96 protein-coding genes and 3 pseudogenes (1 of these 99 only partly in view) are annotated in these 113094 nt (G+C 73.2%); 40 read left to right on the forward strand and 59 right to left on the reverse strand.

Going from position 1 to position 113094, the window contains the following annotated elements; all coding sequences use genetic code 11:
* Positions 1-172 precede the first annotated feature (172 nt).
* Positions 173-1387 (reverse strand): cytochrome P450, encoded by a 1215-nt coding sequence (locus tag ACIQ5Y_RS24935; RefSeq protein ID WP_403884473.1) that lies wholly within the window; start codon positions 1385-1387, stop codon positions 173-175.
* Between the two features lie 310 nt (positions 1388-1697).
* On the opposite strand from ACIQ5Y_RS24935, the gene ACIQ5Y_RS24940 reads away from it, so the two are divergent.
* The 3 genes from ACIQ5Y_RS24940 to ACIQ5Y_RS24950 all read left to right on the forward strand — a co-directional run bounded on the left by ACIQ5Y_RS24940 (position 1698) and on the right by ACIQ5Y_RS24950 (position 6582).
* Positions 1698-2321, forward strand: coding sequence for a pyridoxal 5'-phosphate synthase (locus tag ACIQ5Y_RS24940; protein ID WP_403884811.1), 624 nt, complete (start codon positions 1698-1700; stop codon positions 2319-2321).
* Between the two features lie 154 nt (positions 2322-2475).
* Positions 2476-5310: a SpoIIE family protein phosphatase gene (locus ACIQ5Y_RS24945; protein WP_403884476.1), complete on the forward strand. Its 2835-nt coding sequence runs from the start codon at positions 2476-2478 to the stop codon at positions 5308-5310.
* 126 nt (positions 5311-5436) lie between these two features.
* Entirely contained in the window at positions 5437-6582 is a 1146-nt protein-coding gene (locus ACIQ5Y_RS24950; protein ID WP_403884479.1) for an ABC transporter substrate-binding protein, read from the forward strand.
* 34 nt (positions 6583-6616) lie between these two features.
* Here ACIQ5Y_RS24950 and ACIQ5Y_RS24955 read toward each other — a convergent pair whose 3' ends face one another.
* Together ACIQ5Y_RS24955 and ACIQ5Y_RS24960 are read right to left on the reverse strand one after the other, a co-directional pair.
* The gene (locus ACIQ5Y_RS24955; RefSeq protein ID WP_403884482.1) at positions 6617-7675 is read right to left on the reverse strand and encodes a LuxR C-terminal-related transcriptional regulator; all 1059 of its coding nucleotides are present in this window, start codon (positions 7673-7675) and stop codon (positions 6617-6619) included.
* A gap of 392 nt (positions 7676-8067) precedes the next feature.
* Entirely contained in the window at positions 8068-8835 is a 768-nt protein-coding gene (locus ACIQ5Y_RS24960; RefSeq protein WP_403884485.1) for a DeoR/GlpR family DNA-binding transcription regulator, read from the reverse strand.
* A gap of 170 nt (positions 8836-9005) precedes the next feature.
* Between ACIQ5Y_RS24960 and ACIQ5Y_RS24965 the strand changes: the two genes are divergently transcribed.
* The 7 genes from ACIQ5Y_RS24965 to ACIQ5Y_RS24995 all read left to right on the forward strand — a co-directional run bounded on the left by ACIQ5Y_RS24965 (position 9006) and on the right by ACIQ5Y_RS24995 (position 17488).
* Positions 9006-10232 carry an MFS transporter gene (locus tag ACIQ5Y_RS24965; protein WP_403884489.1) on the forward strand — a complete coding sequence of 409 codons (1227 nt, stop codon included), beginning with the start codon at positions 9006-9008 and terminating at the stop codon, positions 10230-10232.
* A gap of 45 nt (positions 10233-10277) precedes the next feature.
* A complete protein-coding gene (locus ACIQ5Y_RS24970; RefSeq protein ID WP_403884492.1) occupies positions 10278-10874 on the forward strand; it encodes an HAD family hydrolase in 597 nt (198 codons plus the stop codon).
* A gap of 235 nt (positions 10875-11109) precedes the next feature.
* A complete protein-coding gene (locus tag ACIQ5Y_RS24975) occupies positions 11110-12378 on the forward strand; it encodes an aspartate aminotransferase family protein (protein ID WP_403884495.1) in 1269 nt (422 codons plus the stop codon).
* On the forward strand, positions 12375-13328 hold the full coding sequence (locus ACIQ5Y_RS24980) for an inositol monophosphatase family protein (RefSeq protein ID WP_403884498.1): 954 nt from the start codon (positions 12375-12377) through the stop codon (positions 13326-13328). The genes ACIQ5Y_RS24975 and ACIQ5Y_RS24980 overlap by 4 nt, the downstream gene beginning before the upstream one ends.
* Complete coding sequence (locus ACIQ5Y_RS24985; RefSeq protein ID WP_403884501.1) at positions 13325-14362, forward strand: zinc-binding dehydrogenase; 1038 nt, start codon at positions 13325-13327, stop codon at positions 14360-14362. Before ACIQ5Y_RS24980 ends, ACIQ5Y_RS24985 begins: the two co-directional genes overlap by 4 nt.
* Positions 14359-16269, forward strand: a complete 1911-nt coding sequence (locus tag ACIQ5Y_RS24990; RefSeq protein WP_403884504.1) for a beta-galactosidase — start codon at positions 14359-14361, stop codon at positions 16267-16269. The genes ACIQ5Y_RS24985 and ACIQ5Y_RS24990 overlap by 4 nt, the downstream gene beginning before the upstream one ends.
* Before the next feature lie 148 nt (positions 16270-16417).
* Positions 16418-17488 (forward strand): NAD-dependent epimerase/dehydratase family protein, encoded by a 1071-nt coding sequence (locus tag ACIQ5Y_RS24995; RefSeq protein ID WP_403884507.1) that lies wholly within the window; start codon positions 16418-16420, stop codon positions 17486-17488.
* Between the two features lie 23 nt (positions 17489-17511).
* On the opposite strand, the gene ACIQ5Y_RS25000 is transcribed toward ACIQ5Y_RS24995, so the two are convergent.
* The gene (locus ACIQ5Y_RS25000; RefSeq protein WP_403884510.1) at positions 17512-18648 is read right to left on the reverse strand and encodes a sensor histidine kinase; all 1137 of its coding nucleotides are present in this window, start codon (positions 18646-18648) and stop codon (positions 17512-17514) included.
* On the reverse strand, positions 18648-19379 hold the full coding sequence (locus ACIQ5Y_RS25005) for a response regulator transcription factor (RefSeq protein WP_403884513.1): 732 nt from the start codon (positions 19377-19379) through the stop codon (positions 18648-18650). The genes ACIQ5Y_RS25000 and ACIQ5Y_RS25005 overlap by 1 nt, the downstream gene beginning before the upstream one ends.
* 115 nt (positions 19380-19494) lie before the next feature.
* Here ACIQ5Y_RS25005 and ACIQ5Y_RS25010 point away from each other — a divergent pair, with 115 nt between their 5' ends.
* The 3 genes from ACIQ5Y_RS25010 to ACIQ5Y_RS25020 are packed head-to-tail and all read left to right on the forward strand — an operon-like array spanning position 19495 to position 21559.
* On the forward strand, positions 19495-20190 hold the full coding sequence (locus ACIQ5Y_RS25010; protein ID WP_403884516.1) for a glycosyltransferase family 2 protein: 696 nt from the start codon (positions 19495-19497) through the stop codon (positions 20188-20190).
* On the forward strand, positions 20187-20846 hold the full coding sequence (locus ACIQ5Y_RS25015) for a DUF2064 domain-containing protein (protein WP_403884519.1): 660 nt from the start codon (positions 20187-20189) through the stop codon (positions 20844-20846). The genes ACIQ5Y_RS25010 and ACIQ5Y_RS25015 overlap by 4 nt, the downstream gene beginning before the upstream one ends.
* The gene (locus tag ACIQ5Y_RS25020; protein ID WP_403884522.1) at positions 20843-21559 is read left to right on the forward strand and encodes a class I SAM-dependent methyltransferase; all 717 of its coding nucleotides are present in this window, start codon (positions 20843-20845) and stop codon (positions 21557-21559) included. Before ACIQ5Y_RS25015 ends, ACIQ5Y_RS25020 begins: the two co-directional genes overlap by 4 nt.
* On the opposite strand, the gene ACIQ5Y_RS25025 is transcribed toward ACIQ5Y_RS25020, so the two are convergent.
* Both ACIQ5Y_RS25025 and ACIQ5Y_RS25030 read right to left on the reverse strand, forming a co-directional pair.
* Positions 21532-22158 carry a hypothetical protein gene (locus ACIQ5Y_RS25025; protein WP_403884525.1) on the reverse strand — a complete coding sequence of 209 codons (627 nt, stop codon included), beginning with the start codon at positions 22156-22158 and terminating at the stop codon, positions 21532-21534. The genes ACIQ5Y_RS25020 and ACIQ5Y_RS25025 overlap by 28 nt on opposite strands.
* The gene (locus ACIQ5Y_RS25030; protein WP_403884528.1) at positions 22155-23315 is read right to left on the reverse strand and encodes a molybdopterin-dependent oxidoreductase; all 1161 of its coding nucleotides are present in this window, start codon (positions 23313-23315) and stop codon (positions 22155-22157) included. Before ACIQ5Y_RS25030 ends, ACIQ5Y_RS25025 begins: the two co-directional genes overlap by 4 nt.
* A gap of 113 nt (positions 23316-23428) precedes the next feature.
* Between ACIQ5Y_RS25030 and ACIQ5Y_RS25035 the strand changes: the two genes are divergently transcribed.
* Complete coding sequence (locus ACIQ5Y_RS25035) at positions 23429-24814, forward strand: glycosyltransferase 87 family protein (protein WP_403884531.1); 1386 nt, start codon at positions 23429-23431, stop codon at positions 24812-24814.
* A gap of 88 nt (positions 24815-24902) precedes the next feature.
* Complete coding sequence (locus tag ACIQ5Y_RS25040) at positions 24903-25778, forward strand: SDR family oxidoreductase (protein ID WP_403884534.1); 876 nt, start codon at positions 24903-24905, stop codon at positions 25776-25778.
* 104 nt (positions 25779-25882) lie between these two features.
* On the opposite strand, the gene ACIQ5Y_RS25045 is transcribed toward ACIQ5Y_RS25040, so the two are convergent.
* The 10 genes and pseudogenes from ACIQ5Y_RS25045 to ACIQ5Y_RS25090 form a co-directional block, all read right to left on the reverse strand.
* The gene (locus ACIQ5Y_RS25045; RefSeq protein ID WP_403884537.1) at positions 25883-26671 is read right to left on the reverse strand and encodes a crotonase/enoyl-CoA hydratase family protein; all 789 of its coding nucleotides are present in this window, start codon (positions 26669-26671) and stop codon (positions 25883-25885) included.
* A gap of 55 nt (positions 26672-26726) precedes the next feature.
* A complete protein-coding gene (locus ACIQ5Y_RS25050; protein WP_403884540.1) occupies positions 26727-27566 on the reverse strand; it encodes a PaaX family transcriptional regulator C-terminal domain-containing protein in 840 nt (279 codons plus the stop codon).
* Between the two features lie 117 nt (positions 27567-27683).
* Complete coding sequence (locus ACIQ5Y_RS25055) at positions 27684-28442, reverse strand: Asp/Glu racemase (protein ID WP_403884543.1); 759 nt, start codon at positions 28440-28442, stop codon at positions 27684-27686.
* Positions 28443-28451: 9 nt separating this feature from the next.
* Positions 28452-29363, reverse strand: a complete 912-nt coding sequence (locus tag ACIQ5Y_RS25060; protein WP_403884546.1) for a fumarylacetoacetate hydrolase family protein — start codon at positions 29361-29363, stop codon at positions 28452-28454.
* Positions 29364-29442: 79 nt separating this feature from the next.
* Positions 29443-30555: a cupin domain-containing protein gene (locus ACIQ5Y_RS25065; RefSeq protein WP_403884549.1), complete on the reverse strand. Its 1113-nt coding sequence runs from the start codon at positions 30553-30555 to the stop codon at positions 29443-29445.
* Complete coding sequence (locus ACIQ5Y_RS25070; protein WP_403884552.1) at positions 30552-31598, reverse strand: carbon-nitrogen hydrolase family protein; 1047 nt, start codon at positions 31596-31598, stop codon at positions 30552-30554. The genes ACIQ5Y_RS25065 and ACIQ5Y_RS25070 overlap by 4 nt, the downstream gene beginning before the upstream one ends.
* 14 nt (positions 31599-31612) lie before the next feature.
* Positions 31613-34021, reverse strand: coding sequence for an FAD-dependent monooxygenase (locus ACIQ5Y_RS25075; protein ID WP_403884555.1), 2409 nt, complete (start codon positions 34019-34021; stop codon positions 31613-31615).
* A 70-nt stretch (positions 34022-34091) separates the two neighbouring features.
* Positions 34092-34514, reverse strand: a complete 423-nt coding sequence (locus tag ACIQ5Y_RS25080; RefSeq protein ID WP_403884814.1) for an acyl-CoA thioesterase — start codon at positions 34512-34514, stop codon at positions 34092-34094.
* Between the two features lie 90 nt (positions 34515-34604).
* Positions 34605-36236: pseudogene (locus ACIQ5Y_RS25085) on the reverse strand (AMP-binding protein); the annotation flags it as partial.
* A gap of 216 nt (positions 36237-36452) precedes the next feature.
* Positions 36453-38318, reverse strand: a complete 1866-nt coding sequence (locus ACIQ5Y_RS25090; RefSeq protein WP_403884558.1) for a glycoside hydrolase family 3 protein — start codon at positions 38316-38318, stop codon at positions 36453-36455.
* Positions 38319-38463: 145 nt separating this feature from the next.
* On the opposite strand from ACIQ5Y_RS25090, the gene ACIQ5Y_RS25095 reads away from it, so the two are divergent.
* A complete protein-coding gene (locus tag ACIQ5Y_RS25095) occupies positions 38464-38838 on the forward strand; it encodes a hypothetical protein (protein WP_403884561.1) in 375 nt (124 codons plus the stop codon).
* Between the two features lie 9 nt (positions 38839-38847).
* On the opposite strand, the gene ACIQ5Y_RS25100 is transcribed toward ACIQ5Y_RS25095, so the two are convergent.
* From ACIQ5Y_RS25100 to ACIQ5Y_RS25125, 6 genes are all read right to left on the reverse strand, one after another.
* Positions 38848-39677 (reverse strand): IS5 family transposase gene (locus tag ACIQ5Y_RS25100; RefSeq protein ID WP_403884563.1). Its coding sequence is split into 2 segments (ribosomal slippage): positions 38848-39356 and positions 39356-39677, totalling 831 coding nucleotides; the frame shifts between segments, so codons are not numbered across the junction.
* A gap of 11 nt (positions 39678-39688) precedes the next feature.
* The gene (locus tag ACIQ5Y_RS25105; protein ID WP_403884566.1) at positions 39689-40699 is read right to left on the reverse strand and encodes a quinone oxidoreductase family protein; all 1011 of its coding nucleotides are present in this window, start codon (positions 40697-40699) and stop codon (positions 39689-39691) included.
* A gap of 151 nt (positions 40700-40850) precedes the next feature.
* Positions 40851-42932, reverse strand: a complete 2082-nt coding sequence (locus ACIQ5Y_RS25110) for a SpoIIE family protein phosphatase (protein ID WP_403884569.1) — start codon at positions 42930-42932, stop codon at positions 40851-40853.
* Positions 42933-43006: 74 nt separating this feature from the next.
* Positions 43007-45103 (reverse strand): SpoIIE family protein phosphatase, encoded by a 2097-nt coding sequence (locus tag ACIQ5Y_RS25115; RefSeq protein WP_403884572.1) that lies wholly within the window; start codon positions 45101-45103, stop codon positions 43007-43009.
* Positions 45104-45119: 16 nt separating this feature from the next.
* Complete coding sequence (locus ACIQ5Y_RS25120; RefSeq protein WP_403884575.1) at positions 45120-45815, reverse strand: hypothetical protein; 696 nt, start codon at positions 45813-45815, stop codon at positions 45120-45122.
* On the reverse strand, positions 45812-46408 hold the full coding sequence (locus ACIQ5Y_RS25125) for an RNA polymerase sigma factor (protein ID WP_403884578.1): 597 nt from the start codon (positions 46406-46408) through the stop codon (positions 45812-45814). Before ACIQ5Y_RS25125 ends, ACIQ5Y_RS25120 begins: the two co-directional genes overlap by 4 nt.
* A gap of 156 nt (positions 46409-46564) precedes the next feature.
* On the opposite strand from ACIQ5Y_RS25125, the gene ACIQ5Y_RS25130 reads away from it, so the two are divergent.
* Positions 46565-47068 (forward strand): copper-binding protein, encoded by a 504-nt coding sequence (locus ACIQ5Y_RS25130; RefSeq protein ID WP_403884581.1) that lies wholly within the window; start codon positions 46565-46567, stop codon positions 47066-47068.
* On the opposite strand, the gene ACIQ5Y_RS25135 is transcribed toward ACIQ5Y_RS25130, so the two are convergent.
* Positions 47062-48087: an arylamine N-acetyltransferase gene (locus ACIQ5Y_RS25135; protein WP_403884584.1), complete on the reverse strand. Its 1026-nt coding sequence runs from the start codon at positions 48085-48087 to the stop codon at positions 47062-47064. The genes ACIQ5Y_RS25130 and ACIQ5Y_RS25135 overlap by 7 nt on opposite strands.
* A gap of 22 nt (positions 48088-48109) precedes the next feature.
* Positions 48110-48346, reverse strand: a complete 237-nt coding sequence (locus ACIQ5Y_RS25140) for a hypothetical protein (protein WP_403884587.1) — start codon at positions 48344-48346, stop codon at positions 48110-48112.
* A 168-nt stretch (positions 48347-48514) separates the two neighbouring features.
* Here ACIQ5Y_RS25140 and ACIQ5Y_RS25145 point away from each other — a divergent pair, with 168 nt between their 5' ends.
* Entirely contained in the window at positions 48515-49660 is a 1146-nt protein-coding gene (locus ACIQ5Y_RS25145) for a PP2C family protein-serine/threonine phosphatase (protein ID WP_403884589.1), read from the forward strand.
* 15 nt (positions 49661-49675) lie between these two features.
* On the opposite strand, the gene ACIQ5Y_RS25150 is transcribed toward ACIQ5Y_RS25145, so the two are convergent.
* From ACIQ5Y_RS25150 to ACIQ5Y_RS25175, 6 genes are all read right to left on the reverse strand, one after another.
* Positions 49676-51001: a M1 family metallopeptidase gene (locus tag ACIQ5Y_RS25150; RefSeq protein ID WP_403884592.1), complete on the reverse strand. Its 1326-nt coding sequence runs from the start codon at positions 50999-51001 to the stop codon at positions 49676-49678.
* Between the two features lie 56 nt (positions 51002-51057).
* Complete coding sequence (locus tag ACIQ5Y_RS25155) at positions 51058-54984, reverse strand: Pls/PosA family non-ribosomal peptide synthetase (RefSeq protein WP_403884595.1); 3927 nt, start codon at positions 54982-54984, stop codon at positions 51058-51060.
* Between the two features lie 174 nt (positions 54985-55158).
* Positions 55159-55443, reverse strand: coding sequence for a cation transporter (locus ACIQ5Y_RS25160; protein WP_403884598.1), 285 nt, complete (start codon positions 55441-55443; stop codon positions 55159-55161).
* Positions 55440-56603 carry a sulfite exporter TauE/SafE family protein gene (locus tag ACIQ5Y_RS25165; protein WP_403884601.1) on the reverse strand — a complete coding sequence of 388 codons (1164 nt, stop codon included), beginning with the start codon at positions 56601-56603 and terminating at the stop codon, positions 55440-55442. The genes ACIQ5Y_RS25160 and ACIQ5Y_RS25165 overlap by 4 nt, the downstream gene beginning before the upstream one ends.
* 121 nt (positions 56604-56724) lie before the next feature.
* A complete protein-coding gene (locus ACIQ5Y_RS25170; protein ID WP_403884604.1) occupies positions 56725-57150 on the reverse strand; it encodes a hypothetical protein in 426 nt (141 codons plus the stop codon).
* A gap of 258 nt (positions 57151-57408) precedes the next feature.
* Entirely contained in the window at positions 57409-57744 is a 336-nt protein-coding gene (locus tag ACIQ5Y_RS25175) for an alkylmercury lyase (RefSeq protein ID WP_403884607.1), read from the reverse strand.
* Between the two features lie 69 nt (positions 57745-57813).
* Here ACIQ5Y_RS25175 and ACIQ5Y_RS25180 point away from each other — a divergent pair, with 69 nt between their 5' ends.
* Positions 57814-58230 (forward strand): hypothetical protein, encoded by a 417-nt coding sequence (locus ACIQ5Y_RS25180; RefSeq protein ID WP_403884610.1) that lies wholly within the window; start codon positions 57814-57816, stop codon positions 58228-58230.
* A 129-nt stretch (positions 58231-58359) separates the two neighbouring features.
* Positions 58360-59058, forward strand: coding sequence for a hypothetical protein (locus ACIQ5Y_RS25185; RefSeq protein WP_403884613.1), 699 nt, complete (start codon positions 58360-58362; stop codon positions 59056-59058).
* A gap of 2 nt (positions 59059-59060) precedes the next feature.
* On the opposite strand, the gene ACIQ5Y_RS25190 is transcribed toward ACIQ5Y_RS25185, so the two are convergent.
* A complete protein-coding gene (locus ACIQ5Y_RS25190) occupies positions 59061-59924 on the reverse strand; it encodes a 2'-5' RNA ligase family protein (protein WP_403884616.1) in 864 nt (287 codons plus the stop codon).
* 65 nt (positions 59925-59989) lie between these two features.
* The gene (locus ACIQ5Y_RS25195) at positions 59990-60565 is read right to left on the reverse strand and encodes a hypothetical protein (protein WP_403884619.1); all 576 of its coding nucleotides are present in this window, start codon (positions 60563-60565) and stop codon (positions 59990-59992) included.
* Positions 60566-60881: 316 nt separating this feature from the next.
* Between ACIQ5Y_RS25195 and ACIQ5Y_RS25200 the strand changes: the two genes are divergently transcribed.
* Positions 60882-62183 carry a cytochrome P450 gene (locus ACIQ5Y_RS25200; RefSeq protein ID WP_403884622.1) on the forward strand — a complete coding sequence of 434 codons (1302 nt, stop codon included), beginning with the start codon at positions 60882-60884 and terminating at the stop codon, positions 62181-62183.
* A gap of 35 nt (positions 62184-62218) precedes the next feature.
* The gene (locus tag ACIQ5Y_RS25205; protein ID WP_403884625.1) at positions 62219-63259 is read left to right on the forward strand and encodes an amidohydrolase family protein; all 1041 of its coding nucleotides are present in this window, start codon (positions 62219-62221) and stop codon (positions 63257-63259) included.
* On the opposite strand, the gene ACIQ5Y_RS25210 is transcribed toward ACIQ5Y_RS25205, so the two are convergent.
* Positions 63227-64474 carry a glycosyltransferase gene (locus ACIQ5Y_RS25210; RefSeq protein ID WP_403884628.1) on the reverse strand — a complete coding sequence of 416 codons (1248 nt, stop codon included), beginning with the start codon at positions 64472-64474 and terminating at the stop codon, positions 63227-63229. The two genes, ACIQ5Y_RS25205 and ACIQ5Y_RS25210, sit on opposite strands and share 33 nt — an antisense overlap.
* 37 nt (positions 64475-64511) lie before the next feature.
* Between ACIQ5Y_RS25210 and ACIQ5Y_RS25215 the strand changes: the two genes are divergently transcribed.
* Both ACIQ5Y_RS25215 and ACIQ5Y_RS25220 read left to right on the forward strand, forming a co-directional pair.
* Positions 64512-65693: a CapA family protein gene (locus tag ACIQ5Y_RS25215; protein WP_403884631.1), complete on the forward strand. Its 1182-nt coding sequence runs from the start codon at positions 64512-64514 to the stop codon at positions 65691-65693.
* The gene (locus ACIQ5Y_RS25220) at positions 65690-65992 is read left to right on the forward strand and encodes a DUF1876 domain-containing protein (RefSeq protein WP_403884634.1); all 303 of its coding nucleotides are present in this window, start codon (positions 65690-65692) and stop codon (positions 65990-65992) included. Before ACIQ5Y_RS25215 ends, ACIQ5Y_RS25220 begins: the two co-directional genes overlap by 4 nt.
* Positions 65993-66091: 99 nt before the next feature.
* Here ACIQ5Y_RS25220 and ACIQ5Y_RS25225 read toward each other — a convergent pair whose 3' ends face one another.
* A complete protein-coding gene (locus ACIQ5Y_RS25225; protein WP_403884637.1) occupies positions 66092-66343 on the reverse strand; it encodes an acyl carrier protein in 252 nt (83 codons plus the stop codon).
* Positions 66344-66468: 125 nt separating this feature from the next.
* Between ACIQ5Y_RS25225 and ACIQ5Y_RS25230 the strand changes: the two genes are divergently transcribed.
* Positions 66469-67251: a lysophospholipid acyltransferase family protein gene (locus ACIQ5Y_RS25230; RefSeq protein WP_403884640.1), complete on the forward strand. Its 783-nt coding sequence runs from the start codon at positions 66469-66471 to the stop codon at positions 67249-67251.
* A 55-nt stretch (positions 67252-67306) separates the two neighbouring features.
* Here ACIQ5Y_RS25230 and ACIQ5Y_RS25235 read toward each other — a convergent pair whose 3' ends face one another.
* Both ACIQ5Y_RS25235 and ACIQ5Y_RS25240 read right to left on the reverse strand, forming a co-directional pair.
* The gene (locus ACIQ5Y_RS25235; protein ID WP_403884643.1) at positions 67307-68812 is read right to left on the reverse strand and encodes a hypothetical protein; all 1506 of its coding nucleotides are present in this window, start codon (positions 68810-68812) and stop codon (positions 67307-67309) included.
* Between the two features lie 23 nt (positions 68813-68835).
* Entirely contained in the window at positions 68836-70281 is a 1446-nt protein-coding gene (locus tag ACIQ5Y_RS25240; protein WP_403884646.1) for a hypothetical protein, read from the reverse strand.
* Positions 70282-70557: 276 nt separating this feature from the next.
* Between ACIQ5Y_RS25240 and ACIQ5Y_RS25245 the strand changes: the two genes are divergently transcribed.
* Positions 70558-71214 (forward strand): DUF2278 family protein, encoded by a 657-nt coding sequence (locus ACIQ5Y_RS25245; protein WP_403884649.1) that lies wholly within the window; start codon positions 70558-70560, stop codon positions 71212-71214.
* Positions 71215-71234: 20 nt separating this feature from the next.
* Entirely contained in the window at positions 71235-71471 is a 237-nt protein-coding gene (locus tag ACIQ5Y_RS25250; protein ID WP_403884652.1) for a hypothetical protein, read from the forward strand.
* A 4-nt stretch (positions 71472-71475) separates the two neighbouring features.
* On the opposite strand, the gene ACIQ5Y_RS25255 is transcribed toward ACIQ5Y_RS25250, so the two are convergent.
* The 3 genes from ACIQ5Y_RS25255 to ACIQ5Y_RS25265 are packed head-to-tail and all read right to left on the reverse strand — an operon-like array spanning position 71476 to position 75010.
* On the reverse strand, positions 71476-72489 hold the full coding sequence (locus ACIQ5Y_RS25255) for a TolB family protein (RefSeq protein ID WP_403884817.1): 1014 nt from the start codon (positions 72487-72489) through the stop codon (positions 71476-71478).
* Between the two features lie 14 nt (positions 72490-72503).
* On the reverse strand, positions 72504-74108 hold the full coding sequence (locus ACIQ5Y_RS25260; protein ID WP_403884655.1) for an MFS transporter: 1605 nt from the start codon (positions 74106-74108) through the stop codon (positions 72504-72506).
* A 2-nt stretch (positions 74109-74110) separates the two neighbouring features.
* Positions 74111-75010: a glycosyltransferase gene (locus tag ACIQ5Y_RS25265; protein WP_403884658.1), complete on the reverse strand. Its 900-nt coding sequence runs from the start codon at positions 75008-75010 to the stop codon at positions 74111-74113.
* A 310-nt stretch (positions 75011-75320) separates the two neighbouring features.
* On the opposite strand from ACIQ5Y_RS25265, the gene ACIQ5Y_RS25270 reads away from it, so the two are divergent.
* From ACIQ5Y_RS25270 to ACIQ5Y_RS25300, 7 genes are all read left to right on the forward strand, one after another.
* Positions 75321-76421, forward strand: coding sequence for a Gfo/Idh/MocA family protein (locus tag ACIQ5Y_RS25270; protein ID WP_403884662.1), 1101 nt, complete (start codon positions 75321-75323; stop codon positions 76419-76421).
* 67 nt (positions 76422-76488) lie between these two features.
* A complete protein-coding gene (locus ACIQ5Y_RS25275) occupies positions 76489-77490 on the forward strand; it encodes an SDR family NAD(P)-dependent oxidoreductase (protein ID WP_403884665.1) in 1002 nt (333 codons plus the stop codon).
* Positions 77487-78629, forward strand: coding sequence for a DegT/DnrJ/EryC1/StrS family aminotransferase (locus ACIQ5Y_RS25280; RefSeq protein WP_403884668.1), 1143 nt, complete (start codon positions 77487-77489; stop codon positions 78627-78629). The genes ACIQ5Y_RS25275 and ACIQ5Y_RS25280 overlap by 4 nt, the downstream gene beginning before the upstream one ends.
* Positions 78626-79396, forward strand: coding sequence for a NeuD/PglB/VioB family sugar acetyltransferase (locus ACIQ5Y_RS25285; protein WP_403884671.1), 771 nt, complete (start codon positions 78626-78628; stop codon positions 79394-79396). The genes ACIQ5Y_RS25280 and ACIQ5Y_RS25285 overlap by 4 nt, the downstream gene beginning before the upstream one ends.
* Positions 79393-80508, forward strand: a complete 1116-nt coding sequence (locus ACIQ5Y_RS25290; protein WP_403884674.1) for a DegT/DnrJ/EryC1/StrS family aminotransferase — start codon at positions 79393-79395, stop codon at positions 80506-80508. Before ACIQ5Y_RS25285 ends, ACIQ5Y_RS25290 begins: the two co-directional genes overlap by 4 nt.
* A gap of 17 nt (positions 80509-80525) precedes the next feature.
* Positions 80526-83828, forward strand: a complete 3303-nt coding sequence (locus ACIQ5Y_RS25295; protein WP_403884677.1) for a DUF4082 domain-containing protein — start codon at positions 80526-80528, stop codon at positions 83826-83828.
* Complete coding sequence (locus ACIQ5Y_RS25300; protein WP_403884680.1) at positions 83825-84874, forward strand: glycosyltransferase family 2 protein; 1050 nt, start codon at positions 83825-83827, stop codon at positions 84872-84874. The genes ACIQ5Y_RS25295 and ACIQ5Y_RS25300 overlap by 4 nt, the downstream gene beginning before the upstream one ends.
* A 17-nt stretch (positions 84875-84891) precedes the next feature.
* On the opposite strand, the gene ACIQ5Y_RS25305 is transcribed toward ACIQ5Y_RS25300, so the two are convergent.
* Positions 84892-85521, reverse strand: coding sequence for a hypothetical protein (locus ACIQ5Y_RS25305; RefSeq protein ID WP_403884683.1), 630 nt, complete (start codon positions 85519-85521; stop codon positions 84892-84894).
* An 88-nt stretch (positions 85522-85609) separates the two neighbouring features.
* On the opposite strand from ACIQ5Y_RS25305, the gene ACIQ5Y_RS25310 reads away from it, so the two are divergent.
* Together ACIQ5Y_RS25310 and ACIQ5Y_RS25315 are read left to right on the forward strand one after the other, a co-directional pair.
* Complete coding sequence (locus tag ACIQ5Y_RS25310; protein ID WP_403884686.1) at positions 85610-87634, forward strand: O-antigen ligase family protein; 2025 nt, start codon at positions 85610-85612, stop codon at positions 87632-87634.
* On the forward strand, positions 87580-88551 hold the full coding sequence (locus tag ACIQ5Y_RS25315; protein WP_403884689.1) for a glycosyltransferase family 2 protein: 972 nt from the start codon (positions 87580-87582) through the stop codon (positions 88549-88551). The genes ACIQ5Y_RS25310 and ACIQ5Y_RS25315 overlap by 55 nt, the downstream gene beginning before the upstream one ends.
* 10 nt (positions 88552-88561) lie before the next feature.
* On the opposite strand, the gene ACIQ5Y_RS25320 is transcribed toward ACIQ5Y_RS25315, so the two are convergent.
* The 11 genes from ACIQ5Y_RS25320 to ACIQ5Y_RS25370 form a co-directional block, all read right to left on the reverse strand.
* Entirely contained in the window at positions 88562-89542 is a 981-nt protein-coding gene (locus ACIQ5Y_RS25320; protein WP_403884692.1) for a class I SAM-dependent methyltransferase, read from the reverse strand.
* Positions 89536-90213 (reverse strand): class I SAM-dependent methyltransferase, encoded by a 678-nt coding sequence (locus tag ACIQ5Y_RS25325; RefSeq protein ID WP_403884695.1) that lies wholly within the window; start codon positions 90211-90213, stop codon positions 89536-89538. Before ACIQ5Y_RS25325 ends, ACIQ5Y_RS25320 begins: the two co-directional genes overlap by 7 nt.
* A gap of 41 nt (positions 90214-90254) precedes the next feature.
* Positions 90255-91064, reverse strand: a complete 810-nt coding sequence (locus tag ACIQ5Y_RS25330; protein WP_403884698.1) for a glycosyltransferase family 2 protein — start codon at positions 91062-91064, stop codon at positions 90255-90257.
* The gene (locus ACIQ5Y_RS25335; protein ID WP_403884701.1) at positions 91061-92170 is read right to left on the reverse strand and encodes a hypothetical protein; all 1110 of its coding nucleotides are present in this window, start codon (positions 92168-92170) and stop codon (positions 91061-91063) included. Before ACIQ5Y_RS25335 ends, ACIQ5Y_RS25330 begins: the two co-directional genes overlap by 4 nt.
* A gap of 5 nt (positions 92171-92175) precedes the next feature.
* Entirely contained in the window at positions 92176-93774 is a 1599-nt protein-coding gene (locus ACIQ5Y_RS25340) for an oligosaccharide flippase family protein (protein ID WP_403884704.1), read from the reverse strand.
* Positions 93746-94633 carry a Wzz/FepE/Etk N-terminal domain-containing protein gene (locus ACIQ5Y_RS25345; RefSeq protein ID WP_403884707.1) on the reverse strand — a complete coding sequence of 296 codons (888 nt, stop codon included), beginning with the start codon at positions 94631-94633 and terminating at the stop codon, positions 93746-93748. Before ACIQ5Y_RS25345 ends, ACIQ5Y_RS25340 begins: the two co-directional genes overlap by 29 nt.
* A 27-nt stretch (positions 94634-94660) precedes the next feature.
* Positions 94661-95782 (reverse strand): non-hydrolyzing UDP-N-acetylglucosamine 2-epimerase, encoded by a 1122-nt coding sequence (gene wecB, locus ACIQ5Y_RS25350; RefSeq protein WP_403884710.1) that lies wholly within the window; start codon positions 95780-95782, stop codon positions 94661-94663.
* 3 nt (positions 95783-95785) lie between these two features.
* The gene (locus ACIQ5Y_RS25355; protein WP_403884713.1) at positions 95786-97042 is read right to left on the reverse strand and encodes a nucleotide sugar dehydrogenase; all 1257 of its coding nucleotides are present in this window, start codon (positions 97040-97042) and stop codon (positions 95786-95788) included.
* On the reverse strand, positions 97042-97812 hold the full coding sequence (locus ACIQ5Y_RS25360; RefSeq protein WP_403884716.1) for a WecB/TagA/CpsF family glycosyltransferase: 771 nt from the start codon (positions 97810-97812) through the stop codon (positions 97042-97044). Before ACIQ5Y_RS25360 ends, ACIQ5Y_RS25355 begins: the two co-directional genes overlap by 1 nt.
* Entirely contained in the window at positions 97809-98975 is a 1167-nt protein-coding gene (locus ACIQ5Y_RS25365; protein ID WP_403884718.1) for a hypothetical protein, read from the reverse strand. Before ACIQ5Y_RS25365 ends, ACIQ5Y_RS25360 begins: the two co-directional genes overlap by 4 nt.
* A gap of 403 nt (positions 98976-99378) precedes the next feature.
* Positions 99379-99978, reverse strand: coding sequence for an acyltransferase (locus tag ACIQ5Y_RS25370; protein WP_403884721.1), 600 nt, complete (start codon positions 99976-99978; stop codon positions 99379-99381).
* Between the two features lie 225 nt (positions 99979-100203).
* On the opposite strand from ACIQ5Y_RS25370, the gene ACIQ5Y_RS25375 reads away from it, so the two are divergent.
* On the forward strand, positions 100204-101346 hold the full coding sequence (locus ACIQ5Y_RS25375) for a hypothetical protein (RefSeq protein ID WP_403884724.1): 1143 nt from the start codon (positions 100204-100206) through the stop codon (positions 101344-101346).
* 15 nt (positions 101347-101361) lie between these two features.
* Here ACIQ5Y_RS25375 and ACIQ5Y_RS25380 read toward each other — a convergent pair whose 3' ends face one another.
* The gene (locus ACIQ5Y_RS25380; RefSeq protein ID WP_403884727.1) at positions 101362-102261 is read right to left on the reverse strand and encodes an ABC transporter permease subunit; all 900 of its coding nucleotides are present in this window, start codon (positions 102259-102261) and stop codon (positions 101362-101364) included.
* The gene (locus ACIQ5Y_RS25385; protein WP_403884730.1) at positions 102258-103169 is read right to left on the reverse strand and encodes an ABC transporter ATP-binding protein; all 912 of its coding nucleotides are present in this window, start codon (positions 103167-103169) and stop codon (positions 102258-102260) included. Before ACIQ5Y_RS25385 ends, ACIQ5Y_RS25380 begins: the two co-directional genes overlap by 4 nt.
* A 132-nt stretch (positions 103170-103301) precedes the next feature.
* On the opposite strand from ACIQ5Y_RS25385, the gene ACIQ5Y_RS25390 reads away from it, so the two are divergent.
* Together ACIQ5Y_RS25390 and ACIQ5Y_RS25395 are read left to right on the forward strand one after the other, a co-directional pair.
* Entirely contained in the window at positions 103302-104549 is a 1248-nt protein-coding gene (locus tag ACIQ5Y_RS25390; RefSeq protein ID WP_403884733.1) for a sensor histidine kinase, read from the forward strand.
* Positions 104546-105220: a response regulator gene (locus ACIQ5Y_RS25395; RefSeq protein ID WP_403884736.1), complete on the forward strand. Its 675-nt coding sequence runs from the start codon at positions 104546-104548 to the stop codon at positions 105218-105220. Before ACIQ5Y_RS25390 ends, ACIQ5Y_RS25395 begins: the two co-directional genes overlap by 4 nt.
* On the opposite strand, the gene ACIQ5Y_RS25400 is transcribed toward ACIQ5Y_RS25395, so the two are convergent.
* The 5 genes and pseudogenes from ACIQ5Y_RS25400 to ACIQ5Y_RS25420 all read right to left on the reverse strand — a co-directional run bounded on the left by ACIQ5Y_RS25400 (position 105217) and on the right by ACIQ5Y_RS25420 (position 111626).
* Positions 105217-106167, reverse strand: a complete 951-nt coding sequence (locus tag ACIQ5Y_RS25400) for an FAD binding domain-containing protein (RefSeq protein ID WP_403884739.1) — start codon at positions 106165-106167, stop codon at positions 105217-105219. The two genes, ACIQ5Y_RS25395 and ACIQ5Y_RS25400, sit on opposite strands and share 4 nt — an antisense overlap.
* Positions 106164-108734 carry a molybdopterin-dependent oxidoreductase gene (locus tag ACIQ5Y_RS25405; protein ID WP_403884742.1) on the reverse strand — a complete coding sequence of 857 codons (2571 nt, stop codon included), beginning with the start codon at positions 108732-108734 and terminating at the stop codon, positions 106164-106166. The genes ACIQ5Y_RS25400 and ACIQ5Y_RS25405 overlap by 4 nt, the downstream gene beginning before the upstream one ends.
* 114 nt (positions 108735-108848) lie before the next feature.
* Positions 108849-109118: pseudogene (locus ACIQ5Y_RS25410) on the reverse strand (amidohydrolase family protein); the annotation flags it as partial.
* Between the two features lie 213 nt (positions 109119-109331).
* Positions 109332-110683 (reverse strand): annotated as a pseudogene (locus tag ACIQ5Y_RS25415) (amidohydrolase); the annotation flags it as partial.
* Between the two features lie 295 nt (positions 110684-110978).
* Entirely contained in the window at positions 110979-111626 is a 648-nt protein-coding gene (locus ACIQ5Y_RS25420) for a TetR/AcrR family transcriptional regulator (RefSeq protein WP_403884745.1), read from the reverse strand.
* 69 nt (positions 111627-111695) lie between these two features.
* On the opposite strand from ACIQ5Y_RS25420, the gene ACIQ5Y_RS25425 reads away from it, so the two are divergent.
* Positions 111696-113094: the 5' portion of a purine-cytosine permease family protein gene (locus ACIQ5Y_RS25425; protein ID WP_403884748.1), read on the forward strand. 65 nt of this gene lie beyond the right edge of the window; 1399 of the gene's 1464 nt are visible here — the first part of the coding sequence; its start codon is at positions 111696-111698; its stop codon lies off the right edge, out of view.

Raw genomic sequence — 113094 nt, forward strand, 5'->3', positions numbered from 1 at the left:
GTGTTCCCCCCCCCCCCCCCCGGGGGGGGGGGGGCCGTTTTGGTGGTGGGCGGGGCCCGGGGGGGGCCCCCCCCCCCCCCGGGGGGGGGGGGGGGGGGGGGCCCCCCGGGGCCCCCCGCCGTGTGCGCGCCCGTGTGCGCTGCTGTGACCTGGTGTGCGCGGCGGCCTTCGCCTACCAGCCGACGGGGAGCCGGAGGATCCCCTGGACGGAGCCACCCGGCTTGACGCCGAGCCGGCCGATCTCCTCGGTCAGCCGCAACTCCGGTATCCGCGTCGCCAGTTCGTACAGGGCGATCTCCAGCTCGGCGCGGGCCAGGTTCTGGCCGATGCACTGGTGGACGCCATACCCGAAAGCCAGGTGGTGCAGGGTGCCGCGGCCGAGGTCGAAGGTGTCCGGGTCGGTGAACGCCTCGGACGACCGGTTCGCGGCGGCGTTCGGAAGGTAGACGGCCTCTCCTTCGCGGATCACCTCTCCGCCGATCTCGATGTCCGCGGCGGCGACCCGCTGGAGTTCGTCGGCGACGGACAGGAAACGCAGCAACTCCTCCACGGCCGCCGGGGCGGCGCCCTCGTCGGCCCGCAGCCGGGCGAGCTGCTCCGGGTGCTCCAGGAGCGTCAGGATGCTCAGGCCGATCATGTTCGCCGTCGTCTCGTGGCCGGCGACCAGCAGGAACATGGCGATGGAGGAGAGTTCGTCCCGCGTCAGCTCGCCGGGCACGAGCCGCTCCGCGATCAGATCGTCGAGCAGCCCCGCGCCCGGGGCCGCGGCCTTCGCCCCGATGAGCTCGTCGAAGTAGCCGGTCAGCGCGGCGCTCGCGGCGGCGGCGTCCTCGGCCGTGCTCGTGGCCAGCAGCATGCGCCGCGTCTGCTCCTCGAAGAACTCGTGGTCCCCGTAGGGCACGCCGAGGAGTTCACAGATGACGGTGGACGGCACGGGCAGCGCGAACTCCGGTACGAGATCGGCCTCTCGGCGGCCGTCGGCGAGCAGCGCCTCGATCCGCTCGACGACGATCCGGCGGATCGCGGGGCGCAGCTCGTTGACCCGTTTCACGGTGAAGCTCGGTATGAGCATGCGCCGCTGGACGTCGTGCTCCGGGGGGTCCATGCCCACGAGGGCGACCAGTTTGGCGGCCGCCATCCGCGGTACGAGGACCGGGAAGTCGGGTCGGGTGCGGTCGGAGGACAGCCTCCGGTCGACGAGGAGCCGGCGCGTCTCGGCGTACCCGGTGACGACCCACGCCGGGCGCCCGTCGTACAGCCGCGCGCGCGTGAGCGGCCCCTCCTTGCGCAGCTCCTCGTACCCGGCGGGCGGGTGGTAGGGGCACTGGCGCGACATGGGAAATTCCGGCAGGTCCGTGTGCGTGGTCGCCGGACTGGAACGGGACATGCGGCCCCCTGGGTGCTAGGACGGCGGCTTCTCGTCCGCCGTGACCCGGCATCTTCTCCGCCCTTGTTTAAGCCCGGCTAAACCCTCCTGCGACCGCCCGCGGGGAGTGCGGGGTCCCGCGGCGACCGTGAGTTCCTCCAAACTTGTCCGCTCATACGCGGCCGCGGTTGGTCAACGCGACAAGCATTTGCCAGGTTATTGTCGAATTTTCACCGCAGATGCAGGATGGGGTGTCGAAGTGTGCAGGTGGAGGAGGTGGCAGGTGAGCGCTGGAAAGCCGAGCGGCGACGTCCGCGGGTGGCTCCGGGGCATGGAGGTCTTCGCGGGGCCGCTGCCGGAGTTCATGCCCGAGCGGGCTCCGGACGACCCGGTCCGGCTGTTCCTGTCCTGGCTGTCCGACGCCGTGGCGGACGGCCTGCGCGAGCCGCACGCCATGACCCTGTCCACGGTGGACGAGGTCGGCGACCCGGACGCCCGGGTGCTCATCCTCAAGGGCGTGGACGAACGCGGGTGGCGGTTCTCGGGACACGCGTTCAGCCCCAAGGGCCACCAGTTGGCCGTCCATCCACGGGCCGCGCTGACCTTCTACTGGCCGGAGCACGGCCGGCAGGTACGCCTGCGCGGGCCCGTGACACCCGGGTCGGACCAGGACAACGCCGAGGATTTCCTCGCCCGGACGGACACCGCCCGCGCCGAGGCCCTGCTGGGCCGCCAGAGCCAGTACCTGGCCGACCCCGCCGAACGCGACCACGCCCTGGAGAAGTCCCTGGCCCTGATCGGCGAGGCGCCCTCGCTCGTCGACTCCGCCTGGACGCTCTACACGCTCGCGCCGACGGTGGTCGAGTTCTGGCAGGCGACGCCGAGCCGCGTCCACACACGGCTGCGCTACGAACGCACCGCGTACGGATGGGGGCGGTTCCGGCTCTGGTCGTGACGGCCCGCGGACCGGTGGCCGTCCTCCCCGGTGGCCCTGCCCCGATCACTGCCGGACGGCTCCACGCCGGGACGCCGATCGCCCTCTCGGGCGCCGCACGCACCGGACTGGCGCTGCGCGCTGCCGACAGGCCGCAGAGGTTAGAAAATGGACTATGAGCAACTACCCGGGAGGACTCCGGCGCCGGCTGCTCCGCTCGGCCGCGAGCCCTTCCGACGCGCCCCGGCGCCCGGACCCGGGCGGTCAACGGGGGCGCGAGGAGGACGCCCCGCCCACCAAGGGAGGTGCGCGGCGGGCGCAACGGTTGTCCTCCCTGCTGAGTGTGCGCAGCGTGGCCGGTGAGGTGTTCCTCCTCCAGCTGGCCCTCGTGGTCCTTCTCGTCGCCGCCGTGGTCGTGGTGCTCGTGGTGCAGGGCCGGAGCGCCGCCATGAGTGACGCCCGGCACCGTACCCTCGCCGCCGCCGGGACGTTCGCGGAGTCCCCGGGGATCGTCGCCGCCCTGCGCAGCCCCCATCCCACCGCGCTGCTCCAGCCGAGCGCCGAGGCGGCCCGGAAGATCGCCGGGGTCGACGGCATCAACACGTACACCCTCGACGGGGTCACCATCACCCACAGCGACCCGCGGCAGCTCGGGAAGCACGTCGTCGGCCCCTTCTCCAAGGCGGCGGCCGGCAAGTCGTTCACCGAGACGTTCAAGGGGTCGCTGGGGCAGTCGGTGGTCTCGGTGGTCCCGGTCAAGGACGCCGAGGGCAACGTGATCGCCATCGTCTCCTCCCCGGTCACGGTCGAGAACGTCAAGGGCATGGTGAACCGGCAGCTGCCCGTCGTCCTCGGCAGCGCGGCCGCGGTGCTCGCGCTTTCCGCGGGCGGCACCGCCCTGGTCAGCCGCCGGCTGCTGCGCCGGACCCACGGCCTGGGACCGGCCGAGATGACGAGGATGTACGAGCACCACGACGCGGTGCTGCACGCGGTCCGCGAGGGCGTGCTGATCGTCGGCGACGGCGGACGGCTGCTGCTGGCCAATGACGAGGCGCGCCGGCTGCTGGACCTGCCGGCGGACGCGGAAGGGCTCCCCGTCACGGGCCTGGGGCTGGAGGAGGGCATCGCCGAGCGCCTCGCGTCGGGCCGGGCCGCGACCGACGAGGTGCACATGGCGGCCGATCGACTGCTGGCGGTGAACATCCGGCCCACCGCCCCCTTCGGGAGCACCGGGACGGTCGTGACGCTGCGGGACACCACCGAGCTGCGGGCGCTGTCCGGCAGGGCCGAGGTGGCCCGCGAGCGGCTGAACCTGCTGTACGACGCGGGGGTGCAGGTGGGGACGACGCTGAACGTGGAGCGCACGGCGCAGGAGCTGGCGGAGGTGGCGGTCCCGCGCTTCGCGGACGTGGTCACGGTCGACCTGCTGGACCCGGTGCTGCGCGGGGAGGACCCGCCCGAGGCGACCACCGAGATGCGCCGGACCGCCCGCGTCGGCCTGGAGGGCGACCACCCGCTCTACCCCGTCGGCCGGCTGATCCGGTTCGTACCGTCGAGCCCCATGGCCGCCGGGCTGGCAGGGGGGCACGGGGTCCTGGAGGCGGACCTGCGCACCGCCCAGCGGTGGCGGACCCAGGACCCGGCCAACTCCCTGCGGATCCTGGAACGCGGCATCCACTCCATGATCGCCGTGCCCCTGCGGGCCCGGGGCGTCGCGCTGGGGATGGCCGGGTACTGGCGGGGGCAGGACTCCCCGCCGTTCGACGAGGAGGACGTGTCCTTCGCCGAGGAGCTGACCGCCCGGGCGGCGCTGTCGGTCGACAACGCCCGCCGCTACACCCGCGAGCACACCGTCGCCGACACCCTGCAGCGCAGCCTGCTGCCCCGGGGCGTTCCGGAGCAGACCGCCGTCGAGGTCGCGCACCGCTACCTGGCGGCCCAGGCCGGGGTGGGCGGGGACTGGTTCGACGTCATCCCGCTGCCCGGCGCCCGGGTGGCGCTGGTGGTCGGGGACGTCGTCGGCCACGGTCTGCACGCCGCCGCCACCATGGGCCGCCTGCGTACGGCCGTGTACAACTTCTCCATGCTCGACCTGCCTCCGGACGAGCTCCTGAACCATCTGGACGAGCTGGTCGCCCACATCGACACCGACGAGCAGGAATGGCAGGGGATCACCGGGGCCACCTGCCTGTGCGCCGTCTACGATCCCGTCTCGGGTCGGGTGGCGGCCGCGACCGCCGGCCATCCGGGCCCCGCGCTGGTGCACCCCGACGGCACGGTGTCCTTCCCCGAGGTGCCCGTCTCGCCGCCGCTGGGCCTGGGCGCGGGTCTGCCCAGGGAGACCGCCGAGCTGACGCTGCCCGAGGGCTCGACGCTGGCGCTGTTCACCGACGGGCTGATCGAGGGCCGCGACCGCGATCCGGACGCGGGTCTGGCCGCGCTGCGCGCGGCCCTGGCCGGGCCCGCCCGCACCCCGGAGGAGACCTGCACCGCTGTGATCGACGCGGTGCTGCCCACCAGGCCCAGGGACGACATCGCGCTGCTGGTGGCCCGCACCCGCCGGATGGACCCCGCCCGGATCGCCGGGTGGGAGGTGCCCCCCGATCCCGCGGAGGTGTCCAAGGTCCGCAACGCCTGTGCCCGCCGCCTGTCGGAGTGGGGCCTGGACGACATCGCGTTCACCACGGAACTCATCCTCAGCGAGCTGCTGACCAACGCCATCCGCTACGGGACCGAGCCCATCGGGGTGCGGCTGCTGCACGACCGCAACCTGATCTGCGAGGTCTCCGACGGGTCCAGCACCTCCCCGCACGTACGCCGGGCCGAGGAAACCGACGAGGGCGGCCGCGGGCTGTTCCTCGTGGCGCAGTTCGCCCAGCGCTGGGGCACCCGCTACACCCCGCGCGGAAAGATCATCTGGAGTGAGCAGGCCCTCCACGACGGGGCCGCGCCGGCCGAGGCGGCCGGGGAGGAGGCGCTGCTGGCCGGGTGGGACGACGAGCCGCTGTGAGGACCCGCCGGCCGGGCGGCCGGCCGCGGGAGCGGGGGCGGACACCGCCCGCTGGGACTGCGCCGCCCGGGCCACTGAACGTACGCTGGTTTCGACCGGTACGCGATCGCCCGCCATGGAGCCTTTGTGCCCGCACCTCGTCTCCGGACAGCCGCCGTCGCCGCCTCCCTGGCCTTCACGGCGGCGTCCCTCGGCGCCTGCGGCCACGAGTCCGTCTCCGCACCCAGATCGCCCGAGGTGGCCACCTCCGCCCCGGACGCCGGCGGCATGGCCGCGCTGACCGCGGCGGCGAAGAAGGAGGGCTCGCTCAACACGATCGCGCTCCCGACCGACTGGGCCAACTACGGCGCGCTCATCGACGGCTTCGAGAAGAAGTACGGGATCAAGGTCACCGTGGAGAACCCGGAGGGCTCCAGCCAGGACGAGATCAACGCCCTGAAGGAGCACAGGGGCGGGGGCCGGGCCCCCGACGTGATCGACGTGGGGGACTCGTTCGCCCGGTCCGCCGCCCAGCAGGGGCTGCTCGCCCCGTACAAGGTCGCCGGGTGGGACGGCATCCCGAAGGACCAGAAGGACCCGAAGGCCCGCTGGAACAACAACTACGGCGGTTACGTCTCGATCGGCTGCGACGCCAAGCGCGTCAAGACGTGCCCCTCGACCTTCGACGACCTGCGCAAGCCCGAGTACAAGGGCAAGGTCACCCTCAACGGCGACCCGACCAAGGCCGGCTCCGCCTTCGCCGGCGTGTGGGCGGCGGCCCTCGCGAACGGGGGTTCCTTCGACGACATCCAGCCCGGCATCGACTTCTTCGCCGAGCTCGCCGGGAGCGGCAACTTCGTCCCGGTGGAATCCACCCCGGCCACGATCGAGAACGGCACGACCCCGATCAGCATCGACTGGGACTTCCTGAACCTCGGGTACGCCGATGAGTTCCGCGACAAGGGGGCGGACGTCGACTGGCGGACGGCCATCCCGTTCGACGGCAGCTTCGCCCAGTACTACGCGAGCGGCGTGAACAAGGACGCCCCGCACCCCGCGGCGGCGCGCCTGTGGCAGGAGTACGTCTTCAGCCCGGAGGGCCAGAACATCCGGCTCCGCGCCTACGCACGCCCCGTGCTCATGGACGCCATGAGGGAGGACGGCACGCTGGACAAGGCTGCCGCGGAGAACCTGCCGACGGTGGAGGGCACGCCGACGTTCCCGACGGAGGCGCAGCGGGACAAGGCGAGGGAGACCGTCAACCGCAACTGGGACGAGGCCGTCAAGGGCTGACCGCGGCGGATCGGGGAGGGGGCCGGGCGGGCGTTCACGTCGAGGTGACCACGGCCGTACCCGCCGCCTCGGCCTCGGGACCATCGGGGGCGAGCAGCCCGTGCTGCTGGGCGAGGTAGCCGAGCTGGAACCGGCTCGTCGCACCCAACTGGCGCATGATGGCGGAGACATGGCGCTGGCAGGTGCGTACCGAGATGCCCAGGGCGCGGGCCGTGGCCCGGTCGTCCTCGCCCTGGGCCAGGTGCTGCAGGATGGATCGTTTCGCCTGATCGGCGACGTCCTGTACGAAGGCCTTCTCGCGCGGCTTGGTGATGTGCTCGCCCGTGACCCACAGCAGTTCGATCATCTCGGCGACGAACGCGACCAGTTCCGGGCTGCGCACGAGCAGCGCGCCGCCCTCCGTGTCGTCGAGCGGCAGGACGAGCAGGGTCCGGTCGAAGACCAGGCAGCGGACCAGTCCGCCCGGGACCGTTCTGGCCTCGGCTCCGAGCTCCGCCAGTTCCGCCTCGTGGCGCACGGTCGGCGGGTCAAAGCGGGCCGAGTGCTGGTACAGGGTGCGGACCCGCACCCCGCGGGCCAGCAGGTCCCGGTTCCGGTCGTGTGCGCGGCGCGGGTCGGCGGCGGGCCGGGGGCCGCCGGGCCGGGTGCCGAGCAGTTCCCGGCGGCATTCCGCGGCCTGCTGGTCGAGGACGCGCCGCAACTCGGCGGGCGACTCGACGCGTTCCAGCGGGGGCCCTTGGAGGGCGCGCCGGCGGGCGGCGTGCACGATGGCGAGCTCCGCCAGTTGCCCGCGCATACGCAGCAGGTCGAGCTGGGCGCCCTGCACCCGCTCCTCCCAGCGCTTCAGCAACTCCTCCGACACCTCGGTGGGGTTGGCGGCCGCGAAGCAGTCGGCACCGATCTGCCGGACCAGGCCGTTGGCGAGGAGGCCGTCGAGGGCCCGCACGAGGGTGTCGGGGGCTTCGCGGGCCAGTAACCGGCTTCTGCGGAGGGGGCCGTGTTCAGCGAACTCACGGTAGAGGCCCATCTCCGCGGAGGTGAGCCCCCTGGGCCGGGCACGGTCCTGCGTGCGCTGCAGTGTGACTGTTTCCATGTCGCCGCTCTCTCGTTCGCATCCGTCGCGATCGCGATGCTAGAAGAGTCCGGGCCGCCGCGCGGCACCGGGAACGTGTATCGGACACGCTTTACCCGGGGATGACGGAAGGCCGGCGACGGCTCCAAATACGGCCCGGTCGACGGGATTTGACGGAGGCTCCGCGACGGCTCGCCGGACGGGAGGCCACCGCGCGGCCGGTCGGGACGCCCACAGAAGAGGCCGGAAATTTCTGCAAGCACTTGCTGTCGTCTTTCCGACAGTCCACAACACGACGGTCGGACCCCGTTGGAAGGCGGCGGCCCCCGCCCCGATGCTGGACGTGGCGCGCCGATCCCGGATGCGCGCCGCCCAGGAAGGGTGTCCCTCATGAAGCTTCGCGGCCGCGCGGTTCAGTCGTTCGCCGGATGGACCACCTCGACCCCCCGCTCCCGCAGAGCTTCGACCGCCGGGGAATCGCCGGGGGCGTCCGTGACGACGAGGGCGATCTCCTCCATGGAGCAGATGCGGCCCAGCGCGGTACGGCCGATCTTGTCCGCGGTGGCCACGAGGACCACCCGCTGCGCCGCCTCCACCGCAGCGCGCTTCACCTGGACGTCATCGAGGTTGTAGGCGGTGGCGCCCCGAACCGGGTCGACGCCGCAGCAGCCCAGGACGAAGGTGTCGAAGCACAGGTCCTTGAAGGTCTGCACGGGGGTCTGGCCGTGGAACGAGAGCTCCTCGGGGCGCACCTGCCCTCCGGGCATCACCAGTTGGACGCCGGATTGCCCGGAGAGGGCGAAGGCGGCGTGCAGGGAGAGGGGGGTGACCGTGAACTGGCGGCCGGCCATGGCCTTGGCGACGGCCACGGCGGTGGTGCCGGTGTCGAGGGCCACGGTCTCGCCGTCGGTGAGCAGGTCGACGACGGCGCGCGCCAGCCGCTCCTTGGCCTGCGCCCCGGACATGGCCCGGATCGCGTAGGGCGGCTCGACGCCGCCGGGCAGGCTGCCGACGGCACCGCCGCGGACGCGGCGCAGGGCGCCCCGGGACTCGAGCACCTCCAGGTCCCGCCGGATGGTCATCTCGGACGCCCCGGTGGCCTGGGCCAGCTCGGCCACGGTCGCGCGGTTCTGCTTCACGAGCAGCCCCACGACGAACTTGTGCCTCTCCATCACGTTCATGTGTCTGCTTTTAGCACAGGTGTGGCCGAGGGAGGCCCCCCGTGAACGTTTCGCACATCCGATCTGTTGTAACGAACATCCATCCTGAGTACTGTGACCGGCGCAGTGTGAACTTCAGTGCGCCGCGAACATCGAATCTGTTCATTCGGCCAGGGACGACGAGGAGAGCCATGCCCCCCACCAGTGAGGCCGACCTGCCGGAAGCGGGCAGGCCCCTCCTCACCACGGTCGCGATCACCGCCTCGTGCGTCGCGTTCGTGGTGATCGGCGCCCTGCAGGCGCTCTACGGGCCCGCGATTCCCGCCCTGCGGGAGGAGTACGGCATCAGCCCGGCCGTCGCCGGGCTCAGTCTCAGCGCCCATTTCGTCGGCGCGCTAGCGGGCGTGCTGATCTACCACCTCCTGCGGGGCCGCCTGAACAACCGGGCGCTGCTCGGCGGCTCGTACGTGCTCATGGCCGCGGGCGCGGCGGTCTTCGCGTTCTCGCCGAACTGGACCCTGGCCCTCGCCGGGACCTTCGTCATCGGCCTGGGCTTCGGCGGCATCGACTACGGCCTCAACCAGCTCTTCGCCGTCGGCTTCGGCCGCCGCAGCACCGCCATGCTCAACCTGCTCAACGGGCACTTCGGCATCGGCGCCATCGCGGGCCCGGCCCTGATCGGCTGGCTCGGGGCGGAGAACTACCCGGAGATCTTCGTCGGGATCGGCGTGGTCAGCCTGCTGATCCTGGTCACCCTGGGCGGAGTGGCCGCCCAGGAGCCCCGGCCCGCGCCGGCGGAGGGTGCCACGGCGGGCGGGGCCCGCGTGCTCCCGATCATCGCCGCGTTCATCGGCGTCTACGTCCTGCACGTGGCCATCGAGACCGGCGTGGGCGGTTGGGAGCCCACCCATCTCGAAGCCGTCGGATACGGCGCCGCCACCGCCGCCACGGCGACCTCCGCGTACTGGGCCGCCATGACCGTCGGGCGGTTCGTCGTCGCGCCCCTCAGCCTGCGCTGGTCCGCGCCCTCGATCCTGATCGTCTGCTGCGCGGGCATGGCCGGGTTCCTGCTGCTGGCGACCGTTCCGGCCCTCGCCCCGTACGCGTACTTCGGCGTCGGGCTGATGATCGCGCCGATCTTCCCGACCTGCCTGCCCTGGCTGAACCGCGCCGTCCCCGGTGTGGCCGCCGCCGGCGCCTACGTGATCGCCGCCTCGATGATCGGCGGCGTGGCCTTCCCGCCGCTGCTGGGCGGCGTCATCGACACCATGGAGGTGAAGACGGTGCCCCTGGTGCTGTTCGTGCTCGCCGTGGTGTGCGGCGCCCTGAGCCTGTGGCTGAGGCGGGGCGCCCCCGACCCGGGTGGGGTGGGCGGCTCGCGCGCGTCGGAGCACGCGGATCCCGTCGCCGCCCCGTGAACTCGCACGTGAACGCGCACGTGAACGACGTAAGGAATCCGAAGCATGAAAGCCGTTCTCTTCGACCTGTTCGGTGTCATCGCCCGCACCCAGTCGGCCGAGTCACTGGGCGTACTGGAACGCACGGCCGGCGGTGACCCCCGCCTCTTCCGGGAGGCGTACTGGTCCCATCGCGCCCCCTACGACCGGGGGGAGGTGGCGGGTCCCGGCTACTGGGAGAAGGTCTGCGCACAGCTGGGCGTCCCGCTCGACGACCGGCTGACCGCCGATCTGATCGCCGCGGACCTCGCCAGTTGGAGCGAGATCGACCAGAGCATGGTGGATCTGCTCGGACCCCTCACCGACCGGGGTCTCGTCCTCGGCCTCCTCTCCAACATCCCCGGGGAACTGGCCGCCCGCTACGAGGCCACCCAGCCCTGGCTGGAGAGGTTCGCGGTCCGCGGCCTCTCCTGCCGGATCGGCGCCGCCAAGCCGGAGCCGGCCGCCTACCAGTGGTGCGTCCGCGCACTCGGACTGCCGCCCGGAGAGGTCCTGTTCGTCGACGACCGGAACGACAACGTCGAGGCGGCCCGCGAACTCGGTCTCCAGGGGCATCTGTTCACGTCCCCGGAGGAGCTGAGGGACGTTCTTTTCCGGCCATGAAGAGCCGTGGAGATTCACATCCGGAATTCCCCCCTTGTCAGGGCCCGCCGGAATGTGATCGGATGATCGAGAAGGCGCAGCCACGAGATCCCCGTCCGCGACGGGTGAAGCAATCCGAGCCGCCGCCCCGGCATCGAGCCGCATATCCCATTCCACACCACGCACGCCCGTCGGACGCGAATTTTCCTCGCCGTCCACGACCGCGATGCCTTCCCGACCCGTGTGAGAGAGACCCATGGATACCAAAGACGTCACCGATCACATCTATTATCCCGTCAGCGAATTCAAAATGGCGAGGGGTGAGGGTGTCTACCTCTACGACGAGGACGGGAAGAGCTACCTCGACTGCGCCTCGGCGACGTTCAACCTGAGCCTGGGGTACTCCCATCCGGCTGTCATCGCCGCCATGAAGGACCAGCTCGACAAGGTCGTCCACATCACCTCCTCCTACCAGAGCGACCCCGTCAACGGGCTCGTCGAGCGGCTGGTGGACGTGTCCCCGGCCGGCCTGACCAAGGTGCACCCCAAGGTGTCGGGCGGGTCCGCCGCCAATGAGGGCGCCATCAAGATGGCCCAGTTAGCCACCGGGAAATCCGAAGTCATCACATTGTTCCGCAGCCACGTGGGACAGACGATGATGATGACGTCGATGTCGGGAAACGCGTTCCGCCGCGAGCCGTTCCCCAATCTCTTCCCCGGCAGCCTCCAGGTGCCCGACCCGTACTGCTTCCGCTGCTTCTACGGACAGCGGAAGGATTCCTGCGGGCTGATGTGCGTGGACCGGTTGGAGGACTTCGTCGACTACGCGAGTTCCGGCCGTGTCGCCGCCGTCCTCATCGAGCCGATTTCCGGGAACGGCGGCAATATCGTTCCCCCGGACGGCTACATGCAAAAGCTGCGGGCCTTTTGCGACGAGCAGAACATCGCCCTCATATTCGACGAGATCCAGACGGGCATCGGCCGCACCGGCCACATGTTCGCGGCCCAGTACTTCGGCGTCGAGCCCGATGCCATCACCACGGCCAAGGGACTCGGCGGTTCGGGTGCGCAGGTCGCCGCGATCCTCACCAACGAGCGGCTCGCCGGCCTTCCCGCCAGCCACCACTCCTTCACCTACGGCGCCAACCTGCTGGCCGCCGCGGCGGCGAACGTCACCCTCGACATCGTGCGGCAGCCGGAATTCCTGGCCAACGTCACCCGGACCGGCGACTACATCATGGAACGCCTCCACGACATGAAGCGGCGCCACCCGGCCATCGTGGACGTCCGCGGCGTCGGTCTCATGATCGGTTTCGAGATCGCCGAGGCGGACGGCAAGCCGGCGGTGAAGCTCACCAACCACCTGGCCGCCAAGGCCATGGACCACGGTCTGATCCTGCGCACCTCGCGCTACGGCTACGGCAACGTCCTCAAGATCCGCCCACCGCTGATCCTCACCATGGACCAGGCCGAGGAGATCTGCGACAAGCTGGAGAACCTCTTCCTTGCGGAGCTGACCCGATGAAGCGGCTCCTCCTCTCCCTCGGGCAGCACGTCCGCTCCGAGCTGCTGGCCTACGAGGCCCACGGGCGCGAGCGCCGGGTCCACGGCGACTCTCCGGGCGGCGACGCCCAGTTCGATGTCGACGAGGTGGCCGAGAAGGCCGTACTGGACTACCTCCGGGCGCACGCCGACGTACCGACCGCGCTGTACACCGAGGACGGCTCCTACGTGGAGCTCGCGCCCGATCCGCAGGTCCTCCTCGTCGTCGACCCGATCGACGGGACCCGCCCCACCTCGGCCGGCCTCGAAATGGGCATGGTGTCCATCGCCGCCGCCCCCTACGGCGACGGAGCGCCCACCCTCGCCGACGTCGACGCCGCCTGCCTGGTCGAGATCAAGAGCGGTGCGTGGCTCTACGGCGACGACGACACGGGACTCGACAGCGGCGGCTTCCCCGCGCCCGTGCCGCGGCTGAGCCGCAACACCGACCTGACCCGCATGTTCTGGTCGATCGAGTTCAACGGCCACCCCATGGACCTGATGACCGAGGCCTACGGCCACCTCGTCGACCGCTCGGCGAACACCGGCGGCATCTTCGTCTTCAACAGCAGCACCTTCTCCATCTCCCGCGTCATCACGGGCCAGCTCGACGCGTACGCCGACATAGGCAACCGCGTCCTGCGCGACCACCCGGACACCACGGACGCGTTCCTGCGGGTGGGTCGCGGCTCGATCCTCCACCTCTTCCCCTACGACATCGCGGCGGTGGTGTACCTCGCCCGGCTGGCCGGTGTCGTGATCACCGACGCCTACGGCGACGACCTCGGCAGCACCTCCCTGGTGGACCTCGGCCCGATGAACCAGAAGTCCTGCATCGCCGCGGCCACCCCCGAACTCCACAAGCAGCTAATCGAATCCATCCGCTGGGACCTGGGCCGCGGCACCGACGCGTCCTCGAAGGAGGCATCATGAAGGCCCTGACGCTCACCGCCGACCGCACGCTCGCCCTGGTCGACCACCCCAAGCCCGAGCCCCTGGCCGCCGACGACGTCGTCATCCGCGTCACGCAGAGCGGCATCTGCGGCACCGACCGCAGCGTGCTCGTCGGCAAGTTCCCCGCCGAGACCGGCGTGGTGATGGGCCACGAGGCCGTCGGCGTCGTCGACACCACCGGCCCCGGCGTCACCCGCTTCTCGGTCGGCGACCGGGTCATCGTCAACCCCACCCTGTACTGCGGCACCTGCTCCACCTGCCTCGAAGGGCACTGGAACTTCTGCGGCCACAAGGCGGGCACCGAGGTCGGGCTGGACTACGACGGCTCCTTCGCCGAGTTCATCCGCCTCCCCGAGTTGTTCTGCCACGCCATACCCGACGGCATGAGCTTCGACCGTGCCGTCGTCGTCGAGCCGCTCGCCTGCGCGCTGAACAACATCGAGGCCGGCGGGCTGGCTCCGGGCGAGACCGCCGTGGTCGTCGGCGCCGGCCCGATGGGCGTCGTCACCGCCATGGCCGCCCGGTTGTACGGGGCGAGCGTCCTCCTCGTCGAGCCCGACCCGGTCCGGCGGCGGCTCGCCCAAGAGGTGTTCGACGCCCCCGAGTTCGCGGGCCGTGTCAGCCTCCACACCCCGGACGAGCCCGAACTCGCCGAGCGCGGCGACCTCGTCGTCGACTCCGTGGGCAACCTCCTGGAGCAGAGCATCGGCTACGCCGCCGTGCGCGGCCGGGTCGTCGTGATGGGCTTCAACAGCAACGCCTCGGCCACCGTCCGACCGCTCGCCCTCCTCCAGCGCGGCCTGCGGATCATCGGCGCCGGCGACTACAACAGCATGATCTTCCCGAGGGCCGTGGAGCTGGCCCGGCGGCTGCCGCTGGAGCGCGTGGTCACCCACCGCTTCGCCCTCGCCGACCACGAGGAGGCCTTCAAGGCCCTGGCCGCCGTCCCGGGCGCCCAGTACGCCGCGCTGAAGGTGGTCCTCGTACCGCCGTACACCGGGGCGGACGCGTGAGCGCGGCCCCGCGCACCCGGCTGGCCGGCGCGCTGGTCCCCGGCACGGCCCGGCCGGTCGTCGTCGGCGAGTACCCGTACTACCGGGCCGACCCCGCCAACTGGGCGTCCAACCTTCGGGAACTGCGCGCTCTGGGCGTGGACGTCGTCTCCTGCTACCTGCCGTGGCGGTTCCACGAGACCGGTGAAGGCGCCGCCCGCTCCTTCGACTTCACCGGGAAGACCGACCCGCAGCGCGACGTGGTCGCACTCCTGGAGCTGGCGGAACGCGCCGGGCTGGGCGTGCTCCTCAAACCCGGCCCGTTCATCCACGCGGAGGTCCAACTCGGCGGACTGCCCGACCGGCTGTGCGGCCCGGACCACACCCCGTACCGCGGCCTGGACGGCAGCGTCCTCACCTCCCAGGGCAGGCCGCTGCCCAGCCTCCTCGACCCGGTGGTGCGGGCCGAGACGGAGGCCTGGCTGAGGGCCGTGGCCGACGAGGTCGTCGCCGGGGCCGTCGCCCCCGGCGGCCCCGTGGTCGCCCTCCAGCTGGGCAACGAGGGCACCGCGGGCGACGCCCACCTCCCCGTGGACGCCCAGGACGCCTCACCGGCCGCCCGCGAGGCCTTCGCCCGCTGGCTGGCCGGACGCGGGCTGACCGACGAGGCCGCGCGGACCGGCGAGGACGTCACCCGGTGGACCAGTGCCCTGCGGCAACTGTGGTCGCAGTGGTCCGGGCACGCCATCGTCGACGTGTGGGACTGGATCTCCGGACTCTTCCCAAAGGGCCCGGTCCGGCTGGCCAACGTGCCCCTGACCGGTGTCACCGCGCCGCGCGCCGCCCTCGACGCCTGGGCGGCCCGGCAGCGCGCCGTCCAGGGCTCGGCGCACCTGATCGGGCACACCGAGTGGGTCGGCAACCCGGCCCGCGACACCGCCGCCTTCGGTTCCCACCTGGCCGGGATCCTGCTCGGCGGCACCGACGTGGTCGAGGCCAACTGGGGGTTCACCTGGACCGACGCGTCCTTCGCCCAGCCGGCCACCCCCGTCTTCAACGCCCTGCTGGCCCTCCTGCTGGGCTCCACCACCGTCAGCGTCTACACCGCCTGCGCCACGGGCAACTGGGGCGCCCTGGTGGACATGGACCCCGACGGACTGCGCTCCGAAGGCGTCGATCCCGCCCTCCACGCACCGCCGTACAGCCCCGGGGCACCGCTCGCCGAATCCGGCGGCCACCAGGCCAACGCGGAGGGGCTGCGCCTGCTCGCCGCGTTCCTCGACCGCTTCGGCGACGTGCTGCTCGCCAGTACCCCGGACCACGACGCCGTGGTCCTCGTCGACCGGACCCTGCCGGAGGCGGGCGCCTGGCAGCGCACCGGCCGTACCGTCCTCGCGGAACTCGCCGACGCCGTCCACGAGGAGCTGGCCCGCTCCGGCCGGCTGATCGGCCCGGCCTGGCTCGACGCTCCCCCCGAACCGGGCGCCGACGCCACGCAGCTCCCCGTCGCCGTACTGCGCGCCGGCCACCCCGACGGCTCCGACGGCCCCGGCGTGCTGACGCTCCCCGCCGGGGAGCCGGCCGACGGAGCGGTCGCGGCCTTCGTGGCCTCGTTCGCCGCGGCGCTGCCGGTCCCGGAGGCGCCGCGCCGGCCGACGGCGCACGGCAGGGCGCGCGTACTGAGCCGCTCCGCGCCCGGGGGCGTCCGCATCCTCGGCGCCTTCAACCCCACCGACGGCGAGGACCGGGTCACCGGCGCCGGCGGCGGCTGGGTCCTGGAGTTGCCCGCCGGATCCGCCGCCGTGACCGTCAGCCGCGACGGCGAACTCCTGGGATGGCTGGCCACCCCCGGGCCGCCGTCCACCACCCCCGTCGCCCTCGCCTGGGGCGGCGAAGAGGCCGACGCGGCACGCGTCCGGGCCTCCTGAGAACGCGGGCGGCGGAAGGACGCACCTGACAGCGCGCCTTCCGCCGCCCGCTCCCCGGCCGTACCACCTGCACGCTTTCGATGACGGAAGTCTTACGCGCGGGCGTGGGGCGGGACTCGGGGATGCCGCCTTCCGTAGCCTCCACTCCATGCGAGTACTCGTCACCGGAGGCGCGGGGTTCATCGGCGCCCACATCGTTGCGGAACTGACCGGGCGCGGCCACGAGCCGGTGGTCCTGGACGCGCTGCTGCCGGCCGCCCACCCCGGCCCGCCCGACCTGCCGGACGCCGAGTTCGTCCGGGCCGACGTCCGCGACCCGGAAGCGGTCCGCTCGGCCCTGCGCGGCGTGGACGCCGTGTGTCATCAGGCGGCGATGGTCGGGCTGGGGAAGGACTTCGCGGACGCGCCCGAGTACGTCTCCTGCAACGACCTGGGCACGGCCGTGCTCCTGGCGGCCATGGCCGAAACGGGGGTGCGCCGACTGGTGCTGGCGGGATCGATGGTCGTGTACGGAGAGGGACGGTACGAGTGCCCCCGCGACGGGGTCGTACGGCCCGGTCCGCGCGCGGTCGAGGATCTGGAGGCGGGGCGGTTCGAGCCGCTGTGCCCGGTGTGCGGGCAGGAGCTGGTCCCGGGCCTGGTGGACGAGGACGCTCCGGTCGATCCGCGCAACGTGTACGCGACGACGAAACTGGCGCAGGAACACCTGGCGGCCGCCTGGGCGCGGTCCACCGGCGGGCGGGCGGTCTCGCTGCGCTATCACAACGTGTACGGGCCGGGCATGCCGCGGGACACCCCGTACGCGGGAGTGGCGTCGTTCTTCCGGTCGGCCCTGGCCCGGGGTGAGGCACCGCGGGTCTTCGAGGACGGTGCCCAGCGTCGGGACTTCGTGCACGTACGGGACGTGGCCGCGGCCAACGCCGTGGCGCTGGAGGCCGTCGGCGGGCGGGCGGCGGGCGGCTTCGCCGCGTACAACACGGGCAGCGGCGCACCGCACACGATCGGCGAGATGGCCCGGGCCCTCGCTGCCGCCCACGGCGGCCCCGAGCCCGTCGTGACGGGTGAGTTCCGGCTCGGCGACGTCCGGCACATCACCGCCGATTCGGCACGGCTGCGGGGCGATTTGGGCTGGCTGCCCCGGGTGGGCTTCGCCGAGGGGATGGCCGAGTTCGCGGGGGCCCGGCAGCGCGCCTCGTCCGGTCTCGCCCGGCAGGCGTAGCGGCCGGGGGGGAGGGTCCCGCCTCAGACCGCCTGCGCGGGCAGTGTCGGGAGGGGCGGCAGTGGCAGGGTCACCTCGAAGCGGCAGCCGCCCGGCACGTTGCGCACATCGGTACGCCCCGCGTGGGCCTCGACGATGCCGCGCACGATCGAGAGGCCGAGGCCCGCGCCGGCGGGAGGCGTCCGGGCCTCGCTCCCGCGCCAGCCCGTGTCGAAGACCCTCGGGAGTTCCTCGTCCGGGATGCCGCCGCAGCCGTCCGTGACGGAGAGCACCACGGCGTCGGCGCGGCGTTCGGCGGCGACGGCGACCGTGCCGTCGGCGGGGGTGTGACGGATGGCGTTGACCAGGAGGTTCGCGAGGACGCGCGTCATCTCCTTGCCGTCCACCTCCACCGGCACGGCTTCGACCTCCTCTCCGACCAGCCGCACGCCCTGTTCGTGGGCGAGCGGGTGGACTCCGGACAGCGCGTCGCCCACCAGGTCGTGCACGGACATCCTGGTGGGGGTGAGGGTGAGGGCGCCCGCATGGATCCGGGAGAGTTCGAAGAGGTCCGTGACCATGGAGCCCAGCCGGTCGACCTCGGCGCCGATCTGCCGGTGGTAGCGGGCCGGGTCCGCGGCGACTCCGTCCTCCAGTGCCTCCGCCATGGCCCGCAGACCGGCCAGCGGGGTGCGCAGGTCGTGTGAGATCCACGCGACCAGCTCGCGGCGTGAGGTCTCCAGGGCCAGTTCCCGCTCGCGCGAGGCGGCCAGCTTGGCGCTCGTGACGGCCAGTTCGCGCGAGAGCGCGGCCAGTTCCGCGGTGGCCGGGGCGGCCGGGGCGGCGAAGCTGCCGCCGTCGCCGAAGTCGCGTGCGGCGAGCGCGAGGTCGTGGCTGCGGGCGACGACCCAGCGTCCCAGGAGCAGGGCGCACGCCAGCGAGACGACCGCGGCCATCGCGACCACCAGCGTGACGACGGTGAGGTCGTGCGCGGAGAGGAACATCGCCCGGGCGACGGCGAGGGTTCCCGCGAGCATGGCGGTGACCGTGACGGCGGCCACCACGGCGAGGGAGACGGCGACTGAACGGTGGCGCAGCAGGCGCAGGGCGGCCGCGCCGAGCACTCCGGCACAGGTGGCTCCGCCCAGCGCGAACAGGGCGATGAGCAGCAGGTCCTTCATCACTCCGCCTCCCCCGGTCCGGACGGGGCGTCGAAGCGGTATCCGAGGCCCCACACGGTCTGGATGAAGCACGGTTGGGCGGGATCGTCCTCGATCTTGGCGCGCAGTCGGCGGACGTGGACCGTGACGGTCGACAGGTCCCCGAAGTCCCAGCCCCACACTTCCCTCATGAGTTCCTCCCGGCCGTGCGCCCGGCCCGGGTGCCGCAGGAAGTGCGCCAGGAGGTCGAACTCACGCAGGGTGAGGGCGAGTTCCAGGCCGTTCTTGGAGGCCCGGCGGGTGCCGGTGTCGACGGTCAGTCCGCCGCCGCGCAGCACGGGCCGCGCCTGCGGGATCGTCGCGGCGTCCCTGCCGCGGCTGCGGCGCAGCACGGATTCGACGCGCAGGACGAGTTCGCGCGGGCTGAACGGCTTGGTGACGTAGTCGTCGGCGCCGAGCTCCAGTCCGGCGATGCGGTCCTCCTCGTCGCCCCGCGCGGTGAGCATGACCACCGGCACCGGACCGGTCTCGCGGAGCCTGCGGCACACCTCCAGCCCGTCCAGGCCGGGCAGCATCAGGTCCAGGACCACGAGGTCGGGTCGGGCCCGCTCGGCGCGGGCGAGGGCCGCGGCGCCGTCCGCGGCATGCTCCACGGAGAATCCGGCGCGGGCGAGATAGCCGGTGACGACCTCGGCGACCGTCGGATCGTCGTCGACGACGAGGACGCGGGCCGGCTCGTTGTGCATGCTCATGCGGCCAAGGGTCTCACCGTCCGTGCCGGGCGCCGTCCCGTGGGAGCGGAGCAGGGGGTGACGTCCGCGTTTCGTAAGGAGTCGATGGCCCCGCCGGCCGTCCGGCGTCCATACGGTGAAATCCGTGACCGTAGACGTCGTACTCCCCTGTTTGAACGAGGCCGAGGCACTGCCCTGGGTGCTCGCCCGCATCCCCGCCCGCTGGAGGGCCCTCGTGGTCGACAACGGGTCCACCGACGGTTCCGCCGAGATCGCCCGCGGCCTCGGCGCCACCGTGGTGCACGAGCCGCGCCGCGGGTTCGGAGCCGCCTGCCACGCCGGGCTGACGGCCTCGGAGGCCGAGGTCGTCTGCTTCTGCGACTGCGACGCCTCCCTCGACCCCGGACTCCTGACCGACTTCGTCCGCGCGGTGCGGGAGCGCGAGGCCGACCTCGTGCTCGGGCGGCGCCGCCCCCAGGGCCGCGGAGCCTGGCCGGTGCACGCCCGTGCCGGAAACCTCGCCCTGTCCCGGATGCTGCGCCGCCGCACCGGGCTGCGGGTGCACGACCTCGGGCCGATGCGGGCGGCGCGGCGCGAGCCGCTGTTGGGACTGGAGCTCACCGACCGGCGCAGCGGCTACCCGCTCCAGATGGTCGTCCGCGCGGCGGACGCCGGGTGGCGGGTCCGGGAAGTGGACGTGCCGTACCTTCCCCGGGCGGGCAAGTCCAAGGTCACCGGCACTTGGCGCGGCACCTACCAGGCGGTGCGCGACATGAGCCGGGTGCTCGCCGAACCCGCGACCACCGCGGCCGTGACGGGAGGCCGCGGGTGACCGCCGTGCTGGTGATCGCGAAGGAACCCGTGCCGGGGCGGGTGAAGACGCGGCTCACCCCCGCGTTCACTCCGGCCGAGGCCGCTCGGCTGGCGCGGGCCGCCCTCGCCGACACCCTGGAGGCGGTCGCCGCCACCCCCTGCGAGCGGCGGGTCCTCGTCCTGGACGGCCGTCCCGGCGCCTGGCTGCCGCCGGGGTTCGAGGTCGTCCCGCAGTGCGGCGGGGGGCTCGACGAGCGGCTCGCCGCCGCGTTCGCCGCGTGCACCGGGCCGGCGCTGCTGATCGGCATGGACACCCCTCAGGTCACCCCCGCCCTGTTGGCTCCCGCGATCGGGCCTGGCGCCTGGCAGGAGTACGACGCCTGGTTCGGCCCCGCCGTCGACGGTGGCTTCTGGGCCCTCGGACTGGCCTCGCCCGACCCCGGACTGCTGCGCGGGGTCCCCATGTCGGTGCCGCAGACGGGGGCGGCGCAGCTCGCACGGCTCGTTGCCGCGGGGCTGCGGGTGGGACGGCTGCCGCTGCTGCGGGACGTCGACACCGCCGAGGACGCCCGGGTGGTGGCGCGGGAGGCGGCGGGCGGCCGCTTCGCAGCCGTGTACGCGGCTCTCGCGACGACCGCCCCGGCCGCCCCCGACCACGGCGCGGTGTCCCGGTGAGGCTCCGCGGGGCGCGGCGGGCAGTCGCGCCCCTGGACGCGCTCCCCGAGCCGGGCGCCTGGCGCGCGGATCCGTACGCCGACGCGTTGAACAGCGGGCAGGGCCCGCTGTTCCTGCGCCGCGACGACGGCTGGCTGCTGCCGCTGGAGGTGGAGCGGTGGTGCGCCGCCCCGGACGCGGCGGACCTGAGCGTGCTGGCCCGGTGCCGGGGCGCGGTCCTGGACGTCGGCTGCGGACCCGGACGCCTGGTCGCCGAGCTGGCGGCCCGCGGGCACCGGGCCCTGGGCGTCGACGTGAGCCCGGCGGCGGTGGCCCGTACGGAGCGGGTGGGCGGTCTCGCGCTGTGCCGGTCGGTCTTCGAACCGCTGCCCGGGGAGGGGCGCTGGGACACGGCGCTGCTCGTCGACGGCAACATCGGCATCGGCGGGGACCCCGGAGCCTTGTTGAGGCGTCTTGAGGCGGTGACCGGCTCGGCCGCGCGGGTCATCGTGGAATGCCTGGCGGTGGACGTCGACGAGTGCTGCGAGGTCCGGCTCGACAACGGCAGCGGCGGGCTCGGGGCCTCCTTCGCCTGGGCCCGGCTCGGTGCGCGGGCCCTGCGCCGCCACGTGCGGTCCACGGGGTGGCACCTCACGGCCGAGTGGTCGGTGGCGGGACGTGTCTTCGGGGAACTCTCCCGCCCCCCTCAGTCCCCGTCGCCACCAGGCTCCTGACGCTCACGTCCGGGTCCGGACCCGGGGCCGGACCCGGGGCCGGACCCGGGGCCGGACCCGGGGCCGGGCCCGGACTCCGGCCCGGGTTCGGAGCCCGATCCCGGCCCGGGCTCCGAGCCGCCGTTGCCGCCGGGGTCCTGCCGCGGCGGGGCGGCGGCTTCGGGCCGGGTGTCCGGGCGCCGTCGGCGGTGGCGGTGGCGGGTCGCCGCCACCACCACGGCGGCGGCGAGCGCGACCGCGCCGAGCACCAGCAGCAGGTTCCGCCCGTACGGGAGGGGCAGCGCGGACGGGTTGGGCGGGGAGCCCGGCCGGACCAGCAACGGCAGGGTGACCAGCACCAGGCAGCCGCCGACGATCAGCGCACCGCGCACCACCCCGCGGGCCGGGACCGCCGCGATCAGGAACCCCGCGGCCAGGACGAGCGGCGCGATCAGGGCGTCGTGCAGGAGCAGCGCTCCGACGAGCCAGACGCCCACGTCCCCGGGCGCGGGGAGCACCGACAACTGCCGGACGCCGATCGCCATCAGCAGCAGGCCGAGCGCACCGAGCGCGTAGCGGGCCGCCCCCACTCCCCGCGTACCGACCGCCTCGCGCTTCACAGGACCTCCAGCCGGGTGACCCATTTCGTCTGCAGTACGCCGGGCCGGTTCGGGGCGATGATCCGCGCCGGGTAGCCATGATCGGGCGAGAGGACTTCACCGTTCAGGGTCAGGGCCAGCAGGGTGAGGGGGTCCTCCGCGTACTCCTGGCCCATCTCCATCACCCGGTACGCGCCCCGCACTTCGAGGGAGGTCACCCGTACTCCGGCCCCCGGCTGTCCGCCGGCCCTCTCCACCAGGTCGCGTACCCGTACGCCGCCCCAGCGGGCCTGCGCGCTCCAGCCTTCCACGCACGCGATCGGCAGCCTCGCCCCCGCCTGCGGGAGCGACCGCAGCTGATCGAGCGTCAGTACGAACGGCCGGGGTCCCAGCACTTCCAGCCGCCAGTCGCTCAGGGCCGCGGCCGTCACGCCGGCCGCGGCCGCCGTACGGTTCACCGGAAGCCCCTGCGGCCCGTGACCGGGATGCCGGGGCGCCAGCAGGTCCAGCCGGGCCAGCGGGGTGAAGGACTGGCCCACCGTCGTCAGGGTCACCGCCCCGACCGCCGCGCCGACGCCCAGCAGCAGCGAGCGCCGGTCGCGGGCGTCCTCGGCCGGGAGTTCCAGGGTCCCCGCCGACCGCCGCCCCCAATGGGCCTTGATCTCGGGTGCCTTCACGGCGATGTGCAACAGCACGGAACCCGCCACCACCCACGCCACGGCGAAGTGCACGGGCACGAAGGAGAACGGCCACGGATACCACTCGACGATGTTGAGCAGTCCGGTGAAGAGTTGGAAGACCGCGGTCGCCACCAGGACCGCGACCGAGAGCCGTTCCAGGGCGTGGCGCACGGACCGGACCGGCGGCCAGACGAACAGGCGGGGATAGACCGCCCACAACTTCGCGAGCAGCAGCACGATCGCCGCGAGCCCGGCCGCGACGTGGAGCCCCTGGGTGAGCCGGTACCCCCAGACGGGCCTGCTCGGCAGGTCGTCGGCCAGCCAGTCCGGCGGATGCTGGAGGTAGTGGCTGATCAGCCCGGTCACGAAGCACACCGCGAAGGCGACGCCCAGCCGGCGCCCGACGGACGTCGCGGTGCGGGCGTCGTGCAGGCGGCCCGAGAACGAGGGGGGTCGCACGGCCGGCAGGACCGGGCGCCGACGGGTTCGGGGGTTCATGGTTCCCATCACAGCGCCGCCGGGCGTCCCGCGGAGCTTCCGACACCTTACGAAACGCGGACGTCGGGAGCGGTGGGGCGGGTTTCCCGTCCTCCCGCTGCCAGGCTGTCGCCATGACCAGCCCCCGCACCGCCGGCGCCGCCTCGCTGTTGGCGGCCCTGACCGCCGCCCTCGTGGTGACCGTGCGCAAGGACGGGTACTTCACGGACCCGGCCGGACTGTCCTGGTGGTACGCGGCCTCGTGGGCGCTGTTCGCCGCGGCGGCCCTGGCCCTGCGCAAGGTGCCGGCCCGCCATGTCGTCCCACTGGTGCTGGCGGGTGCGGTGGCCGTCGCCGCCACCGGGCTGGTCGCGGCTCCGCGTACGAGCACCGACTCCTTCCGCTACGCCTGGGACGGCCGTGTGCAGGCCGCCGGGATCTCCCCGTACGACCATCCGCCCGCCGACCCGGCGCTCGACCGCCTGCGCGACGACTGGCTCTTCCCCCGGGGCGCCGCCTGCGCCGCACCGGACAAGGCCCCCCTCACCGACGGGACGTGCACGAGGATCAACCGCCCCCGGGTGCACACCATCTACCCGCCGGTGGCGGAGGGCTACTTCCTCCTGGTCCACGCGCTGTCACCGCCGGACGTCCGCCACAAGGCCCTGCAGACCGGCGCGGCCCTGCTGTCCTTGGCGACCACCGGAGCGCTGCTGCTGATCCTGCGCCGCCGGGGTGATCCGCGTACGGCCGCGTACTGGGCCTGGTGCCCGGCCGTGCCGATCGAGGCGGTGAACAACGCCCACGTCGACGTCCTCGCCGTCCTGTTGTCCGTCGTCGCCCTCGGCGTGGTCGTACGCCACCGGGTGGCGGGCGGCGCGCTGTTCGGCCTGGGCATCGCCGCCAAGATGCTGCCCGCCGTCCTCCTGCCCGGGGCCCTGTCCGGTGTGCGGCGCCCGCGCGACGCCGCCGCGGTACTCGTGCCCGCCGCCGCGGTCGTCGGCCTCGTCTACCTGCCGTACGTCCTCGTCTCACGCGGCTCCGTCCTCGGCTACCTGGGGGGCTACGCGGAGGAGGAGGGGTACGAGGACGCGTCGGCCCACGGCCGGTACGCCCTGCTCCGCCTGCTGCTCCCCGACGCCTGGGCGCTGCCGGCGGCCGTGGCCGCAATGGTCGCCGTGGTCTGGTACGTGCTGCGCCGCGGTGACCCCGACCGCCCTTGGAGCGGGGCCCTGCTGGTCACCGGGACCGCGTTCCTGCTCATGACCCCGGGCTACTCGTGGTACGCGCTCCTGCTGGTCGCCCTGGTCGCCCTCGACGGCCGCTGGGAGTGGCTCGGCGTCGCCCTGGCGGGCGCGGCCGCGTACGTCACGGGCCGGTCCCTCGGCGACGGGACCGGCACCGTCGCCTACACCCTCGCGGGCGCCGCCGTCCTGGCGGGTTGGGCGGTACGCCGTCGACACACGGCGCCGGCCGGGTCTCCCGCCGACCGCTCCGGCCGTCTCGACCGGAGCCGTTGACCGCCGGGCGCAGCTCGCACGTCGGTGACTCCATGTCGTCCATCGGCTACTTTGAGCTGCCGAAGTCCGATCCCGAGGAGTGGCGAAGATGGCGACTGTGCTGGTGACGGGTGCGGCCGGGAACGTCGGCTCGAAGGTCGTCATGGAGCTGCGGACCCGCGGGATCCCCGTCCGGGCCTTCGTACGGGATCGGCGGCGGGCCGCCGATGTGCTCGGCCCTGAGGTCGAGCTGGTGACCGGCGACCTCGCCGAGCCGGAGTCGGTCGAGCGGGCCCTCGACGGTGTCGAACGACTGTTCCTCGTCTGCGCGAACCACCCCCGGCAGGTCGAGTACGGGACACGGGCGATCGACGCGGCGGCAGTGGCCGGCGTCCGACAGGTGGTCTTCCTGTCCACGATCGGGGCCGAGGCCGGTTCCCCGACGGGTTTCTTCGACCAGCACGGCCGCATCGAGGAACACCTCCGCGACTCGGGGAGCGGGGCAACGGCGGGAGTGGTGCTGCGCTCCGGTCATCTGATGACGAACATCCTCGGTTCCGCCGCGACCATCCGGGAGGCCGGGCGGTTCTTCCTGCCCGCCGGCGACGCGCCCATCGCGATGATCGACCCGCGTGACGTCGCCGCGGCAGCCGCCTCGGTGCTGACCACGACGGCGCACGACGGCCGGACCCACGTTCTCACCGGCCCCGAGGCGATCGGCTACGGCGAGGTCGCGACGCACCTGTCGCACGCCCTGGGCCACCCGGTCGAGTACGTGGACGTGCCGGACGAGGCAGCCGTCGCGGCGATGGCCGGGGCAGGGCTGCCACAGTGGCTCGCGGAGCAGGTCGTGGCCGTCTTCGGGGCGCTGCGCGACGGCGTGAACGCCTCCACCACCGACGCCGTAAGGGAACTGACGGGCCGTGAGCCGCGCGGCTACGAGGACTTCGCGCGCTGGGTGGCTCCGCTGCTGCGCGGTGTCTGACCGGCAGCCGGTTCGGCGCGGCCGGCGATGGACCGGTTCACGGAACAGGCGCGTTCCCGGTCGGCTCGCCCCGGTGTTCCGGGGCGCGGGCCCGGCCGGGCCGGTCAGTCGGTGAAGGAGCCGTGGCGGCCGGCGCCCTTCGCGAACCGGTCGGCGCCGGACCGGGTCTCCCCCGCGGTGAGCGGGACGAGGCCGTGGCGGTGTTCGGCGGCCAGCGCCTCCCGCTCGCCCAGACCGTGCTGCTCCCGTACGGAGAGCCGGTCGTGCCTCAGGCACAACTGCGGGAAGCCGGCGATCTCGTGGGCGAGTCGCTCCGCCGCGCGCCGGGCTTCCCCGGGCGGTACGAGACGGTTGACGAGACCGATCTCATGGGCCTCGGCCGCGGTCACGGCGCGGCCCGTGAGGATCAGGTCCATCGCCCGGCTCTCGCCGATCAGGCGCGGCAGCCGGACCGTACCGCCGTCGATCAGCGGCACGCCCCAGCGGCGGCAGAACACCCCGAACGTGGCGTCGTCCTCCGCCACCCTCAGGTCGCACCACAGGGCCAGTTCGAGTCCGCCCGCCACCGCGTGGCCGCTGATCGCGGCGATGACCGGCTTGGTCAGGCTCATCCGGGTGGGGCCCATCGGCCCGTCGCCCCCGGCCTCCACCCGATTGCCCCGGTCGGTGCCGATCGCCTTGAGGTCGGCCCCGGCGCAGAACGTGCCGCCCTCGCCCCACAGGACGGCGACGGAGGCGTCCGCGTCCTCCTCGAACTCGCGGAAGGCGTCGGCGAGCAGGGTCGCCGTCGGGCCGTCGACCGCGTTGCGGACGCCCGGACGGCTCAGGATCACCGTGAGGACGGGGCCGTCGCGTTCGATCCGGACGGCCGGCGGTTCGGAGGTCGGGGCCACAGCGCAACTCCAGGGGTCCGTGGGTCGGTCGGATGCGGGGGTGCGCAGGGGATCCCTACGCTTCTGTCGTCTCCTCTGCCAGCCCGGTGACCTCTTGTACGTGGCGCAGGCTCGGCGCGGCGAGTACGTCGTTCAGCTGCTGGAAGATCTGGCGCGCGGCGACCGCGTTCCAGTCGGCGGGCAGCAGCTCGGCGGGCAGGCCCGGGTCGAGGTAGGGCAGACGGCGCCACTGGGTGAGCATCGGGACGTAGTGGCGGAACGCCTCGGCGCCTTCGATGGCGCCCTGCCGCGCCAGCGTCCCGGCGACGGGTCCGTAGGCCTCCGTGAATCCGGCGTACTGCTCCTGGATCGCCGGGAAGTCCCACCACGAGCTGACCGTCCCGGGCAGGTCGCTGAAGGCGGCGTAGTCCGCGGCGAACAGGTGCACGTAGTCGCTCAGGCCGCGCCGGACCAGCATGTCGCGGGCGTCGCCTAGGAGCCGCCCCGGCGCCAGCCACACACCCGGGGCGATGTTCCCGAAGCCGAGCCAGGTCAGTCGGGTGCGCAGCTGGTAGCGGTAGGAGCGCTCGGACTCGGGTACGGAGAAGACGGCCATCGCCCAGCCGTCGCTCAGCTTCGCCGGCTCCAGGCTGCCGAAGATCCGCCGGTCGCCCTCGTCGAAGACGGGTTGCGCTGCGGGGCTGAGCCGGTAGCCGGTGGCGCCGCGGCGCTCCGGTTCCAGTACGCCCTTCTTCTTGAGCCGGGAGATCGCCGAGCGCGCCGCCGGGCCGTCGACGTCCAGTTCGGACATCAGGGTGATCAGGTCGGCGACGGAGATCCACCCGCCGAGGCGCCGCAGGAACGCTCCGTAGACCGTGTTGATCAATGAGCTGGGCCGAATCGGAGTGTCCGCCATGATCGCCTTCCGTCGTGTGCGGACGCGATCCTACCGAGCCGGGCGGGCGGGGCCCCCTCCAGGTGGCGGCCCGGCCCGTCTCGGCGGTCGGCTGCGGCGCACCGACGGGTCGGGCGGTCAGGCGTGGGCGCCGGACAGGAGGTGGCCCGCTCCGGGGGCCACCGCCGGGAGGTCCAGGGCCCGCAGCATCTGGTGGGCGGTGCACACGGCCGCCGAGACGACCGGCTTGCCGAGGAGTTGCTCGGCCTCGTCGATGGCGCCCAGGGAGGGCATCTGCACGCAGGCGGAGAGCACGACGGCGTCGGCGTCGGCGTGGTCCAGCGCCCTGGCGAGGCCGGGGAGGCGGGCCGGGTCGTGCGCGGCGACGTCCAGGTTGTTCGGGATCTCCAGGGCCGTGTAGTCGAGGACCTCGACGCCCTCGTGGGTGAGGTAGTCGACGACGGTCTTCGTCAGGGGCCGCATGTACGGGGCGATCAGTGCGACCTTCTTCGCCCCGATGGTCCGCAGACCGTGCACGAGGGCTCCGGCGCTGGTGACGACGGGGGCGGGGGCCCCGTTCTCCACGGTGCGCAGGTGCAGCCGCTCCTCGGAGGTGCGGTGGTAGCCGAGCCCCATGCTCATGATGGCCACCAGGCAGGCGTAGCCGAGGACGTCCACGTGCGCGTCGGAGAGTTCGACGGCGCACCGGTCGGAGTCGGCGTCCATGGCCTTCAGCTGCTCCGGGGTCACGTGGGTCATGCGCATCCGGCTGGAGTGGAAGGTGAAGCGTTCGGGTGCGATGGCTTCGCGGGCCCGCAGGATCGCCGGGACCTCGGTCTCCATGGTGACGTTGGAGCTCGGCACGATCTGGCCGATGCGGTAGGTACGGGGGGACATGTTCGCTCCTCAGCGGGCGTCGACGACGGGGTTGGTCAGGGTGCCGATGCCTTCGACGGTGGCCTCGACGGTGTCGCCGGGGACGAGGAACTCCGGCGGGACCATGCCCGCTCCGACGCCCGCGGGCGATCCGGTGGCGATGACGTCGCCCGGTTCCAGGGTGACACCGGAGGAGATGTCGGCGATGAGGCGGGCGATGGGGAAGAGCATGTGGCGGGTGTTCGACTTCTGCTTGGTGACGCCGTTGACGCGCAGGGAGAGGTCGAGGTCCATCGGGTCGGGGATGTCGTCGGCCGTGACGACTTCGGGGCCGAACGGCGCGTAGGAGTCCTGGCCCTTGGAGAAGAACCACTGGCCTGAACGGCGCTGGTCGCGGGCGCTGATGTCGTTGACGATGCTGTAGCCGAAGACGTGGTCGTACGCGTCCTCCTCGCTCACGCGGAACGCGGTGCGGCCGATCACCACGGCCAGTTCGCACTCCCAGTCCAGCTGGGAGGTGAGGTCGCCGTTGTGCAGGATCGGCCGGCCGGGGCCGGTGACGGCGGTGGCCGGCTTGCTGAAGAGCACCGGGCGCGAGGGCCGTTCCTTGTCGGTGTCCAGGCTGCGGCTGGACTCCTCGACGTGTTCGACGTAGTTCAACCCGACGCCGATGATCTTGCCGGGGCGGAGCGGGGCCTGCAGCGACACCTCGTCGATCCGGTGCACGGCGTCGGCCGGCCAGGCCGCCGGGCCGCCCGCGAGCAGTTCGCGCGCGGCCTCCCGGGCGGGGGCACCGGCCTGGATGAACGACAGCAGGTCCAGCGGGAGCCGCACGCCGGCCCGGCTCGCCAGGACGGCGAGGTCGACCACGCGGTCGTCGATCCGGGCCCCGAGGCGGAGTGGGGCGTCGTGGGCGGTGTGGGTGTAGGTGACCAGTCGCATGGCTGCTCCTCGCGCTTGACTTCGGTGGGAGTGGAGGGGGATGCGGGGGGTGGATGTGGGGGGGGGTGGGGGTTCCGGCTCAGGCGGTGGGCTGGTGACCGCCGTTGTCGGGGTACGCCTCTTCCCGGAAGAAGCTCAGGGAGCGCATCACGGGGAAGTCGTTGAAGGAGAAGAGGCAGGCGTCCTCGGACGGGTCCAGGTTGTGGTGCTCGTGCCAGGCCCAGGACGGGACGCAGAAGATGTCGCCCCGCTTCCACTCGAAGCGCTGCCCGGCGATCACCGAGACGCCCCTCCCCTTGGCCGCGGTGTAGACGACCGAGCCGGTGTGGCGGTGCGCCAGCGTGGCCTGGCCGGGACGCAGGAGCTGCATGTGGGCGCCCATGGTGGGCATGACGGAACCGCCGGTGAGGGGGTTGGTGTACTCGGCGATCACACCGTCGTACGGGGAGCCCTCGGTGGCCTTCGCGAGGTTGCGCAGGGCCTCGTAGGTCGGCTCCCAGGGGAAGGCGAGGAGCGGCGAGTAGGGCCGCGTCCACTTCTCCGTGCCGTACGGGAGCAGGTTGCCGCCGTAGCTGAGGACGGAGGAGTTGATCACCTTGCCGGGGGTCTGGTACAGCTCGGGATGGACCTCGTAGAAGCCGGCGTCCAGCGCGTTGACCAGGGGGATGTCCAGGCCGTCCTGCCAGATCACGGGGGCGTCCCCGGATTCGTTGCCGTGCTCGTGCCAGGTGCCGTTCGGTGTGATGGCGAAGTCGCCCGGTCCGACCCTCAGCTTCTGTCCGTCCACGATGGTCCAGGCGCCGGTGCCCTCGTGGACGAAGCGCAGCGCGGCCGCCTGGTGGCGGTGGGCGGTCATGGCCTCGCCGGGTCCCATGATCTGCAGGCCGGTGTAGAGCAGTCCCACGGCGGCGCTGACGTCCTTGCGGCCGGGGTTGACGAGCATGACCACGCGGCGGCCCGCGTCGTCGGCCTTCACGAGCGGCAGGGCCTTGTGGACGAGCGGCCGCAGCTGCTCGTAGCGCCACAGCACCGGGACGGACTTGGGCTGCGGGTACCAGGGCTCGATGTCGTTGGCGACGGTCCACAGGGCGCCCGCTTCGAGCTCGGCGAGTTCGCCGTAGTAGGCGGTGAGTTCGGGGCTCTCGCTCACCCGGGCGCGGCCCAACCGGCTGTCGTCGTACTCGGTGGTCATGAGTCCTCCTTGATGGGGCCGGCCGTATCGGTGCGGCGAGGTTCGATGGACGGGGGTGCCGTGCTGCCCGCGGCACCGGTGTCGGTCGCGAAGGTCACCGGGGTGCGGGGGCGGTCGTCGACGTGGAGCCGGAAGACGTCGAAGCGGTTGTAGTGGCCGACGATGTCGTGCATCTGCTTGGGCTGGATGCAGCGGGCGAGGTCGATCTCGGCGTAGACGATGCCCTCGTCGTCGACGAGCGGTTCGGTGACCGGACGGCCGTCGGGGCCGAAGATCCCCGACAGGGCGCTGCGGGGGCGGGTGAACTGCTTGCGCAGTTCCTCGTCGTCCCCGGCGAGCATGTCCACGATCTCCGGGGAGACGGTGGAGCAGGCCACCACGGAGAAGACCTTGCCCTCGAAGCTGTGGGCCGCCGTGCGGACCGCGATGGCGTCGGCCATGTCGTAGTCGGCGGGGGCCACGGGCAGGGCGATGTAGCAGGACGCGTGGACGAGCTCGCCCTGTGCGAGGAGGGTGAAGCGGGCCAGGGTGTTGGTGTTCTCGCCGCAGGCCAGGGCGCCGAGCGGGCCGACGGGCGTCTGGTGGACCTTGAGCGAACTGCCGTCGCCGCCGGTCCAGGTGAGCTTCTCGGCCCAGGTGGGCACCAGCTTGCGGTGCACGCCGAGGAGTTCCCCGTCGGGTCCGATGGTGAGCAGGGTGTTGTAGAGGACTCCGAGGCTGTGCGGGCCGCGCTCGTTGACGCCGATGACGAGGACGACGCCGTGCCGGCGGGCCGCTTCGCGCAGTCGGTCGACGTGCGGGCCGGGGAGGTCGACGGCGGAGCGCTGGAGCCGCTCGAACCAGGGTGAGCCCTGGACCGGGTTCATCGTCCAGTTCCAGTAGGGGTAGCCGGGGACGAACACCTCGGGGAACACGATGAGTTCGGCTCCGTGCGCGGCGGCCTCGGCGATCAGCCCGACCGCCTTGTCGACGGTGGCCGCGGGATCCAGGTACACGGGGGCGGCCTGCACGGCCGCGGCGGTGAAGCGTGGCAGATGGTCCATTTCGGGGCTCCAGGTCAGCGGACGGCCACCGCGGCGGCGGCCGGAACGGGCGGTACCCAGCGCTGGTGCACGGGCGGCGCGGCCTCGCGGAGCAGCTGGAGGCGGGGCGGGACACGGTCCGTACGGGCACCCGGCGGGCGGCCGCTGCCGGCCTTCCAGGAGGCCGGCCAGGGCGCCGCGGGGCCGCTGTAGCCCTGGGCGGCCGCGGCGTGCAGGGTCCACAGCGGGTCGTGCAGGTGGGCGCGGCCCACGGCGCACAGGTCGGCGCGGCCGGCCAGGACGATCGAGTTCACGTCGTCGTAGGTGGATATGGCGCCGACGGCGATGGTGGGGACGCCGGTGGCGTTGCGGATCAGGTCCGCGTACGGGGTCTGGTAGCTCCGGCCGTACCGGGGCCGCTCGTACGGGACGACCTCGCCGGTGGACACGTCGACCGCGTCGGCTCCGGCCCCGGCCAGGGCCCGGGCGATCTCCACCGCGTCGGCCTCGCTGGTGCCGCCCTCGGCCCAGTCGGTGGCGGACAGGCGGACCACGAGCGCCTTCCCCTCGGGCCATACGGCGCGTACCGCCCGCAGCACCTCCAGGGGGAAGCGGAGCCGGCCGGTGAGGCTGCCGCCGTAGTCGTCCGTGCGCGTGTTGGTCAGCGGGGACAGGAAGCCGGACATCAGGTGGCCGTGTCCGTACTGCAGTTCCAGCGCGTCGAAACCGGCGCGGTGGGCGCGTTCGGCCGCGGCCGCGAAATCGCGGGCGATGTCGTCCATGTCCTGGCGGGTCGCCTCGCGCGGGACGCCCGCGAGTTCGTTCCAGGGCAGCGGGGAGGCGGCGACGAGCGGCCGGCCCGCGGGGCCGAGCGGCACGGCCCTGCCGTCCGGCCGGGGTACGGCGGTCGCGGCGCGGCGGCCGGCGTGGGTGAGCTGGATGCCCAGGCAGGTGTCCGACTGGCCGTGCACGAAGCCGGCGATGCGCCGCCAGGCGGCCTCCTGTTCGTCCGTGTACAGGCCCGGGCAGCCCGGGGTGGCCCGGCCGTCGGCGCTCACCGCCGTCATTCCGGCGAAGACCAGGCCGGCGCCGCCGAGCGCCTGGGTGCTCAGGTGGACGAGTTCGAAGTCGCCGGGGACGCCGTCCCGCGCCGTGTACAGGGCGGTGGGCGGTACGACCACGCGGTTGCGCAGGTGCAGGCCGCCCAGCCGGAACGCGCGGAACATCGGCGGCACGGCGTCCGGGGCGGTGTCCGCGCCGCCGGCCCGGATGGCCGGGGGCGCGCTCAGGGCGGCGTGCCAGGAGTCGACGGCGTCGGTGAACCGCTCGTCCCGTACGCGCAGGTTGTCGTAGGTGACGCGGCGGCTGCGGGTGAGGAGGTTGAAGGCGAACTGCCTCGGGTCCTGCGCGGTGTAGCGGCCGATGTTCTCGAACCATTCGAGACTGGCCTGGGCGGCGCGCTGCGTGGATTCGACGACCGGCCGGCGTTCGCCCTCGTACGCGGCGAGCGCGGCCGGCACGTCGGGGTGTTCGTGCAGGCACGCGACGAGGGCGAGCGAGTCCTCCATCGCAAGCTTGGTGCCGGAGCCGATGGAGAAGTGGGCGGTGTGGGCCGCGTCCCCGAGCAGGACGACGTTCCCGTGGCTCCAGGAGGCATTGCGGACGGTCGTGAAGCGGATCCACTTCGAGGCGTTGGGGATCAGGCGGTGGCCGTCGAGGTGGCCCGCCAGGATCTCCTCGCACCGCCGGACGCTCTCCCCGTCGCTCTCGCCGCGGGCGAACTCCCGTGCGGCGAAGGCCTCGAAGCCCGCCCGCCGCCAGTCCTCCTCCGCCATCTCGACGATGAAGGTGCTGCGCTCACCGTCGTACGGGTAGGCGTGGACCTGGATGCTGCCGAAGTCCCCCTTCTCCACGATGAAGGTGAAGGCCTCGAAGACCCGGTCGGTGGAGAGCCACATGTAGCGGCAGTGGCGCTCGTCCAACTCCGTCCGGAAGGTGCCCGGATACGCCTCGCGTGCCGTGGAGCGGATCCCGTCCGCGGCGACCACCAGGTCGTAGCCGGCCGAGAGTTCCCCGACGGGCGGCGCCTCGGTGCCGTAGTGGACGGTCACCCCGAGGTCCGCGCAGCGCGACTGCAGGATCTCCCGCAGCCGGTTGCGGTCCAGGGCGGCGAAGCCGTGGCCGCCGGAGACGTGCACCTCGCCGTCGTAGCGGACGTCGATGTCGCTCCACCGGGCGAACTCGGCGGACATGGCGTCGAACACGGCCGGATCGGCCTGCGCGATGCCGTCGAGGGTCTCGTCGGAGAAGACGACGCCGAAGCCGAACGCGTCGTCGCGGGCGTTGCGCTCCCACACCGTGATCTCCCACTCCGGGGAGAGCTGCTGGGCCAGGGCCGCGAAGTACAGCCCGCCGGGCCCCCCTCCGATGACTGCTACACGCACGGTGTTCCTCCTAGTGGTTCCGGACAAAAGAATATGTCGCCGATTTGGCGATCGTCAAGAATTCGACACATCACGCGAAGAGCTCGGGCGCCTGGGGTCCGGCCTTGGTGAGGACCTCCCGCACGTCCTCGGGCCAGGCCGTGGTTCCGGTGGCCCGGGCGGCCGAGTGGGCGATGACCATCCGGCCGCTCGCGGCCACGCCCTCGCCCTCCCCCCGGACGGTGAAGGCGTAGTGGAGGGAACTGGTCCCGACCCTGGTGACCCGCAGTTCGGTGCGGACGGTCTCGCCGAACCACAGCCGGGCCCGGTAGTCGGCCTCGAAGTGGACCCGGGGCGTACTGCCGAAGAGGTGCGAGAGACCCAGCCGCCGCAGCAGGACGGCTTCGGCCGCCTCGACCCAGCGCACGACGGCGGAGTGGTGGTAGTGGCCGGCCGCGTCCGTGTCGGGCCATTCGACGCGCCGCTCGACGACGACGCTCGGCAGGTTCTCCACGAGGGCCTCGGGGCATCCGGCGGCGCAGGTGTCCGCGGCCGACGCCGAGGCCGGGGCCGACGCCGGGGCCGACGCCGGGGCCTCCTGCCGCGGGCCGGCGGACCGGGCGCGTCTGCGCAGTTCGGCGCGCTGGAGCTTTCCGTTGCTCGTACGCGGGAGCTCGGTGACGAACTCGACGGCGCGGGGGTACTTGTAGGGCGCGACGGTCCGCTTCACGTGGTCCTGGAGTTCCTTGACCGTGGCCGCGTCCGGCGCGACCCCGGGGCGCAGGATCACGTACGCCTTGACGAGCATGCCGCGCTCGTCGTCCGGGGCTCCCACGACGCCGCATTCCTCGACGTGGGGATGGGCGGCGAGCGCCTTCTCGACCTCGGGTCCGGCGATGTTGTAGCCGGAGGAGACGATCATGTCGTCGCTGCGGGCCACGTACCAGAAGTAGCCGTCGGCATCGCGGATGTAGGTGTCGCCGGTGATGTTCCAGCCGCTGCGGACGTACGTGGTCTGCCGCGGGTCCTCCATGTACCGGCAGCCCGTGGGGCCGGTGACGGCGAGGAGGCCGGGCCGCCCGTCGGGGACGGGCACGCCCTCCTCGTCGACCACGCGGGCCCGGTAGCCGGGAACGGGCTTGCCCGTCGAGCCGGGGCGTATGTCGCCGTCGGAGGCCGAGATGAACACGTGGAGCATCTCGGTGGCGCCTATCCCGTCGATGATGCCCAGGCCGGTGGCCGCGTGGAACTCCTCCCACACCACCGCCGGCAGCGCCTCCCCCGCCGACACGCAGCGCCGCAGGCCGGCCAGCCGGCCGACCTCACCCGCCGCCATGATCGCCCGGTAGGCGGTGGGCGCGGTGAAGAGCACGGTGACTCCGTGCTCCTCCACGAGTTCGGCCAGCCTCCGCGGGGAGGCCTGCTCGACCAGCAGGGTCGACGCCCCCACCGCGAGCGGGAAGACCACCAGTCCGCCGAGCCCGAACGTGAAGGCCAGCGGCGGGGTACCGGTGAACACGTCGTCCGGGCGGGGGCGCAGGACGTGCCGGGAGAAGGTGTCGGCGTTGGCCAGTACGTCCCGGTGGAAATGCAGGGTGGCCTTCGGCCGGCCGGTCGTTCCCGAGGTGAAGGCGATCAGCGCCACGTCGTCTGCGGCGGTGTCCACGGCGGAGAACGTCCCGTCCTTCGTCGCGCAGCGGGCCACGAGATCCGCTTCGCCCGGGCCGCCGTAGGCCAGCACGACCGGAGCGCCGGACGCGTCCTCCGCGGCTGCGGCGAGTTCGTCCAGGTAGCGGTGGTCGCACACGGCGAGGGCGGGCCGGCTGATGTCGGTCAGCTCGGCGAGCTCGGCGGCGCGCAGCAGCGGCATGGTGGTGACGGCGACGCCGCCCGCCTTCAGGACACCCAGCCAAGTGGCCACCAGCCAGGGGTTGTTGGGGCCGCGCAGCAGGACCCGGTTGCCGGGAACGAGGCCGAAGTCCTCGGTGAGCACCCGCGCGACCCGGTTGACGCGTTCGAGCAGGTCGCCGTAGCTCCACCGCTCGGTGGGGGTCAGCAGACAGGGCCGGTCGGGTCCCCAGCGCCGGACGGCCTCGTCCAGCAGCCGCTGGGCGCAGTTGAGCCGGTCCGGGTAGTGCAACTCCGGCAGGTCGAAGTGGAGTTCGGGCCAGAGGGGGTAGGGCGGAAGCCGATCACGGCAGAACGTGTCGACGTGCGCGGACGGGGAGAGCTCCATGGGGCGGCACCTCAATCTCGGGGCAGCGGGGAGAGTGGAGCAAGTATCTCGTCAAAATTGCGACCGTCAACAACACTCGATATTTGATTTTGATAACAAGGGGTTATACGTATGACTTCCGATCTCGCGGAGAGTACGGGGCGGCGGAATCGACTCATCGACCCCGACCATCGGGAGTGGCGGCTGCCGGGCCGCCACTCCCGCCCGGAGCCGGGGTCAGGCCGGCCGGAGGCCGTGGCCGTAGGGGAAGAGCGGGTCACCCGAGTCGTTGGGCACGTCCTCGTGTCCCGCGACGACGCTCTCCATCGAGCGGGGCAGTTCGAAGGGCAGCCGCCCCTCGGCCACCACCCGACCGAAGAGAACGTCCAGCAACGCCCGGTCCGAGGCGCCGAAGTTGGCCACGAGGGCTCCCGCCCGGTCCGCGATCTCGGGTATGACCGCCGCTCGGTCCAGGAAGATGTCGACGACGGTGGGAACGGCGGCGGCGACGTCGAGCACGGGCCTCAGCTCGCCCTCGGTGAAGTCGAGGCGGCCCGCCCGGAAGAAGGACTCGAAGCCCGTCGTCCGGTCCTTGTCGTACGGGGCCGCGATGCGCAGCAGCGCGACGTCCGCCTCGCCGGGCGTGTCCACGACCGTCGCGTACTCGGCGGCGACGGCCCGGTCCACGCCCTCCGTGTAGATCCGAACCCCGGGGGCGAGCGGCAGCAGGGGCTGCCCGGCACCCTCGGGGCGGTCCTTGAGGATGGTGATCGAGCGGCTCTGGGCCGCCAGGCCGGCCGCGGTGAACCGCGGGTTCCCGCAGATCCGGGCGGCGCCGTCGGGGTCCGCGTAGGGATCGTCGAAGAGGCCGAGGACGAACTTCTCCCTCAGCAGCCGCAGGACGGAGGAGTCGATGCGCCGGGTCGCCACCCGGCCCGTGCGGACGAGTTCCACGACGAGGTCGGGGGCCGCCTCACCGCCGAGCTGGTCGGCTCCGGCCTCGATGATGCGTTCCACCCGGGTGAGCCGGTCAAGGTCCTCCACGCCCCAGGCGCGCGCGGGGAAGGGCGCCCCGAAGATCTGCGTGTCGGTGACCAGGCCCCAGTCGGTGCAGACGATGCCGTCGAAGCCGTACTTCTCGCGCAGCACGCCGGTGATGACTCCCTTGTTGAAGCCGAAGCCGACCTCGTCGTAGGGGGTGCCGACGGGCATGGCGTAGTACGGCATGACCTGCGAGGTGCCGGCGGCGAACGCGGCCTCGAAGGGGATCAGGTGGTAGTCGAAGTTGTCGCCGGGGTAGACCTGTTCCCGCCCGTAGGGGAAGTGCGCGTCCTCACCGTTCAGCTGCGGCCCGGCGCCCGGGAAGTGCTTCGTCATCGCCGAGACGCTGTCGGTGCCGAGGCTCTCGCCCTGGAGCCCCCGGACGTAGGCGGCGACCATGCGGGCCGCCACTTCGGCGTCGGAGCCGAAGGTGCCCAGGACGCGCGGCCAGCGGGGTTCGGTGGCGAGGTCGGCCGTCGGGTGCAGGGCGAGGCGGATGCCGACCGCGCGGTACTCCTGGCGGACGATGTCGGCGTGCTCCCGTACGAGCTCCTCGTCGCCGACGGCGGCCAGGCCGGGCGGCTCGGGCCACAGCGAGAACCCCTCGGTCTGGGCGCTCGCCGCGGGATTGTCGACGAATCCGTTGCGGGGATCGGTGGATACGGTCACCGGGATCCCGAGGCGGGTCGCGGCGGCCAGGTCCTGGAGCCGGTTGTTCCACTCGGCCATGCGGCGCGGCTCCGCCGCCCCGAACAGGTTGAAGTGACTCATCAGCTTGCCGGTCACCATCGCGGAGGTGGAGGCGCGCATCGGGTCGTCGTCGGGCGCTCCGGGCTCCGGTTCCACCAGCGTGCCGTCCGGATTGATGGTGATCATGGTCTGGAAGAGGAGGCCCGCCTTCTCCTCCAGCGTCATCCGCCCGAGGAGGTCCCGGGCCCGCTCGGCCGAGGGGAGACGGGGGTCTTCGTAGGGTTCCATGACGCCGTTGCCGTTCAGATCACGGAACGACGTGCCGTCCGGAGCGGTCAGGATGCGCGGCCGGGCCGCCGGAGTGTCTGCCATCGAATGCTCCTCGAAGCTTCACTTCACGAGTCTTACGGCCCGGAGATTACACGTGTAACCGTATGCGGAACAGATCTGTGGAACGGGCCTGCGGAAACGGGCCAAGAGCCCGTCTCTCGGATCCGGCTATGAGACCGTCGTGCTCATGACCGAGGCCTGGGTGATCGACGACGGCAGGAGAACGCCTGCGTCGTCCGGCGTGGTGTTGGAGATTCTCCAAGCGAGGATCAGCAATGGGCAGCTTGAGACATGGTTGACCAGTTCGTCGGACCGGTCGTTGGCCTTCGTGACCAACACAAGACGCGCGATGGTGGTGCTGTTCGATGGGGAGTGCGCCGAGCAGCATGCCGTAGACCCAGGAAGTGGCGGATCGAGTGACGGGTTCGTCCTCTCCAATGGGCAGGATGATGAGTATGCGGACGAAGACACTGTTCCGCTTGAGGAAGCGTTCAGGATCGTCGGCCACATCCTCAGCGAGGGCGGCCGGCCCCCGGACGCGCGTTGGGCAAATGATCGCTGAGCGGGCGAGCTATCGCCGTGTCCGGATCAGGATGGCCGCGGGATGGAGTGCGGCCCCGTAGGCGATGGCGAGCTCGTCCGTTCGCATGGCCAGACCGCGCCACTGCTTGCGCCGGTTGACGCATCGCTCGACAGCGTTGCGCTGCTTGTATGCCTCGGCATCGAAGCCAGGCGGGCGGCGACCTGCGCGACCTCGCCGCAGGCGATGTCCGACCTGGTCGGACGGTTGCGGAATGACGGCACGGATGCCGCGCCGGCGGAGACGCCCACGGATCGCGCGGGAGGAGTACGCCCGATCCGCGAGGACCACCTCCGGCCGTGTCCTTGGTCTTCCAGATCCAATTCGAGGCACTCGGATCCTTGCCATGACCGCCTCGAAGGCCGGTGCGCCACCGGCCTGAACTGCGGTGACGCGCAGGGCCAACGGTCGCGCATGACTGTCGCCGGCCAGATGAACCTTCGTGCCCAACCCACCACGGGAGCGTCCGAGCGCGTGATCGTCAGGTTCAGGCCTGTCCCGCGCCCCCTCTTCCTGGCCCCGGCCGCATGCTGGTGAGCCCGGCAGACGGTGGAATCCACGGACACCGTCCAGCCGACGTCGTCATCAGCGTCCGCTGCGGCCGGCATGGCTGCGAGAATCCGTTCCCAAGTGCCATCAACTGCCCACCCAATCAGGCGTTTGTGAGTGGTCTGGAACGACCCGAGCTCGCGGGGAAGGTCCCTCCAGGGCGAGCAGGTGCGGTACTTCCAGGCGATGGCCTCAAGGGTCCGACGGTGGTCGGCCCACCGTCGTCCACGGACCGGATCGGCCGGCATCAGCGGCTGGATCCGGTCCCACATCGCATCAGTGATCAGCTCAGCGTTTCCTCGCGGCGTCCAATGGCGGCCGCATCGGGTACGAGGAGCAGCTTGCCGGTGGTACGGCGAGCCTCCAGATCGCTGTGGGCCCGGGCGGCCTCGGACAATGCGTAGCGGCCCGTTACGGTGACCTCAAGCGCCTTGGAGCGCACCCACTCGAACACATCGGCGGCCCGTCGGAGCAGTTCGGACCGATCGGCGATGAAGTCCCCGAGGCTGGGCCGGATCAGGGTCAGCGAACCGCCGTGGGCGAGCCGAATCGGATCAAACGGTGGTACGGCACCACTTGCCGCGCCGAAGAGCACGAGATGGCCGCGGGTTCGCAGGCTGGCGAGGCTCGCGTCGAAGGTGTGCGCGCCGACGCCGTCGTAGACAACCGGCAGTCCCTGACCGCCGCCCAGCCGCCTCACCTCGGCTGCGAGATCGTCGACTGCGGAGGAAATGATCACCTCGGCGGCCCCGGCACGCTTCGCCGACTCGGCCTTCGCCGTGGTCGACGTCGTGCCGATCACCCTGCCGCCGAGATGGGTGATGAGCTGGGTCAAAAGCAGCCCCATGCCACCGGCAGCCGCATGCACGAGCACCGTGTCGCCCCCCTGAACCGGGTAGGCGTCCTTGACGAGATAGTGCGCGGTCATGCCTTGGAGGAGCACGGCGGCGGCTGTCTCGAAGCCGATGTCGTCGGGCAGCGGCACCAGCCGGGAGGAGTCCACGACGGCCCGCTCGGCATACGTGCCGGGAATCTCCACCCAACCGACCCGGTCCCCTACTGCGACGTCGGCGACGCCGGGTCCGACTTCGACGACCGTGCCGGCGCCCTCGGAGCCCGGGGTGAAGGGCAGCGGGAGGCTGTACCGGCCTTCGCGGTGGTAGACGTCGAGGAAGTTGACCCCGGACGCGGCGACCTCCACGATCGCCTCGCCCGGACCCGGCCGCGGCTGGTCCACCTCGGCCTCCTGCAGCACCTCGGGACCGCCCACTTCGTACACCTGAATCGCTCGCATGGCCCTCCAATAACGGTTCTTCCCCCACCAACCCCGTTGATGGCGATCCGATTCCCGGCAAGCAGACCAACCCGCCGCGTCCACACCTGCGGACGCCCCGGCTCGATGCCCTGCGGCAGCAACGGCACAAGATCCACTTTCGCAACGGACCCTAGCCCTGAGGGCCTCCGATGGCCTGCTCCGTCCAGATGGTCTTGCCCGTGCCGGTGAACCGGCTGCCCCAGCGGTCGGCGAGCTGGGCGACGAGGAAGAGGCCGCGCCCGCCCTCGTCCGTCTCCCGCGCGCGGCGCAGACGGGGCTGGGTGCTGCTGGGGTCGGAGACCTCGCAGACGAGCACCCGGTCGCGGATCAGCCGGAGCCCGACCGGCCCGCCCGCGTAGCGGATGGCGTTCGTCACGAGTTCGCTGGCCACGAGTTCCGTCACGAAGCCCAGCTCGTCCAACTCCCAGTCGGACAGCTGTCGTACCACCAGCTCACGAGCGTGCGCGACGAGGGACAGATCGGCTTCGAGCTCCCACTGGGCGACCTGGTCGGGCGGGAGCGCGTGGGTGCGGGCGAGCAGCAGCGCGACGTCGTCGGCGGGTTCTTCGGGGAGCACTCCGTCGAAGACGCCCTGGCTGATCTCCTCCAGGGGCCGGCTCCGGTCGGCGCCGGCGAGCGAGGCCCGCAGCAGCTCCAGCCCCTCCTCGATGTCCCCGCCGCGGCTGCCCACGAGCCCGTTCGTGAACAACGCCAGCAGGCTGCCGGGGCTCACTGCGAACTCCGTGACCTCGAAGGGCACTCCGCCCACGCCGAGCGGGGGTCCCGGCGCCATTCCGACGAAGACCGGCTCCCCGCCCGGCGGCAGGAGGGCCGGTGGCGGATGGCCGGCCGTGGCGGCGGCGCACACCCGGGTCACCGGGTCGTAGACGGCGTACAGGCAGGTCGCGCCGAGCACCGCCCGCTCGGAGGGGGAGGCACCGCTGGTGTGCTCGTCGGAGAAGCCGAGCACCAGGTCGTCGAGGTGCGTGAGCAGTTCACCCGGATCGAGGTCGAGGTCGGCCAGCGTCTGCACCGCGGTCCGCAGCCGTGCCATGGCCGCGGTGGCGTCGAGTCCGTGGCCGACGACGTCCCCGACGACGAACGCCACGCGCAGGGACGGCAGGGGGATCACGTCGAACCAGTCGCCGCCGACGCCCACCACGCCGCCCGCCGGCTGGTAGATCCCCGCGGCGTCCGCGGCGGGCGTGTTCACGGCGGAGGTCGGCAGCAGGCTCCGTTGCAGGGCCACCGCCGACCGGTGCTCCTTGGTGTAGCGGCGGGCGTTGTCCACGCCGATCGCCGCCCTGGAGACGACGTCCAGCAGGAGCGCGGCGTCCTCCTCGCCGAACGCGGAGGGCAGTTGGCTGCGCCAGACGGTGACGCAGCCGAGGACCAGGCCGCGCGCGTAGAGCGGCACCGCCACGGACGAGTGCGCCCCGCCCGGTACGAAGAGCGGCAGGCTCGCGGGGTCCACTCCGAGGCCCGTGCGGAGCACGGACACGTCGGAGACCAGTACGGGCCGCCCCTCCATGAGGGGCCCCATCAGCTCACTGTCGGGTACGGGCGGCACGGCCTCGCCGACGGGCAGGAGGTCCTCCGCGGAGATCCCCGGGCTCTGCGCGGCGGCGGTCCGGCGCAGCCGTACGTCGCCGCTGGCCGCGAAGTGCGGCGGTTCGTCGCCGACCAGCACCGGTTCGGCGAGGTCCACGGTGGCCAGGTCGGCGAAGTCGGGGACGAGCAGGTTCACCAGGGTCTCGGCCATCCCCGTCACGTCGAGGGAGGCGCCGATGGTGGCGGCCGCGGCCTGGGCCAGCGCCGCCCGGCGTCGCTCCGCGTCCCGCTCGGCCGTGTCCGCCGTGGACGCGACGGGCGTCAGCAGCACCAGCCACCGCGCCCGCGGAACGGAATCGTCCGCGGCCCGCGCCGTGAGCGGGACCAGCTCGAACGCCGCACCGGACCGGAGGCCCGGCGGGTCCGCGCCGGGCCGGGTCACCGGGCGCCCGCCCGGGGCCGCTCCCGTTGCCTCGTCCGGAGGCAGCGGCAGCAGCGGAAGCAGCGGGGCGCACACCCGGCCCGGCGGGCAGTCCAGGAGCTTCTCGGCCGCTTCGGAACAGGCCAGGACCACACCCGCGTCGTCCAGCACGACCGCTGCCGTGCCACTGGCGGACATCGGGGCCGGGCCCGGGCGTCCGCCGTGCTCCGTTTCGCGCATGTCGCCTCCACGCGGCGTGGCATCCAGTATCGCCCCCGGGGAGTCGCCCGGCGACCGGGCGGCGGGCGCCCGCCTCAAGGGGCGCGGCGGACCCGGGCCAGGACGAGGACGGTGTCGTCGGTCGGCGGGATGGGCAGCAGGTTCGCGAGGACGCGGTCCGCCAGTTCCTCCAACGTCCCCGGGGGCCCGCCCAGTTCGGCGCGCAATGCCTCCAGGCCGGTCTCGATGTCCCGGCCGCGTGCCTCGATGAGGCCGTCGGTGTAGAGGGCGAGGGTCGCGCCGGCGGGGATTTCGATCTCGGTCGTACGGAAGGGGAAACCGCCGACTCCGAGCGGTACTCCCGGGGCCGCGTCGACGGTCTCCACCGTGCCGTCGGGGCGGAGCAGCAGGGGCGGAGGGTGGCCTGCGCCGGCGATGCGGGCGGCGCCGTTCCTCGGGTCGTAGACGATGTACAGGCAGGTCGCGAACTCGATCCCGGCCACCTGGGCGCAGGCGTCGAGCTCGGCGAGCAGGTCCGCGGGGTCGTCGACGTGCCCGGACAGGGCGTCGGCGGTGATGCGCAGCCGGCCCATGGAGGCGGCGGCCGACACGCCGTGCCCCATCACGTCGCCCACGACGAGCGCGACCCGGCCGTCCCGCAGGCTGCTCACGTCGTACCAGTCGCCGCCGACCTCCGTGATCCGGCTTCCGGGCACGTACCGGTGCGCCACTTCCACGTACGGGCCGGTCACCAGCGCCCGGGGCAGCAGTGCCCGCTGGAGGGTGAGGGCGATGTCCTGGACGCGGCTGTAGAGGCGGGCGTTGTCCAGGCAGATCGCGGCGCGTGAGGCGAGGTCGCCGGCGAGGACGACGTCCTCCGGGGTGAAGGCGGGGCGCTCCGCGGAGCGGCCGAACATGGCGATCCCCTGGACGGTGCCCCTGGCGATGAGCGGGGCGACGAGCAGGCAGGTCACCCCGCTCTCGGCCATGATCCGGGTCCGTGACTCGGTGAGGACGGTCCGGGCCAGGAACTCGGAGTCCACCTGGGCGGAGATGGCGCGACCGGTGCTGAGCATGTCGTGGATGACGGAGCCGGGCGGGTAGCGCACCTTCTCCACCCCGCTCACCAGTTCGACGGCCGGTGGGGGCAGGGTCGTCCCGGAGGCGATCCTGCGGGTGATCAGCGGCAGCGCCGGGTCGAAGTCCTCCGACTCGTCCATCCATTCCACGATCTCGACCACCGCGCCGTCGCAGAAGTCCGGCATCGACGCGTCGACCAGTTCCTGGGCCGTGAGGTTGACGTCCAGGGTGGTCCCGATGCGCGAGGAGGCCTCGTCCAGCAGAGCGAGGCGCCTGCGGCTGGCGGTGGCTTCCAGGATGGCCCGTTCGCGGTCGGTGACGTCCACCATCAGCCCGCCCACCCCGGGGCGGGAGCCGACGGCCTGGCTGAGGGGGAAGAGACTGACCGACCGGACCTGGTCCCGGTCCGGATGCCCCCGCGGGCGTGTCCCCACCAGGGTGCCGACGACGGGCGCTCCGCCCCGGGCGACGGCGCGGAGCATCCGCTGGTACTCGCCGCCGTCGGACATGATCATGATTTCGTCCATGTGCCGGCCGAGGTGCGCCTCGATGGAGAGTCCGTCCATGTCGGCGAGCGCCTGGTTGAGGTGGACGTACCGCAGGTCGGGGTCGAGCATGACCAGACCGATGGGGCAGGTCTCGAAGAGGGCGTCGAGGAAGGCGAGGTTGGTCTTGACCCGGTCGAGCTCGTCGCTGCGGCTCGCCAGGACCATCACCACCGAAGGGCCTCCGGCTCCGGTGACGGAGAACGCCCGGAAGCCGCAGGGGAAGACGCGGCCGTCACGGTGCCGGGCCGGCAGCCGGCCCCTCCAGTACCCCTGGGTCCGGCCCCGCCGCGTCAGCCGGTCGCACGCCTCCGAGGAGCCGCGGGTCTCGTCGGCGAAGAGAGCGGCGCCGGGCTTCGCCAGGACGGCGCCGGCGTCGTGCCCGAAGAGTTCGCGCGCGCCGGGTCCCCAGTAGCAGACGCGGTCGTCGTCATCGATGCCGAAGACGGCCACGGGCACGCGTTCGAGCAGCGTCCCCGGTTCGGACCGGAGGGGACCGTGAGCCTGCGCGCCCCCCGGCCGAGCCGATGGCACGAGACGTCCCCTTCCACCCGCCGATCTGTCCATCCATTATGCGAAGACCTCAGGAGCCCCGCGCCGGGAAGTGCGCCGAGGCGAGGACGGAACCGTCGGCGGCGAGCAGCTGCGCCCCGGTCACGGTGTCGGGGAACACGGGGGCCGGGGCGCCCCAGTAGCCGTAGCCGCCCTTGAGCGGGAAGGAGCCGACGTCGACCGTGGTGCCGTCGGAGTGCAGGAGCCGGCAGTGGACCGTCCGGCCGGCGGGCCCCTCCAGGTCGACGGACATGTACACCCAGCCCGGCGGGCCGGGGTGGGCGTACACCCGGCCCACCTCTTGGCCGTCCGCGACCAGGGCTGCCTGGAGCAGACCCGAGTCCTCCCGGGCTTGCGACGCGGGCGCGCGGGTGTCGTCGAAGGCCGTGCCGACGGCCCAGCCGCCGAAGCCGGCGGCGAGGGCCAGGGCGGCCGCGGCGGCCGCGAGCCACGCCCGCCGGGGCAGGTGCGGGTACGGGCGGCGGGGCGCCGACCGGGCCGGGTACAGCCGGTTCGTCACGCGGGTCTCGAACCCGACGGGGGGTTCGGCGCCCGGCAGCAGGGCCAGCAGGCCGTCTCCGGCGAGGGTCAGCCGCTCCACGTGTTCCCGGCAGCCGGCGCAGTGGTCCAGGTGCGCGATGGCCAGGGCCCGCTCCCTGCCCGGCAGTACTCCGAGCGCCAGCTCGGCGCCGAGCTCCCGCAGCCGCTCGCAGCTCATCCCGCTCATCGTCGGCGCTCCTCGCTCCCCAGGGACGTCCGCAGTTTGCCCATCGCCGTCCGGATCCGCGTCTTGGCGGTGCCCAGGGGGATCCGCTCCAGTTCGGCGATCTGCTGGGCGGGCATCCCGTAGATCCCCGCCATGACCAGGGCGCGGGCCTGCTCCCGTGGCAGCGCCGCCACCGCCGCCCGGATCCCGGCCGAGGTCTCGTCGGCGAGCGCCCGCTGTTCGGGGGTGTCGGGGGACTCGGGGGTGCCGGTCACGACGTCGAGGAGCGCGTCCAGGTCCTCGGGCGCCACGGGCCTGGCCCGGCGGGCGCGCACCGCGTCGATGGCCAGGTTGTGCGCGATGGTCGTGAGCCAGGTCTTCACCGACCCGCGGCGGGGGTCGTACACCTGGGCGTGCCGCCACGCCCGCTCGAAGGTCTCCTGCGCGATGTCCTCGGCGAGCTGGGGATCACCGGCGACCGCGAGCGCGACGCCGTAGACGGTGCGCTGGAAACGGCGCACGAAGGCGACGGCGATGTCCGGATCGCCCGTCGTCAGGCCCGAGAGCAGCGCCTCGTCGGGAGCGTTCCCGAGGGGAAGGCCCATTCTCCGCATACCAGTGGATACGGTCGGCCCGCCCCTGGGGATTGCGCGGGGGCGGGGGTACTTCACAAGGCCATCCTCCTCCCCCGCGCCCGGCCCGTCGGCCAATCCCTCCGCGCCGTCCGTCCGTATCCACTCCAGGACCGATCGACTTCGGAGGGCCGAGCCATGACGACGACATCCACGCGCGTCCGCGTCGTACGGGCACTGGCGGCCGGGGCCGTCGCCGGCGTGCTCGCCGGCTGCGGGGCCGGGGGCTCCGGCGGGAGTTCCGCCGGCGGGGCGCCTCCCCCGGCGCCGGAGCGGCCCGCGTCCGGAGCGGGGGGCACCCGGGTGACCGCGGACCTGACCGACTTCCGCATCGCGCTGTCGCAGAAGACGTTCGCGCCGGGCTCCTACGTCTTCGTCGCGAAGAACGACGGCCATCACGACCACGCGCTGGAGATCGAGGGCCCGTCCGGGGAGAACCGCACCAAGACCCTCGCCCCCGGTGCCTCCGACACGATCGGCGTGACCCTGAAGCCCGGCACGTACGAGGTCTACTGCCCCGTCGACGGGCACGAGGACCTGGGCATGAAGACGGAGATAACGGTGGGCGCAGCCGCAACGCGGCCGCCCGTGAACCCGGCCCCGGCCCCGGCTCCGCCGTCGGACGGGGGCGGCGGCTACTGAGCGGGGTCCCCGGCCGGCCGGCGGGCGGCGATCTCGTGGAGTTCCTCCTCCGTGAGGGCGATTCCGAACACCTCGCGCAGGGTCCCGTCCAGTGCCTCCGGCGCGAGGTGCGCGGTGACGCTGGTCCCGTCGGGGCGGGTGGTGACGAGCGTCAGGTCGTCCAGGCTGTGGTGGGCGGCCGGGGTCATGCGCTGCGCGAAGAGCCGGCGGACGAACGGGGAGCGCGCGTGCGTGCCCACGAAGTGGCTGCCGACGACGTAGTCGATCGGGTACTGGGCGGTGAGGGTGAAGGTGTGCCGGTCGACCCAGGGGGTCGGGACCCGCTCGGGGTCGTTGTCCGGGCCGGACGGGCCGGGGGCGGTCTGGTACAGCCACCACTGGTCGATGCCGTGGGCGCCGGGCCGCCGCTCCAGCCGGTGGCGCCAGCCGTCGTACGCGACCTGGGCTCCGTCGGCGAGTTCGATCGGGCCGAGCGGACCGGCCCCGAAGCCGACGTCGCACAGCCATTCGCGGTCGTCGTCGACGGCGGTCACGGCGAGCAGGCCGTGGGTGGCCGGGAGGACCTTGGGCGCGCCGAGGCTGACGCGCCCGATCATGCCGGTGACGTGGAACCCGAGGCGTTCCACGGCGGCGGCGAAGAGGAGGACGTGCTCGAAGCAGTAGCCGCCGCGGCGGCCCTGGACTAGGCGGGCCTCGACGGAGGGCAGGTCGAGCGGCAGGTCCCGGCCGAGGACGGCGTGGACGTTCTCGAAGGGGATGCCGGTGGTGTGGGCGCGCTGGAGGTCGCGCAGGACGGCGAGGGTGGGTTCGCGGGGGCCGTCGTACCCGATCCGGGCCAGATAGGCGTCGAGGTCGAGCAGTTCGCCGGACCACCGGTCGGGTCGGTGATCGGTCGGGCTGGGGTCGGGGACGGGGAGGAAGTCCGAGGGCGGGTCCTGCGGGCGGGTCCCGGGGGTCGGGTGGTCGGTGGTGGGGGCGGCGGTCGGCGCGCCCCCGGTCTCTGCTGGCCGGATGTTCATGATCCAAGCCTGCTACCTCGACCTACCTCGGGGTCAAGCCGGGGTGCGGGCCCTCCGTGCAGAGCCGCAGTCCGAGCCGGGACCGCAGGGCCCGGGCGGTGGACCGCACCTCGTCGTCCATGGGGCCGTCCGCGACGACGTCGAGCACGGCGAGCGCGAGGTCGGCCTCCGCCCGGGTGAGGAGGGGCAGGCGTTCGGGTTCGGCCGGGGATTCGATCTCCTCGGCCACGATGCTGGTGTACAGGTCGTCGAGCGTCACGTCGGGGGAAACGCGCCGGCCGAGGCCTGGTCACGCGGCCCGGAGAAGACTTTGCCCCCCGATGACCGATCCGGCCCGGCCGACGCACCCCGACGCGACGGCGGGCCCCGAAGCGACGGCGGGGGCACGCGCACTGCTGATCCCCCGGAACTGGTGCACGCTGGTGAAATGTCGGAGCGTGACGGGTCGGCCTCGCGGCTGCGGGCCGTGGAAGAGGCCCTGGAGCGGATCGGGACGTCCTCCGACGAGCGGGAGACCTGCCGGGAGCTGGCCGCCTTCCTCGTCCGTACGGTGTGCGACGCCGCCGCGGTGGAGCTGTCCGGCCGCGGCGCGGGGTACGAGCGCGTCGCGGTGCTGGGCGCGGCCGGGCTGCTGGAGGCCCCCGCGCCGGACCCGGGGCGGCCCGTGCGGGTCCGGGAAGGGCGCGGCGACGGTACGGCCGGGCACCTGGTCTCGGTGCCCCTGGCCGCCCGCGACGAGGTCCACGGCAGGGTGCTCGCCGCCAGGGCGCACGAGGGCTTCGACGATGACGAGCTGGCGACGCTGCGCTTCGCCGCGCGGCTCGCGGGCATCCACGTCGGGCATGCCCGGCGCCTGGCGGCCGCCGAGCAGACGGCGGTCGATCTCCAGCTGGCGCTGGTCACCGAGCCCGGCCGGCCGCACCCGAACCTGGAGATCGCCAGCCGCTACCTGCCCCTCGGCGGCCGCGCCCTCGTCGGCGGCGACTGGTTCGAGGCGGTGCGGCTGCACTTCGGCCGCACCCTGCTCGTGGTCGGGGACGTCATGGGGCACGGCCTGGACGCCGCGGTCGACATGAACGCGTACCGCGCCGTCCTGCGCGAGATCGCCGCCACCGACCTCGCCCCGCACCGGGTGCTGCGCCAGATGGACGCGCTCTCCGCGTCGGACGAGACCCGCCGGCCCGCGACCTGCCTGGTCGTACGGGTCGATCCCGCCCGCGGCATGGCCGTGTACGCCAGTGCCGGGCACCTGCCGCCCGCCGTGTTCACCGGTGGTGGCGCGGGCGAGCTGCTGGACGTCCCCGTCGGCCCGCCGCTCGGCACCGGCATCGGGGGGTACGAGGCGCTCGCCCGGCCGATCGGGCCCGACCAGACGCTGCTGCTGTACACGGACGGCCTGGTGGAACGCCGGGGCGAGGACATCGACACCTCGCTGGCCCGGCTCACCGCGCTCCGCATGAGCGCCGGCGCACGGCCCCTCGACGTGGTCGACACCGTCTGCGACGGGCTCGACGCCCTGCACGCCGAGGACGACGTGGCGGTGGTCGCCGCCCGCCCTCGCCCCCGGCCGTGATCCGCCGGACGGGCCCTACCCCACGGGCAGCGCGGGCAGGGACGGCTCGTACAGCCAGGCCTTGAACAGGTCGTCCATCGGCTCGGCCGCGTAGCGGGCCGCGTGGGCGGTGAACCCGGCCGTGGTCACCGCTCCGCCCCGGTGCACGGACGCCCAGTCGCGCAGCATCCGGAAGAAGGCCCCGTCGCCCAGGGCGACGCGGACCGCGTGCACGGCGAGGCCTCCGCGCTCGTACAGCCGGTCGTCGAACATCAGCTTGCGGCCCGGGTCGGCAAGCTTCAGGTCCTGCGGCTTGGTGGCCAGCAGCCGGTGCGCGATGGACGCCATCTCCTGCGCGGTGCGGCTGCCGGAGCGCTCCGACCAGAGCCATTCGGCGTACTTGGCGAGGCCTTCGTTCAGCCAGATGTGCCGCCAGTCGGCGATGCTGACGCTGTTGCCGAACCACTGGTGGGCGAGCTCGTGCGCGATGAGGCGCTCCGAGCCGCGTGCTCCGTCCACGTGGTTGACGCCGAACAGGGAGAGCCCCTGGGCCTCCACCGGGACGTCGAGCTCCTCCTCGGCGACGACGACCGCGTACTCGCCGAAGGGGTAGGGACCGAAGAGCTCCTCGAAGAGCCGCATCATGGCGGGCTGCCGGGCGAAGTCGCGGGAGAACCGCGGCAGCAGGTGCGCCGGTACGTGGGCGCTCTGCGGCACTCCGCCGAGCCCCGGGTCGCCGAGCAGCACCGTCTGGTACATGCCGATGGCCAGGCCGACCAGGTAGCTGGAGGTCGGGGCGGACTGCTCGTACACCCAGGTGGTCGTACTGGCCTTCGTGGTGCGGGTGAGCAGCCGCCCGCCGGCGACCACCGTGTAGGCGGAGGGGATGTTGACGGAGATCTGGTACGAGGCCTTGTCGGCGGGCCGATCGTTGCACGGGTACCAGGAGGGCGCGCCGACGGGCTGGCTCGCCACCAGCGCGCCGTCGGTCAGCTCCTCCCAGCCGAGGCCGCCCCAGGGGCTGCGCACGGGCTTGGGGTTGCCCGCCCAGTGCACCTCCACGGTGAAGGCCGCGCCGGCGGGCACCTGCTTGGCGGGCCGGATGCGGAGCTTGCCGCCCCGGTGGGTGTAGTGCGGCGCCCGGCCGTTCACCAGGACGCGGCCTATTTTGAAGTCCGCCAGGTTCAGGTGGAACTCGGTGAGCGCCGCCCGCCCGGCGATCGCGCTGAGCCGGGCCGTCCCGGCCAGCCGGTTCGGGCCGGGACGGTATTCCAGAGCGAGTTCGTACCGGTGCACGCGGTAACGGGCATCGCCGTTGGCCGGGAAGTACGGGTCCGCTACCGCTGTCTGCTGGCCGCTCACTGCCGGTTCCGCTCCCTGCGCTGTGCTCGTACGACGTGCTGGTGCGGGCCGCCCGGTCAGGAGCGCCACGCCTCGATCGGATTGCCCAGCCAGCGGGTGTCGGCGGGGACCGACTCCCCGGCCATCACGAGCGATGCGGGCCCCAGTGTGCTGCGGGCCCCGACCGTGCTCCCGGGCAGGACGATGCCGCCCGGGCCCAGGGTGGCGCCCTCGCGGAGAACCACAGTATCCGTCCTCAAGATCCGGTCGTGGAAGAGGTGGGTCTGCAACACACAGCCCCGGTTCACTCCGGCCGCGTCACCCAGCGACACCAGGTCCGTCTCGGGCAGCCAGTAGCTCTCGCACCACACGCCGCGGCCGATCCGGGCCCCCAGTGCGCGCAGCCACAGGCCCAGCAGCGGGGTGCCGGGGACCGATCCGACCAGCCACGGCACGGCCAGCACCTCGACGAAGGTGTCGGCGAGTTCGTTGCGCCAGACGAATCCGCTCCACAGCGGGTGCTCCCCCGTGCGGTGCCGGCCGACGAGCAGCCATTTCGCGGCCACCGAGACCAGGCAGGCGGCGAGGCCGGCGGCGAGCAGGACGGCCCCGGACAGCAGCGCGGTCCCCCAGGTCCCCAGGGCGGTGCCGATCAGGGCGCAGAGCGCCGCCGCGGTGAGGACGGCCAGCGCGGCCGAGCAGAAGACGGGTACCAGCCTGCACAGTTCGACCAGTCCGCGCGCCCACAGCAGGCGCACGGGCGGGTCGTACGTACGGCTCTGGTCGGCGTCGGCCGCGGACCGGGGCAGCTTGACCGGTGGCAGGCCCAGGTACGAGCTGCCCTTCTTCGCCTTCTTCGGGGTGGCGGACAGCACGCCGACCAGCCCGTCGTCGGGCACGGTGCGGCCGGGGGCGGTCATTCCGGAGTTGCCGAGGAAGGCCCGGCGGCCGATCTCGGAGTGTCCGATCCGCATCCAGCCGCCGCCCAGTTCGTAGGGCGCGGTCAGCGTGTCGTCGGCGAGGAAGGCGCCTTCGCCGACAGTGGTGAGGCTCGGCAGCGCGAGGACCGTGGACACCTCCGCGCCCCGGCCGATCTTCATGCCGAGCAGCCGCAGCCACACGGGGGTGATCAGCCCCGCGTACAGCGGGAAGAGCGTCTCCCGGGAGAGGTCCATCAGCTGGGTGACGGTCCAGGCCTGCCAGCCGACCCTGCTGTGCGTCGGGTGGCTTCCGGTGCTCAGCCCGAGGCTGAGCAGGCGTACGGAGACCAGCAGGAGCAGGGCGTAGGCGAATCCGTAGGCGAGCGCGCCGGGCACCACGGCGATCAGCGCACCGCGCAGCGCGTCGGCGAGCCCGGCGTCGGAGGGGACGAACCGGCTCGCGACGAGCAGGGCGGGCAGCGCGGCGAGCACGGGCAGGGCCGTGAGGCAGAAGCCGGTCGCCCCGTATATGGCCCGCCAGGCGAGCCCGCGCGGCGGGCGTTCCCTGGGCCAGTTGTGCTTGGCCCGGCCCAGTTTGACGGCGGGCGCCCCGGCCCAGCGCTGGCCGGTGGGGACCTGTCCGGCCACGGCGGAGCCGGGGGCCACCTCGGCCCGCTTGCCGACCCGGGCCCCGGGGAAGAGCATGCTGCGGGTGCCGACCACGGCGCCGGCGCCGACCTTGACGGGACCGATCACGAGGCGGTCCCCGTCCAGCCAGTAACCGGAGAGGTCCACCTCGGACTCCACGGCGCAGCCGCGTCCGAGCTTGAGCATGCCGGTGACCGGGGGCAGCGAGTGCAGGTCCACCTCGGGCCCGACCTTGGCGCCGAGCGCCCGCGCGTACCTCTCCAGCCAGGAACCGGTGAGCGAGGTCGCTCCGACGTACTCGGCGAGCCGCTCGGCCGTCCACAGCCTCAGGTGCACGCTGCCGCCGCGCGGGTGGCGTCCGGCCTTCACCCCGCGCAGCAGCAGGCGTGCGCCGCCGGCCGCGACGGCGAGCCGGCCGGGCGGGCTGTAGAGCAGGACGGCTCCGGTGGCGACGAGCCACCAGGAGGCGGTCGGCGCCCACGGGTAGGGCCCGAGCAGGTGCAGCACGTTGCCCAGGGCCAGGAGTGCCACCGTCCAGCGCAGGCCGACCACGGTGAAGAGCGGGAGCAGGAGCAGTGACTGCACCGCCTGGGCGCGGCGCGGGACCGGGGCGACGGTGCGGGCGGGACCGTCCTCCTGTACGGACTTCTCCAGCCTCCGGGCCAGCTTGCGCAGTACGGGCTGCTGGTAGATGTCGAGTACGGCGGCGCTCGGGTAGCGGGTGCGCAGCCTGGTGGTGAGCTGGGCGGCGGCGAGGCTGCCGCCGCCGATCGCGAAGAAGTCGTCGGTGCCGCTGGTGACGGCCACTCCGAGGGTCTCGCTCCACTGCTCGGCGAGCCAGGCCTCGGTGCCGTACAGCTGCTCGGCGGGGCCGGCGGTCTCCAGGTCGGGCAGCGGCCAGGGCAGGGCGTCGCGGTCCACCTTGCCGGAGGTGCGGGTGGGCAGTTCGGAGACGGGCGCGAGCAGTGGTACGAGGGCCGCGGGCAGTTCGGCGCGCAGCCGTTCCACCGCCTCCGCGTGGTCCCAGCCGTCCTGGGTGACCAGGTAGCCGACCAGCAGCTGGTTGCCGCTGCGGGCGGTGCGCACGGCCGCGGCCGCGCCGGCGACGCCGGGCAGGGCCTGGAGCGCCGCGTCCACCTCGCCGAGTTCGATGCGGCGGCCGCCGAGCTTGATCTGTTCGTCGCCGCGGCCGAGGAAGACCAGCCCTTCCGGTTCCGCGCGTACGAGGTCTCCGCTGCGGTAGGCGCGGTCCCAGCCCACGGATTCCAGCGGGGCGTACTTCTCCGCGTCCTTCTCGGGGTCGAGGTAGCGGGCCAGACCCACGCCGCCGATCACGAGCTGGCCGCTGCCGCCCATGGGAACGGGTTCACCGGACTCGTCGACCACGACCAGTTCCCAGCCGTTCAGCGGGAGCCCGATCCGGATGGGTTCCTCGCCGGTGAGGAGCGAGGCGCAGGCGACGACGGTCGCCTCGGTGGGGCCGTACGTGTTCCAGACCTCGCGGCCCTCGGTGACCAGGCGCTGGGTCAGTTCGGGCGGGCAGGCCTCGCCGCCGAAGATCAGCAGCCGGACCTCGCCCAGGTCCTCGGGTTCCCAGAGCGCGGCCAGGGTGGGCACGGTGGAGACCACGGTGATCTCCTGCTCGACCAGCCAGGGGCCGAGGTCTGCGCCGCTGCGCACCTGGGAGCGGGGGACGGGGACGAGGCAGGCGCCGTAGCGCCAGGCCAGCCACATCTCCTCGCAGGAGGCGTCGAAGGCGACGGACAGTCCGGCCATGACCCGGTCGCCGGGGCCGATCGGCTCCTCGGTGAGGAACAGCGCGGCCTCGGCGTCCACGAAGGCGGCGGCGCTGCGGTGGGTGACGGCGACGCCCTTGGGCTTGCCGGTGGAGCCGGAGGTGAAGATGATCCACGCGTCGTCCTCGGGGCCGGGGCGCGCGGCGGTCCGGCCCCCGGCGGAGCCGGTGGGGTCGGCGGCGATGGCCGTGCCGACGACGTCGATGTGATGTCCGGCGCCCAGCACGGCCCGCACCCCGGCTTCGCCGAAGACCAGTTCGGCCCGCTCGTCCGGGTCCTCGGCGTCGACCGGGACGTACGCGGCGCCCGCCGCGAGCACCGCGAGGATCGCCACGTACAGCTCGTTGGTCCCGGACGGCACGCGGACGCCCACCCGGTCGCCGAGCCCGACCCCGGCGGCCGCGAGGGCGACCCGCCGGCGCTCGACCTCGACGGCGAGCGCGCGGTAGGTCAGTTGGGTGGTGCCGTCGTCCAGGGCGGGTTCTTCGGGGTGGTCCCGTACGGAAGCCTCGAAGATGTCGACGAGGGTGCGCTTCGGGGCGGCGGACCCGGCGAAGAACCGGGCCGATTTGCCGGACTCCTCATGCTCTTCCCCGCCGCCCAGCGGAGTGAACGTACCGCTCTGAGGTGTGGCTGCCATCGGCCCTCGCGTCTCGTTCCCGGAAACGTCCGGGTCGCCGGCGGAGGCCGGGTCTGCCCGGGTTGTTCCGATCCAGCGCCAAACAGCCCGTCATTTTAGTCCGTCATCACGGAAATCCTCGTCGACACCTTGCGCGTGGCCGGGAAAGGACGGTAATGAGACGCCGCGAGCGCGTCAGCCGACGACCCGCGCCGTGTACTCCCCGGCCGCCTCGACCGCCGCGGTCAGAGCCGCCGGATCGACATCGGTCCCTTCCTCCAGCCGCACCACGCAGCGCCCGGACCGCGTGTCCGTGGCGGCCGACGCGACTCCGGGGACTTCCTCCAGTTCGTCGTCGACGAGCAGACCGCAGCTGGTGCAGTGCATGCCCTCGATCAGGAGCTCCACGCTCCGGGCGGCGCCGTCCGTTTCCGGCCGACGGCGGGCCGCCTTGCGGCCGAGGAATCGGGTCATGTTCATCGCGCGTCCTTCGTGAACTCGATGGCACCGGTCTGCATGCCCATGGCGCAGGAGAAGCGGAGGGTGCCCGGCTTGCGGGTGCCCAGGTCGATCTCGGTGTCACCGTCCCGCTTGACGATCTCCTGGACTCCGAGTTCGGGGATGGTGAAGGCCCGGGCGCAGCCCCCGGAGTCCCGGCCGTGCAGCACCAGGGTGGTGGGCACTCCGGCGCGGGCGGTGAACTGCGTGGGGCTGTAGAAATCGGTCACGGTGAGCGTGACGATCTGCCGCCCGGAGGCATCGGTGCGGACGGGTGTCACGACTTCGCCGTCCCCTCCTCCGTTCCCGCCCCCGGAGCCGCTGCCGTCGCCGCCCGTCACGATGAACGGGCCGCCGCCCGCCGCGGCCGGTCGGCTCGGGGTGTCGAAGGACGCCCAGCCGCCCGCCTGCAGCGCGGACATCACGGTCCAGGCGGCCACGGCGAGCACCACCACGCCGGTGAGCCCCGCGAGCCGGCCCGACAGCGCCTGGCTGCTGCGGCGCAGCAGATAGCCGAGCAGCGCGAACAGCGGCGCCGTGCCCAGCACGAATCCGGCCATCACGGCGGCGCCCGCAGTCGGGGAGCCCGCGGTGACGGCGAGCAGTTCCATGGAGAGCGTCACCCCGCACGGCACCAGCACCGTGGCGAAGCCGATCAGCGCCGGGGTGACGGCCGAGTCGGTCTTCGCGCTGCGGCGCATCAGCCGCCCGAACGCGGCGGGCGGGCGCGGCAGGATCCGCCCGACCGCCTTCACGCCGAACAGGTCCAGTGCGAACAGCACCATCAGCCCACCGGCGGCCAGCAGCAGCGCGGCCTGGGCGCGGGGACTGGGTTGGAGGGCGTCACCGAACACCCCCAGCAGCGCGCCGAGCAGGGTGTGGGAGAGGAGCTTCCCGCCGAGGAAAGCGCCGACCGGCGCGAGCGGGGCGGGGGATGCCGTGGCGGGTGTCTTCGGGGCCTGTGTCTTCGAGGCCGGAGTCTTCGGGGCCGGAGTCTTCGGGGCGGTTGTCTTACGGGCGGGGGTGCGGCGGCGGGTGACCGCACCGGCCAGCAGACCCCCCTGTACGGCGGCGCACGAGGCACCCCCGGCGAACAGACCGGTGGTCAGACCGGTGATCAGCAAAGCGGCGGACGACGGCATGCGTCGTTGCTCCTGTTCTGCGACGACGGCACGCGCACGCGGACGACTGGGTCCGGGCGTGCCGAAGTGGACGTGGGCGGACGGCGTCCCGCGGCCTTTCGGTACCGCGGGTGGCCGGCCGTCACGTCCGTGACACGCACAACCGGTGGAGATCGGGAGGGCTCGCCGCCGGCGGCGGAGCATGCGGCCACGCCGCCCGCACCCGAGGGGCGCAGTCGGCCACGGCGGAGACCGCCGCCGGAACGTGCGTCGGCGCACTGTCCTGGCCGAGCGTGACCTTGGGCGCCACGCACTGATGGTCGGCGGCCGGGCAGTCGGGCCGGCGGTCGGGCACCCGGGCCACGGCCGACGCCTGCCGCTCGGCCCGGTAGGCGGTGTGCCGGGCCATCGCCGTGTCCGCCATCGCCACGGGCGAGGACATGGGCATGGACCTGGACATGGGCATCGCCATGGCCGGACGTGCCGCCCCGGCCAGACACACGAACACCGCGCACGCCAACAGCGCTCCGGTCCAGGCCCGGAGCGACAGGAGCAGGCGTCGCGGCATGCGCGCCATGCTAGTCGGTGCCGCCACGCCCTCCCGAGCCGCCCACATCCCGCCCGGGCCGCGGGCATCCGCCATCGGCCAAGAGGCCGAACGGACGGCGCCACGGCGACGGCCCCCCGGCGGGCAGGGTGCCGTCGTCGGCGGCCTGGCGGTCCCGCCGGTCAGGGCCCAGGCGCCCCGGGCCCGGGCAGCGGCGGCCGCGAGCCGCCCGCACGCCCGGGCGGCCCGGCACGGTCGGGGAGTTCGAGTCGCCCGGAGTCACACAGTCCCCGGCGCGCCGGCCGGCGGGGGCAGGCCGGCTGCCGTGAGGGCTTCGCGCAGGGCCGCTTCGCTCGGCGCGCCCGACAGCGTGCCGTCCGCGTCCCGGTACAGGCGGCACGACAGGCTCGGCTCCGCGTCCGCCGGAGCGAACGGGTCCACGCCGTCCAGCAGGATCGTCGGTGAGCCGTTCATCCCGTACGCGGCGGCCCCGGCCCGATCTCGCACCTCGACCAGCTCCACCTCGGCCCCTCGGCCGCCCAGCGCGGCGCGGACCCGTTCCAGCACGGGCGCGGCGTTCGGGCACCCCGGTACCACCAACACGCTGATCCGCATCGCCACCTCCTCCCGCTCCTCCGGCGCCCCGCCCGCCGGCCGTTCACCCCTGCCCGCTATGGTCACCGCATGGTCACGGCCCACGCTGCATCCCGCGCGCCCCGGACCCGCCGTCCGGCGGGCCCGCTGCGGCTGTTGTGGCTGGCCGCCCTGCTGTTCGCCTTCCTCTACACCCACGCCGCCGGGGCGGACACCGCCTCCGCACACGTCACCGGCGGCGCCGTGGCCGTGGCCGAGGTGTACGGCGAGTCCTCGCCCGACGGGGGCGATGAGGACGGCGGGCACGGCCACGGCCACCCCGCCGCGGCATGCGCCTCGGGCCACCCGCCTCAGGGCGTGGACCTCCCCGAGCCGTCGTCGGCGCCCCTGGGGGAACCGGCCGTCGCCGACCGCGCCGCGAGGACGCCGTGGCCGTCGGCCCGCACCGCCCCGGCCGCACTGCCCCCCATGCGAAGTTCCGTCGGTTCCATGGTGCAGCGCGTATAGGTCCGTCCAGGCGTTCTGCCCGGATCCGACCTGAAAGCTCATCGCCGACCCCGGCCGCCGCCGACCCTTGATCGCGGACGGACCGGGTGATGAGCCACGCCTGCCTGCACCATCGAAGGACACGCACACGTGACCACGCACCAGTTGCTCCACTCCCCGACCACGACCACGACCGGCGCCACAGGACGCACCGGCCGCCGCCGTATGCAGCGCACCCACCGGCGCTCGCTGGCCGCCCGCTACCTCGGGTACGTCGGCTACTTCGTCGGCGCCGGCCTCATCAGCGGCGCCGTCGTCCACCACCCGCTCGACCCCGACCGCTACACCCGCATAGCCGGCTACGGCGCGCTCGTCTTCCTCGCCGCGACCGTCCTCAACGAGTTCCTGCTCACCCGGGAGCGACCCGGACTCCCCCGCGTCCTGCTCGTCATCGGCTCCTCGCTGCTGCTGTCCTTCGGCATCGGCATGCTCAGCGGCGGACTGCAGCACTTCGACGACTTCCCGGACCGCGGCGCCGTTCTCGTCCCCCTCGGCCTCGTCGTCTCGTTCGTCGCCTATGTCGTCAAGGACGCCGACACCCCCTGGCACCGCGTCTTCAGCCTCATCGGCCTCGCGGTCCTGATCACCGCCGCCCTCGCCTTCGTCGGCCTGCGCCAGATCGCCGCGTCCATGGACTCCGCCGAGACCGCCCCGGGCGGCCACAGCCACGGCACCGCCGAGCCCGGGCAACCCGCGGCCCCTGCGGCGCCCGCGGCCACCGGGTCCCCTTCGGCCGGGCCCGCCCCGACGGCTTCGGCCCACGACGACGGTCCCGGCCACGGCCACTGAGGTCAGTCGAGCGTGGGGACCGCTCCGCCCTCGGCCCAGCCGATCTCCACGCCCGACAGCCGGCCCAGCCAGTCGGCGGTGACCTCCGCGAGCCGGGCCCCGTCCGGTGGGGTCCGGCCCAGGCCGACCGCCAGGCGTGCCCCGCCCGGGAGGGTCTCGAACGGCCGGGGCCACGCGTCGGCATCGGCCGTTCCCGCCCGCGCCAAGGCGGCGAGCAGCTCGGGCAGCCGTTCCCGTACGAGGTCGAGGCGAGCGCCGGGTTCCCCGTCCGGCCCCGTACGCACGGTCAGTACGGCCCACGCCGCGTGGTGCCGGTGCGAGGGTGGCCCGCCCGGGGCACCGGGGGCGGGCTCCTCCCAGCGCACCTCGCCCGTACCGAGGGCGACGGTGGCGCGGGGGCGCATCGGCTCGGGGCCCCGGCGGGAGAGCACGACGAGCTCGTCGACCCGCGCCGGCGTGCTGCCCAGCCGCGCGGCGCACTCCGCGGCCAGCCGGCGCGCGTCCCGGGTCCGGCCGAGGGAGAGGTGCGGGGTGAAGCGGGGGGCGCGGCCCCGGCAGAGCGGGAAGTGCTCCACCAGGACGCGTTCGAGCCCCGTCCAGGGGGCCTGGCCGGCCGCGGCGGGGTCGAGCCAGACCGTCGCGTAGGCGCGGTGCCGAAAACTGCGAACCCCGCCGAGCCGGACGTCGAACGGGGCGCACGCGGCCGCGGCGGCCTCCAACGGCGCGGCGGCCGCCTCGAAGTCCGACTCCGGGACGAAGCCGAACAGGAGGTTGACGTGCGGGGGCCACCGGCGGATCTGCGGATCGTGCTCCTCGCGGATGCGCTGGATCGCGGGCCACAGTTCCGCCGGGGGGATCCAGGCCACGGCGGTCCTCGGCGTGCTGCCGGCCCCGAGGACGTCCGCCGCTCCCGGTCCGGGCCGCACCCGCGTCAGGCCGGTGGCGCGGGCGCGGGGCGCGTGGTTCCGGGAAGGCAGGTCACCGCCGGGTTGAAGGTCTCGTACGCCCCCAGGGGGTTCTTCTTCCAGAGCCACAGGTGCAGGGCGTAATGGACGGGCTGGCCGGGGAAGTTGCCCCGGTGCGGGCCAGTGAAGGGCACGCCGAACATGGCGGGGCGGTCGTCGTCCGTCGCCGGGTTCCCGTCCCGGTCGTAGACCACCCACTGGACGCCGACGAGGCGCTTGCCCCCGTGTCCGTCGTCCTCGTAGTACAGCGCGGCGGGCTTGGCCGGGTCGACGGAGTTGTCGTAGGCGTGGTTGAAGTGCGGGTACCCGAGCGCGCCCGCACCGCTGCGGTTGGCGACGCAGTACTTGTCCGGTACGTAGCCGGCCCGCACCGCATTGGAGTGCTGCTGGTAGCGGGCGGTAGCCCCGTAGACGGCGGCGCGTGCCGCGGCGGCCCGGGCGGCGTCCGCGTCGGAGGCGGCGGAGACGGTGGCGTTGGCGGCGGGTGCCGGCAGGGCGAGCGAGGCGGCTGTCGTGAGCACCAGGGCGAGGCTTCGGAGCATGCGCGGACTCCTTGGGACGCCGGCCGGACGAACGGGCCGAACGAACGGGGTGGGCGGGCCGGGTGGACGGGCCGGTTGGACGGTCGGGTGGACGGGGTGCATGTCCCCGGCCGCCCGGGCGTGCCACACCGCCGGACCGGACGGCTGACAGCCGATCGGCCGACCGCCGGGCGCGTACCCTCGCGGGCCACCGCGCGCGAAGGGCCCGTATCCGGCGCGGACAAGACCACTCGAACGGGACCGCCGACGTTTCGCGGACCGTCCGCGCCGGGAACCGGTGTGTCGCCGAAACGCGAGCGACCGGAAGGTGCGGAGCATGGCGCAGGAGAAGACGGCACCGGCGGGTGGCCACACCCTCGACGAGATCGTGGCGGCCGTGGCCGGCGGGGCTCCGGGATACCGGACGTGTCCGCATCCGGCTTACGCCGCGCTGCGCGAGCAGGCGCCGGTGTGCAGGCTGACGCCTCCGCACGGGATCGACACGTACCTCATCACCCGCTACGACGACGCCCGGGACGCCCTGTCGGATCCGCGGTTCAGCAAGGACATGCACGGCGCCCTCGACACCTACCACGCGGTGTACGGCAGCGTCTTCGACGCCCTCGACGACAACGTGCTGTTCGCCGACCCGCCCCGCCACACCCGGCTGCGGCGCAGTCTGCGGAGCGCGTTCACGCCCCGCCGGGTGGAGGAGATGCGGGCGGGGATCACCGCGATCGCCGAACGCCTCCTCGACGAATGCGACGGCGGCGAACCGGTCGACCTGATGTCGCGGTTCGCGTTCCCGCTGCCCATCGCGGTGCTGTGCGAACTGATCGGCATCCCCGACGACGACCGCGCGGAGATCACGGAGCAGTTCTCGATCGTGGCGCGCTCCCGGTTCGATCCCCGGCTGAAGGACGAACTGCTGGCGGCCGAGGAGTGGCTGCGCGGCCGCTTCACGCGACTGATCTCGTACACCCGCGAGCACCCCTCGGACTGCTTCCTGAGCGACCTGATCCAGGCGGAGGAGGGGCTGGACGAGACGGAGCTCCTGTCCTCGCTGTGGGTCGTCTTCTTCGCCGGGCACAAGACGACCGCGTTCCAGATCGGCAACACCGTCCTCAACCTGCTGCTGCGTCCCGATCAGCTGGAACGGCTCCGGGCGGACCCGCTGCTGATCCCGCGGGCGGTGGAGGAGAGCGTCCGTTTCGAGGGTTCGGTGGAGACGTCGACCTTCCGTTACGCGGCCGAGGACGCCGAGATCCGGGGAACGCGGATTCCCAAGGGGTCACTGGTGCAGATCGCCATCTCCTCCGCGAACCGGGACCCGGAGAAGTTCGACCGTCCCGACGTCATGGACGTGACGCGCGAGGGACTCCAGGGTGCCCACCTGGGCTTCGGTTACGGCACGCACTACTGCCTGGGAGCGCCGCTGGCCCGGCTCGAACTCGAAGTCGCCCTCTCCACGCTCCTACGGCGTTTCCCGGCCATGGCACTGTGCGACGCGGAGGAGAGCGAGGCCGCGTGGCTCAAGGGCCCGATGGCGGCGTTCCGGGGGCTCCAGCACCTGCGGCTCGTGCTCGACCCGTCGCGGGTCGTCCGGGAATTCGCGTCGGTACCCACGGCAGGAACCTGATCCAGACCCCACGGACGGACGGACGGCGGACCGGTATGCCTGACTCTACGAGTACCTCCGAACTGCACCTGCCGGGACTGGCGGCGCCCGAGGCCGCGGCAGCGGCCGCGGCCGGCCACGCGGTGCAGGCGAAGATCGACATGCACCATCACTTCTGCGCGCCGGAGTGGCGCGAGTGGGCCGAGCGCCACGAGCTGGTCAATCCGCAGCAGCTGCCGCCGTGGGCCCGGTTCGACGCCGAGGACTCGATCCGCTTCATGGACCGCGTGGGCATCGCGACGGCCGTGCTCAAACCCATGCTGCCGGCGAGGTACCACTCGTCCGCGCAGCTGCGCGAGGCGGTCAACATCACGCTCCTGTCCATGCTGGAGGTGGCGAACTCGCATCCCGGCCGGTTCTCGTTCTACGCCCCCCTCTTCCTGGAGGACGCCGAGGCCTCGTCCTGGGCCGTGCGCCGCGGACTCGGCCAGTTCGGGGCGGTCGGGGTGAACGTGACGGCCAACCACGGGGGCGTGTACCTCGGCGATCCCTCCTACGACCGGATCTTCCACGAGCTGGACGACTTCGGTGCCGTGGTGGACACCCATCCGCACAACCTGCCGGGGAGCCCGCCCGGCGCGGCGGCCGTCCCCGGCATTCCGAACTTCATGTGCGACTTCCTCCTGGACACCACCCGCGCCGCCGTGAACATGATCAGCAGGCGGACGCTGGACCGCTTCCCGAACATCAAGGTGATCCTTCCGCACGCCGGCGGGTTCCTGCCGTACATCGCACCGCGGATCCAGGCCCTGGGACGGTTCTGCGATCCGGCCGTCGACCCCGGCGCCGTCCGCGACCACCTGCGTCGCTTCTACTACGACACCGCGGGGCCGATGGCGCCGGCGGCAACCCTCCTCGCGCATGCGCCCGCCGAGAACGTCCTGTTCGGCACGGACTTCCCGGCCGCCCCCGCCGACACCGTCGTGGACCTGGCGCTGCCCGCCCTCGACGCGGACCCCGCGTTCACCCCGGAGCAGCTGACGGGCGTCTACCACGACAACGCGCTAAGCCTGATCCCCCAGTTGGCGACGGTCTGAGCCGTACGCCTCGAACAGCAGCCTCGCGGCCACCGCCGCCCCGTCGGCGCAGAACGCGTCGGCCACGGCGGTGGCCCGGGCGGCCGTCTCGGGCGCCAGGGCCGAAGCCAGGGCAGCGGAAAGGGACTCGAAGGTCGGAGTCGGACCGTCGTGTGCCGCACCGATGCCCAACTCGGTCACCCGGCCCGCGAAATAGGGCTGGTCGCCGCCCTGCGGCACCAGGACCTGAGGCGCTCCGGCCCAGGTGGCCGTCGTCGTCGTGCCCGCGCCGCCGTGGTGCACGACGGCCGCCGCCCGGCGGAACAGCGCCTGGTGGTTGACCTCGCCGACGACGAAGCAGTCGTCCTGGTCGTCGACCCTGGCCAGGTCGGCCCAGCCGCGGGAGAGGACCACACGGCGGCCCTGCGCGCGGATCGCCCGGACCGCCGCCTTGGCGACGTCCCCGGGATCGCGCATGGGGATGCTGCCGAAGCCCACGTACACCGGTGCCGGGCCGGCGTCCAGGAACGCGACCAGTTCCGCGGGCAGCGGGCGTTCGTCGGGCAGGACCCACGCGCCGGTCTGCAGCACGTCGAGGTCGGCCGGCCGCTGCCACGGGGCCAGGACCGGGTCGGCGGCCAGCCACGGGCGGTCGGTGAAGACGTGGTCGCGCACCCGGTCCAGCGGCGGCAGGCCGACGGACGCCCGGTGGGTGTTGATCGCCTCGCCGAAAACCTCCTGCGCGTCCCGGGCGTCCCGGTCCCACAGTTCGCGGTGGTCGGTGACGTCGGCGGGCAGCGGCCGGCCCGGCCGCGGGATGGGCGGATGGTGCGGCGACGGCAGGCTCACCGGCTGGTAACTGGCGTACACGTACGGAACGTCCAGCTTCTCGGCGGCGGACCGCACACCGGCCGCGGCCGGCAGGAGCCCGGTCGCCACGACGACGTCGCAGCCCTCGGCCAACGCGGTGACGTTCTCGTGGAACGCGGCGACCAGCTCGGCCGCCCGCCGCGGCAGGCCCCCGGGAGCGGGCGGCGTCTTCCCGGTGACCAGGTCGCGCACCGACGCCCCGGTCGGCACCATCTCCACGCCGACCCCGGCCAGCCGCTTCTCGAACTCCTCGTCCGGCGGTGCGCACACGAGCACCTCCGCACCCCGTTCCCGCAGCCGTACCGCGAGCCCCACGAGCGGCTCGACGCCTCCGCGCGAGTCGTATGCCGACAGCACTACACGCATTTCTGAACTCCCCCGTTCAGGTGGGTAACCTGGAAGCATGCAGGGTGATTTGATCACACTGTGCCTCGCGGGCGACGTGATGCTCGGGCGGGGGGTCGACCAGATCCTTCCGCACCCGGGAGACCCGGCGCTGGCGGAGGCGTACGTCCACGACGCCCGCTCGTACGTCGAGCTGGCGGAGGCCTCGAACGGCCCGATCCCCCGGCCGGTCGCCTTCTCCTGGCCCTGGGGCGACGCGCTGCCGACCATCGACCGGGCCGCGCCCGACGCCGTGGTGCTCAATCTGGAGACCAGCGTCACGCTGAGCGACGACTTCGCACCGGGCAAGGGCGTCCACTACCGCATGCATCCGGCCAATCTGCCCTGCCTGGCCGCCGCCCGCCCCGACGTGTGCGTCCTGGCCAACAACCACGTGCTCGATTTCGGCCGCCGGGGGCTCGCGGAGACCCTCGACGTGCTGGCCGGCGCCGGATTCGCCGTGGCGGGGGCGGGGGCCGACGCCGAGGCGGCCCGCCGGGCGGCGGCCGTTCCCCTCCGGGGCGGCGGGCGGGTGCTGGTCCGGTCCTTCGGCATGCCGTCCAGCGGGATCCCGCCGGGCTGGGCCGCCTCGGCGGACCGGAGCGGGGTCGACTACGTGGCCGAGGCCTCCGAGGAGGCGGCGGCCTCGGTGGCCGCCCGGATCCGGCGGGAGAAACGGCCCGGGGACGTCGTCGTCGCCTCGGTCCACTGGGGTTCCAACTGGGGCTACGCCGTCCCCCGCGACCAGGTCCGTTTCGCGCACGCGCTCGTCGACGGCGGCGCGGACGTGGTCCACGGGCACTCCTCGCACCACCCCCGGCCGCTGGAGCTGTACCGGGGCAGGTTGATCGCCTACGGCTGTGGCGACCTGATCAACGACTACGAGGGCATCACCGGCCACGAGCAGTACCGGGACGACCTGCGGCTCCTCTACTTCCCCTCGATCGATCCGGACGGCGGCGCCCTCCGCGCGCTGCGCATCGCCCCCTTCCGGGCCCGGCGGATGCGGCTGCGGGAGCCCCCGCCGGAGGACTTCCGGTGGCTGCGGGACCTCCTCGGCCGGATCAGCCGCGGCTTCGCCGGGCCCCTCGCCCTCGACACGGACGGCACCCTCACCGCCACCGCCCGCGGATGGCCGGACCGGCCCGTACGGGGGGATTCTGGAACCAGTGGGACCGGAGCGCGAGGAGGCACGTCATGACACACGCCGAGGAATGGCAGGTGGGCGTCTACCTGACCGAGGAGGACGGTACGACCAAGGCCCGGGCCGTGCTCGACAACGGCAAGACCACGATGGTCGGGCGCGGCAAGGCGCGCTGCAATCCGACGGACGTGGAGGTCCCCGCGATCGGTGACGAGCTGGCCGCGAGCCGGGCGATGCGCGACCTGGCGGGTCAGCTGATGCGCGCCGCCGACAAGGACCTGGCCGCGGTGGGCGGCGTACCCGAGCCGCCGCGCACCGGCTACGGCTGGCCGGAGGACTTGGGCCCGGCCAAGTAGGGGCCGCGCGGCCGGGCGGGCCCCGGACGGCCGGCGAGGTCCGGACGGGGCCGCGGGATCACCCGCGCGACAGGAGTTCGACCGTCGCGGGGCCCGGGCTCAGCGGGGCGCCCGGCGGGCCGCCACGGCCTCGGCGAACTCGGCCAGGGTGGAGTCGCCGAACTCCTTCTCGTCGATCTTCACGCCCAGCCGTTCCTCCACGGCGATGGCCAGCTCGACCACGAGGAGCGAGTCCTCCACCAGGAGGCGCATCGGTGTGTTCGCCCGCACCTCCTCGGCCGGCACTTCGAGCGTCTCGGTGAGCAGTTCGGTGATCACGTCGATCACGGACTCCTGCGCGGAAATGGTCACGGCACCTCTCATGGAACGGGGGGAATGGATCTCGTGATGGAATAACTACCACGTCGGCCAATTCCCGCAAAACCCTTGGCCAGGCTGATTGTTGACGATCCGAAACATGAGAGCGAGAGTCCTTGATGTCCGAAAGCCTGACCGATTTGATCGAGGCGGCGGCGGTCGAATTCCGGCTGTTGCGGCGGCTGTTCGGGGAGGCGGGCGAGATCGCGTGGGACCGGACCCTGGACTGGCTCGTCGACGAATACTTCCGACTGGACGTACTCGGGCTGGAGAACGTGCCGGCCGAAGGCCCGGCAGTGCTCGTGGCGAACCACTCCGGCGCCTGGGGGTTGGACGCCTTCGTGCTGATGAAGGTCCTCACCCGGAGCCTGCGCCGCCCCCTGTACATTCCGGCGGCCCCGCTGACTTTCCGCGTCCCGGTGCTCGGCTCGTACGCGCGCAGGAAAGGCGCTTTCCCGATCGACCCGACGCTCGGACTGGAACACCTGAACGCGGGGGAACTCGTAGGGGTGTTTCCCGAGGGAATCGCCGGTCTCGAAAAGCCCCTGCACGAACGCTATCGACTCCGCCCCTTCAGCCCCGGATTCGCGGTGACCTCGGTCCGCGCGGGCGCCCCCGTCGTACCGGTGGCGATCGTCGGCGCCGAGGAGGCGTATCCGAAGCTCGGGGAGATCCCGGCCCTGGCACGTCTCTTCGACCTGCCGTACTTCCCCCTCACCCCGGCGTTCCCGTTGCCCGCGAAGTGGCTCATCACCATCGGCGAGCCGATCGAGCCGCCCGCCCGGCCCGCCTCGCTCGCCGAGCGCTCGGCCGCGGCCCGCTCGCTGTGCGCCGAGGCCCGGACCGCCGTGCAGGACATGCTCGACCACGAGGTCGGCCGCCGGGAGACACCCTTCTGGTAGGGCAGGGCCGGTGGGGCAGGTCCGGGGCCGGAGCCCGGCCCTGCCCCCCGCGCCCTCAGCCCGCCAGCGTCTGTGCGGCCCGCCGCACGTCGGCCGCGGCCTTCGCGCACCGGTCGGCGTGCCCGAGGAGCACCATGCGGAAGTGCTCGCCGGCCTCGTCGTCGTTCCAGCCGCTGTGGCCGGCGCAGGCCGTGAGGCTCTCCGCGTGCCGTTCCAGCCGCTCGGCGCTGGCCTGCGCCAGCGCCGCGTAGGAGGCCGGCGCGTAGCCGGAGGCGGCCACCGGCAGCGCCGTCGGCAGGCCCACCGTGACCCGGGCGTCGCCGGACCGTCCCTCGCGCTCGGTCAGGGCCACGAGCAGCCCGCCCGGATCGAGGGTGTCCGGAAGCCGCTCCGCCCCGAACCGGGGGGAGATCAGCACCGGACGGGCCTCCGCCAGCACCGCGCGTACGGTCTGCGTCGCGACGAGCGCCGCGAAGGGGGCCCACGCACAGCCCCCCGGGGCCGCGCAGAGCGCCCCGGGCCAGGAGGCCGGGCCGTCCGCGCCCGGTTCGCGCGGCAGCATTCCGGGGGCGCAGAGGATCTCCGTCCCCGACTCCACCGCCAGGTCCTGCCAGACGAACGACGCCCGGACCGGGTGCACGGCGGTGGCCACGGGCGGCCAGCGGCGCAGCGCCTCCGCCACGGCCCGCTCCGGGGAGTCCGCGGCCCCCGCGGCGTGCAGGGCCAGGGCCTGGAGAGCGGTGGCCGAGGCGGCCTCGGACACCAGGGAGAGCGCGTGCGCCACGGCGGGGACCAGGGTGTCGGCCGCCTCACCGCCCGGCGACAGTCGGCCGGCGAGCGACGCGGGGTCCGGGTCGGTCAGGTACGGCGCGAGCCGGCGGCCCAGGGCCGCGGTCCTGGCTTCGCCGGACCGGCCGTCGACGGCCGCCGTCGCCGCGCCGAGCACCTCGCTGAGCAGGGTGTCCTCGGCGGCCGCGGCGCCCACCACCGCACGCCGGGCCAGGCGGAGCGTCCCGGCGCGCCAGACCTTCCAGTCGAGGGTGCCGTCCCCGCGCCGGGCGCCCGTGATCCCGTCCACGTCCTCGCGGATCAGGTCCCGCAGTGCGCCGGCGGGCGGGGCGGCCTCCCGGGCGCGGGACGCGTCGGGGGCGGCGTGCGGGGAGAGCCCGTGGCGGCGTCCCCCGGCGTCCAGCCCGGTCGCGGCGGCCAGGGCGCCCTCCTGCTCCGCGTGCGCGAGCAGGGCCGCGGCGTCGTCCGCGCGGAGCGGTACGAGGAAGGACCCGAACGGTGTGCGCAGCCGTACGGGCCGCCCGGACCGGGTGCGCTTCAGGTGCGCGAGCAGGGCGCGGGTCATCCCCTCGCGGGTGAGCAGGTCCAGGCCCAGGGCCCGCGCGGGGGCGTCCGCCCAGGGCAACCGGCGGGCGAGCACGGCGGCGCTGAACAGGGCGTTCTCCAGGGGCCAGGCCGTCTCGGGGCCCCGCACCACCGTCGCGGCCCGTGCCTCGCCGTCTCCGTTGCCGTCGTGGCCTTCGTGGCCGTCGCGGGTGTCTTCGTCGGTCATCGGTCGTTCCCTCTCCCTCGCGGTCACTTGTCGCGCAGCATGTACGGCTGGTTGCCGGTGATCTCGCCCTCGTAGGCCCCGATCAGCCCGTTGACGCGTTCCCGGTGGTGGGCCATCGGGCCGCGCAGGCTGTCGGAGTAGGCCTGCGGGGCGTGCGAGAGCGGGTAGTCGTACGACTCGTCCAGCCAGGACAGTTCGACCCAGTGGGCGGGGATGTCGTTGGGGGAGGCCGGTCCGCGCCCGTCCAGCGTCGGGATCACGTCGTGCTTGTTGACCAGGCTGATCACCCGGGTGGTGTGGTCGGCGGGCCGCTTGCTGTCGATCGGGGAACCCACCGCGATCACATGGGTGAGGCGGTAGGTCGAGGAGAACACCGGGTCCGAGGCCAGGTTCATCGCGGTCAGCCCGCCGAGGCTGTGGCCGACGATCATCAGCTCGGATCCGGCCGGGACACCCGCGCGTTCCAGCAGGTTGCGGACGGCGCGGGTGTAGGTGGTGTCGGTGCGCAGGCACCCGTCGAACGCCCCGATCACGTCCTGCGGCGTGCTGTTGCTGAGGAGCGCGAAGCTGGTCCCGGGCAGCAGGAGCACATGGCGTACGGCACCGTCGGCGCAGTGGACCCGGCGCAGCAGGGCCAGTCCGTGGTTGCCGAGGGCGCCGATGTCGTTGACGTAGCTGACGACGTCGTTGCGAGAGGTGGCGAGGACCTTCGCCAGGATGGAGTCCGGCTCGGTCCGCTCGGCCCGCCCCGGCCCGGGGTTGAGGTATTTGATCAGGGAACTGGGCAGCCCCATGAAGGGGTCGGTGGTCGGAACCCCGCCGGCGAGGGTGACCCAGGAGAAGGCATCGTTGACCGGGTTCTCGTCGAGCAGCCCCAAGAGCGCGAGGAGCTCCATCATGACGGGGCTCACCGTGGTCAGGGCGCGGGTGATGCCCAGCCGTTCGACGAGCCCGCGCAGCGCGCGGAGTGCCTCGATCCGGTCACCGGCGACCATCGCGTCGGTCAGGCGGCGGGCCACCGGCGCCGCCAGGTTCGGGTGGTCGGCGGCGGCCGCCCGGATCCGCAGGGCGAAGGCGTCCACGGCCATGGCCACCTTGGCGGGCCGGCGGTACGTCACGCTCCCGGCGAACCGCGCCAATTCACCGACGAGGCCGCCGTTCGCGCCGAATCCGAGGCCGGCCGGGCTGGTCAGCGCCTTGGCGCAGGAGAACGCGGCGCCGAGCGCCCAGGTGGGGCGGCGCAGGGCCTCGAGTCCGAAGCGCCAACTGCCGAGGGCGCCCGTCAGCTCCGCACCGGCCTGCCGGGCCGTCAGCGCCGCGTCCGCCAGCAGCACGGAGGCGGCGATCAGCAACTCGGCGTCCGTCCTCCCGGGTTCCGGCGGGGCCGCGGGCTCGTGCTTCGCGGCGACTTTCGGCCTCTGCCGCTCGGGAAGGCGCCGTGCCGCTTCGTCGACCACCTGAGGGGTCACGTCCCCACCTCTCGTCCGTGCGCTGATGTCTCTTGATCGCGCACGCATGGTGGCACCGAACGCGGCCCGCGGATCGCCGCGGCGGCGCCGACGCACCCGTGCGCGCCCGCGCGGATCCGCGGGTGGGCCGCGCGCCCGTGGGGCGGCCGGTGGCCCGCGGCGCCGGTGCCGGCCGATCGGCGTGCTGGGGTGAGCGCGCCGTCCCCGTGTTGACTCGGAGGCTGCCGGGAGGCGTCCCGATGGCCCGCGGCGGTGGCCGGTGCTTCACTGGGAGGCATGCCATTCGACCACTACGGCGTACTGGCCGGGACGCTGTCGCAGCACTTCCGCGACACTCCCGACAACGAGGGCGCGTGGTTCCACGTCAACCTCAGGGTGGACGCTCCGGACGGGCGGTACAAGTGCGCCGTGGACGTGGACAGCCACGACTCGGCGACGGGCGTGCGGTGGCGCGCCTTCACCCTGGACGCCTCCATGCTCGGGCCGGTGACCGCACTGGCGCAGGGCTACCACGAGCTGGCGCGCTCGTCCTCGTCCGGGGCGCTCGACTACCTGCGCCATCCGGCCCTGCGGGACCGCCCGGCCTGGCCCGCGTGGCTGCCGCAGGCGCTGAGGGACCTCCTCGACGGGTGGGTGCGGCCGACGCGGCCCTGGCAGTCGGGTTCCAATCTCGACGCGGCCCTGTCCCTCGAACAGATCCTCGTCGTCGGACGGCCGATCCTGGTGTTCGGCGAGCCCTTCGACGCCGGTCTGGGCATGCACAACATCCACCAGAACCAGGGCGACCCGTTCGGCAGCGAATGGTGGCCCCAGAACGGCATCTGGCAGGACGGCGCGACCCTGACCCGGCGGCCCGACGGGCGCTGGGACGTGTTCCTGAACCGGTTCTCCACCCAGAAGGACCACACCGACTCCGACGGGCACCCCGTCTAGTGCTGTGCCACTGTTTCCTCATGACCGAAGGTTCGGCACCGTACATGCACCCGGCGCGGGTCACCGTCCTGGGCGTTCAACCCGGCAACCCGCCCTTCCGCATCGTGGAGGTCGACGGTGAGTTCGTCGGCAGGGCGACGTCCATGACGGACGTACTGCTGATCGCCGCGGAGTTCGGGATCACCATCCACGACCTGGACGACCTCGACGAGGTCCGGTGGGTCGCGGGCGGCAAGTTCACCTGGAACCCGCACTGACCGTTCAGCCCAGGCGGGCCGGGGAGGAGGCCCCCGGGGCCAGCAGGCGCGGGCTGCCGCTGCCGTCCGCCGGGACGGTCCACAGGTCGGTGCTCTCGGTGGCGCCCTCGGTGGGGAGCGCGTAGGCGAGGGTCCGGTCGTCGAGCCAGGCGGCCTGGTCGTCCACGCTGCGCTTCTCCGCGAGCGGCTGTTCGCGCAGGGTCTTCAGGTCCAGGACGTGCTCGCGCCACAGCGAAGCCCCGCGCTGCACCCGCTTCTTGTAGGCGATCCGGGTCTCGTCCGGGGACAGGGAGGGGCATTCGACGTTCTGCGCGAGGGTGGTGACGGTCCGCCCGGAGATCGAGCCCCTGACCAGGTGGGTCTGGCCGGCGGTGGCGAGGGTGGCGTAGAAGGTGTCGTCGTCCTTGGAGAAGGTCACGCCCCAGAGGTTCACGTCGCCCGCGGTGTACTTCTTGCCGTCCATGAGGACGGTGAACTTCTCCAGGTCCGGTTCCAGCTGCCAGGTGCTCGTGTCCACGATGCTGGTACGGGTGGAGAAGAACGCGGAGCCGTAGGACTCTCCCGCGACGAAGACCGTCCAGGCGGCGAACCGGCCGCTCGGGGAGACCCGGGCCCGGCTCGGGGTGCCCGCGAGGGGGAAGCCGTGGCGGGTCTTCAGGTCGGCGTCGACGATCAGTGCCTGGTTGTCCTGGGCGAGGGCGCCGGGCTCGGAGCGCAGGCACACGCCGGTGCCGGCGGCGGCGTGGAAGCGCCGGCAGCCGAGGTCGGAGGCGGTGCGTTCGCCCTCCGGGTCGTCGGCGGGGACGGCGGCGAGGGTGCCGCGGTGCGGGCCCTGGGCGGTGTTGAGCAGCAGCAGCGTGCCCGGCCGGCCCAGCGTGACCCGCCCCCCGGCGATGGCGGGGCCACCCCGCTGCGGCTGCTCGGCGCGGTCGGCGGCGCGCAGCACCATCGCGGTGGCGGCCCCCCCGAGGAGCAGCACCGCCAGGGCGAGCACGAGCAGGCGGCGCTTCGGAGACAGCGTCATCGGGGTCCTCACGGGCGTCGGGGCGGGTCGGTACGGGAGGTGACGGTGGTGGCGGTGGTGGCGCGCGGCTCGCGCAGTACGAAGCCCGCGACGGTCGCGCAGCACAGCAGTCCGGCCGCGGCGGCGGCGAGCGCCGGGCCGGGGCCCCAGAGGGTCCAGGCCCCGCCGAAGGCGAGCGAGCAGGCGACCCGGGCCAGGGCCTGGCCGGTGCCGACGAGGGCCAGGCCGGTGCCGCGCAGCTCCCCGGGGACGGTGGCGGCGACGGCGGCGGGCAGTACGCCGTCGGTGGCCGCGTAGAAGACCCCGTGCAGGGCGAGGACGAGGTAGGGCAGGGCGGGCCAGGCGGGGGCCCAGAGCAGCAGCCCGTACCCGGCGAGGAGGAGGGCGTGCCCGGTGAGGAACACGGTGCGCCGCCCGATCCGGTCGGCCAGCGCCCCCGCCGGTACGGCCAGCAGGAGGAACACCGTGGCGGTGCCCAGCGGCAGCAGCGGGAACCAGCGCTCGTCGAGGCCGGTGCGGTTCTGCAGGAGCAGGTAGACGAAGGCGTCGCTGACGGTGGTCAGGCCCAGCAGGGCGGCGCAGAGGGTGAGGGCTCGCAGCCGGGGCAGCCGCAGCAGCGCCATGGCCTCGCGGAGGCCCACGGCAGGGCCGGGCCGGGCCCCCTCGGTCAGGGCCCGCCCGGGAACGCCCTCTGCGGTGGCGCCCTCCGCGACGCGGCCCTGCACGGGGCGGGTCTGCGCAGGGCGGGCCTGGCCGGGGCCGGCCTGCGCGGAGGAGGTCTCCGCAGGGCGGGCCTGCGCAGGGACGCCCCGCGCGGCGCGGGACCGCCCGGGGCCGCTGTCCGCCGGGCCGGCCTTCGCGGGAAAGGCCTGCTTGACACCACCCTCGGCCGGGCCGGCCCCCGCTGAGCGGGCCTGATCGACCCCGGCCTGCGCAGCGCCGCCATCCGCCGGGCCGGCCTGTGCGGAGCGGGCCTGTGCGCTCTTGCCCGGTACGAAGAGGATCAGTACGACCACGCCGAGTGCGGCCACGCACGCGCTGACGCCGAAGACGGCGTCGTAGCCGCCCACCGCGGCGCTCAGGATGAAGAAGGCGGCGAGCGGGCCGAGCAGCGCACCGGCGGTGTCCATGGCCCGGTGGACCCCGAAGGCCCTCCCCTGTTGCTCCGCGGGGGTGGACAGGGAGATCAGCGCGTCGCGCGGGGCCGTGCGCAGTCCCTTCCCGGTGCGTTCCAGCGCGAGGACCACGCCGATCGCGCCCGCGCTGTGGGCGAGCAGCAGCAGCGGCTTGCACAGGGCGGACAGCCCGTAGCCGAGCCCGGCGATCAGCTTGTGGTTGCGGATCCGGTCGGCGAGGTGCCCGCCGGTGAGCCGGACCAGGGCGCTGACCCCGTTGTAGACGCCGTCGAGGGCGCCGAAGCCGAGGGGGCTCAGGCCGAGCCCCGCGATCAGGTAGAGCGGCAGGACCGCGGTGACCATCTCGGAGGAGATGTCGGTGATCAGGCTGACCGTGCCCAGGGCGAGGACGGCGGAGGCCACCGCGGGGGTCCGTCCGGGGCCGGCCCCCGGCGCGGTCTTCTCCCCGGCGGGGGCGGAGCGGTCCGCGAGGTACATGGTCAGGCGCTCCCCTGCCGGCTGCTCTCGTCCCGCAGCCAGGTGGAGAAGTCCCCGTCCCTGATGGCCTTGCGGGATCCGCGGCGGGCGGCGAGGGCCGCCACGACGAACACCACGACCCCGGGCAGCAGCCCCGGCCGGTCCCGCAGGACGGCACGCAGATCGGCGGTGCCGGTACGTGCGGACGGCGCGGACGGCGCGGGCGTCGCGGACGGCGTCGCCTGGGAGGCCTGCGCCGCCTGTACGCGTTCCAGCTCGGCGGAGGACGTCGACGCGCGGATCTTCCGCTTGATCAGGTCGGACCAGGTGCGCGGCGGCCGGACGACGACCCTGGCCGCCTCGACCACCCTCCGCTCCCTGGGCCCGAAGGCCAGCGAGGCGGCCAGGTCGTCCGCCATGAGCGGCGGCAGCGCGGCGATCCGCGCGTGCCCGGCCTCGGTCACGGCGATGACCCCCCGGCCGAACAGGCCCTCGCGGACGGCGGGCAGGCGCTGCCACACCCGGTAGTACGCCCTTACCGGCCAGGCGCAGCCGGTCAGCGGGATGTCCCGGCCGGGGGCGGCCGCGAGGAGCTCCGGGTTCTTGTCGAGGGCTGCGACCAGGGCCCGCACGTCGGCGGCCCCGAGGATCACGTCGGCGTCCACGTAGAGCCGGGGGAAGCCCCGCGCGTGCTCGTCGCCGACCCGAAGTGCCGTGTGCTTGGAAGGAGTCGGGATGTCGACCACCCGGACGCGGGGGCCGCGGGCGGCCGCGACCCGCGCGGTGTCGTCCGTACAGCCGTTGCAGACGACGACGATGTCGCCTTCGCCGGGGTCCCTGTCTGCGGTATCGGCCAGAAGTGCGTCGAGGAGTCGGCCGATGACCACGCCCTCGTTGTGGGCCGGTATCACGATGCTGGTCACCCGGGCAGTATGCACGTTCGATCAACGGAGTCGGGTGATTCCCCCAACTCTCCCCAGGCGTAGGCAAGGTGGTCTAGATTGAGCGCGCTGTAGCGGTTCGGTCGCCTGGGGGAACAAGCGGCCGGTCCGGGGGGCGGAAGCACGCGGTTTTACGCAGCATCGGTTGTGGGGGGCCATCGCCGTTGAGCAGGTCACGCACGGGTCGCGCAGGCGTCCGGGCTGCCCTCGACGGCTCGTCCCTCCATCACACGCGTCCCGGCCACGAGTTGTCGTCACGCCGTCAGGTGTGCGCGGAGGGAAGGGGAACGCTGTGAAGGACACCGCGAAGAACGCGGGGCCGGGCGCCGTCGCCGCCGGCCGGGAGCCCGGGGCCGCGTTAGGCGTCGCCGTGGTCGGTGCGGGCTACTGGGGCCCCAATCTCGTCCGCAACTTCCAGTCCAGTCCCGGGTTCCGGCTGCGCTGGCTCTGCGACCTGAACGTGGACCGGGCCCGGCAGGTGCTCGGCGCGTACTCCACCGTCCAGGCCACAGCGGACTACGCGGCGGTCCTCGCGGACCCGGAGGTCGACGCGGTCGCCGTGGCCACCCCCGCCGGGACGCACCTGGACGTGGCGCTGGCCGCCCTGCGCGCCGGCAAGCACGTGCTCGTGGAGAAGCCCCTCGCCGCCACCTACGAGGACGGGCTGAAGCTCGTACGGGAGGCCGAGGAACGCGGTCTGACCCTGATGTGCGACCACACGTACTGCTACACGCCGGCGGTGGCCCGGATCCGCGACATGGTCCGTTCCGGGGAGCTCGGCGACATCCAGTTCGTCGACTCGGTACGGATCAACCTGGGGCTGGTCCAGAAGGACATCGACGTCCTGTGGGACCTGGCCCCGCACGACCTGTCGGTGCTCGACTTCATCCTCCCGGACCACGTCCAGCCCGTCGCGGTCGCCGCGCACGGGGCCGACCCGATCGGGGCCGGGCAGTCCTGCGTGGCCTATCTGACGCTCCAGCTCAGCACCGGCGCCATCGCCCACGTGCACGTCAACTGGCTCTCCCCGACGAAGGTCCGCACCACGATGGTCGGCGGATCCAAGCGCACGCTGGTCTGGGACGACCTCAATCCCTCCCAGCGGGTGGCGGTGTTCGACCGCGGGGTGGACCTGACGGCGCCGCAGGAGATCGGCGAGGACGAGCGCCGCGACATGCTCGTCTCCTACCGCACCGGCGACATGGTGGCGCCCGCGATCGGCGAGAAGGAGGCCCTGCGAAGCATGGTCGAGGAGTTCGCCGACGCGATCAGGACGGGGCGTCCCGCGCTGACCGACGGACGGGCGGGGCTCAAGGTCCTCGACATCCTCGAAGCGGCCTCCCGGAGCCTGGAGTTCCGTGGCGCGGTGGTGGGGCTGCGCACCGGGCGCTGACCGTCGGCCGGGCTTGGGCCGGGCCGTTCGCACGACAGACGATGAACGATTCAGTGAGGGCGGGGCGTTGAGCAGCAGCGTACGAGGCAAGAGGATTCTGGTCACCGGAGGGGCGGGGACCATCGGTTCGCACGTGGTGGACCTGCTGGTGGAGAACGGGGCGCGCGAGGTCGTCGTGCTCGACAACTTCGTGCGGGGGCGCACGGCCAACCTGGCCCGCGCCCTGCCGAGCGGTGTGGTGGAGCTCGTCGAGGGCGACATCCGCGACGTGGCCGCCGTGCGCAAGGCCACGGACGGCGCGGACCTGGTGTTCCACCTCGCGGCGATCCGGATCACGCAGTGCGCGGAGGAGCCGCGCCTCGCGAACGAGGTGATGGTGGACGGCACGTTCAACGTGCTGGAGGCGGCGGCAGCGGCCGGGGTGGGCAAGGTGATCGCCTCGTCCTCCGCGTCGGTCTACGGGCTGGCGGAGACCTTCCCGACCAACGAGCGCCACCACCCGTACAACAACGACACCTTCTACGGCGCGGCGAAGGCCTTCAACGAGGGGATGCTGCGCAGTTTCCACGCCATGTACGGGCTGGACTACGTCGCGCTGCGCTACTTCAACGTCTACGGGCCCCGGATGGACATCCACGGCCTGTACACGGAGGTGCTGATCCGCTGGATGGAGCGGATCGCGGCGGGCGAGCCGCCGCTGATCCTGGGTGACGGCACCCAGACGATGGACTTCGTCGACGTCAGGGACATCGCGCGCGCCAACCTGCTGGCCGCCGAATCGGGTCTGACCGACGAGGTGTTCAACATCGCGAGCTCCACCGAGACCAGTCTGCTCCAGCTCGCGCAGGGCCTGTTGGAGGCGATGGACGCGGACGGACTGGCCCCGGAGCACGGGCCGGCCCGGGCCGTGAACGGGGTGACGCGGCGCCTCGCGGACACCTCGCGGGCCGCGGAGCTCCTCGACTTCACCCCGGAGATCGACCTGCGCACCGGGCTGCGGGACCTGGTGGAGTGGTGGCGGGCCGAGCGCGCGGACGCCTCCGGCGGGGCCGCGGAGGCGGGCCGATGAGCGCGCCCGACCGGATCCCCGTCATGGTGCCGTGGCTGGGTGAGGAGGAGGCGAAGGCCGCCGCCGACGCGGTGCTCTCCGGCTGGGTCGCCCAGGGTCCCCGGGTCGCGGAGTTCGAGCGGGCCTTCGCGGAGCGCGTGGGCGCCGCGCACGGCATCGCGGTGAGCTCGTGCACCACCGCCCTGCACCTGGCGCTGATCGCGCTGGAGCTCGCGCCGGGCGACGAGGTGATCGTCCCCTCGCTGTCGTTCATCGCCACGGCCAACGCGGTGCGCTACGTGGGGGCGACCCCGGTGTTCGCGGACGTCGAGGAGGCCACCGGCAACCTGACCCCGGCCACCGTCGACGCGGTCCGCACCCCCCGCACCAAGGCGGTGCTCGCCGTGCACCAGGGCGGCGTGCCGGCCGATGTGCACGCGCTGCGCGCGGCCTGCGCCGACTGGGACCTCGCGCTGGTGGAGGACGCGGCCTGCGGCATCGGCGCGACCGTCGGCGGCAAGTCCGTGGGGCACGGGGCGCTGCTCGCGGCCTGGTCCTTCCACCCGCGCAAGGTGATCACCACCGGCGAGGGCGGCATGATCACCACGGACGACGCCGAGTGGGCCCAGCGGCTGCGGCGGCTGCGCGAGCACGGCATGAACGTGTCCGCGGCGGACCGGCACGCGAGCGGGAAACCGATCGTCGAGAGCTATCTGGAAGTCGGCTACAACTACCGGATGACCGACATCCAGGCCGCGGTCGGACTGGTGCAGCTCGGCAGGCTGGACGAGATCGTGGCCCGGCGCCGGGAGCTGGCGGCCCGCTACGCGCGGCTGCTGGCCGAGGTCCCCGGGCTCACCCCGGTGCGGGATCCCGGGTACGGCGAGGGCAACTTCCAGTCGTACTGGGTGCTGCCGGCCACGGACTTCCCGGTCGGGCGGGACGCGCTGCTCGCGGCGCTCGCGGAGGCCGGGATCTCGGCCCGGCGCGGGATCATGGCCTCGCACCTGGAGCCGGCGTACGCGGGTCACGGCGCCGCCGCGCTCCCGGTGACCGAGCGGATCAGCCGGGACTCGCTGATCCTGCCGCTGTTCCACACCATGACCGAGGCCCAGCAGGACCGGGTGGTGGCGGTGCTCCGCGAGCAGGCCCGCGCATGAGCGGCGGGTGGCAGGACACCGAGGACCTGGTGATCGTGGGCGCCGGCGGGTTCGCGCGGGAGACCGCGCAGGCGGTGCGGGACGTGACCGCGGCGGACCTGGCGCAGGGCCGGCCACCGCGCTGGCGGCTCGCCGGCCACCTCGACGACGACCCGGCCCTGGAGGGCCGGGAGGTGGACGGGGTGCCGGTGCTGGGTGGCTGCGAGCAGGTGCACCGACTCGGTGACGCCCGGGTGGTGGTCTGCGTCGGCAGTCCGCGCGACTACGCGGTGCGGGCCCGGCTGGTGCGGCGCCTGGGGCTGCCGGTGAGCCGCTACGCGACGGTGGTCCACCCCACGGCGGTGGTGTCGGACACCTCGATGCTCGGGGTGGGCTCGGTGCTGCTGGCGCACGTCGTGCTGACCGCCTCCGTACGGGTCGGATCGCACGTGGCGGTGATGCCGCAGACGGTGCTGACCCATGACGACGTGGTCGGGGACTTCGCCACGCTCGCCTCCGGGGTCCGCCTCGGCGGCGGGGTGCGGCTGGGGCGCGGCGCCTACGTGGGTGCGGGATCGCTGGTCCGCGAGTACACGTCGGTCGGCGCCTGGTCGCTGACCGGTATGGGGAGCACGGTCCTGGCGGACGTGCCGCCCGGCGAGGTGTGGGCCGGCAGCCCGGCCCGCCGGCTGCGGACCGCGGACGGTCCGGCCCTCGACGAACTGCGGGCCGATGGGGAGGGGACCGGCCGGTGGCCGGAGACACGGATGGGGAGTCACGTCGCATGAACCAGATACCGCTCGTAGACCTGAAGGCGGCGCACGCCGAGGTCGCCGACGAAGTGCGCGCCGGATTCGACCGGGTGCTGGCCGGCACCGCCTTCATCGGCGGTGAGGAGGTCGCCGCCTTCGAGCGCGAGTACGCGGAGTTCGCCGGGGTCCGGCACTGCGTGGGCGTCGCCAACGGCACCGACGCCCTGGAACTGGCCCTGCGCGCGAGCGGGGTGGGCGTGGGCGACGAGGTCGTGCTGCCCGCCAACACCTTCATCGCGACCGCGGGTGCCGTCGCCCGGATCGGGGCCCGGCCGGTGCTGGTCGACTGCCTCCCCGACTCCCTGCTGATGGACCCGCGGGCCGCGCTGGACGCGGTCGGGGAGGCCACCCGCGCGGTGGTCCCGGTCCACCTGTACGGGCAGTGCGCCGACACGGCGGCTCTGGTCGCGGAGCTGCCGCCGCACGTCCGTGTCGTCGAGGACGCCGCGCAGAGCCAGGGAGCGACCCGGGAGGGCCGCTCCCCCGGCAGCGGCGGGATCGCCGCGACCAGCTTCTACCCGGGCAAGAACCTGGGGGCGTACGGGGACGCGGGCGCGGTCGTCACCGACGACGAGGAGACGGCCGCCCTGGTGCGGGCGCTGGCCAACCACGGCGGCGTCGCCAAGTACCGGCACGACGTGGCCGGGTTCAACAGCCGGCTGGACGGTCTGCAGGCCGTGGTCCTGCGGGCGAAGCTGGCCCGGCTGGCCGACGGGAACGCGGCCCGACGGGCTGCCGCCGCCCGGTACGACGCCCTGCTGGCCGACCTCGTGGCGGCCGGCCGGATCACCCTGCCGGTCACGGCGCCGGGCAACGTCCACGTGTGGCACCTGTACGTCGTACGGGTCGCCGGGGCGGACCGGGACGCCGTGGTCGGCAAGCTGGGCGCGGAGGGCATCGGGGCGGGCGTGCACTATCCGGCACCCGTCCACCTGACCCCCGCTTATCGTCACCTCGGTCACGGCCGCGGCGACTTCCCCCACGCCGAACGGGCCGCGGACGGGATGCTCTCCCTTCCGCTGTACCCGCAGATCACCGCTGCCCAACAGCAGCGGGTCGTCGACGCGCTCGCCGGCGCGATGCGCTGACGCAAGAAGAGGTACAGATGAACAGACGGAGAAGGCTCCTCCGGTACGGTCTCCTCACCGTGGTCGCCGCTCTCATGGCCACGGTCCTGCCGCCGGCCGCGGTGGCCACCGCGGCCGATCCCTGCGGGCCGGGGAGCAATGCGATCGTGTGCGAGAACTCCAAGCCGGGCACTCCCATGTCCGACTGGTTCGCACCCAGCGCCTACGGCGACATCAAGGGTTTCCCGGCGCAGACCAGCGTCCAGGCCGGCGAGACCGTGCAGTTCAAGATCCAGTCGCCGACCGCGTACCACGTCTCGGTCTACCGGCTCGGCCACTACGGGGGCAACGGGGCCCGCCTGATGTCGACCGCCGCCCAGGCGGCGCAGACGTATCCGGCGAACTTCGCGCAGGCCGGCAATCCCAAGAACTGCACGACCAAGGCCTCCACGGGTCTGGTCGACTGCGGGAACTGGCCCGTCACCGCGACCTGGACCGTGCCGGCGGACGCCGTCTCCGGCCTGTACATCGCCAACTTCGACCAGGCGGACGGCAATGGCGTGATGCCCTATCCGTTCGTCGTCCGCAACGACTCCAGCCACTCCGACATCGTGGTGCAGACCAGCGACCAGACCTGGCAGGCGTACAACAACTACGGCGGCCAGGACCTGTACGACGGCGCCGGACCCGCCCCGGACGGGCGCGCCTACGAGGTCAGTTACAACCGGCCGATGGACATCGGCGGGGAGAACGGGATCTACGGTTCCGAGTACCAGATGGTCGCGTGGCTGGAGCGCAACGGGTACGACGTGAGCTACATGTCCGGGATCGACATGTCGACCCGGGGTGCCGCGCAGCTCCAGAACCACAAGGTCTTCATGTCCTCGGGGCACGACGAGTACTGGACCCAGGACCAGTTCACCAACGCGCTGAACGCGCGCCGGGCCGGGGTCAACCAGACGTACTTCAGCGGCAACGAGGTCTTCTGGAAGACCCGTCTCGCCCCGAGCATCGACGGCGCGAACACCGCCAACCGGACGCTGGTCTGCTACAAGGAGACCAAGCTGTCCTTCCCGGTGCCGAACGGCGTGCCCGACCCCAGCGGGATCTGGACGGGCACCTGGATGGACCCGGCCAGCGGCGGCAACGGGCGGACCTACCAGCCGCAGAACCAGTTGACCGGCTCGCTGTTCAGCGTGAACGGCTCGCGCAACGACGCGATCACCGTGCCGGGCTCCTTCGCCAAGATGCGGCTGTGGCGCAACACGACGGTCGCGGCCCTGACCCCCTCCCAGACCGCCACGTTCCCGGTCGGCACCCTCGGCTACGAATGGGACAGCGACGTGGAGGACGGCTACCGGCCTCCCGGCCAGATCGCGATGTCGTCGACCACGGTGGACATCAACGACGGCAAGTTCCGGCTCGACTACGGCAACAACTACGGCAACGGCACCGCCACGCACAGCCTGGTCGCCTTCCGCGACCAGACCTCGCACGCCCTGGTGTTCGGCGCGGGCACGGTGCAGTGGTCCTGGGGTCTGACCAACATGCCCACCGGCAATCCGGACGACGCGGTGGTCACCGAGGACAAGCGGATGCAGCAGGCCACGGTGAACGTGTTCGCCGACATGGGCGTGCAGCCCAAGTCCCTGCAGAGCAACCTGGTCGCCGCGACGGCCTCGGCGGACGCCACCGGGCCCACGGTCACCGTGACCAGCCCGGCGGCGAACGCCACCGTGCCGGCCCTGAAGCCCGTGACCGTCAAGGGCACGGCGAGTGACACCGGGGGCGGTGTGGTGGCCCGCGTGGAGGTCTCCACCGACGGCGGGACCACCTGGAAGGCGACCACGGGCCTCGGCTCGTGGACGTACACGTGGACGCCCACCGTCCCGGGCGCGGCCCAGATCAAGGTCCGCGCGGTGGACGACAGCGTGAACATGGGCGCCACCACCACGCTGCCCCTGACCGTCGGCCCCCAGCAGTGCCCGTGCACCGTATGGCCGGCCGCGACCGTGCCGGGCACGGTCAACGGTGGTGACGGCGGTGCGGTCGAGCTCGGCGTGAAGATCCGTTCGTCGGTGCCCGGTTCCATCACCGGCGTCCGGTTCTACAAGTCCCCCGCCAACACCGGCACCCACACCGGCAGCCTGTGGAGCAGCACCGGCCAGCGCCTGGCCACCGGCACCTTCACCAACGAGACGGCGTCCGGCTGGCAGCAGCTGAACTTCTCCTCGCCCGTGCCGATCAAGCCCAACACCACCTACATCGCCTCCTACTTCGCACCCAAGGGCGGCTACTCCTACGACACCACCTTCGCCTCGTCCGACGCCGGTCTGGCTCCGCTCACCGCGCTGAAGAGCGGCACCGACGGCGGCAACGGCGTCTACCGCTACACCACCACGGGCGGCTTCCCGAACAACGCGTCCTCGGGCAGCAACTACTGGGTGGACGCGGTCCTGGACACCGCCACGGCCAGTACGACGCCGCCCACGGTCACCGGTATCTCGCCGCAGTCGGCGGCGACCGGCACCGCGATCACGGCGTCGATCTCGGCCACCTTCAGCGGGGCCATCGACGCGGACACCCTGACGTTCACGCTGAAGGACTCCGGGGGCAACTCCGTCCCGGGCACCAAGACGCTCCCGGCGTCGAACAGCGCCACCTTCACCCCGGCCGGCGAGCTCGCGCTCAGCACCACGTACACGGCGTCCGTGCAGGCCTCCGACCTGTGGGGCAATGCCATGGCCGCGCCGGTGACGTGGAACTTCACCACCAGCACGACACCGCCCACGGTCAACTGCCCGTGCACGCTGTGGACCGGTACGACGACCCCGAGCACCGCCAACGTGGGTGACGACACCAACTCGGTGGAGCTGGGCACCCGCTTCCAGTCGGCGGTGAACGGCTACATCACCGGCGTCACCTTCTACAAGGGACCGAACAACACCGGTACCCACACCGGCAGTCTCTGGGCCGCCGACGGCACGCTCCTGGCCACCGGCACCTTCGGCAGTGAAACGCTGACCGGCTGGCAGCAGCTCAAGTTCGCCACCCCGGTGGCCATCACCGCGGGCACCTCGTACGTGGCCTCCTACCACGCGCCGAACGGCAACTACTCGGTGGACGGCGGCTACTTCACCGCGGCGCACCGCTCCTACCCGCTGGTCGCACCGGCCGACGGCACGGGCGGGGCCAACGGCCTGTACAAGTACGGCGCCTCCACCGCCTTCCCCAACAACACGTTCGGCTCGGTGAACTACTGGGTCGGCCCGATCTTCACCACCACCCCGCCCGCGACGCTCGCCGAGTCGGCCACCGCGTCGGAGGTGTCCGGCCAGTGAGCACGGTCAGCGTGGTGATCCCCTGCTACAAGTACGGCCATTTCCTGGCCGACTGCGTCAAGAGCGTCCTGGACGAACAGGAGGGAGTCGACGTCCGGGTGCTGATCATTGACGACGCCTCACCCGACGACTCCGCGGAGGTGGCGCGGGCCCTGGCGGCGAAGGACCCGCGGATCGAGGTGCGGGTCCACGAGCAGAACCGGGGCCACATCGCCACCTACAACGAGGGTCTGCTGGAGTGGGCCGACGGGGACTACGTCGCCCTGCTCTCGGCGGACGACCGACTGGTCCCCGGGGCCCTGGTGCGCGCCGCCGCCCTGCTGGACGCGCACCCGGAGGCGGGCTTCGCCTACGGCAGGCCCCTGCGGTTCCGGCACGGCGGGCCACTGCCCGCCGCCCGCACCCGGTCCACCGGGTCGGTGGTCTACCCGGGCCACTGGTGGCTGGAGCGGCGCTTCCGGGAAGGAACGGGGTGCATCACCTCGCCCGAGGTGGTGGTGCGTACCAGCCTCCAGCGCAAGGTCGGGGGCTACGACCCGGAACTCCCGCACGCCGGTGACATAGAAATGTGGATGCGGCTCGCCGCCCACGCCGACGTCGGCTACGTCAGCGGCGCCGACCAGGCGTTCTACCGCGTTCACGGCAACAACATGTCCACCACGGACTTCGGCGGGCAGCTCGACGACCTCCGCCAGCGCCTCGTCGCCTTCGACTCGGTGCTGGAGAAGTGCGGCGGGCTGCTGCCGGACACCGGCCGGCTGTCACGGGCGGCGCGCACCCGGCTCGCCCGGTACGCGCTGCGGCGCGCCTACCGGGCGTACGACCGGGGCCGCACCGGGGTCGTACCGGTGGACGAGCTCGTGGCCTTCGCCGCCGAGTGCCTGCCCGGCGCCTACACCGGGCTCGGCGAGTACCGTGCGCTGCGCCTGCGCCGGCGGATCGGGGCGCGGGTGATGCCGTACCTCCAGCCGCTGGTGCTGTCGGCCGTCGCCGACCGGGGGCGCGAGTGGCTCTGGTGGCGTTCCTGGAAGCGCCGAGGGATCTGATGCACCGTCTGTTCCATTCAGCTGCTCGCCCGTCGGTCCTTCCGGCGGGCGAGCAGCTGGTCGGTCCACAGGGCCGCCGGTACTCCGGCCACCAGCGCCAGCAGGGCCAGTCCGGCCAGACCACGGCTCTTGGTGCCGGTCTGCGCCACGGAGTTCGGCGGTACCAGGAGGGTGATGCTCATCCTCGCCGCCTCCGGTATCCCCTGCTGGATCTGCATGTCCGTCAGATGCTTCGAGTAGACCTCGATGATCTTCTTGACGGTCGCGTTGGCGGCGGCCGGCGCCGGCTTCTCCGCCTGGATCTGCAGGGAGGGGATCAGGTAGCGCGGGGTCACGCTGGTGCCGCTGTTGCGCGGGATCAGCCGGTAGGTGCCCTCGACGCCCGCGGCACGCAGCTCGTCGGTTCCGGCGCGCGACTCCAGCCGGCGCACGGCCGCGTAGGAGACGGCGGCGAGCGGCGGTTGCAGGTTGGCGAGCTGGTTCGGCTGGGTGCCGGTCACCGGGGGTTTGAGCACGATGATCGCCGAGCTCAGGTACGTCGGGCTGGGGCGCAGAACCTGGAGGGCTCCTGCGGCCGCCAGCGCCATCGCCACGGCCAGGACGTACCAGCGCCGGAGCAGCGCTCGGACCAACTCACCAGGCGACACACGATTCCTTCCGTTCCCCACGTCGTGATCGATCCTGTCAGGACACGTGTCGGCGCGCCATCAAATCCGGTAGCTCTCAGGGGTGTTCGTGACCATCGGTGAAATACTCGCGGTGCTCCGGCGCCGCTGGTACGTGATGGTGCCGATGGCACTGATCGGGCTGCTCGCGGCCGGCCACCTGTACCGTTCGGTGCCGGTGTCGTACCAGTCGCAGAGTTCGGTGGCGCTGATCGACTCCAAGGCGGTGGCCGAGCTGGCCCCCGCGTTCGGCAATCCCATCGCCAACGCGGGCGGCACGCTGGTCGTGACCGCGGACGTGCTGATCAGAACCCTGTCGGGGGCGGACGCGGCCCGGGACCTCCACGGCCTCGGGGTGACGGACCCGTACACGGTCTCCTTCGCCGCGAACGCCTCGGGCCCGATGCTCACGCTGACGGTCACGGGGACCGACCGGGAGAAGGTGCTGCGGGAGACGAAGATCCTCACCGAGTTCGCCGGGGAGCAGCTCGGCGCGCTCCAGGCGGCGGCGAAGGTCGCGCCCGCGTACTTCGTGCAGACCACTCCGGTGGTGTTGCCGCAGATCCCGCGGCCCCAGCTCAAGACCCGCTACCAGCAGGTGCTGAGTGTCCTCATTCTCTGCACCACGGCCGGGTTCGCACTGTCCTTCGTGACCGAGACGCTGGCGGTGGCGGTGCGTCGCAGGCGCGCGGCCGCCGGGTCCGGCGGCGGGGTGCGCGGGTGGCGTTCTCGCAGGCGGGCCCGGGGCCGGCAGCTGGACGCGGTCACGCTGCTCACCGGCTATCTGGTGCTGGCCTTCTTCATCCCGTCGAACATGACGCTGCCGGGGATGGGTGGTGTCGGTACGCCGGCCAACGTGTTCGCGCTGCTGGGCCTGTTCTGGTACCTGGCGGCGTGGATCACGGGCCGGATCCGGCCCGCCCCGGGGACCCGGCTGCCCCGGGTGGCGATGCTCCTGCTGGCGGTCGCGGTGCTGGCCGCCTACCTGTCGAACGCGACCCGTGGAGCCTCCCGCAAGGAGCTCCTCGGCGCGGACCGCGGGCTGATCGGGCTGCTGGTGTGGGTGTCCCTGGTGGTGCTGGTCTCCGCGGCGATCCAGGACCGGGCGCGGCTCGACACGCTGCTGCGCCGGGCCGTGGTGATGGCGTCGGTGGTGGCCGCCATCGGCTTCTACGACTTCTTCGCCGCCACGAACATCGCCGACCAGATCACCATCCCAGGCCTCTCGAACAGCGTCCCCCAGCTCGCCGCCATGGACCGCGGCGCATTCACCCGGCCGCGTTCCACCACGGCGCACCCCCTGGAGTTCGGCGGGATGCTCGCCCTGCTGCTGCCCTTCGCCATCCAGCAGGCCTTCGATCCGGTGCGGGCGCACCTGAAGTGGTGGCGGCGCTGGATGCCGGTGGTGCTGGTGGGCGGCTCGCTGCCGCTGACGGTGTCGCGGACGTCGATCATCGGGGCGTTCATCGTGGTGCTGGTGATGGTGCCGCGGTGGAAGCCGCAGCGGCGGTGGACCGCGCTCGGTCTGCTGCTGGGTTCGGTGGCCTGCTTCAAGGTGATCGTCCCCGGGCTGATCGGGACCATCACCACCCTGTTCGGGTCCTTCTTCGCCAACTCCGACAGCAGCACCCAGGCCCGTACGGTCAAGTACAGCGCGATCGTCCCCTATCTGGAGGGGCGGCCGTGGTTCGGGCAGGGTCTGGGGACCTTCATCCCCGAGCTCTACTTCTTCACCGACAACCAGTACATGCTCACGCTGGCGGAGATGGGCCTGCTCGGGCTGGTCTCCCTCCTGGCCCTCTTCCTGACCGGGATCCACCAGGGCGGCGCCATCCGCCGGCTGGCCCGCGACGAGTCCGACCGGGAGCTCGGGCAGGCGTTCTTCGCCTCCGCCCTCGTGGCGCTGGTCAGCAGCGCCACTTTCGACGCCCTCAGCTTCCCGATGTTCGCGGGGATGTTCTTCCTGACGATCGCCGCCGGAGGCAGTTACCTCGGCTTCATCCGGCGCGCGGCGCCGAAGCCCCTGACCGTGGAGTCCTCATGCGCTTCGACAGCCCAGCCTCCGGCCGCCCGGCCGGCACTGCCGGTCCCGTAGCCGTCCTCGTCGTCACCTGGAACAGCGCCAAGGTGCTCCCGGAGTTCCTCGCCTCCCTGCCGGAGGCGATGACGGGGCTCGACTGGCGGCTCGTCGTCGCCGACAACGACTCGGCCGACGACACCGTGGAGGTGATCCGCTCGCTGGCCCCGGACGCGACGATCGTCCAGACCGGCCGCAACGCCGGGTACGCGGCCGGGGTGAACGCGGCCCTCGGCGCCTGCGCCGACTGGGAGGACGGGCCGCGGGCGGCGCTCGTCTGCAATCCGGACATCCGGATGCGGCCGGGCTGCGCCAAGCTGCTCGTGGACGGGCTCGGCGCGCCCGTGGGCGACGGCGACCGCGTCGGGATCAACGTGCCGCTGCTGTACGAGGAGGACGGCCGTACCCTCGTGCACTCGCTGCGGCGGGAGTCGAGCGTGACCCGCGCCCTCGGGGAGGCCGTCATCGGCAACCGCCGGGCCGGGCGCTTCCCCCACCTGAGCGAGCTGGTCACCGACTCCGCCGCGTACGAGCGGTCGACGCGCGCGGACTGGGCGACCGGGGCCCTGATGGCCCTCTCCGCGGACTGCCTCGCCGCCTGCGGCCCGTGGGACGAATCGTTCTTCCTCTACTCGGAGGAGACGGAGTACTGCCTGCGGGCCCGGGACCGCGGCTTCGTGACCCGCCTGGAGCCGGCGGCCTCGGCCACCCATCTCGGCGGGGACTCGCAGGTCTCGCCTCGCCTGTGGACCCTGCTGACGCTGAACCGCGTACGGCTCTACGAGCGCCGGCACGGACCGGTGGCGACGGCGGCCTTCCGGGCCGCCGTCCTGCTCCGGGAGACCTCGCGGGCCGCGCTCGGCCGCCCGGCCGCCCGGGCGGCCGCTGCCGCACTCGTCCGGCCGGGCGCCCTGCGCGCGACGCCGGGTCCCTGATCGCCTCGGGTCAGCCGCTGCGGGGGCGGCAGACCATGGCGATGAAGTCGTGCCCGACTTCCGGGAGCGCCGCGTCCTCCGCGGCGAAGCACTCCTCCAGGAGTTCCAGCGTCCGCGGCTCCTGGTCCCGGAAGTTGTGCGCGATCCCGGAGAAGGCGATGTGCAGCACCGTGCCCCCGTAGGGCCGTTCCTCGACGACCTCGAAGTGGCGGCGCAGGCCCGGCAGCAGCGCGGCCGCGTCGACGGCCTCCGAGGGGTCGTCCAGCACCATCGCCAGCTTGCTGGGGCGTACGACGCGGTGCTTGATCCGGCCGTCGGCCAGGCGGCGCCGCTCCTCGGGGAGCCGGGCCAGCAGCGCGTTCGCCGCGTCGAGCTGGGCGTCGGTCCACTGGAAGCGGGTGGGGCCGACGAACTCGTCGATCACGAACGTCCCGCCGGGCTCGATCAGCCGGGACAGCCTCGGCAGGGTCTCGTCGAGGTTGTCGAAGTGGTGCAGGGACTGAAGGCCCAGCAGCACGTCGAAGCGTTCCCCGTCGCTGGTCATCTGATTGACGTCGGTGACCCGGAAGCGCAGGACGTCGGCGAGGCCCTCTTCGGCGGCGGTCCGGGTGGCGAAGTCGATCCGCTGCTGCGCCACGTCCACGCCCTCCAGGAGGCCGAACGCGCCGGTCTTCGCCCAGAGCAGTTCGTTGCCGCCGGTGCCGCAGCCGAGGGAGAGGCCGCGCAGGTCGGTGCGCGGCGCGAAGTGCTTGGCCGCCACGTACTGGGGGTAGGAGGTGTCGGCGTCGCCGGTCATCAGCAGGTTCCAGCGCTTGATGACGCCCGGGATCGCCCACCACTCGGTCAGCGACGGGTCGACCTGGGACCAGTGCTGGACCACGCGCGCGCCGCCGCGCACCCGCAGTTTGGCGAGCACCGGGTCGAGTTCCAGCCGTCGCACCTTGCGCAGCAGCCGGTCCGCGTCGTGTCGGTTGATGAGGTTGTTCAGCATGAGCGCTCCGTTCGTACGGCGGTCAGCGACTTGGTGACACCGAGCACCCGCTCGCTGAGGAGCACCGACCCGGGGAACAGGTAGCTCATTTCGGCGCGGCCCAGCAGTTCGATGTTGACCACGGCGTTCATGGCCGACTCGGGGCTGTCGGGGCGGCTGTGGACCAGGGGCCAGTGCCGTACGAGTCGTGTCCTGGCTGCGAGCGGCAGGAACTGGAAGCCGGGCGCGACGAAGTGCGGTTCGACCGGGAAGTAGCGGTACGGCGTCTGGATCCAGTGCAGCGGCGCCAGTTGCTCGACGGCGGCGACGAACCGGCGGCGCTGGCTGTGGCCGCCGACGTGCTCGATGGTCGAATTGGAGAACACCAGGTCGTAGCCGCCGTGCTCGCTCAGTTCGGCGGCGACCGCCGGGTCGGTGACGTCGGCGATCTCGGCGGTGATCCAGTCGGGCAGTTCGGCGGGGTGCTCCTCCAGGTTGATCAGGTGGACGTGCTTGGCGCGCACGGGTGCGCGCAGCCACATCTCGGCCGTCCCGCCCAGGTCCACGACGCGCATGTTCTCGATGCCGGGGAAGCATCGCTGGAAACGCTCCCAGCGGGCGATGCGCAGTCGTTCGCCCAGAGAGCCGGGTGCGTCGACGAACTTGTTTCGGAGGGCCCGGGATCGGGGCATCGGATCAACCACCTGTGGTCGGAGCGGAAGAGAGGCGGGCTTCAACTGGACTGCTGCCATTGCGTGTAGAAGCTCGCCGGGTTCATGAGGTATCGGACGGTGGGGTGCGGCAGGTGGCGCACCCGGTGCCGGCGGCCGTACCGGCGGATCAGCTCCCAGTCCTCGCGGGGCAGCACCTCCGGGGTCCGGCGCAGACGGCTGAAGTGCAGGGAGCGGTTGCGGCGCGCGACGAAGGCGTTGGTGTCCAGGAAGGCCTCGCGGGCGGCGCGGCGCCGGTCGTAGGGCACCGACAGCACGTCCTGCTCGCTGCCGTCGGGCAGGACGCGACGCAGCGCCGTGTAGACGGCGTCGGGCCCGCCGGGCGACTCCAAGGCCGCCAACGCCCTTTCCAGGTGGTCGGGTTCCCACAGGTTGTCGTCGTCCAGGAACGCCACGTACCGCGAGCGGGTGAGGCGGATGCCCACGTTGCGCACGACGCCCGCGACACCGGTGTTGCGGGCGAGCGAGACGGCGAACAGCCGCGGGTCCTCGGGGAGGTCCGGGAGTCCCGCGCCGTCGTCGACCACGATCACCACCTGGTCCCGGACGGTCTGGTCCAGGGCCGAGCGCACCGCGGCGCGCAGTTGCTCCGGGCGCCGGTGGGTGGCGATCACCGTGGCGACCAGCGCCGAGGGCGGTGCGGTGAGGACGCGGGCCAGCCGCCCGGTCTCGGCGTCCTCGACGCGGCGCAGCCGCAGCGCGGTGGGGGCCAGCAGGACCTTGTTCCTGGTCTCGAAGAGCACCAGCCAGCCGAACAGCGCCTTGAGCAGCGTCCAGGGCGCCCGCGCGAGCCCGCGCACGAGGCCGCTCACGGGGCCGGCTCGGGTTCGATCGGGCGGCCGTCGGACATCCGGTTGTTCCGCCACACGTTGCCGGGGCCGCTGTGGTTCCAGTGGGCGACCACGCCGTAGCCGCCGGCGGCGGGGTGGTACTCCGTCGAGAAGATGTTGTCGGTGACCTTGATACCGGTGGCGCCGGTGCTGCCGCCGTAGAGGGCGTAGGCGCCACCGGCTATCCAGTTGTTGTCCACGGTGACGTTGCGGACCACACCCGTGTCCGCGAACAGGCCGATGCTGCCCGAGGCGCCCTCCTTGAGGCCGGTCGGGTTCAGCAGGGTGTTGTGGCGGATGATCAGTTCCCCGGTGTTGCCGCCGCCGCTGATCACCGCGTTGGTGTGCTGCCATTCGCCGCCGAGGTTGACGAACGGGACGATGTCGTGGACGTAGTTGTCGTGCAGGTTGCCCTGCCCCATGGACAGGGCGTCGCCGAACACCGAGACGTCGCACCAGCCGACCTCGATGGAGCTGCCCCCCATGTTGGACACCGCGTAGTCCACACCGCCGTTGTCGGGGCCCTTGCCGGGCACGGCCGTGATGGTGGAGTGCAGGACCCGCAGGCCGCTGAAGCCGGGGCGCAGGTTGATGCCCCACCAGCTGTCCGAGGTGATCTTGCTGTCGATGACGGTGACGTCGTTGGCATAGATGTCGAGCGAGCCGGTGATGTCCCAGCCCCGGATGACGAGCCCGTTCTCCCGGACGGCCATGTACCCGGTCTTGTGGGGCGTGAGCGGGATCCGCGGACCGGTGGTGGAGGCGTCGGGGAAGCCGCAGGCGCTGAAGGAGGCGCAGGCGCCCTTGGCGGCGGGGGCGCCGGAGGGAGTTCCGGCGGCCGCGGTGGCGGTGGGCTTCGCCGTCGGGGTCGCTGAGGCGGCGGGGCTGCCCGTCGCCTGGCCGTCCGGGGTCGGCGCGGCGGAGCCCGGTGACGCCGGTGAGGCGCTCGCGGGGCAGGTCCGCGCGGAGTCCGGGCAGTCCGGCAGCGCGGCGGACCGGTCGGGTCCGGAGCAGGCCACGCCCGTGACCGCGAGGAGGGTTAAGAGGAGCAGTCCGGCGAGCGGGTTTCGGCTGATGCGCCGTGGCATCGGGTTCACCTCGTGTCCTGTGGGGTGGGCCGGGCGGGTGCGGGCGTCCGGCGCCGGCCGTGGCGGGGTCCGTCGCCGCGGGGTGCGTCACCGCGGGGCGGGTCGCCGCCGTCGGTGCCGCGCAGGAAGCCGCGGCTGGGCAGTACGCACAGCGTGTAGCCGGCCAGGGCGATCGTGCCGGTCGCCGCGAGCGCGAGCGGGCCGTCGCCGAGCAGCCGTTCCAGGCCCAGGATGGTCGCGGCCATCACGGCGCCGCCGAGGAAGGGCCACGCGCACGCCTTCGCCACCCAGCCGACCCCGATGCCGCCCCGGCTGAGGGCGTACAGGAACACGGGCACCACCAGGCCGCCCGCGACCAGTACATGGGCCTGGGAGGCTCCGACGATGCCGTTCAGCCGGGCGCCCGCGAGGAGCACCGGGACGAGGGCCACCAGCCACAGGCCCTGCACCAGGAAGAGCGACCGGCGCTGTCCGGCCGCGATCAGGCAGTCGTAGGCGAGTTCGCTGCCGATGCGGATCAGGCCGAGGGCCATCAGCCAGGGCAGGGCCGGTGCTGCGGCCGTCCACTGGCTCCCGTAGATCAGCTCGATGGCCGGCGCCGCGAAGCCGGCCAGCAGGACGCACAGCGGGACGGTGCCGGTGACCACCACGCCCAGGGCGCGGCTGAAGCCCCGGGCGAGCGCCAGCGGCGAGTCGGCCAGGCGGGAGAAGCCGGCGAAGGTGACCCTGCGGGCGGCCTCGGAGATGATCCGCACGGGCCAGCCGGAGATGTTGAAGGCGAGGACGTAGAAGCCGAGGGCCACGTCGCCCACCGTCGCACCGACCAGCATGGTGTCGACGTTGACCACCGCGAGGGCCAGCAGGCTCGCCCCCGCCAGCGGAAGGCCGAACCTCAGGAGCTCCCGGGCGTGCCCGCGGTCCCAGCCGTACTTCAGGGTGCCCGGCACGGCCAGGCAGCACCCGATCAGCGTCACGGTGTTCCCCGCCACGGCCCCCCAGGCGAAGCTCATCGCCCCCCAGCCCGCGAAGGCCAGCAACAGCGTGACCGAGGTGCTGATCACGAAGTTGAGTCCGTCGATGACCATCCGCTTGCCCTGGGCGAATTCGCGGGTGAGGAACTGGCCGGGTACCGCCGCCACCCCGCCGATCAGCACGCACAGGCACATCACCCGCAGGACGCCGGTGGCGTCCGGCGAGCCGAGCAGGCCCGCCACCGTCGGTGCCGCCGTGAACAGCGCCACGTACAGCACTCCGCTGGAGAGGGTGCTGAGGGTCAGCACGGTCGGTGCGAACCGTCGCGGGTCCCCCTCCCAGCGCACGATGGCCAGGCTCACGCCCAGCTCGTTCGCGGACAGCAGGACCAGCAGCACGGTCTGCGCCACGCCGTACACGCCCCATTCCGCCGGGCCCAGCGCGAAGCGTGCCAGCACGATGCCGGTCGCGAAGTTGCCCAGGCGCAGGACCAGGGTGTTGATCAGGCTCCACCGGGCCGCCGAACGGACCTTCCGGCCGAGGGCGGGAGGAACGGTGGATGCGGGCGGGGGCGGAGCGGGGGCTCCGCCCTGCGCACCGGTCTCACTGTCCGGTGTGCGGACGGTGTCCATGGGTCGACTCCTCGTCGAGCGGCTCGGCGGTGGTCGGCGCGGCCATGACGGGCTGTGGCGCCTCGGGCTGCGCGGCCGCCGGCCCGTCCTGGCCGGACCGGGCCCAGGAGGGCGGCCGCCGGATGCCGAGCGTCCGTTCCACGGCCGGTTCCTCGGTCCGGGAGACGGGGGCGACGGCCGGTCGCTCCTGCGGCTCGGTCGCCCGGGCCTCCGGCCCGTCGCCCTGGTCCTCGCCGGCTTCGGGCCGGTGCCTGCCGGGGCCCCGCCGCTTGCGGGCCTCCACGAAGAAGGTGGCGACCAGGCTGAGCACGAAGCCCAGCGCGCCCGCCATGACGAGGAACTGGATCCGGGACTTGGTCTGGGCCTGCGGTTCCTGGGGCGGCACGATCACGGCCATCCTGATCATGGCCTCGGGCCGCACCGTCTGCTGGGTCTGGAACTCGTCCAGCCGCTTCTGCGCGTACGCGGTGAGGATCTCGTCCGACTTGAGGACGGCCGCCCGGTCGGTTCCGGTGACGGTCAGCCACATGAAGGGGCCCAGCGCGTTGTCGGCGATCTTCGCCTCGTGCTTGCCGGTGAGGCCCAGGGCCTTGAGGTCGGCGACGGCCCCGTCGGAGTTCAGATTGCGGGCCAGGCCGTCGGCCATTCCGGTGAGGGAGGTCTGGGTGCTCAGGAAGGGGTTGCCGTCGAAGGCCTCCGTGGCCTTCTTGGAGTTCAGCAGGGTCACCGTGCTCTGCGACTGGTACTCCACCGGGACGAGGAGGTGCACGGCGGCGGCCAGCGCCGCCGTGAGCACCAGCCCCGGTATCAGTACGTACCAGCGCCTGCGCATGACCCGCCAGATTTCGGCGAGATCCAAGGTCTTCCCCTTCTCTGAACTGCTTGTCTACTGCGGGACGAGGTCGGTGGGCCGGGGCCGGGTGTGCCTGCTCCCGCCGTCCAGCAGGACCTCGGCGATGCGCTCGCTCGCCCGGCCGTCCCAGAGTTCGGGGCAGCGGGGCGCCGGCGGATCGTCGAGCACCCGGTTCACGGTGGCCACGACGCGGTCCGGATCCGTGCCCGCGAGTACGTTGGTCCCCTGCTCCACCGTGATGGGCCGCTCGGTGTTCTCGCGCAGGGTCACGCAGGGCACGCCCAGCGCGGTGGTCTCCTCCTGGATGCCCCCGGAGTCGGTGAGCACCAGGCGGGCGGAGTCCTGCAAGGCGATGAAGTCGAGGTATCCGGCGGCCGGTACGAGCTTGATGCCGCCGGGGACGCCCAGTTCGGCCAGCCGCTCGGCGGCCCTCGGGTGCACGGGCAGCAGCAGCGGGCAGCGGTCCGCGATCTCGCCCAGGGCCTTGAGCAGGCCGCGCAGGGCCCCGGGGTCGTCCACGTTGGCCGGCCTGTGCAGGGTGACCAGGCCGTATCCGCCCCGGGTCAGGCCGTGGCGGTCGAGTACGTCCGACTGCCGGGCCCGTTCCAGGTTGGCGAGGAGGGTGTCGATCATGACGTTGCCGACGACGTGGATCTGGTCCTCGCGGTAGCCCTCGGCCCGCAGGTTCGCTGCGGCGTCGGGCGAGGGGGCCAGCAGGTAGTCGCTGAGCCGGTCGGTGGCGACCCGGTTGACCTCCTCCGGCATGGACCAGTCGCGGCTGCGCAGTCCGGCTTCCACGTGGGCCAGCAGCGGGCCTGCCTTCGCGGTCACCAGGGCGCAGGCGAGCGTGGAGTTGATGTCCCCGACCACCACCACGGCGTCCGGGGCCAGTTCGTCCACCAGCGGCTCGAACGCGGCCATCACCCGGCCGGTCTGCTCGGCGTGGGTGCCGGATCCGGCGCCGAGGTACCGGTCGGGCTTGCGGATGCCGAGGTCGCGGAAGAAGACGTCGTTCATGGACTCGTCGTAGTGCTGGCCGGTGTGGACCAGGATCACTTCGGCGCCGCGGCGCTCCAGTGCGTCCATCACCGGTTTGATCTTCATGTAGTTGGGTCGCGCTCCGGCGACGCAGATGATCCTCTTCGGGTCGGCCACGGCTCAGAGCACCTCCACGTTGGGTCCGGACAGCCGGTTGCGGCAGTCCAGTACGTACGAGGCGTGTTCGGCGATCAGCTTGTAGTCGAAGGAGTCGTGGTCGGTGATCAGGACGACGACGTCGGCGGCCGCGATCTCCTTGCGGGTGGGTTCGACGCGGACCAGCCGCGCGTCCACCGCGATGCTCTCGACCACGTGGGGGTCGGCGGCCCGTACCTTGGCGCCCATGTCGATGAGCAGTTGCGAGATCCGCACCGCGGGCGATTCCCGGGCGTCACCGGTGTTCTTCTTGTAGGCGAGCCCGAGCAGCAGGATCCGGGAGCCGTTGACGGACCGGCGCTTGGTGTTGAGCGCGTCGATGACGCGGCGTGCCACGTACTCGGGCATGTGGCTGTTGATGTCGTTGGCGAGTTCGACGAAGCGGAAGTTCTGGCCGAGTTCCCGCTGCACGCGCCAGGACAGGTACGAGGGGTCGATGGGAAGGCAGTGGCCGCCGACGCCGGGGCCGGGGGTGAACTTCATGAAGCCGAAGGGCTTGCTGGAGGCCGCTTCGATGGCCTGCCACACGTCGATGTCGAGGTGGCGGGCGAACATCGCGATCTCGTTGACGAGGGCGATGTTCACGTGCCGGAAGGTGTTCTCCAGCAGTTTGGCCAGCTCGGCCTCCTTGGGCGAGCTCACCGGCACGGTGGTGTCGACGAGTTCCCCGTAGAAGGCCTCGACGGCCTTGAGCGAGGCTGCGTCGACGCCCGAGACCACCTTGGGGGTCTGCTGGAAACCCCAGACGGTGTTGCCGGGGTCGATGCGTTCGGGGCTGTAGCCGAGGTGGAAGTCGGCGCCCGCGGTGAGCCCGGAGCCGTCCTCCAGGATCGGGGCGAAGAGTTCCTCGGTGGTGCCGGGGTAGGTGGTGGACTCCAGGACGACCGTGGCGCCCGGGCGCAGGAAGCGGGCCAGGGTGTGGGCCGACTCCTCGATGTAGCGCAGGTCGGGCGTGCCTTCCCGGAGGGGGGTGGGGACGGTGACGACGGCGACGTCGAAGCCGCCGCAGTCCCGGGCGAGTTCGCTGGGCCGGTAGGTTCCGCGCTCCAACGCGCGGGCGATCCGTTCGGAGGTGACGTCCTCCACGAAGGACTCACCGGCGGCGAGGCTCTTGACCCGCCGGGAGTCCACGTCGTAACCGATCACCTGGTGGCCGACTTCGGCGGCCCGGATGGCGAGCGGGAGACCGACGTATCCCTGTCCCACGACGACGACGCGCATCAGTGACTCCTGTTCGCAAGGCCGGCAGGCGGTGTGCGGCGGACGAGTTCCCGGGCCGTCATGGCGAGGAAGGCGGCGTTGGTGGTGAAGTAGCGCTTGGCGAGCCGGCGGGGCTCCTGGAGGGTGCGGTAGAACCACTCGAGCCCCATCCGCTGCCAGACCAGGGGGGCCCGCTTGGTGATCCCGGCGAGGATGTCGAAGGAGCCGCCGACGCCGTGCACGACGTGGACGCCGGTGCGCTTGCCGTATCCGGCGGTGAAGATCTCCTTCTTGGGCGAGGTCATGCCGAGGAACAGCAGGCCGGCGCGGCTGTCGGCGACGGCGTCGGCGATCGACTCCTGGTCGGAGTCGTCGAAGTAGCCGTTGCGGCTGCCGGCGACGTACAGCTTCGGGAACTGCTCGGAGATCTGCCGGAGCATCTGCTCCAGCACGTCCTGCTTGGCCCCGAGCAGGTAGACGGGGATGTCCGCCACCTCGGCCGCGGCGAGCAGCCGCATGAACAGGTCGATGCCCGCGACCCGTTCGGGCAGCCGGACGCCCAGGACGCGGCCGGCCCAGACCACCGCCTGGCCGTCGGCCAGGACGAGGTCGCAGCCGGACACGGCCTCGGCGAGGCGGGGGTCGCGCCGCATGTTGACCAGCTTCGCGGCGTTGACCATGCCGATCTCGATCTGCTCGCCGCGCCGGACGGCGTCGAGGCAGCGCTGGACGGTCTCGTCCATGGTCAGGGGGTCGACTCCGACCCCGAAGAGGAACTGGCGTCCGGTCATCTGAGCCCCCCGAGCCAGGCGAACAGCATCCAGCCGAACTCGTACGGACGGCACTCGCGGTCCACGGAGAGGGGCCGGAAGAGCCCGTCCAGGGGTGCGAGCCGGGCGCGCGGTGCGACCCGGGTGGTGAGTCCGCGGGCGGCCCGGACGGCCTTCTTCGGGTCGCCCCGGTAGACCTTGCGCCAGGTGACGCCGAGCTCGTCGCGGATCATCGGCTCGCGCGGGGTGCCGGTGGGCCCCGAGATCTCGGGCACCTCCGTCATCCAGCGCAGCCCGCGGCGGATCTCCGCGCCGAAGTCCGTCCCGCCCGCCTCGGCGAGGTCGAACAGGGCCGTCGGGGCCATCGCGTGCTGGTGGACGCTGTAGACGGGGTAGCCCTCGATCACGGTCCCGTGCCGGGCGTCGTAGTGCCACCACCACTGTCCGCCGTCGCCCTGCAGAGCGCAGATGCGGGCGGCGCAGGCGTCGGCTGCCGCGAGGGCCTCGCGGTCCCCGCCGCTCGCGTGCAGCCGGGCCAGGGCCTGGAGCGGGTACGTCTGGTCGGCGAAGCAGGCCACGTGCGACCGGTAGCCGGGCACCAGCCCCGGCGCGGTGGCGTGCGGGAACAGCGGGCTGTCCGCGGCCCTGGCCGCGAGCAGGCGGTCGCGGGCGGCCGGGATCCGGTCCTCCACGTCCACCGTGGCGCGGGCGGCGGCGAGGGCGGAGAGCACCCAGGCCGCCTCGACCGTGTACTGCGGCCGTCCCGGGAGGTCCAGGGCGGCCACCCGGTCGAGGGCGTCGGACAGCTTGGCGTGGCCGGTTTCGGCCGCGGCCCAGGCGATGAGCGCGGCGTCGCCGAGGTTGACCACCCCGGGCAGCCGCTGCACGAGCAGCCCCGTGAACTCCTCGGCGGTGCGCCCGCCGAACAGGGCGCGCTGGCGCTCCTCGGGCAGGAACCGGGCCCCGAGCGCGGTGATCGCCGCGTACCGGGTGCTGGTCCCCCGCTGCTCCAGCCCGCGGGTACCGTCGGGCGACACCTTGCCCACCCGGGTGAACACGAAGGTCTCTTCCCCGGCCAGGTACATCGCGGGCAGGCCCGACTCGGCCAGTACGAGCAGGCGCTCGGCGAGGGCGTGCAGCGACGGGTCCTCGTGAGCCAGTGCTCCTAATCGTTTGGTGGTCATCGGGTCCCCACCCCGATTCCCCGGGTGCTCCTCGCACCCCGCATGTCCGAGCCGTAGCGCTCCAACACACCTATCCCCTCTGATCGCTCGGCGGAGGGGGATCGTGCATGACGGCGTCCCGGCCCGCGGCGGCGTGCGCCGTGGCCCGAACCGTCCGACGGCTGCGTCTGGAACCCCCCAGCGATGCCGCGGACCGGGGCACGCGGATCGGCAGTGTCCCGTCCGGCGCGGTGGCGCCGCGTCCGGACATGACACTGCCCCGGTGCCTCGTCGTGTACAACCCCCCACTGAGCATGGCCTGTTGCCTGCTCAGATCCCGTTGTGCAGGGACACGGTATGCCCACGGATGTTCGTTGATTGTGGTTTTGAGGAAATGCCATTGCCTCAAATTGCCGACATGTCGTCAGCCGGCCTCGGCCAGCGCGCCGTCCTTCTCCTCGTACAGCGCGCCGGTGCTCGGGCACTGCCAGACGTCCGGCTTCCCCTCGACCTCCACCAGGCGGACTCCGGCCTTCCCCACCCAGCCGATCCGCCGGGCCGGCACCCCGGCGACGAGGGCGAAGTCGGCCACGTCCCGGGAGACCACGGCCCCCGCCGCGACAAGGGCCCAGCGGCCGATCCGCACCCCGGCCACACAGACGGACCGAGCCCCGAGCGAGGCGCCCTCGGCCACGACGACGCCGGCGGGCTCCCAGTCGCCGTCCCGCTTCAGCTTGCCGTCGGGGTCGACGGCGCGCGGGTAGAAGTCGTTGGTGAGGACGGCCGCCGGGCCGATGAACACCCCGTCGCCGAGTACGGCGGGCTCGTAGACGAGCGCGTAGTTCTGCAGCTTCACGTGGTCGCCGATGCGCACGCCGGGCCCTACGTACGCCCCGCGCCCCACGATGCAGCCGCGCCCGAGCCTGGCCTCCTCCCGTATCTGTGCCAGATCCCAGATCGCGGTCCCCTCGCCGAGCTCGGCCGTCTCGTCGACCTGGGAGGAGGGTTGTATGCGGACGCTCACGGCGCGTTCCCCTTACGGTTCGCGAGGCCCCCGGAACCACGGGCCTACGTGCGGAGCATATGCGCCGCCGGCCCACCGCACCCGGAGATCAACCCACTGTTCCGCAAACGGACTTGAGCGCACCGGCGTGGCGCCGCCCGCACCGGGGCGCGGCTCGCCCCGGGCCCGTCGTAGCCTTCTTGACCAGGGGAATCACCGAATGACCGAGCAAGGCGGGGGCAGTTCATGACATACCGACGCGCGGCGATACCGGCACTGACGGGAGGGTTGCTGATCACGGCCCTCCTCTGGTGGGCCGGGGCGAGCGCCCAGGCGCTGCGCCTTCAGGGCACCAACAGCCTGTTCGGCATCGAGGGCACCCTGGAGCTCGGCCGCTGGCTGTTCCCCTGGTCGTACGAGCCCTCGGCGGCCCTGGGTTCCGGCACCGATCTGTCGGGCGGGACCGGCGGCAGCTACGCCTCGCTGTACTCGACCGCCGTGCAGATCCGGTTCGTCGCGGTCTTCGCCTTCTTCCTGCCCGGGGCGCTGCTCCTGATCCGCAGACTGCCGCCGGTGCGCGGCCGGATGACGGCCTCGCTGCTCGCGGTGTGGGCCTGGGGGCTGGTGGCCGGGATGCTGGCCATGACCGTCTCGGCGCCCTGGCTGATCGCCTCGCAGGGCCGCGGCAGCTACCGCCTCCTGCCCCAGCTGTCGAGCGTGATCGCCTCCGGGCGGCCCGCTCTGGTGGTGGCCGCGCTGATCGCCGCGGCGGTGACCGTGCTCGTGGGTCGCGTCACGGTCAAGGGCGCCGGTCCGGTGCCGCAGAACATCGTCCCCGAGCGCGCCACCCGGCTGGCCGCCACCGTCGGCACCGCGGTGATCGCGGTGTCGCTGGTGGTCCTGTCGTACCAGCCGGTCGCCGCCGAGATCCAGATGTTCTCCCCGTACGACGGGATGTTCTCCGAGCCGGGCGAACTCCTGCGCCAGTGGCTGCTGCTGGGCGCCTGGGACTTCCCGGCGGGGGGTCCGCTCGGGAGCTGGCTGCTGTACCGCGTGCTCGACCTGCTGCCGCTCGCCGTGGTGTGGGTGGCACTGCGGCGGCTGCCCGCGCTGCTCACCCGTACCACCCTCCCGGCGATGGCGGTGGGCACGGTGTGCGCGACCGTCCTCGGGCTGCTGGCGAGCCAGCTGTTGCACATCGTGCTGAACGTGTCGGACAGGCCCTACGGGGTGCCGCAGCTGTTCTCCGGCCTCGGCGGCGGCATCCCGGCGGCCCTGCTCTTCGGGCTGGCGGCGGGAGGCGCGGCCACCGTGGCACTGCGTACGGCGGTGGGCCGCGCGGAGGCCGCCGGCGTCGGGGCGACCCGGCCGGCCGCGTCCGGATCCTGAGCGCGGGGCAGCGGCTCACACGTCGCGCCGCCGTACGACGATCACGGTGACGGCCACCGCGAGGACGGGCCAGAGCGTGAAGGCAAGCCATGAGTCGGCGACCGTGGGCAGGGCCTCGCTCTCCCGGGGGTGCAGCATCGACAGGCAGCTGCGCCAGTCGTAGAACGGGAACAGGTTGTACACGTCGTTCGCCCACTGGTGGACGCTCGGCTTGAAGAAGCCCGGTAGGACGACGAGGACGCCGCAGGCCGTGACGACGGCGCCCGCGGTGTGCCGCAGGAGGGCCCCGATGCCCAGGCCGACCAGCGCCGAGACGGGAGCCAGCAGCGCGTTCGCCAGCAGCACCCGCGCCACTCCGGGATCGCCCACCCCGAGCCCGATGCCGCGCCCGGACAGGATGGCCTGGCTCACCCCGAAGGTGCCCAGCGACACGACCGTCCCGACGGCGAGCATCACCGCCGCGAGGACGGCGACCTTCGCGGCCACCACGGGGTGGCGCCCGGGTACGGCGGTCAGGGTCGTGCGGATCAGGCCGCTCGCGTACTCGCCGACGATGGCCAGAGCCCCCACGCTGCCCGTACCGATCATGAGGAGGGACACGCCGGCGCCGCTGAGCGCCTCGCTCATCGGGTCGTAGTGGGACCGCTGCTGCGGCCCGAAGTCGGGCCAGTTCTGGTAGGTGTCGAGGCTGCTCTGCACGGCGAGACCGATCAGGAGCAGCGTGCCGATCCCGAGCAGTCCGAGGGTCGAGGGCAGGGACCACAGCTTGATCCACTCGGCGGCGAACAGGTCGCGGAACCGGACGCGGGGTTGGGCCGCCGGAGTCGGCAGGACGGACAGGCCCGGCCGGGTCGCGGTCGGCGGGGACGCTGTCGGCGGGGTCATCGGCGGTGGGGTCATCGGCGGCGGGTTCATCGGCGCTCCCCCGCCCGGTAGTCCGCGCGGTCGGCGGTGAGTTCCATGAAGGCGTCCTCCAGTGAGGCGGAGCCGGGAGCGAGCTCGTGGAGCGGGATGCGGTGCTCGAATGCGAGCTCGCCGATGCGGGCGGCGGTCAGTCCGCTGACCGTGAGGCACTCCCGACCGTCGGGCCGTACGCGGGCGCCCTCGGGTGCCAGCAGGGTCGTGAGGCGTCCGGCGTCGGGGGTCCGTACGGTGACGCGGGCACGGGTGCCGCGCATCGCGAATTCGGCGACGGTCTCCTGCGCGATCAGCTCGCCCCGGCCGATGACGACGAGGCAGTCGGCGGTGTTCTCCATCTCGCTCATGAGATGGCTGGAGACGAGGACGGTACGGCCTTCGGCGGCCAGCCGTCCGAACATGCCGCGCACCCAGCGGACCCCCTCCGGGTCCAGGCCGTTGACGGGCTCGTCGAACAGCAGCACGGGCGGGTCGCCGAGGAGGGCCGTGGCGATGCCGAGTCGCTGGCGCATGCCGAGGGAGAACCCGCCGGCCCGGCGGCGTGCCACACCCGCCAGGCCGACCTCCTCCAGCACCTCCCGCACCCGGCGGCGGGGCAGGCCGTTGCTGCGGGCCAGCGCGGACAGGTGTGCCAGGGCGCTGCGGCCGGGGTGGACGTCGCCCGCGTCGAGGAGTGCGCCGGCGTGGTGGAGTCCGGCCCGCCGCCGGGTGAAGGGGCGGCCGTCGATGGTGGCGCTTCCGGCGGTGGGCCGGTTCAGGCCGAGGATCATGCGCAGGGTGGTGCTCTTGCCGGCGCCGTTCGGGCCGAGGAACCCGGTGACCTGTCCGGGTCGCACCGTGAAGGTGAGGTCGTTGACGGCGAGGACGTCGCCGTAGCGCTTGGTCAATCCGTTGACTTCGATCACCCGGCCCACGGTGCGGCAGTCCCGGACCTCGCCGCATCGGCCCGTCGGCATGAACCGGGGCGGCGGCACTGCCCTTTGGGTATACGCCCGCGGTCTGATGTGCGCGGGCCGACCGCTGCCTACGCTCGACGGATGTCCGAGCACACGCCCCACCCGCTTCCCCCGACACCGCTGTCGCCGTTGCCGTCGCGGATGTCGCGAGGAGCACGGACGGCACTGGCCTGGGGTGCCGTGGCCGCTACGGCCCTGCTGCTGTACGCCACGATGGCGGGTGCCACGGTGGCGGTGCTCGGCGAGGAGAGCCAGGGCACGCCTCTCGCGGCCGTGACGGTCGCGATGGCGCTGCCCCTGCGGTGGGCGTGGCGCCGGCCGGGGCCCGTGCTCGGGGTCGTCCTGGCCGAAGTGGCCGCGGGCACGGCGCCGGCGCTGCGCACCGAGTGGACGTGGCCCCTCTTCCTGGCGGCGGGTCTTCTGGTCGGCCTGGTCGCGGCCACCCGCGCGCGGCGCGCCGGTCTCGCCGCGGCGGCCGCCGGTCTCGTCGTGCTGGAGACGGCCTTGCAGGTGGACCTTTTCAGGGAGGGCGGGTGGGGTCGTGTGCTCGCACCCGGTTTCCTCGGGCTGACGGCGTTCGTCGCGCTGGCCCTGGTGTTCTCCTGGCTGGCCGGTACGTCCGTCCGCCGGCGCGGTGAGTACGACCGGGCACTGCGCGCGCAGGCCGCCGCCTCGGCGGTCACGGCCGAACGGCTGCGCATCGCCAGGGAACTTCACGACATGGTCGCGCACGGAATCGGCGTCATCGCCATCCAGGCGGGCGCGGGCCGGCGGGTCATCGACAGCGAGCCGGAGCGGGCTCGTACCGCGCTGGCCTCGATCGAGACGACCAGCCGCGAGACCCTTGGAGGGCTGCGGCGGATGCTCGACCTGCTCCGCCAGGCGGAACAGGACCGGGCGCCCGCAATGCACCCGGCACCCTTCACCGGTCTCGCGGACATCGACCGGCTGGTCGCGACGACGGCGCACGCCGGTGTCGAGGTGGAGGTACGGCGCTCCGGGAGGCAGCGCCCGCTGCCGGCCGCCGTCGACCGGTCCGCCTTCCGGATCGTCCAGGAATCGGTGACCAACGTGGTCCGGCACGCGGGCACCCGCCGCTGCGCCGTGTCCATCGACTACCGGCCCGCCGCACTGCACATCACCGTCGTCGACGACGGTGATGACCCCTCAGTCCCGGCCCCGGCCGACGGATCCGGCTACGGGATCCGGGGCATGCGCGAGCGCGTCGCCCTCCAGGGCGGCCGGTTCACCGCCGGGCCGCGCCCCGGAGGCGGCTTCCGCGTCGCCGCGCTCCTGCCGCTCCCGGCGGAAGGGGCGGACGCACGATGAAGATCCGCGTCGTACTCGCCGACGACCAGCCGCTGGTGCGCGCCGGACTGCGCATGGTCATCGACGGCGTCCCGGACATCGAGGTCGTCGGGGAAGCCGGAACCGGGACGCAGGCCGTCCGCCTGGGCCGGGAACTGCGCCCCGACGTGGTCGTCATGGACATCCGCATGCCCGGCATGGACGGCATCGAGGCCACCCAGATGATCACCGCGGAGCTCCCCGGGACCCGTGTCGTCGTCCTCACCACCTTCGACAGCGACACCAACATCTACGGTGCGCTCCGCTCCGGTGCCAGCGGGTTCCTCGTCAAGGACACGGCCCTGGAGGACATCCTCACGGCCGTCCGCGTGGCCGCCGCGGGCGACGCCCTCATCACGCCGAGCGTCACCCGCCGCCTCATCGCGGAATTCGCCGGCCGCCCCGAACCCGCGCCCTCCCCCGCCGAGCCCGCCGCCATCACCGCCCGGGAACGCGAGGTGCTGGCCCTCGTCGGCCGCGGCCTTTCCAACGGTGAGCTCGCCGCCCGTCTCCACATCACGCCCGGCACCGCCAAGGCCCACGTGGCGAGCCTGCGTTCCAAGCTCGGGGCCCGCGACCGGGTCCAGCTCGTCATCACGGCCTACGAAACCGGGCTGGTGGAGCCGGACCGGCTGCGACGGGACCCGCGTTAGTGCGCCGTGGCCCGTTCCAGGACCTCCAGCACCGTGTCGCGGAACAGCGTCGTCTTGTAGCCGGTCTGCGGCAGGGGGCGGCAGCGGTTGAGGACCGTCGCGGCCGCCGCGGCGAGGAGTTCGGGGGTGGCCTCGCGGCCGGTCAGGGCGGTCTCCACCTCCGTCAGGCGCAGCGGGACGCGGGCCACACCGCCCGCGGCCACGGCGGCGTGGGTGATGGTGGTGCCGTCGAGCACGATCCGGGCGGTGGCTTCGACGAGGGGCCATTCGGCGTGGGCCCGGCTGATGGCGCGGTGGTGGGCGACGCGTTCGCCGGGCAGGGGCGCGGGCAGCCTGACGGCGGTGAGGATGCGGTCCGGCGGCAGCAGGTGGTCCGCCTGGAAGAGCCGGTCGCCGTCCCCGTACAAGTCGGCGACGCCGCGCGGGGATTCGCCGTGGATCTCGGCTTCCGCGTCGTAGGTGAGCAGTGCCGCCGCGAGGGTGGAGGGGTGCGGGGTGATGCAGGGGCCGTCGCCGCTGACCACGCCGAAGTGGTGGTCGCCCTCCCGCGCGGGGCAGCCGGCGCCGCCCTTCTGGAAGCAGGCGGTGTGCGGACTGCGGTAGTACCAGCAGCGGTTGCGCTGCAGGAGGTTGCCGCCCAGGGTTCCGGCGGCACGGACCTGCGGGGTCGCCGCGGTCCCGGCCGCGAGTGCCAGGGCCGGCCAGCCGGCGCGCACCTGCGGGTCGGCGGCGAGCTCGGCGAGGGTGGTCAGGGCCCCGATCCGCAGCCCACCGCCCGGCAACGGCGTGCAGCCGCGCAGGCCGGCGGCGCCGCCGAGGTCGGTGAACGGGCCCGGGGAGACGCCGCTGCGCTGCCGGGCGGTGGTGTCGGTGCCGCCGGCGCGCAGTTCGCCGCCGCGGGTGCGGACGGCGGCCGACAGATCGGTGAGGGCGGGCTCGTTGGTCACGTACCCAGTCCTTCCAGGAGCCGGTCGGGGCGGATGGGCAGGTCGTACGGGCGCCATCCGGTGGCGTCGTGGACCGCGTTGGCCAGGCACGCCGCGGTGGGCAGGGTCGCGATCTCGCCGAGGCCGACACCGCCACCGGGGACGTGCTCGAAGCCCTCCTGGTGGAAGTGGACGGTGATCTCGGGGGTGTCTCCGATGCCGGGGAGGCGGTAGTCCTCCAGGTTGTCGGTCAGCACCCGCCCGGTGGCCGGGTCGACGCGCCGCTCCTCGAACAGCGCGTAGCCGACGCCCTGCACCACGGCGCCCTCGCACTGGCTTCGCGCCAGCCGGTCCTCGTGGATGCGGCCCGCGGCGATGCCGCTCCACACCCGCAGCGGACGGATCCGGCCGAGCCGGGTGTCCACCTCGACCTCGGCGACCTGTACCGAGCCGGTGAAGCCGCGGCCGATCGCCACGCCGCCCATGGTGAGGCCGAAGGGGGTCACGAAGCCCCGGTGGTCGCGGGGGCGCCTGCCGGTGACCCGTAGGCCGTGCGCCGTGTCCAGCCGGGCGGCGACGTCACCCCCGCCGAGCGCTTCGCGCAGCCGGGCCGCGGCGTCCACGGCGGCGGGCGCGAGGGAGGGCGTGGTGCGGCTGCCGCCGGAGGTGGGGCCGTGGACGGTGTCGCTCGCGCCGGTCTCGGCACGTACCCGCTCCAGGGGCAGGCCGAGCTCCTCGGCGACGGCCCGGCGCAGCACGCTCCGCGCGCCGGTGCCGATGTCCTGCACGGCGCAGCGGGCGACGACGGCGCCGTCCTCCACGGTGAGTTCGACCTCGGTGCCGGGGTCGAGGAAGTACAGCCAGTTGGCGGCCGCGACGCCGACGCCCCGGCGGAAGCGCCCGGTGCCGCCTCGCGGGCCGGCCCAGAGCGGGAGGGACCGGGCGAGGTCGTAGAGGGCGTGCCGCTTGGGGTTTCCGTCCCAACGGCGGCGCAGGGCGATCGGTTCCTCGCCGAGCCGGTGTGCCATCTCGTCTACGGCCTGCTCCAGGGCCCAGCACAGCGGGGGTCCTCCCGGGCCGCGGAAGGGGGCGCCCGGCGGCCGGTGCGTGACGGTGTCGAAGTCGCGGAGCCGGCGCGGCGCCTTGCCGTACATGAACCGGGCCTGTGCCGCCACGGAGGCTCCGACGGAGATCCCGCCGTCGCTGTCCGCGTCCATGGCCAGCGCGCTCAGGTCACCGGCCTCGTCCGCGACCATCGCCACCCGGATCCGGGTGGCGGGCCGGTATCCGCCGTCGGTGAGTTCCTCGTCCCGGTCCAGCACCACCCTCACGGGGGCGTCGTGCAGACGGGCCAGTTCCACCGCGGCGACGACGTCGGTGGTCAGCCCCATCTTGCAGCCGAAACCGCCGCCCACGTGGCCTGCCTTCGCCACCACCCGTTCGGCGGGCAGGCCCCAGCGCTCTGCGGCCTGTTCGGCCACGTGCCGCAGGGACTGCGTGGACACCTCCAGGTGGAGGGTGCCGTCGGCCCACCGGGCCAGGCAGGCGTGCGGTTCGAGGGGGGTGTGGGTCTGCGCGGCGGTGGTGAACTCGCCTTCGACGACCCGTTCGGGGTTGCGGCGGCGGGCCTCGGTGATGCGGCGCACGGCCGTGGCGGGGCGCTTGCTCATGGCGGAGGGGCCGCGCAGGTTGCCGCGCCAGCGGGCGGGCAGCAGTTGGGGGGTCTCGCCGGAGCCGGGTGCGCGCTTGCGGGCCGCCTTGTCCTCGTAGACCAGCGGGCCCTCGCCGGCCCGGGCCAGGCGTACGTCCAGGGCGGCGGGCAGCACCTCGTAGTCGACGGTGACCCGCGCCGCGGCCGCCCGGGCGGCGGCCCGGCCGGGCGCCGCGACCGCCGCGACGGGCTGGCCGACGTACCGCACGACGCCGTCGGGGGGCAGCAGCGGTACGAGCGGCACGTCCCCGGCTTCGAGGGACCGTACGTGGGCGTGCGCGTGCGGGGAGCGGATGATCAACCCCTCCAACAGGCCTTCGGGGTGCAGGTCCGTGGTGTAGCGGGCCGATCCGTCGATCTTCGCCGGGGCCTCGGCGCGCGGTACGGGCCGCGCCTGCCCGTCGGCCCGATCCTCGTCGTAGTCGCCCGCGCAGGCCGCGGCCACCGCGTTGTGGATCCCCTCGTACGCGCCGCAGCGGCACAGGTGGCCGGCCAGGGCGTCGGCGATCTGCTCCCGTCCCGGCCGGGCGGTGCCGTGCTCGGCCCGCCACCGGTCGTGGAACGCCGCCGCCTCGACGACGAACCCCGGGGTGCAGTAACCGCACTGGAGGGCGTCCTCACCGGCGAAGGCACGGGTCACGGGATGGCCGGTCAGGCCCTCCACGGTGGTGACCCGGCGGCCGGCCAGTGCGACCGCCGGGGTCAGGCAGGACACCCGGGGCTCGCCGTCGACCTGGATCGTGCAGGCTCCGCACACGCCGCCCGCGCAGACCAGTTTGGTGCCGGTCAGTCCCAGCCGGTCGCGCACCACCTCCGTGGCGGCCGGGTCGTCGTCCACGTCCACCTCGCGCCGGGCGCCATTGACCTCGAACTCCACGAGACGTACTCCTCAGCCGTGGGGTGGCGACCGCCGGGGCCCGCGCTCACCGTCACGCTCCTTGATATCCCGCTTCCGGGGACGGCGCAGTTCGGCGCGGCCGCCCCGGGCGGGTCACAGGCCGGGGTCGCGGTGGGTCGGGGTGCCGTCCAGGACCGTGAGCAGCACGGGCAGCCGGGGCAGGTCGGTGGCCGCGGTGGTGAGGGGGTCGTCGGCCAGGACGGTGAGGTCGGCGCGGTGGCCCACCGCGATCCGACCGGCCTCGTACTCCTCGCCGGCGGCGTGGGCCGCGCCCACGGTCATGCCCTGGAGGGCTTCCAGGGCGGTGAGGGCCTGTTCGGGTCCGTGCGGGGGCTGGGTCAGGTCCCGGGAAGGGCGGCGGTGGGGGGGGGCCCCCCCCCCCCCCCCCCGCGGGGGGGGGGGGGGGGGCCCCGCGGAAACCAGGACGACCGCGGCCCCCGCGGCGGCCACGTCCCCGCAGCGCCCCGCGCCGGGGGCGCGGTCCTCCGGGGGGGGGGGGGGGGGGGCCCGGGGGGGGGGGGGGGGTGGGGGGGGGGGGGGGGGGGGGGGGGGGGGGCCGGGGGGGGGGGGGGGGGGGGGGCGCCCCCCCCCCCCCCCCGCGGCGGGTACGGGGCGATGGGCCAGTCGGAACCGAGGACGACGGCGGCCCCGGCGTCGGCCAGGTCCCGGCAGCGCCAGGCGCGGGAGGCGCGTTCCTCGCCGAGGCGGCGGGACCAGTTGTCGGTGTGGTCGGCGCGGGTGAAGTCGCAGCAGTGGGTCGGCTGCATGGAGGCGACGACCCCGAGCTCGGCGAAGCGGCGCAGCGTGTCGTCGGGCACGGTCTCGATGTGCTCGATCCGGTGCCGGACCCCGCGCCCGCCTCCGGCCTGCGCCTTTTCCACCGAGTCGAGGACGTGTCGTACGGCCGCGTCGCCGATCGCGTGGGTGGCGGTGGGCACGCCGGCCCGGTGGAACTCGCCGATGATCCGCGCGTACTCCTCGGGGTCGGGCCAGAAGGCGTGCGTGGACTCGCCGTGGCAGTCGGGGCGTTCCAGCCAGGCGGTGCCGTTGTCGATGGTGCCGTCCATGAACAGCTTGACCCCGTCGGTCCGCCACAGCCGCCCGCCCGTGCCCTGCTGCGCGATCAGCGCGCGCACCGCCTCGGCGTCGGAGCCGGGCTGGCACCAGGGGGCGACCCGCAGGCGCAGCGGGAGCTCGCCGGCCTCGTCGAGTTCGGCGTAGAAGGCGAGGCTGTCGCCGTTCGCGTCCATGGCGTGGCCGCCGGTGAGTCCGGCGGCGGCCATGGCGCGCAGGGCGGCGGCGAGGCGGGCGCGGCGCTCCTCGCGGGTGGGCTGCGGGGCGACGCGCTCGACGAGTTCGCAGGCGGCGTCCTCCAGGAGCAGTCCGGTGGGCCTGCCGTCGGCGTCGCAGACGACCTCGGAGGCCTGGTCGAAGGTCCGCGGCCCGTCGACGCCGGCGAGTTCCAGCGCGCGGCGGCTGGCCAGCATCGAGTGGGCGTCGAAGAGCAGCAGGAGGGCCGGGACCCCGTCGAGCACGGTGTCGAACGGGGCGGTCTCGACGGGCCGGCCGTCGAAGGCGTTCGGGTCGAGGCCCCAGCCGTGCAGCCACTGCCCGGGAGCGAGCCGCCGCACCTCGGCGGCCAGGGCCGCGCGGACCTGGTCCACGTCCGTGCAGCCGGAGAGGTCGAGGCCGTGGGTCAGTTCGGCGCCGGAGACGGGGTGGAGGTGCCCGTCGACGAGGCCGGGGGTGACCACCGCCCCCTTGAGGTCGATCACCGTCGTGCCGGAGTCCGCGTGCTCGCGGATGGCGCGGTCGTCGCCCAGGGCGGTGATCCGCCCGTCGGACGCGGCGAGTGCCGTCTCCGGGAGGAAGGTGCCCGTCACCGGGTCGAGCAGGCGGGCGGAGAGCAGGACGAGACTGGGGCGCACGGGGACTCCTGGTGGAACGGTGGGAAGGGTCAGGCGACGGGGCCGGGGCGGGCAGGGGGGCGGCGGGTCCGGGCGGGAACCGACGCCGGGGGTCGAGGTCCGGGGCCCTTGCCGGGGCCGGGGACCGGACCTGGGGCCGGGGACCGGACCTGGGGCTGGGGGCCCGGGCCGGGGGGCCGGACCGGGGGGACCCGGGGGGACCCGGGGGGGACCCGGGGGGACCCGGGGGGGGACCGGACCCGAGGACCGGACCCGAGGACCGGGGCCGAGGACCGGGGCCGGGGGCCGGGGCCGGTCAGGCCCCGCCGGCCGGGCCCGGGGCGTCGAGGGTGCCGGTGGCCAGGCCGAGTTCCCGCTCGGCCGTGGTGACGGCCATGCGGGTCACCGCCGCGGGGCGGTCACCGGTGGCGGTGTTGGCGTGGACCCCGAGGCCGTCGAGCACGACCAGGATCTGTATGGCCGTCGCGCGCGGGTCCTCCGTACGGAACTCCCCGCGCTCGACGCCCTCCCGGATGACGCCCTCGATGCGCCCCCGCCAGGCCGACTCCTGCTCGGCGACCCGGTCGCGGAGCACGGGCCGGTAGCGGCTGAGATGGCGGGCGTTGATCCAGAGCCGGCTGATGTCGTCGTACGTTTCCCCGGTCGCGTGCGCGAAGAAGCGTGCCAGATGACGCGTCGGGGTGTCGCCGTCCGGGGTCGGCGGGAGGAGGCGGTCGAGTTCGGCGGTCGCGGCGTCACCGAACGCCTCGGCCACCAGATCCTCCACCGAAGGGAAGTAATGGCTGATCAGACCGGGTCTCACGGCGAGCTCGTCGGCGATCCGCCGCAGCGTGAGGCACTCCAGCCCTTCGGTCAGGGCCACGGCCGCCCCCGCCTCGACGATCTCCGCCCGGCGGGCCTCGGGTGATTTGCGAACTCGTTTGCGCTGGACGCTTGACGACATGCCGAGGATGCTATTGAGTGTGCGACCAATAAGCAAGCAGGTGGGTACCGCCCAGCACCGGAGGTCCGCATGGCATCGACGTTTCCCGACCCGCACCCGGGCCCCCGGGCCGCCCTGACCGTCCCCGGCGCCCCGGCCGCCGAGGACCGCCCCGGCCGGATCGAGGTCCACGGCGTCGACCACATCCCCGACGCGGAACGCCACGGCCGACCCCGCGAGCTGTTCTCCGTCTGGGCGGCGGCGAACGTCAACTACCTCAGCCTGGTCGTCGGCGGCGCGCTGGTCCTCATGGGCCTCACCCTCTGGCAGGCCCTCGCGGTGATCGTCGTGGGCAACCTGTTCTGGGTGCTCACCGGACTGCTCGCCACCTCCGGCCCCGCCGCCGGCGCCCCCAGCGAAGTGATCACCCGGGCGATGTACGGAGTGATCGGCAACCGGGTCAACAACGCGGTCCTGGGCTGGCTGGTCTCGGTCTGCTACTTCGCGCTGAACCTCGCGGCCGCCGCCACCGCGGCCTTCGCCCTGGTCGAGATGGCCGGTCTGACGCCCGGCACCGGCGTCAAGACCGCCGTCGTCCTGGTCATCGCCGCGCTCACCCTCGCCATCAGCGTCTACGGCCACGCGCTGATCGTGCGGCTCTACCTCCCGATCACCCTGGCGCTCACCGCCGCCTTCGCCGTCGTGGCCGTCGCGGTGCTCGGACACGCGGACTTCGGGTACGCCCCCGCCGAGCCGCTGACCGGCACCGGCCTCTGGGCGGCCCTCGCGGCCGGCGTCAGCCTCATCGCCGCGGGCCCGCTCTCCTACACCACCAGCGCCGACTTCTCCCGCTACCTGCCCCGCACCTGCTCGCCGAAGGCCGTACTGGGCTGGACCGCCGCCGGCGCCTTCCTTCCCAGCCTCGTCGTCACCTCGCTCGGCGCGTTCGCCGCGACCGCGGTGGACATGGCCGACCCGGAGACCGCGCTGCGCGAGCTGCTGCCCGGCTGGTTCTACCCCGTCTTCCTGCTGGCCCTGGTGCTCGGCACCATCGCCGTCAACGCCCTGACCGCCTACAGCGCCGGCCTCGCCCTCCAGGCGGTGGGCATCCGCATCCGCCGCTCCGTGAGCGTGCTCTTCGACGGAATCGTCGCCGTCGCCCTGACCCTGTACGGGCTGCTGTTCTCCAGCCTCCTCGACACCGTCAGCAACGTCCTCCAGCTGACCGTCGTCCTCATCGGCCCCGCCATGGCCGTGTACGCCACCGACATCGTGCTGCGCCGCAACCGCTACGACGGCCCCGCGCTCATGGACGAGACCCCGCGCGGCCCCTTCTGGTACACGGCGGGCGTCAACTGGGCGGGGGCCTTCGCGCTCTGCGCGGGCGTGGCCGCGTCGGCGCTCTGCGTCAACACCCTCTACACGGGCCCGGTCGCCGCCGCACTGGGCGGCCTCGACCTGGCGCTTCCCGCCGGCATGGCGGTGTCCG

It is taken from the genome of Streptomyces sp. NPDC096339 (genome assembly GCF_044762985.1).
In the GTDB taxonomy this organism is placed as follows: domain Bacteria; phylum Actinomycetota; class Actinomycetes; order Streptomycetales; family Streptomycetaceae; genus Streptomyces.

Bases quoted from the DNA above. Each gene is read 5' to 3' on its own strand.
- ACIQ5Y_RS25035 (WP_403884531.1), top strand. From the start codon at position 23,429: ATGACCAGCCCCCGCACCGCCGGCGCCGCCTCGCTGTTGGCGGCCCTG.
- ACIQ5Y_RS25200 (WP_403884622.1), top strand. From the start codon at position 60,882: ATGGCGCAGGAGAAGACGGCACCGGCGGGTGGCCACACCCTCGACGAG.
- ACIQ5Y_RS25125 (WP_403884578.1), bottom strand. From the start codon at position 46,408: ATGCGGAGAATGGGCCTTCCCCTCGGGAACGCTCCCGACGAGGCGCTG.
- ACIQ5Y_RS25295 (WP_403884677.1), top strand. From the start codon at position 80,526: ATGAACAGACGGAGAAGGCTCCTCCGGTACGGTCTCCTCACCGTGGTC.
- ACIQ5Y_RS25110 (WP_403884569.1), bottom strand. From the start codon at position 42,932: ATGCGCGAAACGGAGCACGGCGGACGCCCGGGCCCGGCCCCGATGTCC.
- ACIQ5Y_RS25095 (WP_403884561.1), top strand. From the start codon at position 38,464: ATGACCGAGGCCTGGGTGATCGACGACGGCAGGAGAACGCCTGCGTCG.
- ACIQ5Y_RS25220 (WP_403884634.1), top strand. From the start codon at position 65,690: ATGACACACGCCGAGGAATGGCAGGTGGGCGTCTACCTGACCGAGGAG.
- ACIQ5Y_RS25135 (WP_403884584.1), bottom strand. From the start codon at position 48,087: ATGAACATCCGGCCAGCAGAGACCGGGGGCGCGCCGACCGCCGCCCCC.
- ACIQ5Y_RS25340 (WP_403884704.1), bottom strand. From the start codon at position 93,774: ATGGACACCGTCCGCACACCGGACAGTGAGACCGGTGCGCAGGGCGGA.
- ACIQ5Y_RS24955 (WP_403884482.1), bottom strand. From the start codon at position 7,675: ATGGAAACAGTCACACTGCAGCGCACGCAGGACCGTGCCCGGCCCAGG.
- ACIQ5Y_RS25360 (WP_403884716.1), bottom strand. From the start codon at position 97,812: ATGACCGGACGCCAGTTCCTCTTCGGGGTCGGAGTCGACCCCCTGACC.
- ACIQ5Y_RS24940 (WP_403884811.1), top strand. From the start codon at position 1,698: ATGGAGGTCTTCGCGGGGCCGCTGCCGGAGTTCATGCCCGAGCGGGCT.
- ACIQ5Y_RS24960 (WP_403884485.1), bottom strand. From the start codon at position 8,835: ATGAACGTGATGGAGAGGCACAAGTTCGTCGTGGGGCTGCTCGTGAAG.
- ACIQ5Y_RS25355 (WP_403884713.1), bottom strand. From the start codon at position 97,042: ATGCGCGTCGTCGTCGTGGGACAGGGATACGTCGGTCTCCCGCTCGCC.
- ACIQ5Y_RS25000 (WP_403884510.1), bottom strand. From the start codon at position 18,648: ATGAAGGACCTGCTGCTCATCGCCCTGTTCGCGCTGGGCGGAGCCACC.
- ACIQ5Y_RS25235 (WP_403884643.1), bottom strand. From the start codon at position 68,812: ATGACCGACGAAGACACCCGCGACGGCCACGAAGGCCACGACGGCAAC.
- ACIQ5Y_RS25105 (WP_403884566.1), bottom strand. From the start codon at position 40,699: ATGCGAGCGATTCAGGTGTACGAAGTGGGCGGTCCCGAGGTGCTGCAG.
- ACIQ5Y_RS25325 (WP_403884695.1), bottom strand. From the start codon at position 90,213: ATGCCCCGATCCCGGGCCCTCCGAAACAAGTTCGTCGACGCACCCGGC.
- ACIQ5Y_RS25420 (WP_403884745.1), bottom strand. From the start codon at position 111,626: ATGTCGTCAAGCGTCCAGCGCAAACGAGTTCGCAAATCACCCGAGGCC.
- ACIQ5Y_RS25230 (WP_403884640.1), top strand. From the start codon at position 66,469: ATGTCCGAAAGCCTGACCGATTTGATCGAGGCGGCGGCGGTCGAATTC.
- ACIQ5Y_RS24970 (WP_403884492.1), top strand. From the start codon at position 10,278: ATGAAAGCCGTTCTCTTCGACCTGTTCGGTGTCATCGCCCGCACCCAG.
- ACIQ5Y_RS25280 (WP_403884668.1), top strand. From the start codon at position 77,487: ATGAGCGCGCCCGACCGGATCCCCGTCATGGTGCCGTGGCTGGGTGAG.
- ACIQ5Y_RS24995 (WP_403884507.1), top strand. From the start codon at position 16,418: ATGCGAGTACTCGTCACCGGAGGCGCGGGGTTCATCGGCGCCCACATC.
- ACIQ5Y_RS25335 (WP_403884701.1), bottom strand. From the start codon at position 92,170: ATGCCACGGCGCATCAGCCGAAACCCGCTCGCCGGACTGCTCCTCTTA.
- ACIQ5Y_RS25130 (WP_403884581.1), top strand. From the start codon at position 46,565: ATGACGACGACATCCACGCGCGTCCGCGTCGTACGGGCACTGGCGGCC.
- ACIQ5Y_RS25090 (WP_403884558.1), bottom strand. From the start codon at position 38,318: ATGGCAGACACTCCGGCGGCCCGGCCGCGCATCCTGACCGCTCCGGAC.
- ACIQ5Y_RS25170 (WP_403884604.1), bottom strand. From the start codon at position 57,150: ATGCCGCGACGCCTGCTCCTGTCGCTCCGGGCCTGGACCGGAGCGCTG.
- ACIQ5Y_RS25290 (WP_403884674.1), top strand. From the start codon at position 79,393: ATGAACCAGATACCGCTCGTAGACCTGAAGGCGGCGCACGCCGAGGTC.
- ACIQ5Y_RS25210 (WP_403884628.1), bottom strand. From the start codon at position 64,474: ATGCGTGTAGTGCTGTCGGCATACGACTCGCGCGGAGGCGTCGAGCCG.
- ACIQ5Y_RS25175 (WP_403884607.1), bottom strand. From the start codon at position 57,744: ATGCGGATCAGCGTGTTGGTGGTACCGGGGTGCCCGAACGCCGCGCCC.
- ACIQ5Y_RS24945 (WP_403884476.1), top strand. From the start codon at position 2,476: ATGAGCAACTACCCGGGAGGACTCCGGCGCCGGCTGCTCCGCTCGGCC.
- ACIQ5Y_RS25285 (WP_403884671.1), top strand. From the start codon at position 78,626: ATGAGCGGCGGGTGGCAGGACACCGAGGACCTGGTGATCGTGGGCGCC.
- ACIQ5Y_RS25245 (WP_403884649.1), top strand. From the start codon at position 70,558: ATGCCATTCGACCACTACGGCGTACTGGCCGGGACGCTGTCGCAGCAC.
- ACIQ5Y_RS24980 (WP_403884498.1), top strand. From the start codon at position 12,375: ATGAAGCGGCTCCTCCTCTCCCTCGGGCAGCACGTCCGCTCCGAGCTG.
- ACIQ5Y_RS25145 (WP_403884589.1), top strand. From the start codon at position 48,515: ATGTCGGAGCGTGACGGGTCGGCCTCGCGGCTGCGGGCCGTGGAAGAG.
- ACIQ5Y_RS25205 (WP_403884625.1), top strand. From the start codon at position 62,219: ATGCCTGACTCTACGAGTACCTCCGAACTGCACCTGCCGGGACTGGCG.
- ACIQ5Y_RS25195 (WP_403884619.1), bottom strand. From the start codon at position 60,565: ATGCTCCGAAGCCTCGCCCTGGTGCTCACGACAGCCGCCTCGCTCGCC.
- ACIQ5Y_RS25165 (WP_403884601.1), bottom strand. From the start codon at position 56,603: ATGCCGTCGTCCGCCGCTTTGCTGATCACCGGTCTGACCACCGGTCTG.
- ACIQ5Y_RS25390 (WP_403884733.1), top strand. From the start codon at position 103,302: ATGTCCGAGCACACGCCCCACCCGCTTCCCCCGACACCGCTGTCGCCG.
- ACIQ5Y_RS25070 (WP_403884552.1), bottom strand. From the start codon at position 31,598: ATGGACCATCTGCCACGCTTCACCGCCGCGGCCGTGCAGGCCGCCCCC.
- ACIQ5Y_RS25040 (WP_403884534.1), top strand. From the start codon at position 24,903: ATGGCGACTGTGCTGGTGACGGGTGCGGCCGGGAACGTCGGCTCGAAG.
- ACIQ5Y_RS25320 (WP_403884692.1), bottom strand. From the start codon at position 89,542: ATGCTGAACAACCTCATCAACCGACACGACGCGGACCGGCTGCTGCGC.
- ACIQ5Y_RS25030 (WP_403884528.1), bottom strand. From the start codon at position 23,315: ATGAACCCCCGAACCCGTCGGCGCCCGGTCCTGCCGGCCGTGCGACCC.
- ACIQ5Y_RS25315 (WP_403884689.1), top strand. From the start codon at position 87,580: ATGCGCTTCGACAGCCCAGCCTCCGGCCGCCCGGCCGGCACTGCCGGT.
- ACIQ5Y_RS25260 (WP_403884655.1), bottom strand. From the start codon at position 74,108: ATGTACCTCGCGGACCGCTCCGCCCCCGCCGGGGAGAAGACCGCGCCG.
- ACIQ5Y_RS25120 (WP_403884575.1), bottom strand. From the start codon at position 45,815: ATGAGCGGGATGAGCTGCGAGCGGCTGCGGGAGCTCGGCGCCGAGCTG.
- ACIQ5Y_RS25065 (WP_403884549.1), bottom strand. From the start codon at position 30,555: ATGACCACCGAGTACGACGACAGCCGGTTGGGCCGCGCCCGGGTGAGC.
- ACIQ5Y_RS24985 (WP_403884501.1), top strand. From the start codon at position 13,325: ATGAAGGCCCTGACGCTCACCGCCGACCGCACGCTCGCCCTGGTCGAC.
- ACIQ5Y_RS25160 (WP_403884598.1), bottom strand. From the start codon at position 55,443: ATGAACATGACCCGATTCCTCGGCCGCAAGGCGGCCCGCCGTCGGCCG.
- ACIQ5Y_RS25155 (WP_403884595.1), bottom strand. From the start codon at position 54,984: ATGGCAGCCACACCTCAGAGCGGTACGTTCACTCCGCTGGGCGGCGGG.
- ACIQ5Y_RS25250 (WP_403884652.1), top strand. From the start codon at position 71,235: ATGACCGAAGGTTCGGCACCGTACATGCACCCGGCGCGGGTCACCGTC.
- ACIQ5Y_RS25180 (WP_403884610.1), top strand. From the start codon at position 57,814: ATGGTCACGGCCCACGCTGCATCCCGCGCGCCCCGGACCCGCCGTCCG.
- ACIQ5Y_RS24935 (WP_403884473.1), bottom strand. From the start codon at position 1,387: ATGTCCCGTTCCAGTCCGGCGACCACGCACACGGACCTGCCGGAATTT.
- ACIQ5Y_RS25060 (WP_403884546.1), bottom strand. From the start codon at position 29,363: ATGCGACTGGTCACCTACACCCACACCGCCCACGACGCCCCACTCCGC.
- ACIQ5Y_RS25055 (WP_403884543.1), bottom strand. From the start codon at position 28,442: ATGTCCCCCCGTACCTACCGCATCGGCCAGATCGTGCCGAGCTCCAAC.
- ACIQ5Y_RS24975 (WP_403884495.1), top strand. From the start codon at position 11,110: ATGGATACCAAAGACGTCACCGATCACATCTATTATCCCGTCAGCGAA.
- ACIQ5Y_RS25365 (WP_403884718.1), bottom strand. From the start codon at position 98,975: ATGACCACCAAACGATTAGGAGCACTGGCTCACGAGGACCCGTCGCTG.
- ACIQ5Y_RS25005 (WP_403884513.1), bottom strand. From the start codon at position 19,379: ATGAGCATGCACAACGAGCCGGCCCGCGTCCTCGTCGTCGACGACGAT.
- ACIQ5Y_RS25380 (WP_403884727.1), bottom strand. From the start codon at position 102,261: ATGAACCCGCCGCCGATGACCCCACCGCCGATGACCCCGCCGACAGCG.
- ACIQ5Y_RS24965 (WP_403884489.1), top strand. From the start codon at position 9,006: ATGCCCCCCACCAGTGAGGCCGACCTGCCGGAAGCGGGCAGGCCCCTC.
- ACIQ5Y_RS25215 (WP_403884631.1), top strand. From the start codon at position 64,512: ATGCAGGGTGATTTGATCACACTGTGCCTCGCGGGCGACGTGATGCTC.
- ACIQ5Y_RS25050 (WP_403884540.1), bottom strand. From the start codon at position 27,566: ATGGCGGACACTCCGATTCGGCCCAGCTCATTGATCAACACGGTCTAC.
- ACIQ5Y_RS25395 (WP_403884736.1), top strand. From the start codon at position 104,546: ATGAAGATCCGCGTCGTACTCGCCGACGACCAGCCGCTGGTGCGCGCC.
- ACIQ5Y_RS25115 (WP_403884572.1), bottom strand. From the start codon at position 45,103: ATGGACAGATCGGCGGGTGGAAGGGGACGTCTCGTGCCATCGGCTCGG.
- ACIQ5Y_RS25375 (WP_403884724.1), top strand. From the start codon at position 100,204: ATGACATACCGACGCGCGGCGATACCGGCACTGACGGGAGGGTTGCTG.